Here is a 112,910-nt window from a genome sequence, read left to right on the forward strand (position 1 = left end):
AACGGTCTCGAGGATCGGTGAACTGGGCCGCAAGGCCATCGCGATCCAGGCCGACAGCGCGGACGCCGCGGCGGTGACGGCGGCCATGAACCAGGCCGCGTCCGCACTGGGCGGACTCGACATCCTGGTCAACAACGCCGGGATCTTCCCGGCGGGAACCATCGACACGTTGTCGCTCGCCGACATCGACCGCACGCTCGCGGTGAACGTGCGTTCGGTGTTCGTCGCCGTGCAGGCGGCGCTAGCCCACCTGGGAGAGGGCGGCCGGATCATCACCATCGGCAGCACCCTTGCCGACCGGGTATCCGGCCCCGGCATGAGCGCCTACGCGGCGAGCAAGGCGGCGCTGGGCGGGCTCACCCGCGCCCTGGCCAGGGACCTCGGGCCGCGAGGAATCGGCGCGGTGCTGGTCGCGCCCGGGCCCACCGACACCGACATGAACCCGGCGGACGGGCCGCATGCCCAGCGGGTCCTCGCGCTGTCCGCGGTCGGCCGCCACGCCGAACCCGCCGACATCGCCGCGACCGTCGCACACGTCGCCGGGCCGGGCGGCCGGTTCATCACCGGCTCCACCATCACGGTCGACGGCGGCACGAACGCCTGAGGCGGAAGAAGGAAGAAAAGAAGAAGGGAGCTTTGGTGTGCCCAAAGCTCCCTTCTCGCCTGCTGCCCTTGTTCAGTGGGCGTGGCCGTGGCCGTGGCCGGCCGCGTCGTCCTCTTCGGCGGGCTTGTCCACCACGGAGCTCTCCGTGGTGAGGACCAGCCGGGCGATGGAGGCGGCGTTGGCCACCGCGGAACGGGTGACCTTCACCGGGTCGACGATCCCGGCCGCGATCAGGTCGGTGATCTCGCCGGTGGCGGCGTTGAAGCCGTAGCCCCAACCCTGCTCCTGGACCTTGTTCACGATGACCGCGCCTTCGTGACCGGCGTTGGTGGCGATCCAGAACAGCGGCGCGGTGAGCGCGTCGCGCACGATCCGGACACCGGTCGCCTCGTCACCGCTGAACTCGCTCTCCAGCGAGGACAGCTCCTTGACCGCGTGCACGAGCGCGGAACCACCGCCGGGCAGGATGCCCTCCTCGACGGCCGCCTTGGTGGAGGCCACGGCGTCCTCGATGCGGTGCTTGCGCTCGTTCAGCTCGGTCTCGGTGGCCGCGCCGACCTTGATCACCGCGACGCCGCCGCCGAGCTTGGCCAGCCGCTCCTGCAGCTTCTCCCGGTCCCAGTCGGAGTCGGTGGTCTCGATCTCCTTGCGGATCTGGGCGATGCGGGCGTCGATGTCGGCCTTGGTGCCCGCGCCTTCCACGATCGTCGTGGTGTCCTTGGTGACCTCGATCCGCCGGGCGGTGCCCAGCGAGTCCAGGGCCACGTCGGCCAGCTTGAGGCCGATCTCCGAGGAGATGACCTGCGCGCCGGTGACGACGGCGAGGTCGTCCATGAACGCCTTGCGGCGGTCACCGAAGAACGGCGCCTTGACCGCGACCGCGATGATCGTCTTGCGCAGCGCGTTGACCACCAGGGTGGACAGCGCCTCGCCGTCGACGTCCTCCGCGATGATCAGCAGCGGCCGCTTGGCCTCGACGACCTTCTCCAGCACCGGGAGCAGATCCGCCAGCGCGGAGATCTTCTCGCGGTGCAGCAGCACGTAGGCGTTCTCCAGGATCGCCCGCTGCTCCTCCGGGTTCGTCGCGAAGTGCGCCGACAGGTAGCCCTTGTCGAACTGCACGCCCTCGGTGATCTCGAGTTCGGTGGCCAGCGTGGAGGACTCCTCCACGGTGATCACGCCGTCCTCGCCGACCTTCTCCACCGCCTCTCCGAGCAGGGCGCCGATGGTGGCGTCCCGCGAGGTGACGGTGCCGACCTGGGCGATGTTGTCGCGACCCTTGACCGGGGTGGCCTTGCCCTTGAGCACCTCGACGACCTTGTCCGCGGCCGCCTCGATACCGCGGCCGAGCGCGGTCGGGTTGGCACCGGCGGCCACGTTGCGCAGGCCGACCTTCACCAGGGACTGCGCCAGCACGGTGGCCGTGGTGGTGCCGTCACCGGCGACGTCGTTGGTCTTGGTGGCGACATTCTTGGCGAGCTGGGCACCCAGGTTCTCGAACGGGTCCTCCAGGTCGATCTCACGCGCGACGGTCACGCCGTCGAGCGTGATCGTCGGGCCGCCGAACTTCTTGTCGAGCACCACGTGCCGACCGCGCGGGCCGAGAGTCACCTTGACCGCGTCGGCCAGCTTGTTGACACCACGCTCGAGCGCCCGGCGCGCGTCCTCGTTGAAGTTGATCTGCTTAGCCATTCGGATCCTCTCCAGACAGCAGAACGCCCCGGCCCCCGGCTAAGCGGGGCCCGGGGCGTTCGTACATGCGCCGATGTCAGTTGACGACGGCCAGCACGTCGCGAGCGGACAGGATCAAGTAGTCCTCACCGTTGTACTTGACCTCGGTGCCGCCGTACTTGGAGTAGATGACGACGTCGCCGACCTGGACATCCACCGGGATGCGGTTGCCCTTGTCGTCCACGCGGCCCGGGCCCACGGCCAGAACCTTGCCCTCCTGGGGCTTTTCCTTAGCGGTGTCGGGGATGACGAGACCGGAAGCCGTCGTCTCCTCGGCCTCGCTCGTCTGGACAACGATCTTGTCCTCGAGCGGTTTGATGTTCACGCTCACCGGGTTGACCTCCACGGGTCGTCGAAAGCGTTGGCAGGTACTTACTCTGGTTTCGGCGCCTACCACCCCCGCCGTCGCGGGTGCCGGGGCGTGTGCGGTGCCGTGCAATTAGCACTCTAGCCACGCGAGTGCTAGCCGTGCAACCAGGGCCGGTTTGCGATGCCGGAACGTGTCGGCGGCGAGCATGACCGGCGGGTCCGCGGGCACCGGACGGAGACCCGCCGGATGGGCGTCCCTGGCCGTGGGCCAGGCCCGGCGTCCGCAGGACCGACCCCGCACACAGGACGATCAAGGCGCGCCGCGACCGGCGGCGCGCCTTGATCGTCCTCTGCGGCATCCCGGCGAGTCACCGGGGCCGGCCCTGGTTCCCCTGTTGCCGGGCCGTCTCCTGCGAGCCGCCCGCGGAGGCCGACCGCTTGTGGTGCTGCTCGGCGTTGGAGGTCTGCCCGAAGGCCTTCATGATTTCCGGGGTCAGCGCCTTCGCCAACGCCGGTGCCAGCGATTCGGCCAGGGCCGAGGCGATGGCCTGCGAGATCAGAAGTTGTTCGAAAGTCGATGTCCGCGACACCGGCCGGGAGAGCGACGCGATGGCCGCTTCCGTCAGCGCCGCGCCCAGCGGGTCCTGCTCGTATGCCGCCTCCTTCGGTGCACGTGAGGGTTCTTTCATGAGTTGCTGAATGAGATCGTCGATCAAGTCACTCAGTGGCTCTTTGCCTGCTTCTTCGCCAGATCCGGCCGACATGGTGGTTCCTTGGTCTGCTCTCGGTATTGGTGCGCCCTCCGGCCATTGGTCGACGACGGATCAATGACCGGAGGGCGTGTCTGTTTCGCGCGAATCCGTGATGTCAGGTTATTGCCGCCAACGAGTCCTACCGCCCCGCGAGCGCGGCCAGCAGCATCGGGTGCTCGATCAGACCCCCACCGCCCGACTCGCGCCTGCGCCGCATGAGCGCCGCCAGAAGCAAAGGATGCTCGATAATGCTTTCCCCGCGCTCTTCCCGCCTACTCATCAGCGCGGCCAGCAGCAGCGGATGCTCGATCAGACCCCCACCACCCTCACGCCTGCGCCGCATGAGCGCCGCCAGAAGCAAAGGATGCTCGATAATGCTTTCCCCCTGCTCCTCCCGCCTACTCATCAGCGCGGCCAGCAGCAGCGGATGCTCGATCAGACCCCCACCACCCTCACGCCTGCGCCGCATGAGCGCCGCCAGAAGCAAAGGATGCTCGATAATGCTTTCCCCCTGCTCCTCCCGCCTACTCATCAGCGCGGCCAGCAGCAGCGGATGCTCGATCAAGCCTTCACCGCGCTCTTCCTCCGCCTCCGGTTGAACCCTTTCACGTGCTTCCGTCGCCGTTGTCATGACAGCACCTTTCAGTTCCGCATTTTGACAGACAACTACCGATCACGAAATTGTGATGATCGGTTTTCGGCGCCAGTGGTGAGAGATCTTCGCCCCTCACCGGCGGACCGCCTGGTGTCGGATGGCTGGTTTTTCCTCCAACCAGGACTGTCCCATACGGTTCCGGGGCCTGCATGTCGTCCGGCGGGTGAGATGCGGAAAGTGACCTACCGTCCCCGAGCGGAAGAATTCGGCCACCCTCTCAGGTGAGGGCATGCGGATCGCTTCCGCTATTCTTTGCCGAGTCCGGCCGGATCTCCGGTGATGATTTTGCGTCGTTTTCCCCGCGCCCGCCGCCTGGTCGTGCCACCCTGATCGAGTGACCGATGCACAGCCTGGGGTACTTCTCGACGAACATGCGGGACTGGTCCACGCGCCGTTCGACCGGGTGAGGGATGCGGTGCTGACAATACGGACCGGCACGCTGGCGGGAACCGACGTCCCGTTGATCCTCTCCGGCCAGGCCGGGCAGACGGTGGTGATCACCGGCGGGCCCGCCCGGTTCACCACCACCGTCTCGGGCGCGCCGCTCACCCTCGAAGTGGACCCGGCCGCGGGCTGGGTCCAGGCGAAGGGCCAGTGGTGGTGGTGCGGGCGACTCGAGGTGCACGAAGATCCGGCCGGTGCGCGACTGGTGCGCCGCACCTACAACCTGGCGGGTGGACTGTCCGGCCGTCTGGTCCCGCTCACCGTCGGACGCGGACACGACAAGCGAGCGGTCGACGGCCTGCACGCAAACCTCGCCGTGCTGGGTGAACGGCTGTCCTGCCGCACCGAGTTCCTGCGCTGAAGGCCGCACTGAGGGCGACCGCCGTCTCACTCTTTGAGCGGTGTCCCACCCGGCGGGAGGCTGCCTACCGTGGATTTCGGCTCGGGTGAACCTTCATCGAAGGGATGGTGTTGTCCGATGGGTGGATGCAACTGCTGCAGTTCGTGCTCCGGCTCGGGGTGCGGCTGCTGCGGCAAGTGCTGACCGAACCACTGGATACCCGACGGGTGCCGTGAAGGGTGCCTTCACAGTCGTATCGGCTGTGAAGACACCCTTCACGGGAAGCCCCGGGCCCGTGTGGGTCAGGGGGTCAGCACGATCTTGCCCCGGACGCGTCCGGTTTCGCTGAGTTCGTGGGCCAGCGCGGCCTGCTCCAGCGGGAAGGTGCGCTCGACGTGCACCGACAGTCGTCCCGCCTCGACCAGCTCGTTGACCGAGACCAGATCGGGCCCTGAGGGGCTGACATAGAACCGGTGGTGCCGAGGATCGCCCTCGGCGTCGTCGCCCACGGCGTCGAGCAGGACTCCCTCAGGCTTGAGCGTGGCCAGGGTGCGGCGGCCGTACTCCCCGCCGATCAGGTCGTAGGCGACGTCCACCCCCCGCACCACGTCGGCGAAGTCGGTCGCGGTGTAGTCGATCAGCTCGTCGGCTCCCAGCTCACGCAGGAACTCGTGGTTCTCCGCGCGCGCCGTCCCGAGCACGTACGCGCCGCGGGCCTTGGCGATCTGCACCGCGAAGTGGCCGACCCCGCCCGCGGCCGCGTGGATGAGCACCCGCTGCCCTGCCTCGACCTTCGCCACGTTCACCAGCGCCTGCCACGCGGTGAGCACCGCGGTCGGCAGCGCGGCGGCCTGCGCGTGGTCCAGGTTCACCGGCTTCGGCGCGAGTGCCTCCCGCGCGACGGCCACGTACTCGGCGTAGGCCCCCCATTTGCTGAGCCACAGGCCGTAGACCTCCTCGCCCGTGCCCTCCACTTCGCCGGAAAGGTCCAATCCGAGCCGCAGGGGCGGCGGGCCGAGCCGGTCGACGATCCCGGCCCGCACCTTCCAGTCGGCCGGGTTCACGCCCGCCGCGCGCACCCGCACCAGCACCTCCCCCGGCCCGGGCTCCGGGCGGGGGGTCTCAACCAGTTCCAGGACTTCCGGGCCGCCGAAGGCCCGCACTTCGATCGCTCGCACGGCCACCATCCTGCGGCCGCCCGTTTCCGTTGTGAAGAAGGCACCTTTTTGATATCCAGGTTCCTTGTGGATACCGTGCAGGCCTACCTCACCCGCTGTCCGGCACGCACCGTGCTCGAGGCGCTCGCGAACAAGTGGACACTACTGGTGCTGAGTTCGCTGACCAGGGCGGACGGCCCGGTGCGCTTCAACGAGTTACGCCGCGCACTCGAGGGCATCACGCAGAAGGCGCTCACCCAGACCCTGCGCTCACTGGAACGCGATGGTCTGGTCCAGCGCACCGTCTACCCGACCGTGCCGCCCCGCGTGGAGTACGCGGTCACCGATCTCGGCAGCCAGGTCGGCGAGCTGTTCTGCGTGCTCGGTAAATGGTCCCAACAACATGTGCACGAGATTCTCGCCGCCCGGGAAGCGTTCGACACGCGGCCGGAACCGCTGCCGATCGGCTGAAAGGGGCATCCCGACTCGACGAAAGGACGTATCCAACCTCGCCACCGGTGTGTAGCTTTCTGGCATTGCTCCGTACGCGAGGAGAGTTCATGGATTCGTTCACTCGCCGCACCGCGCTCCGCGCCGCCGCCGCCGGAACGGCCGGACTGGCCACCGCCACCACCAGCAGCAGTGCGCAGGCGGCCGTCGCCGAGGGAGGACGCCAGCGGGCATTCGCCGCGGCCGCCACGGAATTCGGTGTTCCCGAACCGGTTCTGCTCGCGGTGTCCTATTTGAAGTCGCGCTGGGACCACCACGGTGGCGCACCGAGTACCGCCGCCGGCTTCGGGCCGATGCACCTCACCGACCTGCGCACCGCGGCCGCCGGCGGCAGCCACCACGACAAGGGCAGCGAGGATCCGAGGGCGGACGACGCCCGCCCCGCACTGCGCCCGGCCTCGCCCGCCGTGGCCGAACCGGATCCGGCGCTGCAGACCGTGGACCTGGCGGCGGAACTGACCGGCGTCGCACCCGCCACCCTCCGCACCGATCCGGTGCAGAACATCCGCGGCGGGGCCGCGGTTCTCGCGCGATACCAGCGGGAACTGGGGAACAGCGGGAGCGATCCCGCCGACTGGTACGGCGCGGTGGCCCGTTACAGCGGCGCCGCCGACTCGACCGCGGCCGCCTTCTTCGCCGACGAGGTGTACGGCGTGATCGGCGCGGGCGCGGAACGGGTCACCGACGACGGCCAGACCGTCCGGTTGGACGCCCTCCCCGGCATCACCCCGGCGCGGATCCAGCTGCGCGGGCTCGGGCTGCCCGCCGCCGACCGCGGCGCGGTCGAAGCGCCGCCCGGCGTGTCGTGCGAATGGATTCCCGCGCCCTACCAGGACCTCGGCAACGGCGACTACGGCAACTACGACAAGGCCGAGCGCCCACGGAGCCAGCGGATCACCCATATCGTCATCCACGACACCGAGTGCACCTACGACGTCGCATTGGGCCTGGTGCAGGACCCGAAATACCTGGCATGGCACTACACGATCCGCTCGAGCGACGGGCACATCGCCCAGCACGTGCTGACCAAGGACGTCGGCTGGCACGCCGGGAACTGGTATCTGAACGCGAAGTCGATCGGGATCGAGCACGAGGGTTTCGGCGCCCAGGGCACCTGGTACACCGAGGCGATGTACCGCACCTCGGCGAAACTGGTGCGCTATCTCGCGGACAGGTACGAAATTCCGCTCGACCGGCAGCACATCCTGGGCCACGACACGGTGCCTGGCCCGACCCCCGGCACCGTCAAGGGCATGCACTGGGATCCCGGCCCGTACTGGGACTGGGCGCACTACTTCGAACTGCTGGGCGCTCCGCTGTGCCCCTGGCCGCCCCGGCAGAACACGGGACTGGTGCAGATCAAACCGGGCTTCTCCCGCAACCGTCCCGGCTACACCGGCTGCGACAGCACCGCGCCGGGGGCGGTCTGCCCGTCGCTGGGCTCCTCCGCGGTCATCCTGCACAGCGAGCCGAGTGAAGACGCCCCGCTGCTGCTCGACCCCGGTCTGCACCCCGACGGTTCACCGTCCACCATGGACGTCGCGGACGTCGGCAGCAGGGTGTCCACCGGCCAGCACTACGCGGTCGCCGAGATCCGCGGCGACTGGACGGCGATCTGGTTCCTCGGCCAGAAGGGCTGGTTCCACAACCCGCCAGGGGCTCGCGCGGCCCACCCGGCGCTCGGCATGGTGGTCACCCCCAGGCCCGGGGTGGACTCGATCCCGGTGTACGGCCGCGCCTACCCCGAGGCCGAGGCCTATCCGTCCGGCATCACGCCGCAATCGGTGGTGCCGCTGCAGTACACGATGCCTGCGGGACAGCGGTACGCCGCAGGCCCGGTGCTGGACTCGGAGTATTTCTGGGCCACCACCTTCGACCCGGCGAGCCACGTGGTGGTGCGCGGGAAGACCCGGTACGTCCAAGTCCAGTTCGGACACCGCGTCGCCTACGTCAAGCTCGACGACGTGGTGCTCTGCCCTGCCCGCCCCGCGGACTAGAGCGAGACGACGTCGACGGGCAGGGCCGGGTTCGCCGAAATGTCCAAACCGGACTCGGCCACCCCGGCCGCGACCACGTGCGCGCCGAGAGCGGCGATCATCGCGCCGTTGTCGGTGCACAGTCGCGGCCGGGGTACCCGCAGTTCGATCCCGGCCGCCTCGCACCGTTCGCGGGCCAGCGCCGACAGCCGCGAGTTCGCCGCGACCCCGCCGGAAATCACCAGGGTGCCGATGCCCGATTCGGTGGCCGCCCGCACCGCCTTCGCGGTGAGGACGTCGGCGACGGCCTCCTGGAACGAGGCGGCGACGTCGTTCACCGGCACCTCCTCGCCGCGGCGTTCCGCGTTCTCCACCCAACGGGCGACCGCGGTCTTCAAGCCGGAGAAGGAGAAGTCGAACTTCGCGTCACGTGGGCCGGTCATGCCGCGGGGGAAGGCGATCGCCTTCGGGTCGCCCTGCGCGGCCGCCCTGTCGATCGGCGGGCCGCCCGGGTACGGCAGGCCGAGTACGCGCGCGACCTTGTCGTACGCCTCGCCCGCGGCATCATCCACAGTGGACCCGATTTCGGTGATCGCGGTGGCGATGTCGTCCACACGCAGCAGTTGCGTGTGGCCGCCGGACACCAGGAGCGCGAGGCAGGGCGAGGGCAGTGGACCGTGCTGCAGCGTGTCGACGGCGATGTGGCCCGCCAGGTGGTTCACGCCGTACAGCGGCACTTCGAGCGCGGCCGCATAGGCCTTGGCCGCGGACACCCCGACCAGCAGCGCACCGGCCAGACCCGGCCCAGCGGTAACCGCGATGGCGTCCACATCGGACAGCTTCAGCCCGGCGGACTCGAAGGCCCGGTCGGCCGTCGGCACCAGCGCCTCCAGGTGGGCGCGGCTGGCCACCTCGGGCACCACACCGCCGAAGCGGGCGTGCTGCTCGACGCTGGACGCCACCTCGTCGGCGAGCAACTCGACCCGGCCGTCGTCGTGCAGGCGGACCAGCCCGATGCCGGTCTCGTCGCAGGAGCTTTCGATGCCGAGGATGACCCGGGACATCAGCCCACCTCCTGAGCGCTGCGGGCGGGACGCATCATGGTGTACGCGTCGGCACCCGACGGTTGGTAGTAACGCTTGCGCAGACCGATCCGGCTGAACCCGTGCCGCGCGTACAGTTCGAGCGCACGGTCGTTGTCCGTCCTGACCTCCAGGAACACCGGCGCGTTCAGCTCGTCGGCCTTCTCCAGCAGCGCGCGCAGCAGCGCTGTGCCCACGCCCCGGCCCTGGTGTTCCCGCTCGACGCCGATGGTGTGCACGCTGGATTCGAACTCGCCCGGCCGCCCGGCCGTGGCCAGCCCCGCGTAGCCGATCAGCTCGCCCTCCTCGCCGTACGCGCCGAGGTAGTAGTTGCCCGCGTCCAGTTCGGACTGGAAGGCACGGGCGCTCCACGGGTCGTCCCCGGCGAAGAGCTGCTTTTCGATCTCCACACAGCGTGCGATGTCCTTGCGGCGGAGCGGGGCAAGCCTCACGGCGCCGTCACCCGCTTCCGGGCCGACGGCTCGACCGCGTCCGGGCGGCGCAGGTACAGCGGGGTCAGCGGGGCCGGGGCCTCACCGGCGAGCAGCGCCTCTCGCGCGGCGGCCACGAGACCGGCGGTGGCCGGGTAGTACGGCTCGACCACTCGGACGCCCAGCCGCTCGGCGTACTGCCGCGCGCCGTCGCCCGCCGCGACCGGACGGCCGAGCGGCTCGGGCGCCTGCACATGGGGACCGTCGACCCGGGCGCCGTGCTCGTCGTAGGCGGCCCAGTACACCTCGCGGCGGCGGGCGTCGGTCACCACCAGGAACGGCTCGCCGGGGGTGGCCTGCGCGGCGATCGCGTCGAGGCCGCACACCGGGTACACGTTGATGCCGAGCCCGTGGCCGAGGGCCGCCGCGGTGGCCATCCCGGCCCGCAGGCCGGTGAACGGCCCGGGGCCCACCCCGCAGACGATGGCGTCGACTTCGCGCAGGGTGACCGCGGCCTCCCGCGCGGCCGCCAGCAGATGCGGGGTGATCAGTTCGCCGTGGGCGCGCGGGTTCACGGTGACGCGCTCGGCGAGCACGGTGACGTCTGCGCCCGCCAGGGTCGCCACCCCCGCGGTGACCGCGGGCGTCGAGGTGTCAAGGGCGAGTACCAGCACGATGTACCAGCCTACCGGTCGCGCCGATCCCGATGCCGCAGGTCACCGCCTCTCGCGGGACTCCCGGGCCGGGCTCGCTTCGGGTAGGTTCGGCTGTCGTGGCGAAACGGTTGTTCCCGGCCCTGACAGCACCATCGGGCGAAGCGCCGGACAAGGACAAGGAAGCCCTCCGCTTCGGCGCGCTGTCCCTCGACTACTCGCGACTGGCCGCCGTGGCCGGTGACCTGGCGCGGAGGCTGCGGGACGCGCAGCCGGTGCGGGTCGCCGTATGGGCCACCCCGACGCTGCACACGAGCGTGGCGGTCGTCGCCGCCCTGCTCGCCGGGGTGCCCGCCGTGCCCGTCAACCCGAAGATCGGGGAACGGGAACTCGCCCACATAGTGAGCGACAGCACACCTTCGGCCGTGCTCACCGAACCCGGTGTCACCCTCCCCGCCGCGCTCGCCGCGCTGCCGCGCGTCGACGTCCCGCTCACCGGGAAGCCGGGCGAGCTGCCGGACGAATCCGACGACGAGGCGCCCGCCCTGATCGTCTACACCTCCGGCACCACGGGACCGCCCAAGGGCGTGGTGCTGCCGCGGCGCGCCATCGCCAGCACGCTCGACGCGCTGGAAGACGCCTGGCAGTGGACCGCCGAGGACGTGCTCGTCCATGCGCTGCCGCTGTTCCACGTGCACGGCCTGATCCTCGGCATCCTCGGCCCGCTGCGCCGCGGCGGCACCGTCCGGCACCTCGGGCGCTTCTCCGTCGAAGCCGCCGCGAAGGAACTGTCCGCCGGGGCCACCATGATGTTCGGCGTGCCGACGATGTACCACCGGATCGCCGGCGAAGTCGCCACGGACCCGGAACTGGCGGCGGCCTTCGGCCGGGCCCGGCTGCTGGTCTCCGGTTCGGCGGCCCTGCCGGTGCACGACCACCGGCGGATCACCGCGGCGACCGGTCAGCAGGTCGTCGAGCGCTACGGCATGACCGAGACGCTGATGAACACGAGCGTGCGGGCCGACGGCGAGCGCAAACCCGGCACGGTCGGCGTGCCGCTGCGGGGCGTCGAAGTGCGGCTGGCCGACGAGTCCGGCGCGGTCGTCACGGTGAGTGACGGCGAAACCGTCGGCGAGATCCAGGTGCGGGGGCCGAACCTGTTCACCGAGTACCTCAACCGGCCCGACGCGACCGCCTCGGCCTTCGCCGAAGGCTGGTTCCGGACCGGCGACATGGCCACCCGGGACGCCGACGGCTACCTGCGCATCGTGGGCCGCAAGGCCACCGACCTGATCAAGAGCGGCGGGTACAAGATCGGCGCCGGGGAGATCGAGAACGCCCTGCTCGAACACCCGGGAGTGGCCGAGGCCGCGGTCACCGGCGAACCGGACGCGGACCTGGGCGAGCGCATCGTCGCTTGGATCGTGCCGTCCGGGGAACCCCCTGCCGAGGAGGAGCTGGCCGACCACGTGGCGCGGCTGCTCGCCCCGCACAAGCGGCCGCGGGTGGTGCGTTACCTCGACGCGCTTCCCCGCAACGACATGGGCAAGGTAATGAAACGGGCACTGCATGGCTGACCGGCGCTCCGCCCGCGAGCTCGTCGCGGAGCTGGCGGCGGGGTTCACCGAACTCCCCGCCCCACCGGCCGGTCCGTCCGTTGTGGACGGTCCGATCGGCTGGCCCGGTTACGACGAGGCGCGGGCCCGCGCCGAGGAACGCACCGGCGAGCGCGAATCCGTGCTCTGCGGAGTGGGCCGGATCGGTGCCGTCGAAGCGATGCTGATCGTGTTCGAGTTCGGTTTCCTCGGTGGCTCACTGGGCCGTAGAACCGGCGATCGGATCGAAGACGCGTTCACCGAGGCGCGGCGCCGCCGCATCCCGGTGGTGTCGCTGATCGCGACCGGGGGCAGCCGGATGCAGGAGGGCATGGCCGCACTGACCCAGCTCCACCGCATCGCCGGGCAGGCCGCGCTGACCAGGGCGGCCGGGCTGCCGCAGGTGTCGGTGCTGCGGGACCCGACGACCGGCGGCGGCTGGGCCACGCTCGGTGCGGGAGCCGACGTGACGCTGGCCCTGCCCGGCGCGCAGGTCGGGTTCGCCGGGTCCCGGGTCCGGCCCCCCGGCGACTTCTCCGCCTACACCGCCGAATCTCAGCTGGCCTCCGGGCTCCTCGACCGGATCGTCGACCCCGCGCACCTGCGGGAGACGCTGGGCCGCTGGCTCACCCTGTTCACCGGGGCGGACGGGCGTCCTGCCGAACCGCCCGCCGCGCTGGGCGCCGCCGAGCCGCCCGCCACCGGCTGGGACGCCGTGCTGGCCGCGCGGGCCCCCGAACGGCCGCGTGCGGACGCCTATCTCACGGACTACTTCGACTGGTGCGAGGACATCAGTGGTGACCGTTGCGGCGGCGTCGACGACGGCGTTCGCTGCGGGTTCGGCTCGCGCGGCGGGGTGACCATCGCGTACGCGGCACAACGCGGCAGCGCGACCCGCCCCGCGGGATTCCGCACCGCCGCCCGGCTGGTCCGGCTCGCGGACCGGCTCGGCATCCCGGTCCTGACCCTGGTGGACACCCCCGGCGCGGCCAACGACGCGGCCGCCGAGCGCGAGGGCGCGGGCAGCGCCATTGCCGAGGTCTTCGCCGCGATCGCGGGCGCCTCGGTGCCGGTGACCAGCCTGGTCATCGGCGAGGGCGGCTCCGGTGGTGCGCTCGCGTTCGCCGCGCCCGGCCGCATCTGGGCCACCCCGGACAGCTTCTTCTCGGTCACTTCGCCGGAAGCGGCGGCCGCGATCCTGAAACGCAGCGCCGATGAGGTGCCCGCCACCGCGAACCGGCTCCACCTGCGGCCGCAGGACCTCGTCGAGCTCGGCATCGCCGAAGGCATCGTCACGCCCACTTCCGGCTGAACTCCGGCGAGGTCGGGGCTGGCGCGAGCCGTGAAGGGTCCCTTCACAGCCGTTATGACCGTGAAGGGTCCCTGACCCTCAGGTGAGCGCGTGGTCCTTCAGGCGGTCCTGCCAGGCGCCGTGGGGTTCCAGGGTGGCCACGCGCACGTCGTCGGGGCGACGGTCGAGACGGACGACGAGGTGGTCCTCGGACAACCGTTCCGCCGAGCCCTCGCCCCACTCGACCACGACCGCCGACGCCTCGAGATCGGTGTCCAGGTCGAGGTCGTCGAGCTGGTCGAGGTCACCCCCGAGCCGGTAGGCGTCGACGTGCACCAGTGGCACGCCGCGCTCGCCGGCGGGATGCACCCTGGCCAGCACGAAGGTCGGCGAGCTGACCCGCCCCGAGACGCCGAGCCCGGCCGCGATCCCCCTGGTCAGCACCGTCTTCCCGGCACCGAGCGGGCCGGAGAGCAGCACCAGGTCGCCGGCGCGCAGCAGCCTGCCGAGCGCCTCGCCGAACCGCACCGTGTCCTCCGCCGTGGCCAGCAGGACCGGCCCGTCCGCGCCTACCGCTTGCGCCATCGCCGGATCCGTTGTGAAGCACTCATGCCCTCTACTCCAGCACATCGCCGCAGCAACTCGTTCAGCCGGGCGTTGACCAGGCCCGGCTGTTCCAGCTGCACCATATGCCCGGCCCCCGGGATGCGCGCGAGTTCCGCGTCCGGCAGTTCGGCCGCGATGCGCTCGGCGTGGGAGATCGGGGTGAGGCGATCCTTCTCCGCCCCGACGACCAGCACGTGCACGTGCCGCAGCCCGGCCAGCGCCTCGTAGCGGTGATGGCGGTCGAGCGTGTCGGCGAACTCGACCAGCACGCGCACCGGGGTCACCGCCAGCATCTCGATCATGAAGTCGACCACCTTGCGCGGCACGTCCCCGGAACCGAACGACAACCGCCGCAGCGCCGGGCGGGTCAACTGCCCTCCCGCCGCGCGCACGAACTCGACCAGCCCCGGCTGCCAGCCCGCCAGACCCCCGACACCGCGGGTCAGCGGGTTGTACTTCGACAGCAACGAACGCGACACGCCCTCCCGGCCGACCTCACCGGCGGCGGTCGCGATCAGCGCCACCCCGCGCACCCGGTCGCGGAACAGGGCGGGGTTCCGCTGGGCCAGCTCCATGATCACCATGCCGCCCATGGAGTGCCCCATCAGCACGACGGGTCCGGTGGGCGCGACGGTCCGCAACACGGCGTCGAGATCGTCCGCGAGCTGTTCGATCGTGCTGGTGCCTGCCGTGGCCGCCCCGGAGGAACCGTGGCCGCGGTGGTCGTAGTACACCTGCCGGATCCTCGGCCTGCCGCCCCCGGCCAGCCCGTAGCGCTGGAAGTGCCAGCTGCGCTGGGACAGCGCGAAGCCGTGCACCCCGACCACGGTGAGATCCACCCGGTCCCCTTCGGGGTCGATCTCGGACACCACGAGCGGGGTTCCGTCGTCGGCCGCGACGGTCGAGACGCGATGGGGCGCCAGGTCGCCGAGCCGGTCCAGAAGCGAGGGCCGCGACGTCGCCGGCTCCGACGCCTCCTCGGGCACGGCGGCCCGCCCGGCTCCGCCGAACAACGCCCCCACACCGGTCAGCAAGGTGAGGAGGCGGGCAGCGGCCATCATTCCTGCCCCAGGTACCGCCGCGGAACACGAGGGCGGTACATGCCGGTGACGATCTCGTAGTCGATGGTGCCGATCTCGTCGGCCCATTCGCGTGCGGTCGGCTCACCGTCGGCACCCGGGCCGAAGAGGATCACCTCGGCGCCCACGGCCGGTTCGTCGTCACCGCAGTCCACGACGAGCTGGTCCATGCACACCCGGCCCACCACGGGACGGCGCCGTCCCGCCAGCCACACGCTCATCCGGCCCGACAGGGTGCGGGGTACGCCGTCGGCGTACCCGGCGGGCACCAGGGCGAGCGTGGTGTCGCGGGGCGCGGTCCAGGTTTGGCCGTAGGACACCGATTCCCCGGCATCGATCCGCTTGGTGAGCACCACAGTGGACCGGAAGGTCATCGCCGGACGCAGATCTTCCCGCTGGGGCAGGGGATTGAGGCCGTAGATCGCGATGCCCGGGCGGACGAGGTCGAAACGGAGGTCCGGTCTGGACAGTGCGGCGGCCGAGTTCGCGATGTGGCGCAACGGGTTCAGCCCGGCCTCACGCGCGACCTCGTAGGCGGTGCGGAACCGTTCGGCCTGCCTGTCGATGGACGGGTGGCCCGGCTCGTCGGCGCAGGCCAGATGCGACCAGATCGCCACCACCTCGACGTCCGGTTCGGCGGCGGCCGCCTTCACCAGCTCCGGCCAGTCTCGCGGAATGCAACCGCTGCGCGACAGTCCGGTGTCGATTTTCAGGTGCACCCGGGCCGGAAGCCCCACCCGGCGCGCCGTCGCGGCGATCCGCGCGAGCTGTTCCGCTGTGCTGACCGAAAGGTCGACGTTCTGCACGATGCCCGGCGCGTAGTCCACTTCGGGCAGGTCCAGCCAGCTGAACACCCGCGCGGTGATACCGGCCGCGCGGAGCGCGAGGGCTTCGGCCAGCGAGCAGGCACCGAGCCAGGTCGCCCCCGCTTCGAGGGCCGCCTTGGCCACCGGGACGGCACCGTGACCGTAGCCGTCCGCCTTGACCACGGCCATGGTGGCGGCACCGGATTCGGCGGCACGGGCCGCGAGCAGGCGCACGTTGTGCCGGACGGCGCCGAGGTCTACGACGACCTCGGCATGCGGGAACGAATCGGGGAGATCGGGGCTCATCGAATGCCATTTTCCCATATCAGACGGCTGCTGAAGGTACTCCCCCCGTGCCCTTCCCCACAGCCGCGGTTTTACCGGTCGGTTCGAGCCCGCACTGGTGAGGCTGTCCTCAGCAGTGCGGGAGTGGTCGTTTCAGCCCGCTCGGGCGCCGACGGCGCCGGCGGACACAGCCAGCCTCCTGTCCGGATTGGACAGTTGATCGCCCGCCGGGTCACCGGTGGCCGCGTTCATCGGGCCTCCCCTCGGCTCGGGGCGACCTGGTGCACGAGTTCCCGCAGGACGAGGTGCCGCTCGCGGAGCTCCTCACCGACCGAGACGTCCCCTTCGGCCAGTTCCCGCTGCCCGGGACCACTCCACACCGGCGGTTCCCCCGCGCCCGACAGCGCCCAAGCCGCCTGCCGGGCCGCACCGAGCGCGACGAATTCGGCGGGCTCCGGCACCACCACCGGAACGCCGAACACGGTCGGCGCGATCGACCGGACGGCGGCGGACTGCGCCGCACCACCGATCAACAGCACCCGCCGAACCGTGATCCCTTCCGCCCGCACCGCGTCCAGTCCCGCGGCGAGGCCGCAGAGCATGCCCTCCACGGCGGCGCGGGCGACGTTCGCCGGGGTCATGTTGGCGCGGCGAAGGCCGTGCAGGGAACCGGCCGCGTCCGGCAGGTTCGGCGTGCGCTCGCCGTCGAGATAGGGCAGAAGGGTCAGCCCGTCCGCGCCGGGGTTCGCGGCCAGAGCGAGCCGGTCGAGCCCGGCGAGGTCGGTGTCCAGCATCGCCGCCGTCGCGGTCAGCACGCGGGCGGCGTTGAGGGTGCACGCCAGCGGCAGGAAACGGCCGGTGGCGTCGGCGAAGCCCGCGATGACGCCGCTCGGGTCGGCGGAGGCCGTCTCGCACACCCCGAACACGGTGCCGCTCGTGCCGAGCGAGACCACCACGTCCCCCTCGCCCAGCCCCAGCGCGAGGGCGGCGGCCATGTTGTCGCCGGTTCCGGCGGAGACCAGCATCCCGTCCGGGGTGTGGCCCGCGGGCTCGGCCGGACCGAGGACCTCGGGCAGCTCCGGTTCACGCCCGCCGAAGGCGTGCTTGAGCAGGTCGCCGCGATAGGTGCCCTGTGCCGGCGAGAAGTACCCGGTACCGGACGCGTCACCGCGGTCGGTGACCGGTCGGCCACCACCGAGCAGGCGCCAGGTGAGCCAGTCATGGGGCAGCAGCACGCGCGTCACGCGGTCGGCCAGCTCCGGTTCGTGCTCGGCCATCCAGCGCAGCTTCGTCACGGTGAAACTCGCCACCGGCACCGAACCGACCGCGTCGGCCCACGCCTTCGGCCCACCGAGTTCCCCGACCAGGTCCTCCGCGGCCTGCGCCGACCGGGTGTCGTTCCACAGCAGCGCCGGGCGCACGACCTCACCGGCTTCGTCGAGCGTGACCATGCCGTGCTGCTGACCGCCGACCCCGATGGCCGACACGCCTTCGAGCAGGCCGGAAGTGGCCGCGGTGAACGCCTCCCACCACAGGCGGGGCTCCACTTCCGTGGTGTCCGGGTGCGGAGCGCGGCCGGTGCGGACGATCGCCCCGGTGGCGGCGTCCACGACGACGACCTTTGTGGACTGGGTCGACGAGTCGATTCCGGCGACCAGTGCTCGCGCGGAGTCACCGCTGCTTCTTCGGGCGGGCGTCATGAGGATGAGCCTGAATCACTTTCGCGATTCAGTCCAGAGTTCCGGGACAATTTCGGTGAAGTTTCGACGATCCCGCACTCATCCGGTCGCCGCACCGGAAGCTTTGCGGTGGGGGGCCCCTTCACAGCAAATAGGGCCGTGAGGGGCCCCTCACGGCCTAGGGAAGCCCGGGTGGCGGAGGTGGCGGAGGGCATCCGGGATGGCGGCGAGGACGCCTGAGGCCGACACGGGCACGCCGCGGGCGGCCAGGTCGGCGGCGAGCGAATGCACGCCCGCGGCGGCGCCGGCCGCGAGCCACGGGTCCACCCCACCGGCCAGCAGGGCACCGATCAGGCCGGACAGCACGTCCCCCGAACCGGCGGTAGCCAGCCACGACCCCTGCGCGACGTTCACCAGCACCCGGCCGTCCGGGGCCGCGACCAGCGTCGTGTTGCCCTTCAGCAGCACGACCGCGTCGTACTTGCGCGCGGCCTCGCGCACCGCGGCGACGCGGTCGTGCCCCAGCTCGTGACCGGTCAGCCGCGCGAACTCACCCGCGTGGGGCGTGAGCACCAGTGGCGTACCCGGCTCCCGCGCGTCGAGCACCTCGGGGAAGCGCGCCATCAGTGTGGTGGCGTCGGCGTCGGCACAGACCGGCACCCCGGCCTCCAGCACTTGCCGCAGCACACCGCGGCCCTCCTGCCCGGTGCCGATGCCCGGACCGACCACCCACGCCTGCACCCGTCCGGCGTCGGTCACGGAACCGGTCGCGATCACCTCGGGCCAGCGGGCCCGCACCACGTCGGCGGCCGGTCCCGCGTAGCGGACCATTCCGGAGGTGGCGAGCACGGCGGCACCGGTCGCCAGCACCGCGGCGCCGGGGTAGGTGGCCGAACCCGCGGCCACCCCGGTGACCCCCTGCGTGTACTTGTTGTCGTGCGGGCCCGGCACCGGCCAAGCCGCGGCGATGTCCACGCCGTCCAGCCGCCGCAGATCCGGTTCCCCGAGTTCGGGCGCGAGACCGATGTCGATCAGCACCACTTCACCGCAGCGTTCCGGATTGAGCACGTGCACGGGTTTGCGGGCGCCGAAGGTGACGGTGCGAGTCGCGGTGATGGCGGGGCCGGTCACCGCACCGGTGTCCGGGTCCACGCCACTGGGCAGGTCCACCGCCAGCACCGGCGCGCCGATGTGGCCCACCAGCGCGGCCGCGTCCCCGCGCAGCGCCCCCCTGGCCGACAGCCCGATGATGCCGTCGATCACCAGGTCCACGCTTTCCAGCAGCTGAGACGCCCGTGCCGGAGTGATCACCCGGCCGCCGGAACGGCGTAGCGCGGCCAGCCCCGCCGCGTGGGTGCGCTCCGGGTTGAGCAGCACGGCGGTCACGGCGACACCGCGCCTGCGCAGGAAACTGCCGGCCCACAGGGCGTCCCCGCCGTTGTTGCCCGCCCCGACGAGCAGGGCCACCCGGCGGCCCACGACGTGTCCGGTGTGTTCGGCGAGCAGATCGGCGGCCTGCACCGCGACCCCGAAGGCGGCACGCTGCATCAGCGCCCCTTCGGGGGTGGCGGCGAGCAGCCGCGCCTCCGCGGCCCGGAGGTGTTCGGTGGTCCAGATTCCCTGCACGCGGCCCTGTCTACTCCACGGTCACGGACTTCGCCAGATTGCGGGGTTTGTCGACGTCGTAACCGCGCGCACGGGCGATTTCCGCGGCGAGGACCTGGAGCGGCACGCTCGACACGAGCGGCTGCAACAGGGTCGGCACGGCGGGGATCTCCACCAGTTCGTCGGCGTAGGGGCGAACCGTGTCGTCGCCCTCCTCGGCGATGACGATGGTCCGCGCGCCGCGGGCCTGGATCTCGCTGATGTTCGACACCATCTTGGCGTGCAGCACCGCACGGCCCTTCGGGGACGGCATCACCACGACCACCGGAAGCCCCTCCTCGATCAGCGCGATCGGCCCGTGCTTGAGCTCGCCCGCCGCGAAACCTTCGGCGTGCATGTAGGCGAGTTCCTTGAGCTTGAGCGCACCCTCGAGTGCCACCGGGAACCCGACGTGCCTGCCGAGGAACAGCAGGGCCTTGGCGTCGGCCAGCTTCCGGCCGAGTTCCCGAACTTGCTCTACTGTGGACAGTGCTTTTTGTACCGCCGCGGGCATCGCCTCGAGCTCGGCGAACTCGCGGGCCACCTCGTCCGGGTACTTGGTGCCGCGGGCCTGGGCCAGTGCCAGGCCGACCAGGTAGTTCGCCGCGACCTGCGCCAGGAAGGTCTTGGTCGCCGCCACCCCGACCTCAGGCCCGGCGTGCGTGTAGAGCACCGCGTCGGACTCACGCGGGATCTGCGCCCCATTGGTGTTGCAGATGGCCAGGACGCGCGCCTTCTGCGCGCGGGCGTGCCGCACCGCCTCCAACGTGTCGGCGGTCTCGCCGGACTGCGAGATGGCCACCACCAGCGTGTCCCGGTCCAGCACCGGGTCCCGGTAACGGAACTCGCTCGCCAGCTCCACCTCGACGGGCAGGCGCGTCCAGTGCTCGATGGCGTACTTCGCGATCAGGCCCGAGTGGTAGGCCGTCCCGCACGCGACGACGAAGACCTTGTCCACGTCCCGGAGGTCCTGATCGGACAGCCGCTGCTCGTCGAGGATGATGCGGCCGCGGTCGAAATGCCCCCGCAGCGTGTTCGCCAGTGCCTCGGGCTGCTCGTCGATCTCCTTCAGCATGAAGTAGTCGTGGCCGCCCTTCTCGGCCGCCGACAGGTCCCAGGCGACGGTGAACGGCTTGGCCTGCGCGGGCTCCCCGGCGAAGTCGGTCACCTCGTACCCGTCACGGGTGATCGTCACGAGCTGGTCCTGGCCGAGCTCGACGGCCTCCCGGGTGTGCTCGATGAACGCGGCGACGTCCGAGGCGACGAAGGTCTCCCCATCCCCGACCCCGACCACGAGCGGCGAGGAGCGGCGTGCCGCCACGATCAGGTCCGGCTCGTCCGCGTGCGCGACGACCAGGGTGAAAGCACCGTCGAGGCGGCGGCACACGGTGCGCACGCTCGCGGGCAGGTCACCGGCGGTGGGGCCGTCGGCGTAGGCGCGCGCGATCAGGTGTGCGGCGGTCTCGCTGTCGGTGTCGCTGGTCAGCTCGACCCCGTCGGCCTCCAGTTCGGCCCGGAGCGCGGCGAAGTTCTCGATGATGCCGTTGTGCACCACGGCGACCCGCTGGCTGGTGTCCCGGTGCGGATGCGAGTTCCGGTCGATCGGCGCACCGTGGGTGGCCCACCGGGTGTGGCCCATGCCCGCGGTTCCCCGGAAACGATCACGGCCGGTCTCGTCCAGCCTGCCTTCCAGGTTCACCAGACGCCCGGCCTTGCGCTCGACGGTCAGCGAGCCCGCTCCGTCCAGCACGGCGACGCCCGCCGAGTCGTATCCCCGGTACTCCATTCGCCGGAGCCCGCCGAGCACGACTTCCAGCGCGGGCCGGTGCCCGACGTATCCCACGATTCCGCACACGCCCATCAGCCTAACGAGCGACACCCGCCACACTCGCCCGGCTCGTGACGGGCCCACCGCCACGGTGAGCCCGCCCACAGCCGACCGGTGGTGGCACGGCCGGTGCTGCCGGCCTGCTGGCGCGTCCCGGCGGCCGTGGTCGGATACGCTTCCGGCCATGGCCGCCAAGCCGAAGGAACTGCTCCAGGAGCTGTCCCACCGCGGACCGCACGAAGTGCTGCGCGGCAACCTCGCGCTCGCCGGACTGCCCGGGGTGGTGTTCACCCCCGCCAGCGGGCTCGGCCTGCCGGGCGTCGCGTTCGGCCACGGGTGGGTCCAGCCACCCGGGCGGTACCACGACCTGCTCGCTCACCTGGCGAGCTGGGGCATCGTGGCGGCGGCTCCCGCGACGCAGCGCGGCCCGCTGCCCTCGCACCGGCTGTTCGCCGCCGACCTGGTCACCACGCTGGACATCCTCACCGGGGTGCGCCTCGGGCCGGGCGGGCTCAGCGTCGCCCCGGACCGGCTCGGCCTCGCCGGTCACTCCGTGGGAGGCGGCGCGGCCGTCCTCGCGGCGGCCGGTGACCAGCGTGTTCGCGCCGTGGCCACGATCGCCGCGGCGCAGACCATCCCCCCGGCCACGGAGGCGGCCCGCAAGGTCACCGCGGCGGGCCTGCATCTCGCCGCGGCCGGAGATCTCATCGCACCCGCGGCGGGCAACGCCGAGGCCATCGCGAAGGCGTGGGGCGGCCCCGTGCAGCTCCGGATTCTGGACAAGTCCACCCACCTCGCCGTGACCGAGGGCAGGCACTGGAGTCAGCGGCTCCTGCAGGGCAAACCGCACCGAGGCACCCAACGGCTGGTCCGGGCGCTGTTCACCGCGTTCTTCCTGACCCACCTGACCGGCACGAAGAAGTACGAGCCCCTGCTGGCCGCGGACGTCAGGCGCGCGGCCATCGACTTCGACCCGAGCCTCGAAGCCGCCTGAGGCGGCGACGCGAGGTCAGTCGAGCCAGTTGCGGCTGGAGAAGTCGTCCTCGTCGAACTCGTCGGGCCGCGAGTGACGTCCACGCCGGGGCGGCGCCGGGGCGGGCACCTCGGGCACCGGCGAAGCCTCGAAGGACACGGGCGGCGCCGGTGGCACTGGTGGTGCCGGTTGCTCGGCCAGCAGTTCCTCCGACTCCCCGAACTGGAAGGTCTCGCCCTGCTTGGGAGTCCGCTTCAGCCATTCGTTCTGGGCGGTCGGGTCGTTCTTGGCCGCTTCCCTTGCCGCACTGCGCTCGTCGAGTTCCTGGCACAGGCGCTCGTTCTGCTCGCGCATGCGCTGGGACTCCGCGGCGATCTCCTGCCGGACGGCCTCGACGCGCTCGCCGATCTCGGCCGTCCGGGCGCGCGTGCTCGCCAGGATCTCCGCGTACCGGTTTTCGATCCCGGGGTCGATGCTCATCTCGCGCTACCTCTCGTACCGCACGGACCGGTCGCTCTCGTCGTCCAGTGAGCCCTTCATCTGCCCACTGGACCCGCTGGTGTTGAAGATGCCGCCATCGACGCGGTAGGCACGGGAGCTGCGCTCGGTGTCCTCACCGCCGCCACCGCCGCCCATACCGCCCATGCCCCCCATACCGCCCATCATGCCGAGCGAGCCCATCCCCCCGCTCATGGCCGCGGAACCGCCCCCGCTCTGCTGGCCGAACGCCGACGGGTCCCCGCCGACGGGTTGCGCACCGAGCATCCCGTGGACGCCGTCGGCGGCCGCCCCCGTGTGCATGCCCGCCCCGAGCGAACCGGCGTCGCCAAGGCTCCCACCGGACGCTTCGACGCCGTCCGCCCAACCGCCACCGAGCGCGGCCGCGCCACCACCGAGAGCGGCACCGCCCCCCTCCGGTGCGTTCGGGGCAGCGACGGAGTCCACGGCGGACCCGGCCGCGTGGAACGAGCTGTCGCTCGACGGCATGGTGCTGCCGATGTCGGCGGAGGGGACGGTGGCGGCGGGCGCGGGCATCGTGGTCACCCCGACCGGGGCCCCGTGCTCGACGGGGGCAGGCATCGTCGTCACATCGGGGCGCGCGTGCGAGGGCGTCACATCGTGGTGCGCCACGGATCCGTCCAGGTGAGACGCGGCGCCCTGGTCCGCCGGGGCCGGCATGGTCGTCACCCCCGGCTGGTGCGTGTGGTCGGCGGGCGCGGGCATGGTGGTGCCAGTACCGCCGTCGGGGCGGCTGCCGGTGCCGGACGGCACGGAGCCGTCGCCCTTGGCCGCCTGTCCGTCCGTGCCACCCTTGCCCTCCTCGCCCAGGGTGTAGGTGGTCGGCTTGCCGGTGCCGTCGTCCACGGTGACCACCGTGGGCCCGTTCGGCCCGTCCGGGCGCTCGGCGGTGATCTGGAGCTTGCCGTCCTGGATGTGGATCTTGCCGTCGGGACCGGGGTGATAGGCGCCGTCCTGGCCCGGGGCGCCGGCGACACCGGTCCCGGCTCCGCTGCCCTGGGGCCCGAATCCACCCTGGCCCGGCTGCGGCTGGCCCGGTTGTGCTTGCCCCGGCTGTGCGTGCCCCGGCTCCACCTGACCCGGTTGGCCGTGCGCGGCCGCGGCGTCTTCCTTGCCGTCGCCCCAGTCCAGCTTGAAGTCCTTGGGATGCCCGGCGCCGTCGTCGACCTTGACGTCCATCTTGCCGTTCTTGTCCGGCTCGGACATCTCGATCTTGTGGCCGTCCTTCTCCACGGACAGGGTTTCCCGCTCGTCGCCCGCGTCCTTGATCGCCTCGCCCGTCTTCGGGTCGATCGGATAAGGCTGGCCGGTCGACGGGTCGATCTCCAGCGGCTTCCCGGTGATCGGGTTGATGCCCTGCGCGGCCTCCTTCTTGGCCTCCTCCGCGACCGTGGCCGGGTCGCTCGGCGCGGCCTGCCCCGGCGTGGTCGGCGCGCCACCGCCGGGCGCACCGCCAGGCCCGCCTCCGGGGCCGCCACCAGGGCCACCGCCGGGCCCGCCTCCTGGCCCACCACCGGGGCCGCCACCAGGGCCACCGCCGGAACCCTGCAGGTCCGGGGTGCCGACGTCCGCGAACGGGTCCTGCTCCAGCCCCTTGCCGAGCCCCTGGATCATCGTGTCGTAGGTCTGCTGGACGCCCTGATGGGTCGCCTGCGCCTGCTGCTGGACCGCCTGGGCCTTGGTCGAGTAGTCGGTGACGAACATCTGCAGCTTCGTCTGCGTGTCGGCCAGCGCCTGCTGGTACTTCTGGGTCTCCTCCTGGATATTGTCCTCGGTGATCTTGTCGGCGACGCTGATCCCGAGCACCCCGATGAGCAGGCCGGTGAGGCCACCGAAGGCGAAACCGATCACCGCACCCGCGACCTTGTCGAAGGTGCTGCGGTTGTTCAGTTCCTGGATCTTCTGTTGCAGCTGGGAGATGACCCCGGGCAGTTCGTCCTTGGCCTTCAACAGTTCGTCGACCTGCTGCGGGGACAGGTGCGCCATCAGGCCGTCGCCGTAGATGTTGTGCACCTGCTTGGCGAAGTCGACGACCTGCTGCTCGACGGTGCCGATGCCCTGCGTGATCGTCGCGGGAGCGTTCCCCAGCGCCTGGGAAAAACGGCCCGCCGCACCGTCCATTTTGGATTTGAACCTGCCCGCCGCGGTGGCCGCGGAACCCTGCCAGTCCGCCATGTTCGTGCCCCACGCGGAGGCCAGTTGCTGGCTGGCGTCCGTCACCGCCTTGCCCGCCTGGGTCAGCGCGTCCGCGTCGGTCTTGAAGGCGGTGAAGTCGATGCCGCGGAACTGCTTGGTGGCCTCGCGAAGGCTCTGTGGGTCCAGACCTCCGCCCGGAGCAGCCGCACCCGGGGCGCCACCGCCCTGTGCCGCCTGCCCGCCGGCCTTGGTGAACCGGGGGTAGAAGTCGTCGAAGATCCGCAATGCGACATCGGCCTGGTCGATGATCTCGTCGGAGTTGTTGAACTTCCCCTCGTCGAGCCGCTTCTGACTGTCATCGAGGGCCTTCTTCGCCGCCCCCGTACGGGACTGCTCGCGCGCGACCTTCAAGGCCATCTGGCCGTTGGTCAGGTTCTGCATGGGCGCGCGCCCGCCGAAGAGGATGTCGTTGGTGTTCAGGCCGTTCAGCCCGGAGTATTTGCCGATCTCCTCGGGGGTGATCGCGTTCATGTCCGACAGGGCATACAGCATGTCCTGCTTGGTCTCACGGGAGACGTTCGGGTCGTCCAACAGAGCCCGCATCTGCTTGATGTCGTCCGGGCTGAACATCTTGGGCGCGGCATCTTTGGCCAGCATCGCCTCGAAGCCGCTCTGCGCGTACAGCGGGTTGTCGACAGCCATGATCAGTCCTGTCCGGGAATCGCGTGCCGCTGGGCCTGCTCGTTGTCGGAGTACTTCTGCGCGGCCGAGCTCAGCGTCCCACCGAACTGGGTGACCTCGGTCCCGTACTTCGCCACGCCGTCCTTGAACTTGCCGAACGCCTCGGCGTACCTGCCCGCCACGTCCTGGAAGCCCTGCCCGACCTGCCCCGCGGCGACCGTGGGCGTCAGCTTCCCCGCCGCCTGGCTGATCGCGCTGCCTTCCTGCGTGTAAGCGTTCGCTCCCGCGCTCAGCTGCCCGGTATCGGCCTGATAGCCCCCGCCCGCCATGCTCTCCCCCTCGTCGCCTCGGTCCCGATCGGCCTCTGCGCACCTACGACGTGACAGCCGGGTGTCCGGTGCCGTCGGATGGGTACAAAATCTACCGATCCGGACGAGGGGAAGACAGCCGTTCCGGCGAATCGAAAGGTTCAGGCCACCGCGGCGACGACCCCGGCCAGGCGGTCGGCGGCGGCCTGCGCGATCTCCTGCGAAGGAGCCTCGACCATCACCCTGACGAGTTGCTCGGTGCCCGACTGGCGCAGCAGCACCCGGCCCTGTTCACCGAGTTCGGCCTCCACCTCGGCCACGGCCTCGGCGACCGCGGGCGAAGCGACCACGGCGGCCTTGTCCGCGACCCGCACGTTCACCAGCACCTGCGGCAACCGCCGCATCACGGCGGCGAGCTCGGCCAGGGACCTGCCGCTGGCCGCCACGCGGCTCATCACCCGCAGCGCGGTCAGCAGGCCGTCCCCAGTGGTGGCCAGCGCGGGGAAGACGACGTGGCCCGACTGCTCGCCCCCGAGCGCGTACCCACCGGCACGCAGCTCTTCGAGCACGTAGCGGTCACCGACGGCGGTGGTCTTCAGGTGCACGCCGTGCTCACGCATCGCCAGGTGGAGCCCCAGATTGCTCATCACGGTGGCGACCAGGGTGTCGCGGGCCAGCTCCCCCGACTCGGCCATGGCCAGCGCCAGGATCGCCATGATCTGGTCACCGTCGACGAGCTCACCCGAGGCGTCCACGGCAAGGCAGCGGTCGGCGTCCCCGTCATGCGCGATCCCCAGGTCCGCACCGTGCTCACGCACCGCGGTCCGCAGCTGCTCCATATGGGTGGATCCGCAGCCGTCGTTGATGTTGATCCCGTCCGGCTCGGCGTGGATCGCGATGACCTCGGCCCCGGCCTTCCGGTACACCTCGGGAGCCGCGTACGACGCCGCCCCATTCGCACAGTCCACCACCACGCGCAGCCCGGCCAGCGGGTGCGGCGTGGCGGCCAGCAGGTGCTCGGTGTAGCGGTCGACCGCGTCATCCACGTCCGAGACGCGGCCCACCCGCGCCCCGGTGGGGCGCGGTGTCTCGGCGCCGATTCCCGCCTCGATCTCGTCCTCGATGTCGTCCGGAAGCTTGTGCCCGCCCGCCGCGAACAGCTTGATGCCGTTGTCGGGCATCGGGTTGTGCGAGGCCGAGATCATCACGCCCAGATCGGCGTTCAGCGCCGAGACCAGGTACGCGACGGCCGGCGTCGGCTGCACGCCGACCCGCAGCACGTCGGCGCCCGCGGAGGCCAGTCCGGCCACGACCGCTGCCTCCAACATCTCCCCGCTCGCGCGCGGGTCTCGGCCGACCACGGCCACCGGCCGGTGGGAACGGTCGTGCGCGGCGAGCACCCGGGCGGCACTGGCGGCGACGGCGAGCGCGAGCTCCGGGGTGAGATCCGCGTTGGCGAGACCCCGGACTCCATCGGTGCCGAACAGGCGAGCCATCTCATCCTCTCCTCGAGTCCTCTGCGACCCGGACAACCTAACGCCCCCGAACCTGACGGTAGCCCGTACCTCGGGGGTGGCCGGACGGGCACCCGGGCGGCGAACGACCACGGAAACGACAAAGGCGCCCATCCGGAGGGGATGGGCGCCTTTGGGTGTCCTGCCGTCAGCGCTTGCTGTACTGCGGGGCCTTGCGGGCCTTCTTCAGGCCGTACTTCTTGCGCTCGGTGGCACGGGCGTCCCGGGTCAGGAAGCCGGCCTTCTTCAGCGCGGGACGGTCGTCGGCGTCGACCTCGACGAGCGCGCGGGCGATCGCCAGGCGCAGCGCACCGGCCTGGCCGGAGATGCCGCCGCCGTTGAGGTTGCCGAAGATGTCGAACGAGTCCGGCTTCTCGACGGTCACCAGGGGCTCACGGATGAGCTGCTGGTGCACCTTGTTCGGGAAGTACTCCTCGAGGGTGCGGCCGTTGAGCTTGAACTTGCCGGTGCCGGGGACGAGCCGCACGCGGACGACGGCCTCCTTGCGGCGGCCGACGGTCTGGGCGGAGCCGCCCGCAGCGCGCGACGGCCGGGGCGCGGCCGGGGTCTCGCTGGTGACGATCGCCTCGGCGCCCTCGGCAACCTCCGGGGCCTCGGTCTCGGTGCTGGTCACGAACGTTTCCTCACTCACTTGGCGACCTGCGCGATCTTGGTGATCTCGTGCTGCTGCGGCTGCTGCGCGCCGTGCGGGTGCTCGGGGCCGGCATAGACCTTCAGCTTCTTACCCTGCGCCCGGCCGAGCTTGTTCTTCGGCAGCATGCCCTTCACGACCTTCTCGACCAGCCGCTCCGGGCGGGTGTCGAGCAGCTCGCCGAAGGAGCGCTTGCGCAGACCACCGGGGTAGCCGCTGTGCCGGTACGCGAACTTCTGCTCGCGCTTGTTGCCGGTAAGGGCCACCTTCTCGGCGTTCACGATGATGACGAAGTCACCCGTGTCCACGTGAGGGGCATAGGTCGGCTTGTGCTTGCCGCGCAGCAGCGTGGCAACCTCGGTCGCGAGACGGCCGAGCACGACATCCTCGGCGTCGATCACGTGCCAGGCACGGGTGACATCGCCAGGCTTGGGGCTGTACGTGGGCAAGGGTCTACCTCGTCGTCAACTTGCGTGTGGGGTCGAGTGCGGGCCTAGCGCGTTAACGCCGCAGCGCACAACGACATATGAAGATACCCCCTCACTTTCCAGCTCCGTGAAGTGGGGTACCCGGCGACAGTCATACTAGTCTGAAGGCAGTCGATCACGTCAGCCAGCTCCATCGTTCACACTCTGGGGGGTAGCACGGTGAACGCCGTCCGGGTGAAGACGCGGCTGGCCGCGTTGCTGTCGTGCGCCTGCCTGCTCGTCACGGCGTGCGGGAGCGCGAAGGCGGGCACCGCGGTGCCCAACGGCGAGGACGCGGCCGCCTACGTCAGCGCCAAGTTCGCCAAGACCCTCAAATCGCTTTCGGACCAGTTCGGCGGCATCGAGGACCGCAAGAGCGTACTCGACACCTTCGCCCGGTTCGACGACAAGAAGATCAACAGCACCGTCACGGCGGTCCAGCTGGGCCACCCGCCGGCCCGGCTCGCCAAGAACCACTCCAACCGTGACTCGAACGAGTACCTCGACACCTATCATCCGGCCAACAGCCCGGTGGAGTACATGCTGCTCGGTCCGGTGTACGCGAGCCTCGCGCCCACCCACTGGGTGTCGATGCCCTACACCGCCGGCGACCTCAGCGAATGCTTCTGGGCCGGCGCACAGGAGGTGTGCAAGATGCTCGGTGCGGTGTCCGACTCGATCGACCAGGGCAGGGCCGCCAAGAGCGCGAACAGCAAGGCCGACGGCAGCCTCGAACTCATCGCCGACGTCACACTCGGCGCCTTCATCGACAACCGGGTGGTCGTCTTCCCGAACTCGATCCTCGGCCAGATCACCGCCGAGATGAAGGCACAGGCGCTGCGGACGCGGATCGAACTCGACCCGAAGGGCAGGCTCACCGAGATCGAAATGACGGGCACGATCTCGGGCGGCGGGCACGAGGTCGAGATCAAGGAGCACTACCGGCTCGACGGCACGGCAAGCCAGAACGACCTGCCCAAGGTGCCCGACCCCGCCGACGTCACCGTGCTGCCCGACAGCGCCGCGGTGAGCGACTTCTACGCCCGCATGGGCGAGATCCAGAACCGGTGACCGGCGTGACACAACCCCCGAACCAGCCCGGCTGGTGGCCCCAGCAGCAACCACAGCAGCAGCCCTGGCAACCCGGCTATCCCTCGCAGCCCCAGGGCTACCCCACGTCCGCGCAATCCCCGGGCTACCCCACAGCGCCGGGCACAGCGCCTGGCTTCCCGGCGGCGCCGGGCCACCCCGGAGCACAGCAGCCCTACCCCGGAGCTCCACAGCAGCCCGGTTACCCGCCCCAGCAGGCCTTCCCCGGACAAAACCCCGGCACCAGCTACGGCGGCCTCGGGGCCTTCGAGGGCAGCGGCAAACCCAAGCGCGGCAAGAAGCCGTTGCTCATCGCCGCCGGCGTTGCCGTCGTCCTCGCCGCCGCCGGACTCGGAGCCTGGCAGTTCGGCGCCTTCCGCGGCGCCGTGCTGGACCAGAAGTCCGTTCAGGACGGTGTACTGAAGGTGCTGCACGAGGACTTCGGCGAGGGCGACGTGCGCGACGTCCATTGCCCCGGGGACCAGCCGGCCAAGACCGGCACCACCTTCGAATGCACGGTCACGGTGGCAGGCCAACCGAAGAAGGTGGCCATCCGGGTGCTCAACGACCAGCCCCAGTTCGAGGTCGGCGCGCCGAAACAGGGCTGACCACGATACCGCCACGCGCTGGGAAGCCCGGCGCGTGCGGCCGGTTCACGGCCTGACAAAAGGAAAAAGGGCCCCGACCGAAGCCGGGACCCTTCTCGGATGGCCTTGTCAGCCGCCGAACATCTTGGTGATGCCGGAGTCGGTCGACTGGTAGCCGTCGGCGATCTGCGGGAGCGCGGTCGCGATCCGGGCGAGCAGGCCCTTCATGTCCTCGAGCGAGCGGTTCCACTCGTCCTGCCGCTGGTGCCACGCATCCTGCGCGTCACCGGTCCAGCTGTCGGTCAGCGGGGCGATGTTCGACTTGAGCTGGTCGAACAGCGACTCGATCTCCGAACCCGCCTTCTTGCAGTCGTCCGCCGCCTGGTGAATGGTGGCGTAATCAACCTTCATGGCACCGTCAGCCATTGTTTCCCTCCGATTCCGCTAAAAGATATTGGTGAATGACCGGTGATGACTTACAGACCTTCGAGGGCCGCCTGCAGCGAGCTGACCTGCTGCTGCACGTCCTGGTCCTGGGTCTCGTACTGCACACCGGAAGACTTGAGCATGTCGGCGATGTGCTGAAGCGCGTCGTTCAGCTTCTTGGACTTCTGCCCGAAGGCGTCCATGACCTCCTGGAAGACCCGCGCCGCCGGGCCGGACCAGCCGGCCTGGGTGGCCTCGATCTCGCTGGCCAGACGCTGCAGGTTCTGGTCCATCTGAAGCTTGGTCTCGTTCACCTTCTGGTGCGCGTCAGCGAACTGTGCCGGGTCACCGGTGAAACCGCCTGCCATCAGAGGTTACCCCCTTCGTTAGTGGTGTTATCCGCACTGCTTTGTGGGTACGGACCTACGACGAAGACGATGCCATGGTTGGTTCCGCCTTGTCCTGCTTTGCCGGGAAGTAGTTGCGAGAGTGAATGCCCGACCGCGGAACCGGCCGGAAAACGGGCCCCCGAAGCGGCGAAAGCGCTTCCGGGGCCCGCAGGGGAAGGCCGGAGTGCCCGCACGGACACTCCGGCGCGCTCAACCGGTGATCTGCACGGTCCGCACGATCTGCTCGCACGCCGAGGCGACTCGGTCGTGCACGGACTGCGTGGCGTACTGGCAGCCCACGTTCACCTGCACCGTGCCCTTGGCGACCACATACCAGTCGATCGGACCGTAGTCGCCCGCCTGGCGGTAGGCGATGACCTTCCGCCCGCCGAAGGTCGCGTCGGCGTTGAAACCGCTGTAGGCCGCACCCGCCTTCTGCGCCTGGCTTCGCAGATCGTCGGCCAGTCGCTGGGGATTCGCCGACACGTCGTAACCCAGCGAGTACTCCTGCACGGAAATGGCGTCGTTGGCCGCGGAGCCGTCAATCGGTTTGAGCAGCGTTTCGCGGTACTGCGCCTGCCCGCCGGTCTGGGTCCAGTCCTGTGGTGCGGAGAACTGGTAGTGGTACTGGGCCACCACCTTCCCGTTCGGCACGTTCCCGTTCTGGACACCGCTGTTCTGGGCGACGGTGTTCCGCGTATCGCCGTTCTGCGTGCCCTCGTCCTTGTTCAGCGCGAAGACCAGGCCGGCGACGGCGGCCACCACCACGACCGTCGCGCCACCGATGATCCACGGCAGCCTGCGCGACCTGCCAGGCCGCTCGGGCGGAGGCGGCGGTATCGGGGTGGTCGCGGCGGGAACGCCCTGCGGCGGAGACAGCGGAGGGGCGGGCGGCCTTCGCTGCCCCGCACCCGCCGCGGGCCCCGCGGTGCTCCCGTATCCGGCGGGCGGCCGGTTGGGCGGCCCCGCCGGGAAGGCGGGCCGGGGGGCGGCCGGGCCACGCACGATCTTCGTCTGCTGCTCGCCGATCCGCGGCGGGGCTGGCGTCCGTGCCGGCGGACCGGGCGGCGCGGGCCGCTCCCGCTCGCTCCGCACGGCCAGCAGGGCACCACGCGCGACCACCGTTTCCGGCTGGTCCAAAGTGGTCGGAACCACGCCGGTGCGCTCGTGCACCAGCCGCGAAATCATCGGGATCCGGCTCGACCCGCCGACGAGGAAGATCGCGCTCAGCTGCGCGGGCCGCAGTCCGGCCTCCTCGATGGCGGCACGGGTGAGTTCGACCGCGCGACTCAACGGCGCCGCGATCAGCTTCTCCAGATCCTCCCGGGTCACATGGGCGTCGGCGAACGGCGGCGGCATCGGCACATCCGTGTAGGCGTGGCGGGACAACGTCTCCTTGGCGCCCCGCACATCCTGCCGCAACACCCGCCGACGACGGCGGTCGGCGAGTTCCCTGCCCTCCACCAGTTCCCGCCACGCGGCCGGATCCGCCGAGGACACCAGGCCCCCGACGTGTTCCAGCAACGCCTGATCCACGTCCGCCCCGCCGAAACTCGGGTCGCCGAGGGTGGCCAGGACCTGGAAACCGCGGCGGCCTCCGCCCGCCCGGCTCACCACGCTCACGTCGACGGTGCCGCCCCCGAGGTCCAGCACCGCCAGCGACTCGCCTGGCCGACCGCTCAACTCGACCGTGCGCTCCTGGTTGAGCTGGGCCGGTGCGAACGTCGCGGCGTGGAACACCGCCGCCGCCACCGGTTCCGGCACCAGTGTCACCTCACGGGCCAGACCACCCGCGGCCTGGCGCAGCAACCGCGTCCGCACCGCGCCCCAGTCCGCGGGATGGGTCAGCACCAGCAGGTCGACCTCGGCATTCCCCGCGAGCCGTCGCGCCTCCGAAACCGCGCGGGCCAGCACCGCGTGCACGACGTCCGTCACGCGCAACACGCTGTCGCCCAGCAGCAGTTCGCCCTCGTCGATCCGCCGCTTCGGATTCGGCTCGTAGCGCGAAGGGTCCATCGCCGCCTGCCGTTCGGCCTCCTGACCCACGAACAGCGTGCCGTCCGCCGCCGCGTACACCGCCGACGACATCAACGGCTGGCCGTCGATCACCACCACCTGTGGATCACGGCCGTGGATGGACGCCACCACACAAGTGCTCGACGTTCCGAAGTCCACCGCCACCTGCACCGTCACCGGCGGCACTCCCCTCGCCCCGGCCCGCCCGGGGTCCTGCTGCGCTCACCTGAACAGCGGAACGCGCCGCGGGGCGTCTCGTGCCCCGCGGCGCGCTGCCGTGCCGGCGTCATTCGGGTTGGATCCACGACACCTGCATGAGCTGCCTGCTGACCTTGCGGCTGACCATGATGCCGCGTCCGGGCGGCATCGGGCCGGGCTTGACGGTGCCGAGCAGGGTGCCTTCGTCCTTGCTGCCGTTCATCACCATGCCGGGGGCCGCGATTTCCTTGAGCTTGCCGATGATCGGGTCGTAGGAGGCGCGTGATGCGCCACCGGTGCGGCGGACGACCACCAGGTGCAGACCGACGTCCTTGGCCTGGGCCAGGAACTCCGACAGCGGTTTGAGCGGGTTGCTGGTCTGGGTCGCGACCAGGTCGTAGTCGTCCACCAGCACGAACAGCTCCGGCCCCTTCCACCAGGAGCGGTTGCGCAGCTGTTCCTGGGTGACGTCCGGCCCGGGCAGGCGCCGGGTCATCGACCCGGCGATGTCCTTGATCATGCCGTCCAACTGGTTGGCCGACACCGCGTACCCGAGCAGATGCGCCCCCTCCACGAAGCCGAGCATCGTGCGCCGGTAGTCGACCAGCACGATGACCGCTTCCTTGGCGGTGTAGCGCTCGGTGATCCCCCGCGCGATCTGGCGCAGCAGGTTCGTCTTGCCCGACTCGCCGTCGGCGAAGGCCAGGAAGTGGGAATCCGCTTCGAAGTCCAGGTAGACCGGCGCGAGTTCGTCCTCGTTGATACCGATGGGGACGAGCTTGGTGTGCCGCTGCTTGTCCATCGCGAGGACTTCGTCGTAGGTCACCATCTCCGGCAGCAACCGGACCTGCGGGGCGATCCGGCCCGTCCAGGCGGCCTTGATCTTGGCGACCGCGTCCGCCACCCCGGCACCCACCGTCGACGGGTCGCTGTCCCCGTCGATCCGCGGCAGGCCGGTCAGCATGTGCAGGCGATCCCTGGTCAGGCCGCGGCCCGGCCGGCCCTCCGGCACGTTCACCGCGACACGGCGGTCGATGTCGGACTCGCTCGGATCACCCAGGCGCAGCTCGAAACGCGTACCGAGCATGTCCTTGATCGCCGGGCGGATATCGGCCCACCGGTTCGCGGAGATGATCACGTGGATGCCGTAGGCCAGACCACGCTGCGCGAGCGCGGTGATCTGCGGTTCGAGCTCCTCGAAATCGTCCCGGATGGCCCGCCAGCCGTCCACGATCAGGAACGCGTCGCCGAACGGATCCTGCTCGGCGCTGATCTCCCCGCGCTTCTTGCGGTTGCGGAAATCGGCCATCGAGTCGATGCCCATCGCCCCGAACCGGCCTTCACGCTCGTTGGCCAGCGTGTTCAGCTCGGCGATGATGCGGCGGGCCTTGTCCGGCTCGCGCCGGGCCACGGCGACCCCACCGACGTGCGGCAACTCGGCCAGCCCGGCCAGGGTGCCACCACCGAGGTCGACACAGTAGAACTGCACTTCCTCCGGGGTGTTCGCCAGCGCCATCGACATGATCAGGGTGCGCAGCAGGGTCGACTTGCCCGACTGGGGACCACCCACGACCACACCGTGACCGGCCGCACCGGAGAAATCGGCCCACAGCGGGTCACGCCGCTGTTCGAAGGGCCGGTCCACGATCCCGATCGGCACCTGCAACTTCCCGTTGCCGAAGAAACCCACCGGCGACAGGCCACGGTCCTCGGTCGGGTTCAGGTTGGGCAACAGGGTGTCCAGCGAGTTCGGCTCGTCCAGCGGGGGCAGCCACACCTCGTGCGCGGGCGGGCCCTGCCCGACCAGCCTGCCGACGATCACCTCGAGTTCGCTGGGCTCGGTGGCCTCGTCGGACTCCGGCTCCGGGGCCGCGGCAACGGGCACGGGCTCCGGTTCCGGCTCCGGCGGCAGTTCCACGAAGTCCGGGACGAACAACTGCGGCCGCTTGTCCGCGCGGACCACGTTCGACACCGGCCCGGCGCTCTTGATCCCGGCAGGCCGGTACGGGCCGGACACATAGGACGCCTTGAACCGGACCAGCCCGGCCCCCTGTGTCGACAGGTACCCCGAACCCGGGATCGGTGGCAGCTCGAACGCGTCCGGCACACCGATCGCCGCCCGGGATTCCGCGGCGGAGAACGTCTTCAGACCAATCCGGTAGGACAGGAAGGTGTCCAGACCACGCAGCTTGCCCTCCTCCAGCCGCTGCGAGGCGAGCAGCATGTGCATCTGCAGCGACCGGCCCACACGACCGATCTGGAGGAAGATGTCGATGAAGTCGGGCTTGGCGGTCAGCATCTCCGAGAACTCGTCGATGCAGATGAACAACGCGGGCAGCGGGTCGAGGTCGGCACCGTTCTCGCGGGCCTTCTCGTAGTCCCAGACGTTCTTGTAGTTGCCCTTCGCGAGCACTTCCTGCCGCCGCGCGACCTCACCGGCGATGGCGTCCTTCATCCGGTCGACCAGGGTGAGGTCGCCGGCGAGGTTGGTGATCGTCGCCGCGACGTGCGGGGACTTGTCCAGACCGAGGAACGTCGCACCACCCTTGAAGTCCACCAGGATCATGTTCAACGCGGTGCTGGAATGCGTGGCCAGCAGGCCCAGCACCAGGGTGCGCAGGAACTCCGACTTACCGGAACCGGTCGCCCCGATGCACAGGCCGTGCGGGCCCATGCCCTCCATCGCGGCTTCCTTGATGTCCAACTCGACCTGCTGGCCGAACTCGCCCACGCCGAAGGGCACGCGATACCGGTCACGCACCGGACGCGGCCGCCACGCCTGCTGCACATCGAACGTCATCGGATCGCCCGGGATGCCCAGCAGCTCCAGCAGCGTCGGGTTGGACAGCAACGGCTCGTCCTCGGTGGCCTCCTGGGCCGCCGACCCCATCCGGTAAGGCGAAAGGCGCCGTGCCAGCGCCTCCGACTCCACCACGGACAGGAAGTCCGGCTTGCCGAACCACTCCACCCCACCCGCGCTGCGCGCGCCGACCCGGGTTTCCTCCACCACCAGGCGCAGACCGCGGCGAGCGGCGAGATTGCCCAGCGAGTCCGACAGGTCGATCAGGGTGACACCGACCAGGCCCTCTTCCAGGATGATCTGCTCTTCCCTGGTCACCTCGCCGTCGTCGATGACGATCACGACGTGCGGCTGGTCCGGGTTCGGCGTGGCGTTACGCGAGAACCGCGGCCGGTCGCGAAGCTCGGCATCCAACCACGACTCGATCTGCGCCAGCGAACCCGCCATCATGCGCATCTGCCCGATGCCGTCGGACAACTCGGGGTGCTGCACGTGCGGCAGCCACTTCGCCCACTCCCACTCGGCCTTGGCGCGACCCGCCGTGACGAAGGCAATCAACACGTCGTCGCAGCTGTGGAAGGTGATCAGCTGGGCCAGCATCGCGCGGGTGAGCCCGCGGGTGAGCTCACGATCGCCCTGCAGGCTGACCGCGGCGAACCCGCGCAACGTGATCTGGGTGGGCAGGTCCGGCACGATCGAATGCGCGCGGACGAACCGGCGCAACGCCAACGTGGCGATCGGCTCCAGTTCGTCCACCGGGCCGGTCTGCGGAGGCACGAGCCGGGTGGCGAGCCGGTGGGAACTGCGGCCGACGCGCAGGTGCAGGAAGTCCTGGTCGTTCTGGCGGCGCTCCCACATCCGGCGGCTGGCGGCAAGCGACCACAGCGCCTGGGGATCCGGGTGCACCCACTCCAGCGCGGCCCGCTGGTCCGCCATCGCCTCTCGGGCACGCTCCCGCATCTGCCCGAGGTACCGCAGGTAGTCCTTGCGGTCCTCGTTCATCTCGGCCTTCTTGGCCCCGCCGCCCTTGCCCCCGCCGGCGAACATGCCCCCCATCGACATGATCATCATCAGCGGGAACATCAGCGTGACCGGGCTGCGCGCGGCCGCCCCGCCGGTGGTGAACATGACCACGACCATGCCGAGTGTGGCCACGATCATGACCACGGGCATCATCTTCTGCACCACGTTGCCGGGAATCGTCCTCGGCACTTCCGGTGGCGGCTCGAGATGCACCTCGCCCCCGGGTGGGCGCGGCGCCGCCAGGCGTGGCGTTTTCTTGAACTGCAGCGTGCTCACCGAAGGACCCCTCTTCAACTCGACGCCCGGACTCCCGGCCCAGGGCCGCTCACACGGTAGCGAACAACGCGCGCCGCAGGGGGCAAGACTGCCCAAGCGGGCCTCGTTCTCGCCGAAACCGCCCCACGACGACCCCAGGTGCGCTAATACTAGGACCGCCCACCGACGATCCGGAGCGTTTCGGTGAGCCCGGGCGGGCACACACGGGCGGCCGATGCCGCGAAGGCGCCAGTTGGGTATAAGTAGCCCGCAGCATTCTCTTTCTTAGGGGGCACGTAGGTGGCAACGGGCACGACGGTTTTCAGCAGGGTCACGGTGATCGCGCCGCGCACCCGGATCGACGTGGCCCTCCCGGCCGACGTCGCGGTCGCGGATCTGCTGCCCATGCTGTTGGACATGGCCAAGGAAGCCTCGCCGGACGGCGGCGCGCGGCACGGCGGGTGGGCACTGGCCAAGCTCGGCGACGCGCCGCTCGACCCGAGCCGCACGCTGGCTTCGCTCGGGATCGTCGACGGTGAACTCCTGCAACTGCGCCGCCGCAACGAGAACCCGCCGCCGCCCCTCTACGACGACGTCGTGGACGCCATCGCGGACGCCGATCCCGACAGCTTCCGCCCGTGGACGAAGGAAACCGCGCGTCGCATCGGTCACGTCGCGGGCGGGCTGGCCCTGTTCGTCGCCGCCGCGGCCCTGTTCATGAGCGGCCCACTCTTCGGCGGGAACGCGATCGCGGTGGCGATCACCGCGGGTGTGGCCGCCATCGCCTGCGTCGCTCTCGGCGCCACACTGGCCAAGGCCTACCAGGCCGAGGGGACCGGTGTGGTGATCGCCGCCGCGGGCGGACTGCCGTTCGCCTTCGTGGCCGGTTTCTCCGCCGTCCCCGGGCTGACGGTCCGGGCGAACCTGCTGCTCGGCAGCGGGCTGGTGGTGATCGTCGCGGCGGTCTCGATCATGATCATGGGCGCGGGGATCACCACGTTCATCGCCGCGGCCACGGCAGGCGTCATCGGCGTGCTGGCCTTCACCGTCGCGACCCTCATCGCGCATCCGGCGCCGGGCATCGCGGCAGGCACCGCGGCGGTCTCCCTCGCCGCGATCTCCATGCTTCCCCGTGCCACCATCTGGCTGGCCAAACTCCCGCTGCCCCACGTGCCCAGCACGGCCGAGGAACTGAAGGAAGACGACGCCTACCCGGACTACACGGCGATCGAGCGCCGCACCGCGGTGGCACACAACTACATGACCGGTCTGCTGATCGGCTGCGGGAGCGCGACCGCGATCGCCGCGATCATCACCGCCACCGCCCCTGGGGTGTTCGGCATCCTGACCGCGGTGGTCGCCACGCTGGTGCTCCTGCTGCGGGCGCGGTCCTACGCCAACGGGGCGCAGGCGGTCGCCCTGCTCACCACCGGCATCGTGGCGGGCACCGGCATCATGATCGGCTGGCTCGGTTCGCAGACCAGCACCGGAAGGCTGCTGTGGGTGTTCGGCACGCTGGTGATCGTGGCCGCCGCCGCGCTCGTGACCGGCGTGGTCTTCCCGAACCAGCGGTTTTCGCCGCCGCTGCGCCGGAGCGTGGAGATCTTCGAGGCGATCTGCATCGCGACCGTGCTCCCGCTGGCGCTGGCGGTCATGGACCTCTACACCACGCTCCGGCACGTTTCGTTCAGCTGATCGTGGTTTCGGCACGCAGGAGAGGGGTTGCGCGCGTGCGCACACTGGGGGTTCCCGGCCGGACGGCAACCGTGCTGCTCGTGGCCGCCATGGGTGCCTTGAGCCCGTTGACGGCGGCGGCGCAGGGGGAATCCTGGGCCCCGCCGTCGTCCAGCGCCAGCCCGCCGGACGACGGCGGCGGCCAATCAGGCATCAACTACACGCCGAAAACGCAGTGCGTGTCGCGGGATCTGAACAACGACGTGAAGCTGCAGGAAAAACCGTGGGGCCAGCAGTATCTGCAGATCGAACAGGCCCAGAAACTCGCCAGGGCGGCGACCGGCAGCGTCGGCGGCGGCATCAAGGTCGCGGTGATCGACACCGGGGTCACCCAGCACCCGTACTTCCAGTTCGGGGTCGAGTCGGGCGGCGACTACGTGGACGCGTCCAAGCACGGCCTGGAGGACTGTGACGGCCACGGCACCGAAGTCGCCGGGATCATCGCCGCGAAAACCCCCGATGACATCGGCTTCAAGGGGGTCGCACCCGACGCGAAGATCGTGTCGATCCGGCAGTCCAGCCAGAACTACTCGCTGGACAACCAGTCCGGCGGCCAGGACAACAACGGGAGCCGCCAGCAGGGCCAAGGCGCCGGTAACACGACCACGCTGGCCCAGGCGGTCATGCGCGCGGCCAACATCCCGGTCGACGTGATCAACATGTCGGTGGACAACTGCCGCCCCGCGGACGGGAGGATCAACGGCGGCGAGGCCCAACTGCAGGCGGCCATCCACTACGCGGTTACGGTCAAGAACATCGTGGTGGTCGCCGCGGCGGGCAACGTCTCGAACACCTGCCCGCAGAACGACCAGGCCGACCCCGACAAGCCCCGCTCGATCGTCAGCCCGCCCTGGTTCTCCGACGACGTGCTTTCCGTCGCCGCGATCGACGAGACCGGTGGCGTCGCCCCGTTCAGCATGCACGGGCCGTGGGTGAGCGTCGCCGCGCCCGGCACCAAGATCACCTCCCTTGATCCCTCCAAGGGCACCGACCAGCTGGCCAACCAGGTGTTCGACGGCGGTCAGCTCCAGGCCATCCAGGGCACCAGCTTCGCGGCGCCCTATGTCGCCGGAGTGGCGGCACTGGTGCGCGCGCAGTTCCCGAAGCTGACCGCGCACCAGGTGATGGACCGGATCAAGGCGACCGCACAGCACCCGGGGGCACCGGGTGGCCGGGACAACTACATCGGCTATGGCGTGGTGAACCCGATCGCGGCACTCACCGCGATCGTTCCGGCTGAGGAAGGTGTTCCGGCCGCAAAGGCCAAGCAGCTTCCCTCCGGACTGCCGCCCGCCTCGCACAAGAACTGGACGCCGATGATCGTCGCACTGGCGGGCACCGGCGGCGGTCTCCTGGTGCTGCTGATCACGCTGTTCGTGGTCCACACCATCCGGCGCAAGCGCCCGGCGTAACGCTCCGCCACTTGAGAGTCCCACGCTCCGCCGCTTGAGTTCCACGCTCCGCCGCTTGAGTTCCACGCTCCGCCGCTTGAGTTCCACGCTCCGCCGGTTGAGTTCGGGCTCAGGCGCCACGTAGGCCCGACGCGGATCGTCAAGGATGCCCGGCTGGGGAGCCTTCTCGCCCCTCTCGTCATGAAGCAAGGGATGTTTACTACGGAACCAACCCGTAGCAAACATCCCTTGCTTCGTTTCAGGAACGCAAGTCGATCCGGAGTTCAGAGAGCGCTTTCGCAAAAGACAAGGGCCGTGAGGGGAGCTCCCTCACGGCCCTGTCACGGGGAAACCGGTCAGTTGCCGCCCGGCGCACTGCTCGTCTGCTGTTGCTGCTGTTGCTGTTGCTGGCTCGGGTAGCTACCCGCCGACGGCGCGACTGGGATGTCGTCGTAGCTCTTCTGCGCGTCAGTGACGTTCAGCGAGGTTCCCGTCGGCAGCAGCGCGATGATCGCCTCGGGCGCCGGCCTCGCGCCGTCCAGCCCCAGTGCCTTCGCCGTGTTCTCGTCCGGAATGCCGTACCGGAGGCCTGTGTCGGTGATCAGGCTGATCGGGCCGCGGTTGAAGGTCGCCGCGCCGGTGGCCGACTGCACCACGGCGCCGTGTCCCGGCGACATGTAGAAGTGGTCGATCCGCTGGCCTTCCGGGTTCGGCTTGCCGATGTCGATCAGCTTCCCGTCCTTGGGCACCGGCAGGGTCGAGCCGACCGAAACCACGGTGTGCGGCTGGTTGTTGACGATGTTCCAGCCGAGGCAGGTCACCGGCGACGTGATCGGGTCGAGAATGGTCGGGACCACCGACGGCATCGTGCTCACCGGCAGGAAGTCCGGATCGGTCTGCTGGATCTGACGGACCTCGCTGATCTTGTCCGGGCTGACTGCCGGTACCTCCCGGTTGCCCGCCTGCGCCGTGCGGATCAAGTCACCCACCGCCTGCGACACCTGCTGGATGCCGTTCTGCAGCAGCACGTACACGTCCTGTTTGCCACTGACACTGTTGATCTTGAAGACACTACCGACGTGCAAGCCGGCGCTCTTGAGGGCCGGGAAGGACGTGCTATTGCCGACGCCGGGGATCTGCGGCGGTGCCAGCGGTGGTACCAGCGGGATCGAGTTGAGCAGCCCGATCGAGATGTGCCGGACCGTGCCCGGGTTGAGGTGGAAGGAGTTCAGCACCGCGGCCTGATTCGGGTCGACCTCGGCCCGCACGGTGTTGGCGTTGGGATCGTTGGGATTGTTCGGCAACCGGTAGATCAGGTAGTACTTGCCGTTGTCGGCCTGGACCAACACCGCCGCGTCGACGCTCAGTTCGTCGCCGAGTTTCGACTGTCCGGCGAACACCGTGGTCTGCAACGTCGCCTTCTGCAACTGCGACGAGGTCGGCAGCCGGTCGTTGATCATCAACTGGTCGCAGATGCCCCAGTCGTCGCTGATCCGCTGGCCGCTGGTGGGCAGCAGTTGCGGGCCGTCCACGATACCGGTGCGCCGGTTGTGCGGGATGCCCTTGAGGGAATCGTCCGGCACCACCGTAGGGGGCGAGACCTGTGTGTTGCCCCCCTTCTGCAGCGCCATCAGCAGCAGACGCGCGGAAGCGAGGTTGAACGTCGGTGTGAGGGACTTGGGACTGCCCGACACGACGTAGATCGTGCCGGACTCCTTGCCGATCACGATGCCCGAGTCGGGCACCGAGGGCGAAGGATTGATCAGTCCGAAGATCACGAAGCCGACCACGCCGAGCAGGCCGAGGATGAACCCGACGAGCGTGGCGCGGCCGTGCGTGCGCATCGGATCGTGCAGCATGACCGAATCGCGCCGGACCAGCGCGGACTGCATGCGCCGCAAGACGAACTGATACGCATGAACCTGAGACTTTGTTGTCGGTGTTGACGGCATTCTCGACCTACAGCTCCCCGAGTCGCGGTACGGTTCCGCAGGATAACCGTACGAGAACCGTACTGGTGCGGGTTTCGATGAACTCGGGCTAGTGTCAGGGCCTCGCAACCGGCTTTCGGTACGCAGCACTACGAGGGGAAGAGAAAGCGCGGATGTCCGTCACCACGCCTCCACGTCCTCCCGGGCCGCCCGGCTCGCCGCCGCCAAGGCGTCCCGCGGGCCCACCACCGCGACAGGGCCGGCCCGGGGGACCCGTCGGCGGTCCGGGCGCCCCGATGCCACCACGTGCTCCCATTCCGGGCGGTCCCGGCGGACCTGGGGGTCCCGGCAGGCCGCCCGGTCCCGGTGGACCAGGCGGGCCTGGTGGTCCGGGTGGACCTGGTGGTCCGGGTGGACCTGGTGGTCCGGGCGGACCCGGTGGACCGGGCGGACCCGGCGGCCCGCCCCCTGGACAGTCCGGCCAGCCCGCCGGAGCGGTACCGGCCAGGGTCGCGCCTCCGGCGCGCCGCCGCGCCCTCGGCGCGGCTCTCGGACCGATCCCGGTCACCAACCTCGTCGTGCTGGAAGTCGGGCTGGCCATCGGGCTGATCCTGCTCGCCATCAACAAGTCGCTGCTCTACGTCGGGGTCGGCATCCTGGGAGCCGCGCTGCTGATCGCGATCCTGCGCTGGCGCGGGAAATGGTTCACCCAGTGGTTCGGGCTCACCCTCCGCTACGCGTTCCGTTCGCACGGCCGGTCGGTCACGCCCCCTCCGCCCAGCGTGGAGCCCAGGCAGGACGAGTCGGTCACCGGCCCCGAGGACGCCAGAGTCAGTCTCCTCCGGCTCGTCGTACCGGATCTCGTGGTGGCGCACACCGTGGACCACGAGCGTGCCCCCGTCGGCCTCGCCCTGCACGAAGGCACCTGGACGGCCGTACTGCTCGTCGAGCCCACCCCGGCTTTGATCACGCAGGCCGACGGAGCACCGAGCCTTCCGCTGTCCGGCCTGGCGCGCTGCCTTGAAGACCGTGGCGTGGTCCTGGACTCCATCCAGGTCATCTGGCACACCTACCCGGGAAGCGCCGCGCTGCCTGCCGAATCCCCCGCGCTGAGCTCGTACATGGAGGTGCTCGGCCCGCTGCCCGCCGCCGCCCGCCGCACCACCTGGGTGGCGATCCGGCTGGATCCGCGTCGCTGCTCGGCAGCCGTGCGGGAACGGGGTGGCGGGGTCGTCGGTGCGCACCGCGCGCTCATCGGCGCCTTGTCCCGGGTCCGCAACGCCCTGGAGTCGCAGGGAGTGCCGACACGTCCGCTCGCCCCCGACGAGCTGCTGCGCGCCGGAATCTCCGCCGCGGAACTCACGGCCGTGGCGGGGAATGCCGCTCAGGTGAACCTCCGCGAACACTGGACCAGCGCGACGGCCGCCGGGATCGGGCACGCCAGCTACGCGGTCACCAGCTGGCCGAAGGGCAAGATCACCGGGACCCTGAACGCGCTGACGAGTGTGCGTGCGCTTTCGGCAACGGTGGCGCTATCCATCTCGCCTTCGGACGACGAGGGGCAGATCGGCCTGCGTGGTGTGGTCCGGCTGAGCGCGCGCAACCCGCGTGAGCTCGACTCCGCGGACGAGCGGTTGAACACGCTGGCCGACCGGATCGGCGTTTCCCTCACCCCGCTGCGCGGCCTGCAGATCGAAGGACTCGCGGCGACCCTGCCGATGGGAGGCACGGCATGAGCCTGCGCTTGCGCGATCCGGGCCGCAACAACGGGGTGGCACCGGAGTTCACCGTCGATCCGTCCCTGCTCGACGCGATCAGCCCGTCCGGGGACCGGGGCGGCATCGTGGTGGGTTCGGGCTTGAAGGGCGAGGCGCTGACGATTTCGGCGCTGCGCTCGATGCCGACCAGGATCGTGCTCGTCGGTGGTCTGTACCTGGCGCGGCAGGTGGCGATGCGGTCGATGGCCGTCGGCGCATGGGTGGTCATCGCGACCGGGCGTCCCGCCGCCTGGCAGGTGCTTCCCAAGGCCGCGGGCAACCAGCCGAACGGCGCCCCCTCACCGCTGGTGCAGATCCGCCGCCTGTCGCCGGTCGAACTGCCTCGCCCCTCCGAGGACGCACCGCTGCTGGTGGTCACCGACGGCGGACCGACCCCGCAGGACCTGTTCCCGCCCCGCTCGCCTTGGCAGACCACGGTTTATGTGCTGCCGTACCTGCATCCGCAGGCCACGACGATCGCGAACGCGGCGGACATCGTGCTCATGCAACGGCTTCCGGTCGGGCAGGCCGAACTGGCCGCCCGCATCTGGCGGCTGCCACCGCAGATGGTGCGGCAACTGACCACGCTCAAGGACGACCAGGTGGTGGCACTGGGCCAGAACCTGTGGCGGCCGCTGCGCCTGGTCAGCACGCCGAGGGAGCAGCAGATCCTCGGCCCGGTGCGGCGAGGCGACTGAACCGGTGAAATGGGAAAGCGCCCTCTCCGAAGTTCGAAGAGGGCGCTTTCCCATGCATGCCTTCGGTCAGGACACTTCGCCGGCCTGCCGCACGTTGCGGGTCTGCTCGGCGCGAGCGGCGAGCTCTTCGTCCGGCGGGTAATCGACACCGACCAGCGTGAGCCCGTGCGCGGGGGCGACGGCACTGTCCCGGACACGGCTGCTCAGCACCTCCGCGGGCCAACTCGCCGCACGCCGCCCGTCCCCGACGAGGAGCAGGGCCCCCACCAGGCTGCGCACCATCGAATGGCAGAACGCGTCGGCCGAGACCTCGGCCTCGAGCAGATACTCGTCGAGCCGCCGCCACCTGAAGCACTGCAACTCGCGGATCGTCGTACTGCCCTCCCGTTGCTTGCAGAAGGCCGCGAAGTCCCTGAGCCCCAGCAATGCCTCGGAAGCCTGGTTCATCGCGTCCACGGACAACGGACGGCCCCAGGGAAGGGTGTCGTGGCGCCGCAGAGGATCCACGCCCCACGGCGCGTCCGAGACGCGGTACCGGTAGTGCCGTCGAACGGCGGAGAAGCGAGCGTCGAACCCGGGTGGAGCGATCCGCGCACCGAGCACCCGGACATCCCCGGGCAGATAACGGTTCCAGCGGTGGCACATGCGGGTCAGCTCGGGAATGCCGTGCTCGTCCACGGCGAGCCTGGCGGAGGGATCCGGTCCGTCGAACGGCACCACGTCCACGTGCACCACCTGGCCCGTCGCGTGCACACCGGCATCGGTACGCCCGGCGACCACCACCGAGTGCGGCACGGCAGCGCCGGGGGGCTGTTTGGCGAGCGCCTCCTCCAGCAGGCCCTGCACCGTCCGCCGGCCGGGTTGCCGCGCCCACCCCGAAAAGCCCGTGCCGTCGTAACTGACGTCGAGCCGCAGACGAACGAGCCCGCTCTCCCCTCTGGGGTGAGCGGGCTCGTCACGCGGGCTGAAGCTCCCCGTCAGGACTCGTCCTTCTTGTCCTCGGCCTTCGGGGTCTCCTCGTCGGCGCCTTCGGCCGGTTCCGCGGCCGCCTCGGTCGTCGCCGAAACCGGAGCCTCGGCGTCCTGGTCGGCGGCGGCAGCGTCGGCGGCGGCCTCGGTCGCCGTCTCCTCGACCGGAGCCGCGGCCTCGTCCTTGGCGAACGTGGTCTTGCGAGCGCGCTCGGCCTCCGAGGTCACCGTCTTCTCGGCCACCAGTTCGATGACCGCCATCGGGGCGTTGTCGCCCTTGCGCGGGACCGTCTTGGTGATCCGGGTGTAGCCGCCCTCGCGGTCGGCGAAGAACGGGCCGATCTCCGCGATCAGCTTGTGCACCACGTCCTTGTCGCGGATGACACGCTGGATCTGGCGGCGGTTGTGCAGGTCGCCCCGCTTGGCCTTGGTGATCAGCTTCTCGGCGAGCGGACGCATCCGGCGCGCCTTGGCCTCGGTGGTCTTGATCTTGCCGTGCTCGAACAGCGACGTGGCCAGGTTCGCCAGCATCAACCGCTCATGGGCCGACGATCCACCGAGACGGGGGCCCTTCGTGGGGGTGGGCATTGCTTCTCCTCGTTCAGGTTCGCGGCTGCAGGCCGCGCTCGTCCACCGCGGGCGGCCGCGGTGGACGAGCGGTCACCGGCCTACAACTGCTCCGTCTCTGCGTAGTCCTGGCCGTCGTCGTGGCCAGCGTCCGAAATAGTGTCGACGCCCTCGGACCAGCCTTCGCCCTCGTAGCTGGCGGCGGCGGCCGTCGGGTCGAACCCGGGCGGGCTGTCCTTGAGCGAAAGACCCAGACCGACCAGCTTCAGCTTGACCTCGTCGATCGACTTGGCACCGAAGTTGCGGATGTCGAGCAGGTCCGCCTCGCTGCGGGAGACGAGCTCACCCACGGTGTGGATGCCCTCGCGCTTGAGGCAGTTGTACGACCGGACGGTCAGGTCGAGGTCCTCGATCGGCATCGCGTAGGCGGCGATGGTGTCCGCCTCCTGCGGCGACGGGCCGATCTCGATGCCTTCGGCGTCGACGTTCAGCTCGCGGGCGAGACCGAACAGCTCGACCAGCGTCTTGCCTGCCGACGCGACGGCGTCCCGGGGCGTGATCGACGGCTTGGTCTCCACGTCCAGGATCAGCTTGTCGAAGTCGGTGCGCTGCTCGACACGGGTCGCCTCGACCTTGTAGGTGACCTTGAGCACCGGCGAGTAGATCGAGTCGACCGGGATCCGGCCGATCTCGGCGCCCGCCTGCTTGTTCTGCAGGGCGGGCACGTAACCGCGGCCGCGCTCGACGACCAGCTCGATCTCCAGCTTGCCCTTGCCGTTCAGCGAGGCGATGTGCAGATCGGGGTTGTGCACGGTGACACCGGCCGGGGGCACGATGTCGGCCGCGGTGACCTCACCGGGGCCCTGCTTGCGCAGGTACATGGTGACCGGCTCGTCCTCCTCGGAGGACACGACCAGTTCCTTGAGGTTCAGGATGATGTCGGTGACGTCTTCCTTCACCCCCGGGACGGTGGTGAACTCGTGCAGGACACCGTCGATGCGGATGCTGGTGACCGCCGCGCCCGGGATGGACGACAGCAGCGTGCGCCGCAGCGAGTTGCCGAGCGTGTACCCGAAGCCGGGCTCCAGCGGCTCGATGGTGAACCGGGACCGGGTTTCGTTGATCGGCTCCTCGCCGAGGGCCGGTCGCTGGGAAATCAGCACTTTCTTTCTTCCTTTCCTGCCGGCGCCCGCCATATGACGCCGAAAGGGGTGGCGAAGCGGCGGCGCGCATGGGACGCGCCGCCGCTGTCGATCACTTCGAGTAGAACTCGACGATCAGCTGTTCCTGCACCGGAACCTCGATCTGGGCCCGCTCGGGGAGCTGGTGCACCAGGACGCGGAGGTTCGACGGCACGACCTGCAGCCAAGCCGGGACGGGCCGGTCGCCGAAGGATTCCTTCGCGGCGACGAACGGCAGCATCGACATCGACTTCGGCCGCACGTCGATGATGTCCCACTTCGCCACCTGGTAGCTGGGGATGTTCACCTTCTGGCCGTTGACCAGGAAGTGCCCGTGGCTGACCAGCTGGCGAGCCTGGCGGCGGGTGCGCGCGATGCCGGCGCGGTAGATCACGTTGTCCAGGCGGGACTCCAGGATCTGCAGCAGGTTCTCACCGGTCTTGCCGGTGCGCCGGGCGGCTTCCTTGTAGTAGCGGCTGAACTGCCGCTCGAGGATGCCGTAGGTGTGGCGAGCCTTCTGCTTCTCCTGCAGCTGGAGCAGGTATTCGCTCTCCTTGACCCGGCCGCGGCCGTGCTGGCCGGGCGGGTAGGGACGACGCTCGAAAGCCTGGTCGCCGCCGATGAGGTCGACCTTGAGACGCCGCGAGATACGAGTCGCGGGGCCGGTGTAGCGAGCCATGTGTTCTTACTCCTCCCCGTTCCTCAGACCCGGCGCCGCTTGGGCGGGCGGCAGCCGTTGTGCGGCTGCGGGGTCACGTCCTGGATGGTGCCGACCTCGAGACCGGCGGCCTGCAGCGAACGGATCGCCGTCTCACGGCCGGAACCCGGGCCCTTGACGAACACGTCGACCTTCTTCATGCCGTGCTCGGCGGCCTTGCGGGCCGCGTTCTCGGCGGCCATCTGCGCGGCGAACGGGGTGGACTTGCGCGAGCCCTTGAACCCGACGTGGCCGGACGAGGCCCACGAGATCACCGCACCGGTGGGGTCGGTGATCGACACGATGGTGTTGTTGAACGTGCTCTTGATGTGCGCGTGGCCGTGCGCGACGTTCTTCTTTTCCTTCCGCCGGACCTTCTTGGCCCCGGCGGTACGAGACTTGGGTGGCATGTCTGGGTGATTCTCCTCTTAGCGCGAGCTGTCTTCGTGAGCGGCGGCGGCCGATGCTGCCTCCAGGGCTTCCCGCTGTCCGCGACGGATCAGCGAGCCGGCGTCGGCGTACAACTGACGCAGCGCCATCGGGCGCGCGTAGAGGGCCTTCGGCGATACGCACGAGGTCCGGGTGAGCCGCTGCCCACCGAAACGCACGACCTTCTTGCCCTGAACACTCACTTCTTGCCGGCCTTCTTCTTCCCGGCGACCGTCTTCTTCGGCCCCTTGCGGGTACGAGCGTTGGTCTTGGTGCGCTGGCCGCGGACGGGAAGCCCGCGCCGCCACCGGAGACCCTCGTAGCAGCCGATCTCGATCTTCCGCCGGATGTCGGCGTTCACCTCGCGGCGAAGGTCACCCTCGACCTTGAAGTTCTCTTCGATGTGATCCCGCAGCTTGACGAGGTCATCGTCGGTGAGATCCCGCACCCGGGTGTCCGGGCTGAGGGAGGTCGCCGCGATGAGCTGCTTCGAGCGGGTACGGCCGATGCCGTAGATGTAGGTCAGCGCGATCTCCAACCGCTTTTCGCGGGGAAGATCGACGCCAGCGAGTCGTGCCATGGGCGCTGATGCTCCTTTGTGTCTTCGTCACTCCAGGTGTGCTCCCCGCCCGGTTCCGGGACCGACTCGCTGTCGTGCCATCCGCTCGCGCGGCTGGTGTCCCGGCCCCGGCCTGGAGTCCGGGGGTCGGCCGGACCGTCGCCGGTCCGGCAGGTGCGGGGAGGGTTGAGGTGGCCAATCCGCTCCGCGGACAGTGCCGTGATCAGCCCTGACGCTGCTTGTGACGCAGGTTCTCGCAGATCACCATGATCCGGCCGTGGCGGCGGATCACCTTGCACTTGTCGCAGATCTTCTTGACGCTCGGCTGAACCTTCACGTCTCCTGCTTCCTAGTTCGCCACGACCCCGTGCGCCCTCCCGGCACCCACGTGCCCGGACATGCGCATGGTGAGGGCACAGGTACCCTCACCCGGGTTCGCAACCCGTCTTCTTAACCGTTGCCCAACGTGATCACTTGTAGCGGTAGACGATCCGACCACGGGACAGGTCGTAGGGCGAAAGCTCTACGACAACACGGTCCTCCGGCAGGATGCGGATGTAGTGCTGCCGCATCTTGCCGCTGATGTGCGCCAGGACCTTGTGGCCGTTCTCCAACTCGACTCGAAACATCGCGTTGGGGAGTGGCTCGACCACGCGACCCTCGACCTCGATGGCCCCGTCTTTCTTAGCCATATCCTCCGCGTTTCGTGATTTTGGTTGAGCACCGAATGCCTGACTGTGTGGTGCCGACGCACACACCACCCCGAATCCAAGAACACTTCACGCGAGAGATCACGAGCGCGCTGGAACCGGCGCGATGAGTCGCCGACTAACAAGTGTACGCACTCCGTGTCGCAGCCTGCGAGCCGGGGTGAGCTGTGTTAAGGCAGGGGCCGCGTCAGGCGGTTTCGGGGGCCGCGGTGAGCACCCAGGGACCGTCCTCGGTGATGGCGACGGTGTGCTCCCAGTGGGCCGCACGCGAACCGTCCTCGGTGATCACGGTCCACCCGTCGTCGAGCTCGAGGGTTTCACCGGAACCGCCGGTGAGCATCGGTTCGATCGCCAGAGCCATCCCCACCCGCAGGCGAGGGCCCTTCCCGGGCTTGCCGACATTCGGCAGGAACGGGTCCATGTGCATCTCGCGGCCGATCCCGTGCCCGCCGTACTCCACGATCTCCCCGTAGGAAACCCCGTCGGCCTCGCCGGCCGCTTCCGCGGCCAGCTGGACGGCGTGGGAGATGTCGGTCAGCTTCGCGCCGGGTACGGCCGCCTTGATGCCGGCCCACATGGCGCTCTTGGTCGCTTCGGACAGCGCGAGGTCGGCCGCAGAGGCCGTACCCACGGCCAGCGTGACGGCCGAGTCGCCGTGCCATCCGTCCAGGATCGCGCCGCAGTCGATCGAGATCAGATCACCGTCGGCGAGAACCGTGGTCTTCGCCGGGATCCCGTGCACGACCTGCTCGTTCACCGAAGCGCAGATCGATGCCGGGAAACCGTGGTAGCCCTTGAACGAGGGCACTGCCCCCGCCTCCCGGATGGTCTGCTCCGCGAGCTCGTCCAGCTCCGCAGTGCTCACCCCGGGCTTGACCGCCTCACCCAGCAGGGTCAGGGTCCGGTACACCACCAGACCCGCCGCCCGCATGGCCTCCAGCTCACCCGGAGTCTTGATCTCGATCGAGCTACGCCGCCGCAACAGCCTCAATGCCTTATGACGCCTTCGGCCTCAGTGGCGGTCACGCAGGGCGTTCAGCACCCGTGCGGAGACCTCTTCGACGTCGCCGACGCCGTCCACCTTGATCAGGATGTCCTTGTAGTACTCGAGCAGCGGGGCGGTGTCCGACTGGTACACCTGCTGACGGCGCCGGATGACCTCCTCGGTGTCGTCCGAGCGACCCCGCGACATCAGCCGCTCCACGACCACGTCCTCCGGCACGTCCAGCTGGATGACCGCGTCCAGCGCGGTGTCGACCTCCGCCAGCATGTTGCCGAGCACCTCGGCCTGCTTCGCGTTGCGCGGGAATCCGTCCAGCAGGAAGCCGGCCTTCGCGTCGGCCTCGGCCAGGCGCTCGCGCACCATCTCGTTGGTCACGGTGTCCGGCACGAGCTCGCCCGAGTCGAGGTAGCGCTTGGCCTCCTCGCCCAGCGGGGTGCGCTCGGCGACGTGGGCACGGAACAGTTCGCCGGTGGAGATGTGCGGGACGGACAGCTTCTGCGACAACGCCTCGGCCTGGGTACCCTTTCCCGCTCCCGGCGGGCCGACAAGAACCAGGCGTGTCATCGCAGAAACCCTTCGTAATTACGCTGCATGAGCTGGCTTTCGATCTGCTTCACGGTGTCAAGGCCGACACCCACCATGATCAGCACGGCGGTACCGCCGAAGGGGAAGCTCTGGTTGTTCCCCTGCTGGGTCATGGACAGGAAGAAGTTGGGCAGGATGGCGATGACACCGAGGTAGATCGACCCGGGCAGGGTGATCCTGCCGAGCACATAGTTCAGGTATTCCGCGGTCGGACGACCGGGACGGATACCCGGAATGAAGCCACCGAACTTCTTCATCTCCTCAGCACGCTCGTCCACGTTGAACGTAATCGTGATGTAGAAGTACGTGAAGAAGATGATCAGGCCGAAGTACAGCAGAATGTGTACGTAGTTCCCCTGGTTGACCACGTAGTTCTGCAGGAAGGCCTGCCAGCCCGAGGGGCTGGTCGGGCTACCCACCAGACGGCTGATCAGATCCGGCAGGTAGAGCAGCGAAGACGCGAAGATGACCGGGATGACACCGGCCTGGTTCACCTTGATCGGCAGGTACGTCGAGGTACCGCCATACATCCGCCTGCCGATCATCCGCTTCGCGTACTGCACCGGAATCCGGCGCTGCCCCTGCTCCACGAAGATGACACTGGCAATGATCAGCAGGCCGAACACGCAGACCAGCGCGAAGACCAGGCCGCCCTTGCTGTCGAGGATGTTCTTGCCCTCGGCCGGGATGCGGGCGGCGATGTTCAGGAAGATCAAAACGGACATGCCGTTGCCGACGCCGCGCTCGGTGATGAGCTCCCCCAGCCACATCATGACCGCGGTACCGGCGGTCATGGTGACGACGATGAGCGCGAGCGACCAGACACTGTTGTCCGGGATGATCGGCACGGTGCAGCTCTGGAACAGGGCCCCGCGGTCGGCGAGCGCGACCACGCCGGTGGCCTGCAGGATCGCCAGCGCGATCGTCAGGTACCGGGTGTACTGGGTCATCCTGTTCTGGCCGGACTGGCCCTCTTTCTTCAACTCCTCGAACCGCGGGATCACGACGGTGAGCAACTGGATGATGATGCTCGCCGTGATGTAGGGCATGATGCCCGTCGAGAAGATGGACAGCTGCAGGAGCGCCCCGCCGCTGAACAGGTTCAGCAGCGAGTAGATACCCGATGAGTCGGCCTGCGCCCCACACGCCTGCACGTTGGGATAGGAGACCCCGGGCGCCGGTGTGACCGCACCGATGCGGTACACGGCCACGATCATCAGCGTGAACAGGATCTTCTTGCGCAGGTCCGGCGTAGCGAGAGCCGAGCGGAAGGCGCTGAGCACGCGGGGGACCTCCTCGGCGTCGCCGGCGGGTGTCGCCGACGATCGGCTTGGCCGGCACGGGGCCGGCGGGAACACAGCTGCACTGGCATGGGCCAGGAACGCCTCAGGGCAGAGTTGTCCCGAAACGCGCTGCCGACTCTAACAGCCGCCACGGTAGTGGCCTCACCGCAGGTTACCTTTATGGCTCCAACGGGTTATCCACGCCCCTCCCAGACGGCCGGCTACGGCCTCCCGCGGACATGAAGAGACGGCCCGTCACAAGTGACGGGCCGTCTGTTCGGGTACTGCGAATCGAACCGGCTGGACCGGATCGGGCCGATCAGGCGACGGTGGCCGAGCCTCCGGCCGCCTCCAGCTTCTCCTTGGCGGAGGTGGAGAAGGCGTCCGCGGTGACGTCCAGCTTGACGCCGTTGACGTCGCCGTTGCCCAGCACCTTGACCAGCTTGCCCTTGCGGACCAGGCCGCGAGCGACCAGCTCGTCCTTGCCGACCGCCCCGCCGTCGGTGAACACGCGAGCGATGTCGCCCACGTTCACCGGCTGGTACTCGGTGCGGAAGCGGTTCTTGAAGCCACGCAGCTTCGGCAGCCGCATGTGCAGCGGCATCTGGCCACCTTCGAAGGCGGCGGGCACGTTCTTCCGTGCCTTGGTGCCCTTCGTACCGCGGCCGGCGGTCTTGCCCTTGGAACCCTCACCACGGCCGACGCGGATCTTGTCGCGCTTGGCGCCGGGCGCGGGCCGCAGGTGGTGGATCTTGATGGCGGTCATGCCTGGACCTCCTCAACGGTCACGAGGTGGCGCACCGCGTGGATGAGGCCACGGACCTCCGGGGTGTCCTCGCGGACCACGGACTGGCGGATCTTGCGCAGTCCGAGGGTCCGCAGCGACTCCCGGTGGTTGTGCTTGGTGCCGATCTTGCTCTTGACCTGGGTGACCTTGAGCTGAGCCATGTCAGACCCCCTGTCCCGCACGCTGACGCAGCATCCGGGCGGGCGCCACGTCCTCGAGCGGCAGGCCACGGCGGGCCGCCACCTCCTCCGGACGCTGCAGACCCTTCAGGGCCGCCACGGTCGCGTGCACGATGTTGATCGCGTTGTCGCTGCCGAGCGACTTCGACAGCACGTCGTGCACGCCAGCGCATTCCAGCACCGCGCGCACGGGGCCACCGGCGATGACACCGGTACCGGCGCTGGCCGGACGGAGCAGCACCACACCGGCGGCGTCCTCACCCTGGATCGGGTGCGGGATGGTGCCGGCGATCCGAGGCACGCGGAAGAAGTTCTTCTTCGCTTCCTCGACGCCCTTGGCGATCGCCGCGGGCACCTCCTTGGCCTTGCCGTAGCCGACGCCGACCTGACCGTCGCCGTCACCGACGACCACCAGAGCGGTGAAGCTGAAGCGACGACCACCCTTGACGACCTTGGCGACACGGTTGATCGCCACGACGCGCTCGAGGTGCGGGGTCTTGTCCTGGCCGGCCCCGCCACGGCCACTGTCGCGGCGGTCCCTGCGGTCCCGACGGTCGCCGCGGTCGCTACCGCCCTGGCCGCCCGGACCGCCCTGCCCGCCGCCGAATTGCCGTGTACGTCCCGGCATCAGGCTTTCCTTCCAACTTGAAGCTTCTGCTGCGTCTTCACCGTTCTAGAACTCCAACCCCGCCTCGCGGGCGGCGTCGGCAAGCGCGGCGATCCGCCCGTGGTAGCCGTTGCCACCGTGGTCGAACACCACACCGGAGATACCCGCGTTCTTCGCACGGGCGGCCAGCAGCTCGCCGACCTTGGCGGCCTTGGCCTTCTTGTCGCCCTCGAGCGCCTGCACGTCGGCCTCCATCGACGACGCGGCGGCCAGCGTGTGGCCGGTCAGGTCGTCGATCACCTGGACGTAGATGTGCCGCGAGGACCGCTTCACCGACAGCCGGGGCCGCTCGGCGGTCCCGCTGATCTTCTTGCGGAGCCGGAAGTGACGGCGCGCCTTCGCGACGCGGCGCCGGGTCGACACGTCCTTGCCGACCGGCTTCCGCTTGGTTGAGGTTTCGCTCATGATCACTTACCCGTCTTTCCGACCTTGCGACGGATCCGCTCGCCCTCGTAGCGCAGCCCCTTGCCCTTGTACGGGTCAGGGCGGCGCAGCCGGCGGATGACCGCGGCCGTCTGGCCGACCTTCTGCTTGTCGATGCCGGACACCGAGAACCGGGTCGGGGTCTCCACCTTGAAGGTGATGCCCTCGGGGGCCTCGATCAGCACCGGGTGGCTGTAGCCGAGGGCGAACTCGAGGTCATTGCCCTTGGCCTGCACGCGGTAACCGACGCCGTGGATCTCGAGCTTCTTCTCGTAACCCTCGGTCACCCCGACGACCAGGTTGTGCACCAGGGTCCGGGTGAGTCCGTGCAGCGCGCGGCTCTCCCGCTCGTCGTTGGGCCGCTTCACGTGCAGCGTGCCGTCTTCGGCGCGTTCCACGCTGATCGGCTCCGCGACAGTGTGCGACAGGGTGCCCTTGGGCCCCTTCACCGAGATCTGCTGGCCGTCGATGGTCACCTCGACCCCGGAAGGGACGGTGATCGGCAGCTTTCCGATACGTGACATGCCTACACTCCCTCCCTTACCAGACGTAGGCGAGGACTTCCCCGCCCACTCCGTTGCGCTTGGCCTGCCGGTCGGTCTGCAGACCGGAGGACGTCGAGATGATCGCGATGCCGAGGCCGCCCAGCACGCTGGGGAGCTCCGTGGACTTCGCGTACACCCGAAGACCAGGCTTCGACACCCGGCGCAGACCGGCGATGCTGCGCTCGCGGTTGCGGCCGTACTTCAGTTCGACGACGAGGTTCTTGTGCTTCTCGCCCGGCTCGGAGCGGTAGCTCGCGATGTAGCCCTCGCGCTTGAGGATCTCCGCGATGTTCGCCTTGAGCTTCGAGTGAGGCAGCACGACCTCGTCGTGGTACGCCGAGTTGGCGTTGCGCAGACGAGTCAAGAAGTCTGCGATCGGGTCGGTCATCGTCATGGTGACCTGTCAACCTTTCTCGCCTGGTTCCCCCTGGGTGAGGGCCTGTGGCGAAGTGGGAGCCTGAGTTCTTGGATTACCAGCTGGACTTGGACACGCCCGGCAGTTCGCCCGCATGCGCCATCTCGCGGAGGCACACCCGGCAGAGTCCGAACTTGCGGAACACCGAGTGCGGCCGACCGCAGCGGTTGCAGCGGGTGTAGGCGCGCACCTTGAACTTCGGCTTGCGGGCGGCCTTGGCGATCAGAGCCTTCTTGGCCATGGCTTACGCCTCCTTGAACGGGAAGCCGAGCTTGCGAAGCAGCGCGCGGCCCTCGTCATCGGTGGTAGCGGTGGTGACAACGGTGACGTCCATACCGCGGGGGCGGTCGATGGCGTCCGGGTCGATCTCGTGGAACATCGACTGCTCGTTGAGACCGAAGGTGTAGTTGCCGTTGCCGTCGAACTGCTTGGGCGACAGCCCGCGGAAGTCACGGATACGCGGCAGAGCGATGCTCAGCAGCCGGTCCAGGAACTCCCACATCCGGTCACCGCGCAGGGTGACGCGGGCGCCGATCGGCTGGCCCTCGCGCAGCTTGAACTGCGCGATGGACTTGCGGGCCTTGCGCACCTCGGGCTTCTGCCCGGTGATGGTGGCCAGGTCGCGCACGGCGCCCTCGATCAGCTTGCTGTCCCGCGCGGCGTCGCCGACACCCATGTTGACGACGACCTTCACCACGCCCGGGATCTGGTGCACGTTGGCGTAGGTGAACTCCTGCTGGAGTTCGTTCTTGATCTGCTCGCGGTACTTCGTCTTCAACCGCGGCACGATTTTCTCTGCGGTCGTCATCAGATGTCCTTACCGGTCCGGCGCGAGACGCGAACCTTCTTGCCGTCCTCGCCGATGCGGTAACCGACGCGGGTCGGCTTGCCGTCCGAGTCGACGACCATCACGTTCGAAACGTGGATGGGCGCCTCCTGGGTAACGATCCCGCCGGACTGCGCTCCGCGCTGCGTCTGGGTGATCCGGGTGTGCTTCTTGATCCGGTTCACGCCCTCGACCAGCACACGCTGACGGTCCGGGTAGGCCTGGATGACCTTGCCCTTCGCGCCCTTGTCCTTGCCGGAAATGACGACGACCGTGTCGCCCTTCTTCACCTTCATCACAACACCTCCGGCGCGAGGGAGATGATCTTCATGAACTTGCGGTCACGCAGCTCACGACCGACCGGGCCGAAGATGCGGGTACCGCGCGGCTCGTTGTCATTCTTGATGAGCACCGCGGCGTTCTCGTCGAACCGGATGTAGGAGCCGTCCGGGCGACGCCGCTCCTTCACCGTGCGGACGACGACGGCCTTGACCACGTCACCCTTCTTCACCCCGGCAGCCGGGATGGCGTCCTTAACGGTGGCGACGATGATGTCGCCGATACCCGCGTAGCGCCGCCCCGACCCGCCGAGCACGCGGATGCAAAGGATCTCCTTGGCGCCCGTGTTGTCGGCGACTCGCAGCCGCGACTCCTGCTGGATCACGTCAACTCCTGTATGTCTCGCCGGTTCTCACTCTCGTGAGCCTGGCGGAACGGAAGGGGCTCGGGCCCCTACTTACTTGGCCTTCTCCACGATCCGCACGAGCCGCCACCGCTTGGTGGCCGACAGCGGGCGGGTCTCCATGAGAATCACGCGGTCGCCGATGCCGGCGGTGTTCTCCTCGTCGTGCGCCTTCACCTTGCTGGTGGTGCGGACGACCTTGGGGTACTTCGGGTGCTTCTTCCGGTCCTCGAGCTCGACCACGATCGTCTTGTCCATCTTGTCCGAGACGACGTAGCCCTCACGGACCTTGCGGTAGTTACGACCCGACTGAGAACGCACCAGCTTCTGCGCTTCTTGACCAGCGAGCTGCTCGGTCTCGCTCATGCCGCACCTTCCTCGCTCTCACCGTCGGGAGCGACCGACAGGCCGAGCTCCCGCTCGCGCATGATCGTGTAGATCCGCGCGATGTCGGTGCGCACGGTGCGCAGCCGACGGTTGTTGTCCAGCTGCCCGGTGGCCATCTGGAAGCGGAGGTTGAACAGCTCCTCCTTGGCTTCCTTCAGGCGCAGCACGAGCTCTTCGTTGGTGAGCTCACGAAGCTCTGACGGAGCGGTTCCAGCTTTCGCCATCAGAACTCACCACCTTCACGGGTCACGATTCGGCACTTCATGGGCAGCTTGTGGATCGCGCGGCGCAGCGCCTCACGGGCGGTCGCCTCGTTCGGGAAGCTCATCTCGAACATCACGCGACCCGGCTTGACGTTCGCGACCCACCACTCCGGCGAACCCTTACCGGAACCCATGCGGGTTTCGGCCGGCTTCTTGGTGAGCGGGCGGTCCGGGAAGATGTTGATCCAGATCTTCCCGCCACGCTTGATGTGCCGGGTCATGGCGATACGAGCGGACTCGATCTGCCGGTTGGTCACGTAAGCGGGTTCAAGCGCCTGGATACCGTACTCACCGAAGGTCACCTTCGTGCCGCCCGTGGCGGCACCGGTGCGCTTCGGGTGGTGCTGCTTGCGGTGCTTGACCTTGCGTGGGACGAGCACGCCTCAGCCCTCCGTCTTCTCGGCCGCGCCCGGCGCGCCCTGAGCGGGGGCCTCGCTGGTCGCGACGTCGCTGTCAGTCTTCGCGGCGGCCGCAGCCCGCCCGGCCTCGGTCGAGGTCGGCGTGGTGCCGGAGGCACCCGAACGGCGCGGGCGCGACGGCCGGTCGCGGCGCGGCGCACGCTCCGCCGCCGCGGCGGCGTCACGGGCCTCCTTGGCCTTCAGGCCACCGACGACGTCACCCTTGTAGATCCACACCTTGACGCCGATGCGCCCGAAGGTGGTGCGGGCCTCGAAGAAGCCGTAGTCGATGTCGGCACGCAGGGTGTGCAGCGGCACGCGGCCGTCGCGGTAGTGCTCCGAGCGCGACATTTCGGCACCGCCGAGGCGGCCACCGCACTGCACCCGGATGCCCTTGACCTGAGGCGAGCGCATCGAGGTCTGGATCGCCTTGCGCATCGCGCGCCGGAAGGCGACACGGTTCGACAGCTGCTCCGCGACACCCTGCGCGACGAGCTGGGCGTCGGCCTCGGGGTTCTTCACCTCGAGGATGTTCAGCTGCACCTGCTTGCCGGTCAGCTTCTCCAGCGCACCGCGGATGCGGTCGGCCTCCGCACCGCGGCGGCCGATCACGATGCCGGGACGCGCGGTGTGGATGTCGACGCGGACCCGGTCACGGGTGCGCTCGATCTCGACCTTGGAGATGCCGGCACGCTCCATACCGGTGGAGAGCAGCTTCCGGATCTTGACGTCCTCGGCCACGTACTCCGCGTACTGCTTGTCGGCGTACCACCGGGACTTCCAGTCCGTGGTGATGCCGAGCCGGAAGCCGTGCGGGTTGATCTTCTGGCCCACTACTACCGGCCACCCTTCTTCTTGCCGCTCTTCTTCTCCGGACGAGACTCGACCTCAACCGTGATGTGGCTCGTCCGCTTGCGGATCCGGTAGGCGCGACCCTGCGCGCGGGGCCGGATGCGCTTGAGCGTCGGACCTTCGTCGGCGTAGGCGTTCTTCACCCACAGCGTGTCGGGGTCCAGGTCCAGGTTGTTCTCGGCGTTCGCGATGGCGCTCGCGAGCACCTTCGCCACCGGCTGGCTCGCGGCCTGCGGAGCGAACCGCAGCACGGCCAGGGCCTCCTGGGCGTTACGACCCTTGATCAGCTCGATCACCCGGCGCACCTTCATCGGCGAGTCCCGGACGAAGCGAGCCCGCGCGTAGGCCATGGGAAGAGCTGTGTCTTCCCCGGCCGCCACGTTCTTCTGGGCACTCATTCGTTAGTTCCTCTTCTCGGTGCGCGCTCAGCGACGGCGCGACTTGCGGTCGTCCTTGATGTGGCCCTTGAAGGTCCGCGTCGGGGCGAACTCGCCCAACTTGTGACCCACCATCGCCTCGGTGACGAACACCGGGACGTGCTTGCGGCCGTCGTGGACGGCGATCGTGTGCCCGAGCATGTCGGGGATGATCGTCGACCGGCGGGACCAGGTCTTGATGACCGTCTTCTTGCCGGACTCGTTGAGCGCGTCCACCTTTTTGAGCAGGTGGTCGTCCACGAACGGGCCCTTCTTGAGGCTACGTGGCATGTTCTTCTACCTCCCTGCTCAGCGCTTCTTGCCGGTACGCCGGCGGCGGACGATCAGTTTGTCGCTCGGCTTGCGACGACGGGTGCGGCCTTCCGGCTTACCGTTCGGGTTCACCGGGTGACGACCACCGGAGGTCTTACCCTCACCACCACCGTGCGGGTGGTCGACCGGGTTCATCACGACACCACGGACGGTCGGGCGCTTGCCCCGCCAGCGGTTCCGGCCCGCCTTGCCCCAGTTGATGTTGGCGTGCTCGGAGTTGCCGACCTCGCCGACGGTGGCGCGGTTGCGCACGTCCACGTTGCGGATTTCGCCCGAGGGCATCCGCAGCTGGGCGTACGGGCCGTCCTTGGCGACCAGCTGTACCCGGGCACCGGCGGAGCGGGCGATCTTCGCGCCGCCACCGGGGCGGAGCTCGATCGCGTGCACCACGGTGCCGACCGGGATGTTGCGCAGCGGCAGGTTGTTGCCCGGCTTGATGTCGGCGCGGGGGCCGCTCTCGACCTGGTCGCCCTGCTTCAGCTTGTCCGGCGCGATGATGTAGCGCTTCTCGCCGTCCACGTAGTGCAGCAGCGCGATGCGGGCGGACCGGTTCGGGTCGTACTCGATGTGCGCGACCTTGGCCGGGATGCCGTCCTTGTCGTTGCGACGGAAGTCGATGACCCGGTAGGCCCGCTTGTGCCCGCCACCCTTGTGCCGCGTGGTGATCTTGCCCGAGGAGTTACGGCCGCCGCGGCCGTGCAGCGGGCGCAGCAGCGACTTTTCCGGCTCCGACCGGGTGATCTCGGCGAAGTCCGACACGCTCGAGCCGCGGCGGCCCGGAGTGGTCGGCTTGTACTTACGAATACCCATGACAGCTTCCGTCCCTTACGCGGCGGGTCCGCCGAAGATCTCGATCGGCTTGCTCTCGGCGGACAACGTCACGATGGCGCGCTTGGTGTCCTTGCGCTTGCCATAACCGGTACGGGTCCGCTTGCGCTTGCCCGGCCGGTTCAGCGTGTTCACGCTGACCACCTTGACGCCGAAGATCTGCTCGACCGCGATCTTGATCTGGGTCTTGTTGGCGTCGGGCCGGACCACGAACGTGTACTTGTGGTCTTCGAGCAGCCCGTAGGACTTCTCGGAGATCACCGGCGCGAGCAAGATGTCGCGCGGGTCAGGGATGGCCACGGAGCTCACTGCTCGTCACTCCCTTCAACCTCACTCGACTTGGCCGAGGCCTTGGCGCCCTTGCCCGTCGCCGGACCGGACACGAAGGTGTCGTAGGCGGCCTTGGTGAACACCACGTCGTCGTTGACCAGCACGTCGTAGGTGTTCAGCTGGTCCGGGTGGATCAGGTGCACGTACGTCAGGTTGCGAGCCGACAGCCAGCTCTGCTCCTCGTCGCGGTTGAGCACCACGAGGATTCGCTTCGCCTGCGTCACCGCGGCCAGCGCCTTCTTGGCGTCCTTGGTGGACGGCTTCTCGCCGCCGACCAGCCCGGTCAGCACGTGCAACTGGCCCGCGCGCGCCCGGTCGGAAAGGGCGCCACGCAGGGCGGCGGCCTTCATCTTCTTCGGGGTGCGCTGCGTGTAGTCACGCGGCGTGGGGCCGTGCACGACGCCACCACCGGCGAACTGCGGCGCCCGGGTCGAACCCTGGCGGGCGCGACCGGTGCCCTTCTGGCGGTACGGCTTCTTGCCGCCACCGGAGACCTCACCGCGGGTCTTGGTGTCGTGCGTGCCCTGGCGCGCGGCGGCCAGCTGGGCCACCACGACCTGGTGCATCAGCGGCACGTTGGCCTGCACGTCGAAGATCTCCGAGGGGAGCTCGACGGTGCCCTCGGCGGTACCTGCGGGGGTCTTCAGTTCCACGCTGGTCATGCGGTCGCACCACCCTTCGCGGCGGTCTTGACGAACACGAGGCTGCCGTTGGGGCCGGGGACGGCGCCCTTGATCAGCAGCAGGCCCTCTTCGGCGCGGACGTCGTGCACGGTCAGGCCCTGGGTGGTGACGCGGACGTTACCCATCCGGCCCGCCATCCGCAGACCCTTGAACACGCGGCCCGGGGTCGCGCAGCCACCGATCGAGCCGGGGGCGCGGTGCTTGGCCTGGTTACCGTGGCTGGCGCCCTGGCCCTTGAAGCCGTGGCGCTTCATGACACCGGCGTAACCCTTACCCTTGCTGGTCCCGGTGATGTCGACGCGCGAACCGGCGGGGAACACCTCGGCGGTGATCTCCTGGCCGACCTCGTAGCTGTCGGCGTCGGTGGTGCGCAGCTCCACCACGTGACGGCGCGGGGTCACACCGGCCTTGTCGAAGTGGCCGGTCTTCGGCTTGTTGACCTTGCGCGGGTCGATGGCGCCGAACGCCAGCTGCACGGCCTCGTAGCCGTCCTTGTCCTTCGTGCGCACCTGGGTCACCACGTTCGGCCCGGCCTTCACGACGGTCACCGGGATCACCCGGTTGTCCTCGCCGAAGACCTGGGTCATGCCGAGCTTGGTGCCCAGGATGCCCTTCACTTCCCTGTCAGACATGAGTCTCTTATCTCCGCCGCTCGCCCAACGCTTACTGGATGTTGACGTCGACGCTCGCCGGCAGGTCGATGCGCATGAGCGCGTCCACCGTCTTCGGCGTCGGGTCGAGGATGTCGATCAGACGCTTGTGCGTGCGCATCTCGAAGTGCTCGCGCGAGTCCTTGTACTTGTGCGGCGAGCGGATGACGCAGTAAACGTTCTTCTCGGTGGGCAGCGGCACAGGTCCGACGACCGAGGCGCCGGTGCGCGTCACCGTCTCGACGATCTTGCGCGCGCTGGCGTCGATCGCCTCGTGGTCGTAGGCCTTGAGCCTGATGCGGATCTTCTGTCCCGCCATGGTTGCAGCTCGTTCCTTGTCTTCTTCCCTGGACAGAGCCCGAGCGAACTCGGTTTCGCCCCGGCCAAGGTCCCGGTCTTGTGCCGCTATTTCCGCACGTCAACATCGTGCTGGCCGGTCCACGCGGTCGGGCGTGTCGCGCCCGATACGCAGACTGATCCCGCTGGATCATTGCCGTGCCGGTTGGTCCTGATTTCGCCGGGGCGAACTCGCCCTGACCGCTCGCGCCAGGGCGGCCGCATCCGCAACCGCGAATCGGCCGCCCCGCGACGAGCAACCCAAATAGTGTCGCATACGTGATTTCACAACCCGACCCCGGGGTCCGAAGAGCCCCGGGGTCGGAGTGAAATCACTTTTCGATCTTGGTGACCTGGCCGGCGCCGACGGTCCGGCCACCCTCACGGATGGCGAACCGCAGACCCTCGTCCATGGCGACCGGCTGGATCAGCTGGACCTTGATCTCCACGTGGTCGCCCGGCATGACCATCTCGGTGCCCTCGGGGAGAGTCACCACGCCGGTCACGTCGGTGGTGCGGAAGTAGAACTGCGGACGGTAGTTGTTGAAGAACGGCGTGTGCCGACCACCCTCGTCCTTGGACAGGATGTAGACCTGGCCCTCGAACTCGGTGTGCGGGGTGGTGGTGCCGGGCTTCACGACGACCTGGCCGCGCTCGACGTCCTCACGCTTGATGCCACGCAGGAGCAGACCGACGTTGTCACCGGCCTGGCCCGAGTCGAGCAGCTTGCGGAACATCTCGACACCGGTGACAGTCGTCTTCTGCGACTTCTCCTTGATGCCGACGATCTCGACCTCTTCGTTCACGTTGATGACACCGCGCTCGACGCGACCGGTCACCACGGTGCCACGACCGGTGATCGTGAAGACGTCCTCGATCGGCATCAGGAACGGCTTGTCGAGGTCACGCACCGGGTCCGGCACGTTGTCGTCGACGGCCTGCATCAGCTCGAGAACCGACTCCGACCACTTCGGGTCACCCTCGAGGGCCTTCAGGCCGGAGACCTTGACCACCGGGGCGTCGTCGCCGGGGAACTCCTGCGAGGACAGCAGCTCACGGACCTCCAGCTCGACGAGCTCGAGGATCTCCTCGTCGTCGACCATGTCGGCCTTGTTCAGCGCCACGACGATGTAGGGCACACCGACCTGGCGGGCGAGCAGCACGTGCTCACGGGTCTGCGGCATCGGGCCGTCGGTCGCCGCGACCACGAGGATCGCGCCGTCCATCTGGGCCGCACCGGTGATCATGTTCTTGATGTAGTCCGCGTGACCGGGGGCGTCCACGTGAGCGTAGTGACGCTTCTCGGTCTGGTACTCGACGTGCGAGATGTTGATCGTGATACCACGCTGCCGCTCTTCCGGCGCGTTGTCGATCTGGTCGAATGCCCGGGACTCGTTGAGGTCCGGGTACTTGTCGTGCAGAACCTTGGTGATCGCCGCGGTCAGAGTGGTCTTCCCGTGGTCGACGTGACCGATGGTTCCGATGTTGACGTGCGGCTTGCTCCGCTCGAACTTCGCCTTCGCCACTGGAATGTCCTCCTGGACTCTTGCTTGCTCACCGGCCGACGTGGCAGTCGGACAGCGACTCGATCTGGTTCGTTGTGCGGACCTTAGGGGAGGCCCCTTCCGCGCCCGCGTTGGGTGCTCCGGGTGCTACTCCCCCGTCGCCTTCGCGATGATCTCCTTCGCGACGTTCGCCGGAACCTCGGCGTAGGAGTCGAACGTCATGGAGTAGTTCGCGCGACCCTGGGTGCGAGACCGCAGGTCGCCCACGTAACCGAACATCTCCGAGAGCGGGACCAGCGCCTTCACGACGCGGGAACCCGCCCGCTCCTCCATGGCCTGGATCTGGCCACGGCGGGAGTTGAGGTCACCGATGACGTCACCCATGTAGTCCTCGGGCGTGGTCACCTCGACCGCCATCATCGGCTCCAGCAGTACCGGGCTGGCCTTCTTCGCGGCTTCCTTGAGCGCCATCGAACCGGCGATCTTGAAGGCCATTTCCGAAGAGTCGACCTCGTGGTACGCACCGTCCAACAGGGTCACCTTCAACCCGACCAGCGGGTATCCGGCCAGCACGCCGTACTGCATGGCGTCCTGGGCGCCCGCGTCCACCGAGGGGATGTACTCCCGGGGGATGCGGCCACCGGTGACCTTGTTGTCGAACTCGTAGAGTGCACCGTCCGTAGTCGCGAGCGGCTCCAGCGCGATGATGACCTTCGCGAACTGGCCGGAGCCACCGGTCTGCTTCTTGTGCGTGTAGTCGAACTTCTCGACCGTCTTGCGGATGGTCTCGCGGTAGGCCACCTGTGGCTTACCGATGTTCGCCTCGACCTTGTAGTCGGACTTCATCCGGTTGACGAGCACCTCGAGGTGCAGCTCGCCCATGCCGGCGATGATCGTCTGACCGGTCTCCTCGTCCTGGTTGACCTGGAACGTGGGGTCCTCTTCGGCCAGCTTCTGGATCGCCAGGGACAGCTTCTCCTGGTCGGCCTTCGTCTTGGGCTCGATGGCCACCCGGATGACCGGCTCGGGGAACGTCATCGACTCCAGCACGATCGGGTGCTGCGGGTCGCACAGGGTGTCGCCGGTCGTGGTGTCCTTCAGACCGATGACCGCGTAGATGTGACCGGCCTGGGCGTCGTCGACCGGGTTCTCCTTGTTGGAGTGCATCTGGAAGATCTTCCCGATGCGCTCCTTGCGCTCCTTGGTCGAGTTGATGACCTGGGCACCGCCTGCGACCTTGCCCGAGTAGACCCGGATGTAGGTCAGCTTGCCGAAGAACGGGTGCGCGGCGATCTTGAACGCGAGGGCCGAGAACGGCTCGTCGACCGACGCCTTCCGGGAAGCCGGGGTCTCACCATCGGTGAGCGTGCCCTCGACCGGCGGCAGGTCCAGCGGCGACGGCAGGTAGTCGATCACCGCGTCGAGCATGGGCTGCACGCCCTTGTTCTTGAACGCGGAGCCGCACAGCACCGGGTAAGCCTCACGCGCGATGGTGAGCTTGCGGATACCGGCCTTGATCTCCGCCTCGGTCAGCTCCTCACCACCGAAGAACTTCTCCATCAGGGAGTCGTCGGTCTCGGCGATCGCTTCGATGAGCTTCTCGCGGTACTCGGCAGCCTTGTCGGCGAGCGCGGCCGGGATCTCCTCGACCTCGTAGTCCTCGCCCTTCTGCACTTCACCGCGCCAGGTCAGCGCCTTCATGCGGACCAGGTCGACGACGCCCTCGAACTCGTTCTCGGCACCGATCGGCAGCTGGATGACCAGCGGACGGACACCGAGACGGTCCTCGATGGTCTTCACGGTGAAGTAGAAGTCCGCACCCAGCTTGTCCATCTTGTTGACGAAGCAGATCCGGGGGACGTCGTACTTGTCGGCCTGGCGCCAGACCTGCTCGGACTGGGGCTCGACACCTTCCTTGCCGTCGAAGACGGCGACCGCACCGTCGAGCACGCGCAGGTTGCGCTCCACCTCGACGGTGAAGTCGACGTGGCCGGGCGTGTCGATGATGTTGATCTGGTAGTCGGCCCAGAAGGTGGTGGTGGCAGCCGAGGTGATGGTGATACCCCGCTTCTGCTCCTCCTCCATCCAGTCCATCGTCGCGGCGCCGTCGTGGACTTCGCCGATCTTGTAGTTGATCCCGGTGTAGAACAGGATCCGCTCGGTGGTGGTGGTCTTACCGGCGTCGATGTGAGCCATGATGCCGATGTTGCGGACCTTGTTCAGGTCGGTCAGCACTTCGCGTGCCACTGCACTGTTCCCCTGTCTAGAAGCTTGGGGCCCGGCCAGGCTTTCGTCGGCAGCCGGGCTACGTTCACCACCGGTAGTGGGCGAACGCCTTGTTGGACTCGGCCATCTTGTGGGTGTCCTCGCGGCGCTTCACGCTGGCCCCGAGGCCGTTGCTCGCGTCGAGCAGCTCGTTCTGCAGGCGCTCGATCATGGTCTTCTCGCGACGCTGCTGGGAGAAGGCGACGATCCAGCGGAGGGCAAGGGTCGTCGAGCGGCCCGGCTTGACCTCGATGGGCACCTGGTAGGTGGCACCACCCACGCGGCGGCTCTTCACCTCGATGGTGGGCCGCACGTTGTCCAGGGCACGCTTGAGCGTGACGACCGGGTCGGTGCCGGTCTTCTCCCGGGCGCCTTCGAGCGCGCCGTAGACGATGCGCTCGGCCAGGGAGCGCTTGCCGTCCTTGAGCACCTTGTTGACCAACTGGGTGACCAGCGGCGAGGCATAAACCGGGTCAGAGATCAGAGGCCGCTTCGGGGCCGGACCCTTGCGGGGCATTAGCTCTTCTCCTTCTTCGCGCCGTACCGGCTACGCGCCTGCTTCCGGTTCTTCACACCCTGGGTGTCAAGCGAACCGCGAATGATCTTGTAGCGGACGCCGGGCAGGTCCTTCACACGACCACCACGCACGAGCACCATCGAGTGCTCCTGCAGGTTGTGGCCCTCGCCCGGGATGTAGGCGGTGACCTCGATGCCGCTGGTCAGCTTCACACGCGCGACCTTGCGCAGCGCCGAGTTCGGCTTCTTGGGAGTGGTGGTGTACACGCGAGTGCACACGCCACGACGCTGCGGGCTCCCCTTGAGCGCCGCGGTCTTCTGCTTGGCAGCCTTGTCCTGGCGGCCCTTGCGGACCAGCTGCTGGATCGTGGGCAATGGACCAGCTTTCTGTCGCGTCTTGCTTGTCTTCTGTCGTCTCTGCGTCTGTTTTCTCGCTCTCCCCGGCCCCCGAGGTCGGGCGTGTCGGCCCGCGTCTAGGTCTTTCGACCGATAACGTTCCCTCGGATTTCCGTGGATCTCCGCTTCGCCGTGACGTCCGACGGGAACACCGAAGCGCCCCGGCGGGCCGGATGGCACGCAGAGCGGCCCAGCGCGTGCCGGGCACAGACATCAAAGATACCCGCCCGATCCGGGTCCAGTCACATCGGGGGTGACTTCGGGGCATTCGGGTGGATACCAGCGGCGTGTCGTTCCACCTTAGCCGATCCGCCACCCGCGCGAGCCGGGTGTTGATCAAGGCGCGAACCACGGCCTTCTCGCGGTCGGCCGCCGCTCGTGTGATGTACAACGCCCGCTGCCGCGCTTCGATTCCCAGGCCGCCACCTGAACGAGTGATGGCGATCGAAGGCGACTCCGCGTTCTGTGCGGGCCGCGGCCGCCCGGCCCGTGTCGACGTGCGCGAGAAACGGAAAGGGCCCCGAACCGGCTGGTTCAGGGCCCCCAGGCGCAAGCTACTCGTCGTCCGGCTTGGCGTGATCCGGCCGGCCCGGGTTCGGATCCCGGGACAGGTCGATCGCCGGGTGGCGGGGTGCGCCCTCGGGAGCGGCGTGCCGTCCGGTGGACGATGCCTCCTGTCGGCTCGCGTTCTCTTCAGCGTTCACAGCGCCCTCCTCGTTCCGCTACGTGTGAACCTCGGCCGACACGCTACCGATACCGTGGCAAACCGCTCGGTGACGGCCCCACCGGATCCCCTTCGAGTGAAATGACCAGATAGTCCGGACTGCCGAGATGGGGAACGGCGGTTTTCCGATCAACAGGCCGAACGAGGGCGAAAAACACCTGCCGACCGCCGGAGCGCGTCAAACGGTGAGGGGATTATCAGGGTGATTTTCCCCGCGAAGGCGGGGGCCCCGAAATCCTCTACATCGCCGTTTTCCCGCAAAAAGGGGAAGGCCCCGGGATGCGGGAGGCATCCCGGGGCCTTCGACGTGGAGACAGACCTCAGCGGAAGTCGCGGCCGAAGTCGTAGTCGTCCAGCGGAACCGCGGCGCCGGTGCCGGTGCCGAACACGTCCGGGGTGTAGTAGCCGTCGTCGTAGGACGGGATGGCGTACGCCGCCACCCTGGCCTCCTCGGTCGGCTGCACCTGGATGTTGCGGTACCGGTTGATACCCGTGCCGGCCGGGATCAACTTACCGATGATCACGTTCTCCTTCAGGCCGACCAGCTTGTCGCTGCGGCCGTTGATCGCCGCGTCGGTCAGGACACGCGTGGTCTCCTGGAACGACGCCGCGGACAGCCACGAGTCCGTGGTCAGCGAGGCCTTCGTGATACCCATCAGCACCGGGCGGCCCGAAGCGGGCTCGCCGCCCTCGGCCACCGCGGCCCGGTTCGTCGACTCGAACTTGGTGCGCTCGGGCAGCTCACCAGGCAGGAAGTCGGTCGAACCCGAGTCGATGATCGTGACCCGGCGCAGCATCTGCCGGACGATCACCTCGATGTGCTTGTCGTGGATCGACACACCCTGCGCCCGGTACACCTTCTGGACCTCGTCCACCAGGTGCATCTGCGCCTCGCGCGGACCCATGACGCGCAGCACCTCGTGCGGGTCCGGGGTGCCTTCCAGCAGCAGCTGGCCGACGGACACGTGGTCGCCGTCCTGCAGCGGGCCGGTCGGCGTGTTGGCCAGGCGCTGACGCTTCGACAGCTTGTCGAAGATGATCTCCTCGCCACCGTCGTCCGGGATCAGCGTGATCTTCCAGAACCGCTCGCTCTCCTCGATGCGCACGCGGCCATCGACGTCGGCGATCGGCGCCTTGCCCTTCGGGACCCGGGCCTCGAACAGTTCGGTGACACGCGGCAGACCCGTGGTGATGTCGTCACCGGCGACACCACCCTGGTGGAAGGTACGCATCGTCAGCTGGGTACCCGGCTCACCGATCGACTGGGCGGCGACGATACCGACGGCCTCGCCGACGTCCACCAGCTTGCCGGTCGCCATCGAGCGGCCGTAGCACATCGCGCAGACACCGACAACGGACTCGCAGGTGAGCACGCTGCGCACCTTGACCTTGGTGATCCCGCTGGTGATCAGCTTCTCGATCGCGGGGTCGCCGAGGTCGTCTCCGGCGTTGAGCACCACGTTGCCCTCGGCGTCCACCGCGTCGGTGGCCAGCGTCCGGGCGTAGGCGGCGGTCTCCACGTGCTGCGCCCGCACCACGCGACCGTCACCCAGGTTCTCACCGATCGGCATGTTGATGCCGCGGCTGGTGCCACAGTCGGTCTCGCGGACGATGACGTCCTGCGACACGTCCACCAGACGACGGGTCAGGTAACCCGAGTCGGCGGTACGGAGCGCGGTGTCGGCCAGACCCTTCCGGGCACCGTGGGTGGCGATGAAGTACTCGGCCACCGACAGGCCCTCACGGAAGTTCGCCTTGATCGGGCGCGGGATGTACTCACCCTTCGGGTTCGACACCAGACCACGCATACCGGCCAGCGAACGGACCTGGGTCATGTTGCCCGCCGCCCCGGACTTCACGATCATCGAGATCGGGTTGTCCTCCGGGAAGGCGTCCTCCATGACCTTGGCGACGTCGTCGGTCGCCTGGCTCCACACCTTGACCAGCTCGTTGTTGCGCTCGGCGTGCGAGAGCTGACCGCGCTGGTAGCGCTTCTCCACCTGGTCGGCCTTGGCCTCGTACCGGTCGAGGATCTCCTTCTTCTCCGGCGGCACGACCACGTCGCTGATCGACACGGTCACACCGGAGCGCGTCGCCCAGTAGAAGCCGGCGTCCTTGAGCCGGTCCAGGGTCTGCGCGACCTGCGTCATCGAGTACCGCTCGGCCAGGTCGTTCACGATCGCGGCCTGCCGCTTCTTCGGCATCGGCTCGTTCACGAACGGGTAGTCCGGCGGGAGCAGCTCGTTGAACAGCACCCGGCCGAGGGTCGTCTCGGCCAGCCACGGCTGACCGGGCTCCCAGCCGTTCTCGGCCAGCTTCACGGCGTCCACCCGGTTCGGCTGACGGTCCGTGACGCGGATCTTGATCGGGGCGTGCAGGCTCAGCGCCTTGCGGTCGTAGGCCATGATCGCCTCGGCGGGCGAGGCGTAGGCGTGGCCGGCCCCGGTGGCGCTCTCGTCCAGCCTGGTCAGGTGGAACAGGCCGGTGACCATGTCCAGACGCGGCATGGCCAGCGGGCGGCCCGATGCCGGCGACAGGATGTTGTTCGCCGACAGCATCAGGATCCGGGCCTCGGCCTGGGCCTCGGCCGACAGCGGCAGGTGCACCGCCATCTGGTCACCGTCGAAGTCCGCGTTGAACGCCTCACAGACCAGCGGGTGCAGCTGGATGGCCTTGCCTTCCACCAGCTGCGGTTCGAAGGCCTGGATACCGAGGCGGTGCAGGGTCGGCGCCCGGTTCAGCAGCACCGGGTGGCCGGTGATGACCTCTTCCAGCACGTCCCACACCTGCGGGCGCGCCCGCTCCACCATCCGCTTGGCGGACTTGATGTTCTGCGCGTGGTTGAGGTCGACCAGCCGCTTCATCACGAACGGCTTGAACAGCTCCAGCGCCATGTCCTTGGGCAGACCGCACTGGTGCAGCTTCAGCTGCGGACCGACGATGATGACCGAACGGCCCGAGTAGTCGACACGCTTGCCGAGCAGGTTCTGGCGGAACCGGCCCTGCTTGCCCTTGAGCAGGTCGGACAGCGACTTCAGCGGACGGTTACCGGGACCGGTGACCGGGCGGCCGCGGCGGCCGTTGTCGAACAGCGCGTCGACGGCCTCCTGCAGCATCCGCTTCTCGTTGTTCACGATGATCTCGGGCGCACCGAGGTCGATCAGCCGCTTCAACCGGTTGTTCCGGTTGATCACCCGGCGGTACAGGTCGTTCAGGTCGGAGGTGGCGAACCGGCCACCGTCGAGCTGCACCATCGGGCGCAGGTCCGGCGGGATCACCGGAACGGCGTCGAGCACCATGCCACGCGGGTCGTTGCCGGTGGCCTGGAAGGCCGCGACGACCTTGAGCCGCTTGAGGGCGCGCAGCTTCTTCTGCCCCTTGCCGCTGCGGATGATCTCGCGCAGGTTCTCCGCCTCGGCCGCCACGTCGAACTCGGTGGCCAGCTTCTGGATGGCCTCCGCGCCCATGCCGCCGGTGAAGTACTCGCCGTAGCGGTCGTACAGCTCGCGGTAGAGCTGCTCGTCCGCGATCAGCTGACGCACCTCGAGCTTGCTGAAGGTGGTCCAGATCTCGTCGAGCCGGTCCAGCTCGCGCTGGGCCCGGTCGCGGAGCTGGCGCATCTCCCGCTCGCCGCCCTCCTTGACCTTGCGGCGCACGTCGGACTTGGCGCCCTCGGCCTCCAGCTGAGCGAGGTCGGCTTCGAGCTTCTGCGCCCGCGCCTCGATGTCGGCGTCGCGCTTGGCCTCGATGTTCTTGCGCTCGACGCCGATCTCGTTCTCCAGCGTCGGCAGGTCGTTGTGGCGCAGCTCCGTGTTCACGCCGGTGATCACGTAGGCTGCGAAGTAGATGATCTTCTCGAGGTCCTTCGGAGCCAGGTCGAGCAGGTAACCCAGCCGCGAGGGAACGCCCTTGAAGTACCAGATGTGGGTGACCGGAGCGGCCAGCTCGATGTGGCCCATCCGCTCGCGCCGCACCTTGGCCCGGGTCACCTCGACACCGCAGCGCTCACAGATGATGCCCTTGAAGCGGACCCGCTTGTACTTACCGCAGTAGCACTCCCAGTCCCGGGTGGGGCCGAAGATCTTCTCGCAGAAGAGGCCGTCCTTCTCGGGCTTGAGCGTGCGGTAGTTGATGGTCTCCGGCTTCTTCACCTCGCCGAAGGACCACTGACGGATGTCGTCCGCGGTGGCCAGGCCGATCCGGAGCTCATCGAAGTAGTTGACGTCCAGCACGTCCTTGCATCCCCTTGGGTTCTAATCGGGATAGAGGGCTCGGCTACCCGGGGCCGGCACCCGCGCGGGCGTCCTGTCGGACACCCGCGCCAGGGCCGGCTTCCGGATGGCTGGGTCATTGCACGACGTCGTCCACCGAGGGCGACTCGTTGCGGGACAGGTTGATGCCGAGGTTGGCGGCGGCGCGTTCGAGGTCCTCGTCGTCGGAGTCGCGCATCTCGATCGCCGCACCGTCGGAGGACAGGACCTCCACGTTGAGGCAGAGCGACTGCAGCTCCTTCAACAACACCTTGAACGACTCCGGGATGCCCGGGTCCGGGATGTTCTCGCCCTTGACGATGGCTTCGTACACCTTCACGCGGCCCACCACGTCGTCCGACTTGATGGTGAGCAGTTCCTGCAGCGTGTAGGCCGCACCGTAGGCCTGCATCGCCCAGCACTCCATTTCACCGAAGCGCTGGCCACCGAACTGCGCCTTACCACCCAGCGGCTGCTGCGTGATCATCGAGTACGGGCCGGTCGACCGGGCGTGGATCTTGTCGTCGACCAGGTGGTGCAGCTTGAGGATGTACATGTAGCCGACGGCCACGGGGTACGGGAACGGCTCGCCGGAGCGGCCGTCGAGCAGCACCGCCTTGCCGTTCGGCCCGACCAGCCGCTCACCGTCGCGGTTGGGCAGGGTCGACGACAGCAGACCCGTGAGCTCCTCCTCCTTGGCGCCGTCGAACACCGGCGTGGCGGTGTTCGTGCCGGGGTCGACGTCGTAGAGCTCCTCGGGCAGGTTCCTCGCCCACTCGGGGCTGCCCTCGACCTTCCAGCCCTGTGAGGCCAGCCAGCCAAGGTGCAGTTCGAGGATCTGGCCGATGTTCATACGACGCGGCACACCGTGGGTGTTCAGCACGATGTCGACCGGGGTGCCGTCCTCCATGAACGGCATGTCCTCGACCGGCAGGATCTTGCCGATGACACCCTTGTTGCCGTGCCGGCCGGCGAGCTTGTCGCCCGGCTGGATCTTCCGCTTCTGGGCCACGTAGACGCGGACCAGCTCGTTGACGCCCGGGGGCAGCTCGTCGTCGTCCTCACGCGAGAACACCCGGATGCCGATGACCTTGCCGGTCTCGCCGTGCGGCACCTTCAGCGAGGTGTCGCGGACCTCGCGGGCCTTCTCGCCGAAGATCGCGCGGAGCAGGCGCTCCTCCGGGGTCAGCTCGGTCTCGCCCTTCGGCGTGACCTTGCCGACCAGGATGTCGCCGTCGCGGACCTCGGCACCGATGCGGATGATGCCGCGCTCGTCCAGGTCGGCCAGTACCTCTTCGGAGACGTTCGGGATGTCCCGGGTGATCTCCTCGGCACCGAGCTTGGTGTCCCGTGCGTCGATCTCGTGCTCCTCGATGTGGATCGAGGTGAGCACGTCGTCCTGCACGAGCCGCTCGGAGAGGATGATCGCGTCTTCGTAGTTGTGGCCTTCCCACGGCATGACCGCCACGAGCAGGTTCTTGCCGAGCGCCATCTCACCGTTCTCGGTGGACGGACCGTCCGCGATGACCTGGCCCTTTTCCACCCGGTCGCCCTCGTTGACGATCGGCCGGTGGTTGAAGCAGGTGCCGTGGTTGGTGCGGCGGAACTTGTACAGCCCGTAGCTCTTGCGGGTGCCGTCGTCGTGCATGATCGTGATCAGATCGGCCGACAGCTCTTCGACCACACCGGCCTGCTCGGCGACGAGCACGTCGCCCGCGTCGATCGCGGCCCGCAGCTCCATACCGGTCCCGACCAGCGGCGACTGGTTGCGCAGCAGCGGCACGGCCTGGCGCTGCATGTTGGCACCCATCAGCGCGCGGTTCGCGTCGTCGTGCTCGAGGAACGGGATCATGGCGGTCGCGACCGACACCATCTGGCGCGGCGAGACGTCCATGTAGTCCACGTCCATCGGGTCGATCAACTCGACCTCGCCGCCCTTCCGGCGGACCAGCACGCGGTCCTCGGCGAAGTAGCCGTCCTCGGTCAGCGGCGCGTTGGCCTGCGCCTTGACGAAGCGGTCCTCCTCGTCGGCGGTCAGGTAGTCGATCTGGTTGGTGACCTTGCCCTCGACGACCTTCCGGTACGGCGTCTCGATGAAGCCGAACGGGTTGACTCGGGCGTAGGAGCACAGCGAACCGATGAGGCCGATGTTCGGGCCTTCCGGGGTCTCGATCGGGCACATCCGGCCGTAGTGGCTCGGGTGCACGTCGCGGACCTCCATGCCGGCGCGCTCACGGGACAGACCACCGGGGCCCAGCGCCGACAGGCGGCGCTTGTGGGTCAGGCCCGACAGCGGGTTGTTCTGGTCCATGAACTGCGACAGCTGGGAGGTGCCGAAGAACTCCTTGATCGCGGCCACCACCGGGCGGATGTTGATCAGGGTCTGCGGCGTGATGGCCTCGACGTCCTGGGTGGTCATCCGCTCCTTGACCACGCGCTCCATGCGGGAGAGGCCGACCCGGATCTGGTTCTGGATCAGCTCGCCCACGGTGCGCAGGCGCCGGTTGCCGAAGTGGTCGATGTCGTCCACCTCGACCGGGATGACACGGTCATCTTGGCCCATTTTGTCCTCGCCGGCGTGCAGCCGGACCAGGTACTCGATGGTGGTGACGATGTCTTCTTCGGTCAGCGTGCCGGTCTCGTACGGGAGGTCGAGGCCCAGCTTCTTGTTGACCTTGTAGCGGCCCACCTTCGCCAGGTCGTAGCGCTTGTCCTTGAAGAACAGGTTCTCCAGGAGGGCCTGCGCGTTCTCCTTCGTCGGCGGCTCGCCCGGACGCAGCTTGCGGTAGATGTCGAGCAGCGCCTCGTCGACACCCGGGGTGTGGTCCTTCTCGAGCGTCGCGAGCAGGGTTTCCGAGAAGGAGAACCGCTCGCGGATCTGCTCGGTGGTCCAGCCGAGCGCCTTCAACAGCACGGTGACCGGCTGGCGGCGCTTGCGGTCGATCCGCACCCCGACGGTGTCACGCTTGTCGACGTCGAACTCGAGCCACGCCCCACGGCTCGGGATGATCTTGACGCTGAAGACGTCCTTGTCGGTGGTCTTGTCGATCGCCTGGTCGAAGTAGACACCCGGCGAACGGACCAGCTGGGACACCACGACACGCTCGGTGCCGTTGATGATGAACGTGCCCTTGTCGGTCATCACGGGGAAGTCGCCCATGAAGACCGTCTGGCTCTTGATCTCACCGGTGTTGTTGTTGACGAACTCCGCCGTGACGAACAGCGGAGCCGCGTAGGTCATGTCCTTGTCCTTGCACTCCTCGACGGAGGCCTTCACCTCGTCGAAGCGCGGGTCGGAGAAGGACAGCGACATCGAGCCCTGGAAGTCCTCGATGGGCGAGATCTCGTTGAGGACTTCTTCGAGGCCGCCGACCGGGTTCTCTTCGCCTTCCTCGACGCGGCGCTCGAACCACTTCTCGTCACCGGTGAACCACTGGAACGACTGGATCTGCACGTCGAGCAGATTGGGCGTGGTCAGCGGTTCCCGGATCTTCGCGAAGGAGACCCGCTTGGGGGCTCCCGGGATGCCCGAGGGGTTCGAGGTGGAAGCAGCCGAGGTGGTCGCAGCAGTGGCCTGGTTCGCGGGAGAGACTGCCAAGATGCGTCCTTCCGGGGACAATGAGCGGTGAGCAGCCGCAATAGCGTTAACCAATACGACTGTCAAGGGTGCGGTGGTGCCCACAGTCTAGCCGCCGTGCCCGGGCAGCCTGAAAGAGGGCAGCGCAAAGAAGCAGTCTAGCCTGAACGACGCGTTCTGTCGAGGGGCACTCCCGACGGGGGCCAGACCTCGATCACGACGTCTTCAGGTATGCCTCACCAGCTCGCCCTGTCCCGGGCGTTGCCATCGCCAGTAAGCGTGACCTCCCGGGGCCGCTGAGTCAAGATGCCACGCGCTCAAACCGCCGGTTGGCGCAACGCGGTAGCTCCCTGTGTACGATCTGGAATTCGCCCTTCGACCAGCGGATTCGCCGATCGGTCCTGATGGTGGTGCAGACCGGGCAGGCCGGGATCACACCGCTTCGGCGGCCGGCTGGAGCGGGTCGATGATCTGTTCGGCCAGCCAGGTGCACTGGCGCTCCCACATCCGCCGGGTCTGCTCGTCCGGGCAGGCCATTCCGTCGACGAGTTCCCCGTACGACCACGCCCGCAGCCACGCCTCGATGGCGACCTTGACGTCGAGCGCGACGGTACCCATCAGATAACGATGTGCCCACCCGTGCAGTACGACCACACCACCGCTCTCGGGCAGCAGGCCGAGCAACTCTCCGAAGCGCTTCGCGACCGGGACGAGCATCTCCAGTTCCCCGGCCGCGGGAACGTTCTCGGCAAGGCGTCGCATCCACAGCACCGAATCGAGCCGGGGATCCAGGGAACCGAGCTCGTCCGCGGCGTGTTCGGCCAGCCTGCGCAGCGCGAGCCTGCGCAGCCCGTCGACGTGGATCCTCAACAGGGCGATGTAGTTGGGGTGGAAGACGCCGATCCGGTCGTCGCCGAGATTGTCCCAGCTGACCGCACCCGTGTACGGATCCCCCATGCCATCCCCCCTAGCGCCGCTACCCTACTCCGCCCCGCCCACCTCGGCCACGCTCCGTGGCCGAGCCCTGCGCCCAGGACCCTGAGGAGTCCCCTCACGGCAGCGACGGGGGACTCCTGGGATCAGGGGCGTGCCCTCAAGGTGGCCTTGAGGGCGTTGATGACCCTGAAGGCGACCTTCAGGGCATCCCGCCCCGGCCCCCGGGGACCCCTCACCGCAACGCGTGGGTCAGCGGCTGGCCGGGGTGGACGGCGACGCGGACGCCGGGGCCTGTCCGGTCGTCGTAGCCGGCGCGGAAGGCTGTTCGGTGTTGTAGGTGTCCATCCCGGCCACCTTCCACTTCCCGTCCACGAACTGCATGTTCAGCCACAGCTGGGCACTGCCGCTCGAGGTCTGGTTCTGGTCGGTCCTGGTCGAGGTCTGGTCGACGAAGATCATCACGCGGGCCAGGTCGCCCTCGATCCTGGTCACCGCACTGCGGCTGGCCTTGACGGTGACCACGATCTTCTGCTGCGGGGCGAGCCGTTGGACGTCGCCCATCAGGCTGGCGTACTTCTGACGGACCTCGTCGTTGAGCAGGAGATCCTTCGCCGCGTTCTGGGTCTTCGCGATGTCGTGATAGTCGTAGGAGAACAGTGCCTCGGTCGCGCTGGTCGCCGCCTGGGCGACCTGGGCGGTGCGGGCCACGTCCAGCAGCGCGGTGTTCGAGGTCGCCGCGCTGATCCGGTTGTCCTCGATCTTGAACCACCACGCGAGCCCGGCCAGCACCAGCGCCAGCACGAACAGGGCACCGGCGGGCACGAACGGGTTCCGCGGCCGCTCCCGGAATCCACCGCGCTCCGGCTCGTCCACCGCGGCAGCGGCCTCGGCCTGCCCGAAGTCGACGGGCTTGGGCACCCCGGCATCACGGCTCTTGGGGCGCGGGCTCGGCCTGTCCGGCCGGGGCCCGGTCGCCGCTTCCGGCGAGGTCCCGGGGGCGTCGTCCGAACGGGGACGGGGGCGGGGGCTCGGGGAGGGGCGCCGCAGGCCGGCCACCTTGGGCCGCCGCACCGGCTGGGGCGGACGGCGAGAAGAGCTGGATGGCAACACTGACTCCTTCTGTCTCTGCCGGGCGGAACCGGGCGGTCACTGCCCGCCGGTCACCACCGGCACCGAGCCGATCGAGGACACCTTCCAGTCCTGTCCGACCCTGGTCATCTGGACCTCCAGCCGCAGCGGCTTGGCCACCTGCTGCTGCCCCTCCTTCGTCACGAGCGTGCTGATGGCCGCCAGCAGGCTGGCCTTGCCCTCGTGCTCGTTGAGCTCCTCCACCCCGACCTCCTGCACCGTCGTGGTGACCTGGGTCTTGGCGTCGGTCATCGCCTGCCGGTAGGTCTGCTCGATGTTCTTGATCTGGTTCTGCATCTCCGGCGCGGAGACGTCGATCTGCTTCTGGAAGAAGGCATCGAGGTTGCGGTAATCCATCTCGGTGTAAGCCCGGACCGCGATGCCCGCCTCACGGACGACCTCGTCCCTGGCCTGGGCGAGCGGCAGGTTGTCGTCGCTGGAGGCCACCCACCACTGGATGCCGAACACCGCGGCGACGATCAAGGCGGCCGCCGCCAGTCCCGCCGAGCCCAGCAGCAGGAACCGGCCGAGGCGGGGATCCTCCTCGGAACGCTCCTCGATGAGGTCCTCGATGAGGTCCTCGCTCTGGTCCTCGTCGGGCTCCCCCGGATCGGCCTCGTCCGCTTCCCGCGAGTCGACCTCGTCCTGGTCCTTCTCCGCCGCTTCCGCGTCGAGCCCGGCGACCTGGGTGGTCTCGGGAGTCTCGACGGCCGGGGTCTCTTCGCGGGCCTCGTCGGAACTCATAGCACTCCAAGCCTCGGGGAGAACACGGACACGGACGGCCGGGCCGCCCGCCAGGGGAGGTGCCTCGAGCTCACGTGCCGCACCGCCTTTCCACAGTAAGGAGACGTCTGTTTCGTCCTCGTCAGGACCCCCGCCGGCCCCACGGTCAGCCCGGCAGCCCGAGCAGGGCGGCCAGGCTGTTGAGCGAGACCGCTGGCGAGCCGACGACACCCGGGGTACCGCGCATCTCGGCCAGCGCCTGCTGCTCCCGTCCGGCGTTGGCGTTCACCTGCTGCTGGTTCGGGGCCACCGGCACGCCGTTGTACGGCGCGTTCTGTGCCCCGCGGACGTCGATCGGACTGCCCGCCGGTTCGGCACAATAGGCGTTCCAGTCCGGCTGCCGTTCGGCCAGGTCCGCTCCGGTCCGGTACTGGCCGGCGTCCTTGTACCCCTTGGTGCAGGGCGGGGGGTCGAACAGGTTCAGCGCCAGCCCGAGGTGGGCCATGCCGTCGCCCGGCGCCACGCTGTTCGCCCCGACCGCCAGCACCGGGTAGCTGACCAGCACCTGCTCGATCCCGGACTGCCGGGTGAGCAGCAGGTTCGAGGTGGTGAGCAGGTTGGCGACCAGTTCGCCGAGACCGGGACCGACGTCGGTGATCAGCTTGTTGATCGACTGGGCCGCGCCAGGGGTCACGTCGATCAGTTTCCGGATGTCGCCGTCGGAGTTCTTCAGCGTCGCCGACAGCTGGTTCAGGTTCTTGCTGAACTCGGCCATCGAGGAGGCCTCGGCGTTCTGGGTGTCCAGCACCTTGCCGCCCGAGTCGAGCAGCCGCACGGTCTGCGGCAGGTACTGCTGGGCGGTCTTGGTGAAGTCCCGCATCGTGTCCAGCAGGACCTGCAGATCGTCGCCGGTGCCGTTGAACGCCCGGTACGACTCGTCCACCACGGTGCGCAGCGCGTCGGTGGGCACCGAGTTGGCCAGCCCGTCCAGATCGCCGATGACCTGTTCGGTGCTGATCGGTGTGGTCGCCCTGTCCGCGGTGATCACCGAACCGCCGTGCAGGAACGGCGCGCCCTCGGCGGCGGGCCGCAGGTCGACGTACTGCTCACCGACGGCGGAGCGGTCGGCGATGACCACCCGCAGGTTCTCCGGGACGGCCGGGGCCTTCGGGTCGATGTCCAGCTCGGCTTCCAGCCCCTTGGCGGTGAGCCGCAGCGGTCCGACCTTGCCGATGTTGTAGCCGCGGTAGGTCACCTCGGCCCCGGTGAAGATGCCGCCGGACTCGTTGAGCTGGAGCTTGACCGTGTAGCCGCTCTGGCCGAACACCTGCCCGAGCCCGGCGAAGCGGATCAGCGCGTACACGATGAAGACCACCGAGATCACCAGGAACGCGATGAGCTGGATCTTGGTCCTGCGGACGAGCATCAGGCACCTCCGGTCAGCAGGCCGAGCAGGCCGCCGAGCCCGGACTGCTGCTGCGGCAGCCCGCCCCCCGTGCCGCCCGTGGTCGTCTTCGACTGCGTCTTCTGGCCGGTGCCCAGCGGCAGCGGTGGCGTGGTGCTCGCGTCGGTGGACCCGCCGGTTATGCCGCCCGCGACGCTGTCGGGCAGCAACCCCGACAGCGCGTTCTGCCTGCTGCGCCCGAGGTTGTCGATGATGTCCTTCAGGTTCAGGTCGATGTCGGCGTAGAGGTTGAAGTAGTCACCCTTGGCGCCTGCCGTCGCTCCGTCGGAGAACGGGTAGGTGAGCAGCAGCTCCAGCGACTTGGGCAGGTTCGCGCCGGCCTGGCCGAGCTTCTGCAGGGTGGGCAGCAGCGCGCGGAGGTCGGCCACCATGTCGGCCTGGCTCTTCTGGATGGTGTCGACGGTGACTCCCGACAGGTTGCGCATCGCCTGCAGCATCGTCACCAGCTGGCCACGCTGCTGTTCGAGTACGGCGAGGCCGGGACCGAGGCCGTCGATGGCGCCGGCGATCTGGTCCTTCTGGTTGTTCAGCGTGGTGGCGAGCCGGTTCAGCCCGTCCAGCGCACGAGTGATGTCCCCGGACTGCTTGTCCAGTGTGGACACCAGTTCGTTGGCGTTGTCGAGCAGTTTCCGGATGTCGGTCTCACGACCGGAGGTCGCCGCGTTGAGTTCCTTGGCGATGGTGTTGATCTGCTCGACGCCGCCGCCGTTGAGGAGCATGGACAGCGCACCGAGCACCTCTTCCACGTCCACGCTCCGGCTGGTGCGGGCCAACGGGATCTCGGCGCCGTCGGCCAGCTTGCCCTGGGCCAGCTCCTGCCCGGGCGAGGCCAGTTCGACGTACTTCTCGCCCAGCAGGCTCGACTGGCGGATGTTGGCCAGCGCGTTCGCGGGGAGCTTGACGTCCCCGTTGATCTCCATGGTCACCTCGGCGTGCCAGCCGTCCTGGCTGAGCGAAACCGATTCGACCCGGCCCACCGGGACCTCGTTGACCTTCACACCCGAGCGGGGCACCAGGTCGAGCACGTCCCGGAACTGGGCCTTGACCGTGTACGGGTGGTCTCCGACATCCGCACCACCGGGCAGCGGCACGGTGTAGATCCCGCCGAAACCGCATCCGCTCAACAGCAGCGCGGTGGCCACTGAAGTGGCGGCAAGCGCGAGGCGCTTCACTTCGACGCCTCCGTCCCGTAGATGTCGACGAACGGCAGGGGCAACGGCGGCAGTTGCCCGTGCTGCAGCGCGTTGACCGTCTGCGCCACCGAAGGCAGCCGCACCGTACCGTCCAGGATGGACGCCACCGAATTGCACAGGGTGCCCACCGCCTTGAGCTGGTTGACCTGTTTGAGCAGCTGGCAGACCATCACCAGCGGCGGCTGGGTGAGCTCGTTGATGTTGGGCCGGGCGTCCAGGGTGCCCGAGGAGCCGTTGTAGGCCTCCACGAGGTTGCCCAGGCCGACCGGTGCGACGTCGAGGATCTCGGCGAGCGCGCTGCGCTGGTCCACCAGCACCTTCGTCACACTGGCCAGGTTGTCCACATTGGATCGCAGGGCATCGTGGTGCTTGTCGATGAAGTCCTGCACCATGGCCAGCGTCGTGCCGAGCTGGCGCACCGTGGCGGCGAGGTTGTCCTTCTCCCCCGCCAGGTAGCCGCTGACGTCGGCGAGGTTGTTCTCGAACGCGCGGACCTGCTTGTCGCTGTTGGCCAGTGCGGTCGAGAAGTCGGCCAGGTTCTGGATGGTCGCGAAGAGGTCGTTCCGGTTGCCCGCCAGTGTGCTCGACGCCTGGCTCAGCTTGGTGATCGTGTCGTGCAGCGCCTGCCCGTTGCCGTCGAAGTTGTCCGCCAGCGTGGTGAGCAGGTTCGACAGCGAACCGTTCTTGTTGACCCCGTTGGGCCCGAGCGACTGGGTGATCTTGTTCAGGCTGGCGTACAGATCGTCCACCTCGACCGGCACCGCGGTGCGGCTCAGCGGGATCGTCGCACCATCGTTGATGATCTTCCCGCCGGTGTAGGCCGGAGCCAGTTGCACGTACCGGTCGCTGACCAGCGACGGGGCGACGACCGCGGCCTGCGCGTCGGCCGGGATCGCCACCGACCGGTCGTAGGTCATGTCGACCTTCACCTGGTTGCCCATCGGCTGCACCGCGGTGATCGTGCCCATCTCCACCCCGAGCACGCGCACGCTGTTGCCCACGTAGAGGCCGACCGCACTGGAGAAGTAGGCCGTCAGGTGCTTCTTGCCGGCATCCTTGAGGGTCCACCACAGGGCGCCCGCGACGACGAGCCCGAGCACGCACGCCACGGCGACGCCGCGCGCCAGCTTCTGACCGAGCCGGGTGTCACTCATTTCTGGTTACACCCCTCTTCGTTGAGCGGGCCCACCGAAGGCAGGATCAGGCCGCAGATGTAGTTGTCGAACCAGTGCCCGTTGCCGACCGAGTTGGACAGCAGCCGGATGTACGGCGCGTACCGCTTGATGCCCTCGGCCAGCGAATCCTGGTTGCGCTGCAGCATCCCGGTGAGCTGGTTCAGCGACTTGAGCACCGGCGTCAGCTGCGCGTCGTTGTCCTTGATCAGCCCCTGCAGCTGGGTGGCGAGCTGCTGTGAACCCGTGAGCAGTGTCGAGATCGCGGTCTCGCGCCGGGAAATCTCGTCGAGCAGCTGGTTGCCGTCGGCCATCAGCTTCGTCAGCTCGGCGTCTCGATCGGCGAGCGTCTGGCTGATCTGCTTGGTGTTCGACAGCAGGTGCGACAGCTGGTCGTCGCGCTTGGCGATGGTGTCCGACAGTTTCGACAGACCCGACAGCGCACCTTTCACCTCGTTCGGCGTGCCGGAGAGGGTCTGCGACAACGTGTCGAAGCTCTTCGCCAGCTGCTGCGTGTCGACCTGGTTCACCGTCGTGGACAGGTCCCGGAACGCGTCCAGCACGTCGTAGGGCGCGAGCGTCCGTTCCCTCGGAATGGGAGTGCCCGGGTCGAGCGTCTTCTCCCCCATCGGGTCCAGCGCCAGGTACTTCTGCCCGAGCAAGGTCTTGATCTTGATGATCGCGTTGGTCCGGTCGCCGAGCCAGGCGTTCTTGACCTTGAACGACACCTTCACCTGGGCACCGTCGAGCGCCACGTCGGTCACCTTGCCGACCTTCACCCCGGCGACCCGCACTTCGTCGTCGGGCTTGAGCCCCGCCGCTTCGGTGAACTCGGCGCTGTAGGTGGTGCCCGCCCCGATGATCGGCAGGCTGTCCGCGTTGAGCGCCACCACGAAGCCCAGCACCATCACGACCAGGCCGGCCACCGCGATGGGAACCGGGTTACGGGACTGGAAACTCCTCATGCGCCACACCGTTCCCTGGTCGCGGGCAGGATGGGCAGGTTGATCGGCTCGTTGAGCACCGGCGGCAGCGCGACACTGCCGCTGGCCGAACAGAGGTAGAAGTTGAACCACGAGCCGTAGTCCGCGGTGCGCGCCAGCCTCGTCACCTTCTCCGGCAGGAACTGGATGAAATGTTCCACCAACGACTGGCTGTCGTTGAGGTTGTTGCTCAGCAGCCCGAGCGCGGCGATGTCGTTCTTCAGCGGATCCCGCGCCTTGTCCAGCAGGCCGCTGGTCGTCTTCGCCAGCCCGCCGAGGGCGTCGATGGCGTCCCCGATCGGCTTGCGGTCCTGGGCGAGACCGGACACCAGTTGCTGGAGCCGGACGATCAGGTCCGACAGCTGCGGGGTGTGCGCGTTGACCGTGTCCAGCACGCCGTTCAGGTTCGCGATCACCTCGCCGATGACCTGGTCCTTCTGCGCGATGGTGCTGGTCAGCGACGCAGTGTGGGCGAGCAGGCTGTCGATCGTGCCGCCCTCGCCCTGCATCACCTGGATGATCTCGTAGGACAGCTTGTTCACGTCGTCCGGCTGGAGCGCGGTGAACAGCGGCTTGAAACCGTTGAACAACTCGTCCAGATCCAGCGCCGGTTTGGTCTGCCCGATCGGGATCGTCGCCCCCGGCTTGAGCTGCTGCGCCGAAGTACCGCTGCCCTGTTCGATCGAGAGGTACCGCTGGCCGACCAGGTTGCGGTACTTGATCTGGACGGTGATGTTCGACGGCAGCGTGCGGTCGGAGTCCACCTCGAAATCGATCTGCGCCTGCCTGCGGTCGACGATCTTCACGTCGGTCACCTGACCGACCTTCACACCCGCGATCCGGACGTCGTCACCGGCCAGCACCAGTGTCGCGTCCGTGAACCGGGCGCTGTAGCCGTTGGTGCTGCCGGTGTTCACGTTCGCGATGCTCACCCCGAGGATCGCGGTGAACAGCACGGTGACCACCATGAAGACGAGCAGCTTGATCAGTGGTCCGAACAGGCCCCTCACTGGATCGTCACCTCCGCGCCCCGGTACAGCGGACCGACGAGCAGCCCGCTCCAGCCCGGCATCTCCGCCGGCGCGATCCCGACCTGCGGTCCGACCAGTTGCGCCAGGAAGTCCGCCTCCGCCGGGGTGTTCGCCGGGTCGCCCGCGGTCGACCCGCCACCGTTGTATCCACCGGCGGTCGCCGCGGTGTTCGCCGGCACCAGGCCGTCGCTGACGGCCCGGGACCCCGGGGTCGGCGTCGAGCCGTCCTTGATCGGGCCGTCCGGCGGGTACTGCGGGAAGGGCTGCGGGTAGTCCTTGACCTGGTAGCACCGCGGGCCGCGCTTGTCCTCGAACCGCGGTTCGTCCCGGCCCGCCTTGTAGGCGCCGCGGTTCACCACGATCTCGAGCTTCGCGTGCAGACCGGGCTGTTTCGTACCGACGCCCATCACCTTGTTGATCACCGGCACCAGATCGGCCATCTGCCCGAACACGCACGGGTACTCCGGCGAGTACTTCGCGATGAGTTCCGCCGTCGGCCGTGAACTCGCCGAGAGGCTGATCAGGTTCGAGGCATTGGCTCGCAGGAAGGATTCCACGTCCTGCGACGCATTCGTCACATTGGCGTAGAGCGCCTGCAGGTTCTGCCGCTCGGCCACGATCGTCTTACTGGTGACCGAGAAGTTGTCCAGCGCCTGCACCAGGTCCGGTGCGGAAGCACTCAGGTTGTCGGAGAACTTGGCCAGCGCACGCAGGTTGTGCTGCAGCTCCGGCAGATGCGGGTTCAGACCGTCCAAATAGGTCCCCAGTTCCGACAGGGTCTGCCCGAGCGTCTCGCCCCGGCCCTGCAGGGCGGTCGAGATCGCGGTGAGCGTGGCGGACAGCTTCTGCGGCTGCACGGCCTGCAGCACCGGAAGCAGGTCGTCCAGGGCCTTCGACAGCTGCACCGCGGTGGAACTGCGGTCCTCCGGAATCACGTCGCCCGCCCGCAGCGTTTTCGGCGCCGGGCCGTCCGGGATCTCCAGGGAGACATAGCGCTCGCCGAACAGCGTCTTCGGGATGAACCGCGCCGAAACGTTCGACGGGATCAGCTTCGCCGATTCCGGGTCCAGCGCCAGGGTCAGCTCCGCGCCCCGCTCCGTGGCCGAGATCGACTTCACCGAGCCGACGATCAGCCCGCGCACCTTCACGTCGGACTGCGGCGACAACTGGTTGCCGACCTCACCGGCTTCGAGCTTCACCTCGACGTAGCTGGAGAACGCCTGGTTGTAAAGCGCGATGCTCAGCGTCACCCCGCCGACCAGGACGGCGATCAGCAGCAGGCCGAGCAGCCTGCGCCGCAATGTGGACACCGCCCCGCTCATCCGGCGATCCTCACCGTGGTCGCGGTGCCCCAGATCGCGAAGCCGATGAAGAAATTGATGATCGAGATACTCACGATGCTCAGCCGCACCGCGCGGCCCACCGCGACACCCACGCCGGCCGGACCGCCCGAGGCCCGATAACCGAAGTAGCAGTGCGTCAAAATGATCACCACACTGAAGATCAGCACCTTGATGAACGAATAGAACACGTCCTGGGGTGGCAGGAACAGGTCGAAGTAGTGGTCGTAGGTGCCCGCCGACTGGCCGTAGAGGTAGATGACCACCAGCCGCGAGGCCAGGTACGACGAGAGCAATCCGATGACGTACAGCGGGATCACCGCGACGAACCCGGCGATGATCCGGGTCGTCACCAGGTAGGGCAGGCTCGGCACGCCCATCACTTCGAGCGCGTCGATCTCCTCGGAGATCCGCATCGCGCCCAGCTGGGCGGTGAAGCCCGCGCCCACCGTCGCCGACAGCGCGAGACCGGCCACCAGCGGCGCGATCTCCCGCGTGTTGAAGAAGGCCGTCAGGAAACCGGTGAACGCCGAGGTACCGATCGAGTTCAGCGCCGAATAGCCCTGCAGACCCACCAGGACACCGGTGAACAGGGTCAGGCCGACCATCACGCCGACCGTTCCGCCGATCACGGCGAGCGAACCCGAACCGAAGCTGACCTCTGCCAGCAGGCGCAGCGTTTCCTTGGTGTAGCGGCGAAGCGCCCGCGGCGTCCAGGCCAGTGCCCTGGCGTAGAACGACATCTGGTCACCGAAGGTGTCCAGCACTTCGAGGGGCCGATTCGCGATCCGTTTCGCGCTCTGGCCGAACGTCGCCATATCAGCTCAACTTTCCGGGCACGATCTGGAGATAGACCAGGGTGATCACGAAGTTCACCACGAACAGGAGCAGGAACGTGATGACCACCGACTGGTTCACCGCGTCGCCCACCCCCTTCGGGCCACCGGCCGGGTTCAGCCCGCGATAGGCGGCGACCACGGCGGCGATGAAACCGAAGATCAGCGCCTTGATCTCACCCACCCACAGGTCGGGAAGCTGCGCCAGCGCGGAGAAACTCGCCAGATAGGCACCAGGGGTACCACCCTGGAGCACGACGTTGAAGAAGTAGCCGCCGAGCACGCCGATCACGCTGACCATGCCGTTGAGCAGGAGCGCGACCAGCATCGAGGCCAGGGTCCTCGGCACGATCAGCCGTTGCACGGCCGAAACGCCGAGCACCTCCATCGCGTCGATCTCTTCACGGATCGTGCGCGCGCCGATGTCGGCACAGATCGCGCTACCGCCGGCACCCGCCACGAGCAGCGCGGTCACCAGCGGGCTGGCCTGCTGCACGGTGGCGAGCACGCTGCCGGCGCCGGTGTAGGACTGGGCCCCGAGCTGACGGGCCAGCGAACCGAACTGCAGCGAGATCACCGCGCCGAACGGGATGGCCACCAGCGCCGTGGGCAGGATCGTGACACTGGCGATGAACCAGGACTGCTGGATGAATTCCCGCAACTGGAAGGGGCGCTGGAAGATTCCGCGAATGATGTCCAGCCCGAGGGCGAACAACTTCCCGGTCTCCCTCAGCATTCCCATCCCGGGAATCTTGGCCGGAGAGGCCGTTGAACTCATGCCTTGCCCTGCCCCTGGTTCCGCATCCGGTGGGTGTCGTCTTCTCTCGAGGGCCACGCGGCGTCGGGTATCTGCGCTATCCGGTCGGTCGGCAGCTGCCCCTGGTGCTGTCCCTGGCCCGGTCCGGTTTGGACGGCATGGCGCGGGCGGATCCCGTACCGGGCCTGTTCGGCCGGGGTGAGGGACTCGATGATGCCCTCCTGGGCGGCGGGCGGAAGCGTGTGCAGGATCTGCATGACGCGGTCCTTGCGGCGGATCGCGCCCTGACGGGTGGGCACGCCGGGGGTCGGCTGCATCTGCGGCGGGATGCCGACGACCTCCTCGACCCCACCGGCGTGGTGGCCCGCCTCGAACATGGCCTTCTCCGCGGCCATGGTGGCCTGGTCCTTCTCCTCGGACATGCCGATCGGCCCGTCCATGCGGCCGTTGAGGAACTGCTTGACCACCGGCTCCTCACTGGTCAGCAGCACCTCGCGCGGGCCGAACATGACCAGTTCCTTGCGGAAGAGCATGCCCAGGTTGTCCGGCACCGTGCGCGCCAGGTTGATGTTGTGCGTCACGATCAGGAACGTCGCGTCGCTCTGCGCGTTCACGTCGAGGAACAGCTGCGAGATGTAGGTGGTGCGGACCGGGTCCAGACCCGAGTCCGGCTCGTCCACCAGGATGATCTCCGGGTCCAGCACCAGCGCTCGGGCCAGCCCGGCCCGCTTGCGCATACCACCGGAAATCTCGCCGGGGAGCTTCTTCTCCGCACCGGCCAGACCGGTCATATCGAGCTTTTCCAGCACGATCCGCCGGATCTCGGTCTCGGACTTCTTCGTGTGCTCCCGCAAGGGGAAGGCCACGTTGTCGTAGAGGTTCATCGAGCCGAACAGCGCGCCGTCCTGGAACAGCACCCCGAACAGCTTCCGGGTCTCGTACAGCTTGTGCTCACTGCACCGCACGATGTCCACACCGTTGACGACGCACTTGCCACGATCCGGCTTCAACAGCCCGATCATCGACTTCAGGAACACGGACTTACCCGTTCCCGATGGACCGAGCATCACGGACACCTCGCCCGGGGGCAGGGTGAGTGTCACGTCACGCCAAATGGTCTGCCGGCCGAACGACTTCGTCAGCCCTTCGATGACCACCTCGGCACCCATCGCACCTCCCGGAGCTCCCATGGTGACGGCTCACACACCTTAGACAGGTCGCGCATGGTGAGCGCACCCACATCAGGTGAACCAACGACCAAAGTGCGGTGGAGGTTACTCATGAGTTTCGCAATCCACAATCCAGGTGAACAAAAAAGGCGGGCACCCCCTTCGGGGTGCCCGCCCGCAACTTCCGGATTCCGGAAATTACCGTGTCACTTGATGCTGATCTTGGCGCCCGCGGCCTCGAGCTTCTCCTTGGCAGCCTCGGCGGCTTCCTTGTCGACCTTCTCGAGCAGCGGCTTCGGAGCGCTCTCGACGAGCTCCTTGGCCTCCTTCAGGCCCAGGCCGGAGACGATCTCGCGAACGACCTTGATGACCTGGATCTTCTTGTCACCGGCACCCTCGAGGACGACGTCGAACTCGTCCTTCTCCTCCTCGACCGGGGCGGCCGCGGCGGCCGGGGCAGCCGCGACGGCGACCGGGGCGGCCGCGGTGACGTCGAAGGTCTCCTCGAACTTCTTCACGAAGTCCGAGAGCTCGAGCAGGGTCAGCTCCTTGAAAGCGTCGAGCAGTTCTTCGGTGCTCAGCTTCGCCATGATGGCGTCCTTTCTGATGTAGCGGTTCGGGGGTGGGGTGGATCAGCTCTCGGCAGGTGCTTCTTCGCCGGAGGCCTCGGATCCTTCGCTCTGCTTGTCGTGCAGCGCGGCGGCCAGACGGGCGACCTGGGCAGCCGGCGCCTGGAACAGCGCGGCGGCCTGGGACAGCTTCGCCTTGAACGCGCCCGCGGCCTTGGCGAGCAGGACCTCACGGCTGTCGAGATCGGCGATGCGGTTGATCTCGTCGACCGTGAGCGGGCGGCCATCCATGTAGCCGCCCTTGATCACAAGGGCCTGGTTGTCCTTCGCGAAGTCACGAAGCGCCTTGGCGGCGTCGACCGGCTCACCCTCGACGAAGGCGATGGCGGTCGGGCCGACGAACAGCGCGTCGATACCCTCGAGACCGACGTCCTGCGCGGCACGCTTGACGAGGGTGTTCTTCGCGACCCGGTACTTGGCACTGGTGCCGAGAGCGCGGCGCAGCTGGCTCAGCTGGGACACGGAGAGGCCGTTGTACTGGGTGACCACGGTGGCCGAGCTGTTGCGGAACCGGTCCGCGATCTCGGCGACAGCTGACACCTTGTCGGGCTTCGCCATTCCTCGCCTCCTCTCTTGGCTGGTGACCACCGGAGGTGAAGGCGCCGAAACGACAAACGCCCCGGCGCAGCAGGCGCGGGGCGTCAAAGAGCACACAACAAAGGCTGCTCGGCCTCGTTCCTCCTGCGCGGGCCGCCCGCCGTGGCGGGACCTTCGTTCCGCTCGCCTCGGGGCTTGCGGAAAACCAGCGGTCTTCGGTAGAACCGCCGACCAGAATACGCGATCCCCGCACCGCCCCGCACCCGCCCCCCGGTTCACCTGCCGCGATGCGCGCTATCGGGGAGCAGCCGGGACGGGCATCATGAACGCGTGGCCGAGCAACGACCCGAACACGAACAGGAACCGGCGCCGGGTGGCGCGGTGGAACGCGCACAGCCCCCGCTGGATCCCGAGCAGCTGCGCCAGTTCCAGCAGTTCCAGCAGTTCCAGGACTTCCTGCGCTTCCAGGAAGCGCAGGGCTCTGGACAACTGGTGCCCACCCAGCAGCCCGGATCTCCGGTGCCACCCCCGCCACCGGGCGGGCAACTCCAGGTCGCCACGCCCCCCTCGCCACCCGCACCGCGGATCAGGGCACCCCGGTGGGCGAAGCGGCTGGCGGGCAAGGTGCTGTCCGCGATCCTGTTCCTGATCGTCCTGGCCATCGGCGGCAAGCTCGCCTACGACCACTTCTTCCCCCCGCCCAAGGAAGACCTGCCCGCGGCGATCACCGGCGGTGGTACCTACCACGCCAACAAGATCCTCTCCGCCGAACCGTACGAGGCCGTCCGCAAGGTGTACCAGCAGATCGCGCAGAACCGGCCCGATCTCGCCTGCGGATACTTCGACATCCCCGTGCAGCAGAAGTTCGCCCTCGACCTGGGTGCCGCCGACTGCCGTGACGCGGTCGGCAGGCTCAAGGCGCAGGTCACCGACGTCAACGCCTACGCCGAATCGCTGCCCAGCTACCTGTCCGGCAATCCCGGCGCCACCACGCTGACCATCGATTCCTGCGACTTCCCGATCACCGGCGGCCCGGCACTCGGCGTGTTCACCGTTTCCAAGGTCGACAAGGGACAGTGGCTCATCACCGACCACCGGCCCGGCCCCGCCCGGTGCCCGTCGCCCACCGTGTCCGGCACCCCGAGCCGGTGAACGGAAAAGGCCCGGCGCCGTGGGGCGCCGGGCCTTTTCCGTTGAGGCGAAAACTCAGGCGGTGGCCTCTTCGGCGAGCAGGTTGCGGGTGCGCGCCGGGTCGACCGGGATGCCCGGGCCCATGGTGGTCGAGAAGGTGACCTTCTTCAGGTAACGGCCCTTCGCGGCGGAGGGCTTCGCACGCAGGATCTCGTCCAGCGCGGCGGCGTAGTTCTCCACGAGCTTCTCCGGCTCGAAGGAGGCCTTGCCGATCACCAGGTGCAGGTTGGCCTGCTTGTCGACCCGGAAGCTGATCTTGCCGCCCTTGATGTCGGCGACGGCCTTGGCGACGGCGGGGGTCACCGTGCCGGTCTTCGGGTTCGGCATCAGGCCACGCGGGCCGAGGATGCGGGCGATGCGCCCGACCTTCGCCATCTGGTCCGGCGTCGCGATCGCGGCGTCGAAATCGAGCCAGCCACCCTGGATGCGCTCGATCAGTTCGTCGGTCCCGACCGCGTCCGCACCGGCGGCCTCGGCCTCGGCGGCCTTGTCGCCGACGGCGAAAACGATGACGCGGGCGGTCTTACCGGTACCGTGCGGCAGGTTCACGGTGCCGCGGACCATCTGGTCGGCCTTGCGGGGGTCGACCCCGAGACGCACGGCCACCTCGACGGTGGCGTCCATCTTGACCTTGGAAGTCTCTTTCGCGAGCTTCGCGGCCTCGAGCGGCGCGTACAGCCGCTCCCGGTCGATCAGCTCGGCGGCCTGACGGTAGGCCTTGCTGCGCTTAGCCATGCTCTGTCCTAACTCAAGAAATGTGGATCAGTTGTGGTCCCGGGCCAGCGCCTGGCCCTCCCACGACGACATCGGGTGGCACCGGCGATCATCTCGGCTGGCACTGTGCGGCCTGCTCGATGTCGCCGCTACACGGTCGACGGCGGTCTATTCGACGGTGATGCCCATCGACCGGGCGGTGCCGGCGATGATCTTGGCGGCCTGCTCGATGTCGTGTGCGTTCAGGTCACTCTTCTTGGTCTCGGCGATCTCGCGCACCTGGTCCCAGGTCACCTTGGCGACCTTGGTCTTGTGCGGCTCACCGGAGCCCTTCTCCACGCCTGCGGCCTTGAGCAGCAGCCTCGCGGCCGGCGGGGTCTTGAGCTTGAAGTCGAACGACCGGTCTTCGTACACGGAGATCTCGACCGGCACCACGTTGCCGCGCTGCGACTCGGTGGCGGCGTTGTAGGCCTTGCAGAACTCCATGATGTTGACGCCGTGCTGACCCAGCGCGGGGCCGACCGGCGGGGCCGGGTTCGCGGCACCCGCCTGAATCTGCAGCTTGATGATCGCTGCAAGCTTCTTCTTCTTGGGTGGCATTCCTGTTCCTCTTCAACTGCTACGTCCCTCGCACGCCTGCCAGCAGCGAGGGCCAACGGCCGACGAAGGGCCGTCAGATCTTGGAGACCTGGTTGAACGAGAGCTCGACCGGGGTCTCCCGGCCGAAGATCGAAACCAGGACCTTCAGCTTCTGCGCGTCCGCGTTGACCTCGTTGATCGTCGCGGGCAGCGTCGCGAACGGGCCGTCCATCACGGTGACCGACTCGCCGACCTCGAAGTCCACCTCGACCGGGGTTCCGCCCAGCGCCGCCTCGGCCGCCGCGGCCTCGCCCTTGGCCTTCGCCGGGGCGGGCTTCTCGACCTTCGGCGCGAGGAACTTGAGCACCTCGTCGATGGTCAGCGGGGACGGCTTGTTGGTGGCGCCGACGAAACCGGTGACGCCCGGGGTGTTGCGGACCGCGCTCCACGAGGCGTCGTTGAGCTCCATCCGGACCAGGATGTAGCCGGGCAGCACCTTGCGCTGCACGACCTTGCGCTGGCCGTTCTTGATCTCGGTGACCTCCTCGGTGGGCACCTCGATCTGGAAGATGTAGTCCTCGACGTCCAGGGTCTGCGTCCGGGTTTCGAGGTTGTTCTTGACCTTGTTTTCGTACCCGGCGTAGGAATGCACCACGTACCACTCACCGGGCAGCGCCTGCAGTTCCTTGCGGAGCTTGGCGACCGGGTCGTCCTCGGCGGCCTCGGGCTCTTCCTCGGCGGCCACGGGTTCCTCCCCGGCAGCCTCGGCCGGGGTGTCGACGTCGCTCGGTTCGAGGTCGGCCTGCGCCTCGTCGTCCGCGGTGGACTCACGCACCGGCTCGACCGGCTCGTCAAACTCGTCGCCGGCCGTCACGCCGTTCTCGGAGGTCACGTTCCGTCCTCTCACTTGATCGCTTGTCGTGTTCGTGCTGGCCCGCGCTCCTGGCGCTCAGCCGAACAGCCAGAACACGCCCTTGCGGAACGCGAAGTCCAGCAAATAGACCAACGCGACCATGAAAGCCACGAAGACCAGCACCACGGTGGTGTAGGTGATCATCTGCTTGCGGGACGGCCAGATGACCTTCCGCAGCTCCGCCCACACCTCGCGGATGAACCGCATCAGCCTCGCCAGCAGCGACGGCTTCTTCTCCTTGCGATCCCGCTTGGGGGTCGCCCGGCCCTTCTTCCCGGTCTCGGCAGGCTTCACCGCACCGTCCGCGGCCGCCTTGGCGGCGGGACGGGCCTTGTCGGCTTCTTTGGCCGTGGCCTTGCCTGCCGGACGCGCGGAGGCGCGGCGCTCGCGCCGAGCCGCGGCGGTGACCGGACGAGGAGCCTGCTGGGACTCCTGTTCCTTCTCGCCGCCGGCGTCGTTGTCGCTCACGACCACTCCTCCGTGCCTTTTCGAGAAGACCGGGTCTAGGCAGCCGACCCCGTCTTCCCTCGAACCACCTTTGTCGACGCAGGGGTGACAGGACTTGAACCTGCAACCTGCGGTTTTGGAGACCGCTGCTCTGCCATTTGAGCTACACCCCTTCGAGCCCAACCACCGCTCGCGGGACACCCTTCACCCGCCCCGCTATCCTACGGGGCGCGGTGTCGGACGTTCCAAGTTCGGCAGTCTACGGCAAGCCGGGAACCGCCTTGCAACCGAGGCCTCCCAGAGCCCCCGGCGCACCCTCCGTGAGCCGTCCAGACACCCTTCTCCGCGGGGTGTGGGCCCCGTCGCGGAGCCGGGGGCCTGAGTCTTCGATCACACTCCCCGCGTGCCACCATGGAGGCATGACCTCTCCCGTTTCCGTCACCCACCCCCGCATCTCGGCCCGCATCGCCGGCATCACGCCGTCGGCGACCCTCGCCGTGGACGCGAAGGTGAAGGCGCTCAAGGCCGAGGGCCGCCCGGTGATCGGCTTCGGCGCGGGGCAGCCCGACTTCCCGACCCCGGACTACGTGCTGGAGGCCGCCGTCGCGGCCGTGCGCGACCGCGCCAACCACGGCTACACCGCCGCCGCCGGCCTGCCCGAGCTGCGCGAGGCCCTGGCCGCGAAGACGCTGCGCGACTCCGGGTTCTCGGTCGAGCCGTCGCAGGTGCTCGTCACCAACGGCGGCAAGCAGGCCGTGTACTCCGCCTTCGCCACCCTGCTCGACCCGGGCGACGAGGTACTGCTGCTCGCCCCGTACTGGACCACCTACCCCGAGTCGATCAAACTCGCGGGCGGGGTGCCGGTGCAGGTCACCGCGGACGAGACCACCGGCTACCTGGTCACCGTCGAGCAGCTCGAGGCGGCCAGGACCGAGCGCACCAAGGTGCTGCTGTTCAACTCGCCGTCGAACCCGACTGGTGCGGTCTACCCCCGCGAGCTGATCGAGGAGATCGGCAAGTGGGCCTACGAGCACGGCATCTGGGTGATCACCGACGAGATCTACGAACACCTCGTCTACGACGACGCGGTGAACTACTCGCTGCCGGTCGTGGTGCCCGAGATGGCCGACCGCACCCTGGTGCTCAACGGGGTCGCGAAGACCTACTCGATGACCGGCTGGCGGGTCGGCTGGATCATCGGCCCCCAGGACGTGATCAAGGCCGCCACGAGCTACCAGACCCATCTGTGCGGCAACGTGGCGAACGTGTCGCAGCGGGCCGCCCTGGCCGCCGTGGCAGGCCCGCTGGACGTGGTGCACGAGATGCGAGCCGCGTTCGACGTGCGCCGGAAGAAGATCGTCTCGATGCTGTCGGAGATTTCCGGCGTCGAGTGCCCGACCCCGAAGGGCGCGTTCTACGCCTACCCCTCGGTCAAGGCGGTGCTCGGCAAGGAGATCCGGGGCGAGCGCCCCTCGGACACGCTGGAACTGGCGGACCTGATCCTGCGCGAGGCCGAAGTGGCGGTCGTGCCCGGCGAGGCCTTCGGGACGCCCGGCTATTTCCGGTTCTCCTACGCCCTCGCCGAAAAAGACCTGATCGAGGGAGTCAACCGGGTCGGGGCACTGCTGTCCGAGGCGAAATGACGTAAAACCGGTATGTGGCCGGTAAATCCAGTTCCGGCCTGATCCTTGCGGTGACACTCGCCGGATTGATCGGGTTCGGGTACTACAAATCGGAGCAGGGCTCGTCGGCGCCGCCACCGGCGCCGGCGGGTTCCAGCACGGGTGGCGGCACGGGCCGCTACGTGGCACTCGGCGACTCCTACACGTCCTCCCCGCGGACCGGAGTGCGGGTGGGTGAGCCGCGCGGTTGCGCTCGGTCGGACAACAACTATCCGAGACTGGTCGCGGCCCGGATCAACCCGGCCGAGTTCGTCGACGTCAGTTGCAGCGGGGCGAGCACCAGCGACCTCACCCATCCGCAGATGACCAAAGACGGGGAGAACGCGCCGCAACTGGACGCCGTCACCTCCGACACCACCCTGGTCACGCTCGGCATCGGCGGCAACGACATCGGCTTCATCAAACTGGCCGGTGAGTGCGCCACCACCGACCCCAAGGTCTCCCCCTGCCAGGACAAGATGGACGCCGGGGGGCACGACGAACTGGCCGCGCGGATCTCGGCGACCGCGGTCAAGATCGCCGCCGTGCTCACCGAAATCCACACGAGGGCGCCACGGGCCCGGGTGATCGTGGTCGGCTATCCGACGGTGCTGCCCTCGGGCGACGGCTGCTGGCCGTTCCTGCCGCTCGGCAAGGCCGACGTCGCCTACCTGCGCGAGTCGGAGGAGAAGCTGAACCGGATGCTGGCCGTGCAGGCGAAGGCTCACCAGGCCGGTTACGCGGACACCGCGACCCCGTCCAAGGGTCACGACATGTGCGCCAAGACCCGGGTGAAGTGGGTGGAGGACCTGGTGCCCACCTCCCCCGCCAGCTCCCTGCACCCGAACGCGAAGGGGGAACAGGCCATGGCGGAGGCGGTGCTGAGGCTGCTGCGCTGAGTCCCGACCGTCTCCGGGGCGTCAACGGACGACGGCGGTGGCCTTCCCGAGCACGGTCTTGCCGTCGAACTTCGCGGTCAGATCGATCCGGGCGGTGCCGTCCTCGCGGACGTCACCCACCTTTCCGGTGAATTCGACCAGGGCACCCTTCTCGTCGTCGGGCACGACCACGGGCCTGGTGAACCGGACCCCGTATTCGACGAGCCGCCCCGGGTCGCCGAGCCAGTCGGTGACCATCCGGCCCGCCAGCGCCATGGTGAGCATGCCGTGCGCGATCACGTCGGGCAGGCCGACCTGCTTGGCGAAACGCTCGTTCCAGTGGATCGGGTTGAAGTCCAGGGAGGCCCCGGCGTAGCGGACCAGCCGCTCCCTGGTCACCCGCACCTGCAGCGGCGGCAGTTCCGTCCCCACGGTGAATTCCATCAGGCACCTTCCCCTCGGACGACGAGCTGCGCGCGGGTGGTGCACACGGGCTCTCCGTCGGCGTCGGTGATCTCGGCACGCACGGTCAAGAAGTCGTTGCCCGCCCGCGCCATGATGTCCTCGACGTGTGTGGTGAGCCGCAGCCGGTCACCCGCATGCACCGGACGGGTGTACTGGAAGCTCTGGTCGCCGTGCACCATGCGCGAGTAGTCGAGGCCGAGTTCGGGATCGGCGACGATGGTGTTGATCGCCGCGAGGTTGATCACCGTGAGGAAGGTGGGCGGCGCGATCACGTCGGGGTGACCGGCGGCGCGAGCCGCCTCCGGGTCGCGGTAGACGGGGTTGTCGTCCCCGATCGCGTCGGCGAACTCCCGGATCTTCTCGCGCCCCACTTCGTAGGTGCTTGCCGGCGGGTAACTCCGCCCGATGAACGACTGGTCCAGTGCCACCCCAGCAGGTTACTCAGGGTCGCCGCGGGCAGCGGTGAAGGCCCGGGCCAGGCGCCGGGATTCACCGGATCAGAGGTTGCGCACGACGGTCGTGAAGACCCCTCATGGCGGGGACGAAGGCATCCGGAAACGACGAAGGCCGCCCCGGTGATCCGGGGCGGCCTTCGTGACATCTGCAGGCTAGCGGGTTTCCTTGTGCACCCGGTGCGTACCGCAGTTCGGGCAGAACTTCTTCATCTCCAGGCGGTCGGGGTCGTTCCGACGGTTCTTCCTGGTGATGTAGTTGCGGTGCTTGCACTCCTCGCACGCCAGCGTGATCTTCGGTCGCACGTCGGTGGCAGCCACGGCTAAGCCTTTCTCTACAAAACTCGAGTCCCGGTAGCGGTGGCCGGACTTGAACCGGCGACACAGCGATTATGAGCCGCTTGCTCTGCCAACTGAGCTACACCGCCCCTTGTGCCCACCGCCCGGGGGTCTAAGGGCACTGGGAGCATGATCGCGCACACTCCCACCTAGACAGACTAACATCTGTCTGCGAGCCCCTTTACGGAATCGAACCGTAGACCTTCTCCTTACCATGGAGACGCTCTGCCGACTGAGCTAAAGGGGCCTGTGGTCCCAGCGCCGCGCGCTGAAGCCTCGAAAAGATTACCAACGCCTTCCGGCCCTGTTTCAGGGGGGTCCCGTTAACTCAGCAGGGTCAGCACCGCCTCCGCCTGACGACCCGCTGACCTCGCGGTTCTCGCCTGCAGCCAGGCTTCGAGGCGGTCCTCGGCCAGCGGACGGGAGATCAGGTAGCCCTGCGCCACGTCGCAGCCCATCGCCTCGAGTTGGTCCCGTGCGATGTCCTCCTCGACCCCCTCGGCGACCACGGTCAGGCCGAGCGAGTGCCCGAGCTCCACGATCGAACGGACCACGGCGAGGTCACCGAGATCGGTGCCCATGCCGAGGACGAAGCTCTTGTCGATCTTCACCTCGTCCACCGGCAGCTGCCGCAGGTACGCCAGCGACGAGTACCCGGTGCCGAAGTCGTCGACGGCGAGCACGATGCCCAGCGCGTGCAGCTCCCGCAGGATCGGCAGCGCCTTCTGCGGGTCGGCCATCACCCCGGACTCGGTCAGCTCGAAGGTGAGCAGTTCGGCGGGCACCCCGAACCTGCGCAGCGCCTCGACCACCTTCTTCGGGAAGTCCAGGTCGCTCAGATTGCGCACGGACAAGTTGACCGCCACGGAGATCCGCAGCCCCTCGTCCATCCATTTGCGCACCCGGATCAGCGCCTGTTCCAGCACGAACCCGGTGAGCACCCCGATCAGGCCCGCCGCCTCGATCGCGGGCACGAACTCGTCCGGATCGAGCTTGCCGAACTCGGGATGCACCCAGCGGACCAGCGCCTCCACGCCGAGGACCTGTCTGCTCGGCAGCGACACCTTCGGCTGGTAGTGGACGCTGACCTGGCCCTCTTCCAGCGCCTGCCGGAACTGCGTGACCATCTGGAACCGGCGCAGGAAGATCTGCCCCATGCTGGGCACGTAGGCACGCACCTCTTCCCCGCCGCGGGTCGCGCGCACGGCCACGTCGGCGCGCTGCAGCAGGGAGTCCACGTCCATCCCTTCGCCGCCCTCCTCCTCGGAAGGTGTGGCGTAACCCACCATCGCGTTCGCTTCGACGGTGAGCCGGTCGACGAGATACGGGGAGGACAGCTGCTCCCGCAGGCGCTGGGCGACCTCGTGGATGCGAGAACCGTCACACTCGACGAGCAACGCCGCGAACGACGCGCCCTCCAGCCGAGCCACCGGCACTTCGGGGCCGAGGGCCTCCCGGATGCGCCGCCCCGCGGCGATCACCATCCGGTCCGCCCAGACATAGCCGAGTGCGTCACTCACAGTCGAGAACACGTCGAGATCCACGCGGAGCACGGCGGCGTCGGTGCGGTCGCGCAGCGGCTCGCGCGCCACCTGGCGGAAGCCGGGCCGGTTGAGCAGGCCGGTCAGCGGATCGTGGTAGGCATCGTGCCGCAGCGTGGCCAGCAGCCTGCGGTTGTCCAGCGCGGTGGCCAGGTGACTGGCCATGGTGCCGAGCAGTTGGACGTCGTACTTGCCGAAGCCACGCCAACGGGAGAGCCGGTCGTGCGCCTCGACGACGCCGAGCAGCTGGTTCGCGCTGCGCAGCGGCACCACCAGTGCCTCCTGCGCGCCGCGGTCAAGCAGTGCGGCGGCCACGTCGGCGTTGGCCTCGGTGATCCGGAAGTGCCGGACGTGCGCGCCGGGCAGGCGGAGCAGGGCGTCGTCGCCGGGGCCGTCCGCCGTGGGCATGGGCTCGCCCGCGACCACGGTCCGCATGGTGGCGGTCGGTTCCAGCCGCAGCCGCAGCACCACCCTCGCCGCGGACAGCTGGTCCTTGATGCGCTCGGCGATGGTGGCCCATTCGCCGACGTCCACCCCTCCGGCGAGATCGTCGACCCGGCTCGCCGGCCGGGCGGCGGCCTGCTGTCCGGACCGCGCGACCATGAGGCTCACGTCCGAAAGCGCTTCCATGTCGCGCTGCTCGCGCAGCAGGTCCGAATAGGCCCAGTACAGCGCGGAAAGGCCGAGGAAAACCGCGACCACCAGCGGCCACGCGTTCCCGGTCCCGGCGATCACCAGGTAGCCGCTCAGTCCCACGGAGGCGTTGACGAAGCCGACGACGAGGATGCGGCCGGTCAGCCGCAGCGCGGTCCCGATCCGCATCCGGCGGCGCAGCACGCGGACCGCGGCGAGTGCCAGCAAGGTGCTGGCCAGCGGGGCGGTCAGGGTGCCGGCGAGCGCGGCGGGCCAGGTCATCCCGGCGCTGCCCATGGCGCGCTGGACCAGTCCGGCGACGGCGAAGGCGCTGGTGATCTCCAGCAGGAAGGCGCCCGCGTTGTAGAGGACGCGGCCGGAGACCCGGCGCACCAGCAGCGTGCTGATCCCGGCGAGGAGGTGGGCGATCAGTACCACCTCGAACGGCGCCACGAAAAAGCCGATGACCAGCGGGATTTCGGTGAAGGAGATGGTCCAGGAGATACCGCTGCGGACGTCGACGTTGATGCCGAGCTGTTCGGCCAGCAGGAAGGACAGGGCCAGTACCGGTCCGATCCACCAGAGTCTGGTGTCCGGCTGGAACGGCAGCCAGAGGGATACGGCGGCGGCGGAGACCAGCCCGAAGGTGAGCACGGCGAGGGTGTAGCGGCGGAAGCGCCGCTCGTCCCCCCGTGCCTGCCCGGACGGCCCCTGGTCACCGGCCTCGTCGACAGCTTCGGCTGCCGCCGGAGGAGCGTCAGGCGCGTCGCTTGTGCCCGGCATGCAACCTCCTTCCCGCCCAGTCACCCCAGTACGCGCTCGGTCGACCACCCCGTTCGGGTGACCTTGATCTCCGCACGAACAAGGCTGTCACTGTACCCCGGAGGGCGTACTTCGGCCTCTTTCCGACCGGCATCAGATCACCTCATAGTTAACAAACTGCCAACTAGCGGCGCCTCCTTCGACTACCGGGTGAAAACTGCTCCGTTTCCGCAATTTTGTTGATCGCTAGGGGTAACCGTGTCCCAGTCCGAATCCGGCCCCGACCGGCCGGGGAAAAGGCTGCGGAAAAGGGAGGCGATCGCAACGGAGCAGACGCTGGACACGAGCGGCACGGATTCACTGCTGCCCACGTCAGACCCCTTTGCCGACCGGTATGGCGGCACCGGCTGGCGCCGGGAAACGGGCGATTCGGTCGCGCACGGGGTCGCGGTGCGCAGCGAAATCGCCGCGAACGATAGTGACTCTCTGTGGCGGGCGCTGGTCGAGCACCGGCTCCTCACCCGGCTGGCCGGCCCGCTGGCCGGCGAGTGCTTCGCCGATGTTCTTGCGCAGTGGGAGGAACATCTCAGCGCGCTGGCGCCGCGGTCGGACTGGGAGCAGGCGGCCGTGGTTCCGCGCCCCAGCCGTGATCCGGCGGGCTCGGCCGAACTGCTGCGGCACGCTTTCGCACCGGTTCGAGTGCTCGCGGTGCGTCCCGCGGACCGCCTGGCCGCGCCGGGACCCGCCACTCAGCCGGGGGTGCGCATCCGCCCCGCCGAACCGGCCGACCTGGATACCGCGGTCGCGCTGTCCCTCCGGCTCCAGCGTTACGACGCGCAGTTCGGTCTGGTGACCCTGCGCCCGAACGTGGAGGGCCTGCTCCGGGAAGCGCTGTCGGAAGAATTGCGGTGTGGGGAACCGACGGTGTGGCTGGCCGAACTGTACGGTCGCCCGCTCGGCCTGCTGAGGATCCAGTTCCCGCCCGGAACGGCCTGGATCTCCCCGTTCGTCGCGGTCGACCGGGTCGGCTACGTCGCCTCGCTCCACGTGGACGAGGCCGCCCGGTCGTCGGGGGTGGGCGGCGCACTCGCCGCACACGCACACCAGTTGTTCGACGAGGCCGGCGTGGAGGCCGCCCTGCTGCACCACGCACTGCCGAACCCAACGTCAACCCCCTTCTGGTACGCACAGGGTTACCGACCGTTGTGGACCTACTGGTACCGACGTCCGGCAGTGCGATAGAAAGCAGCCATGACCGAGAGCCAAGACCTCGCTCCCGAAGCACCCGAAGGGGTCGACACCGACAAGCCTTCCGCCGCCCGGATGTACGACTGGTACCTGGGCGGCACGCACAACTGGGCCGTGGACCGCGAGTTCGGCAAGCAGGTCGTCGAACTGTTCCCGCAGGTTCGCGAGCTCGCACGGCAGAACCGTCAGTTCCTGGGGCGGGCGGTGCGCGCCGCCATGGACGCCGGTATCCGCCAGTTCCTCGATCTGGGGTCCGGGGTGCCCACGGTGGGCAACGTGCACGAGATCGTCCGCAAGCACCTGCCGGAGGGCGAACGGGCTGGCGTGGTCTACGTCGACTACGAACCCGTCGCGGCCGCGCACGGCACACTGCTACTGGAGCGGGACGGCGCCACCGACTGGGCCGGTCTGGTCCAGGCCGACCTGCGGGACACCGGCGCCGTGCTCAGGCACGAGACCACCCGGCGACTGATCGACTTCTCGCAGCCGGTGTGCGTGCTGATGATCGCGGTGCTGCACTTCATCGGCGGTGACGATCACCCCCAGGAGATCGTGGAGCGCTATCGCCGCAAGCTCGCGCCCGGAAGCTGGCTCGCCATCTCGCACATCACCAGCGAAGGCGCACCGGAAGAGGACGCCGCGGCGGTGCGCCGGTTCGCGGACGCCTACCGGAACACCAGCAACCCGCTGTGGGTACGCGACAAGGCGGACATCGCGCGGTGGTTCGGTAACTGGCCGCTGGTCGAACCCGGGCTGGTGCACCCGGCGGACTGGCGTCCGGAAACCAAGCTGACACCGATCGAGGCGATTTCCCGCCCGTTCGGCTGGTGCGGGGTGGCCGAGAACCAGGCCTGATCGGGCGGGCTGCGCGGGGCCAAGGCCGTGAGGGGACCCCTCACGGCGATGTCGGCTGTCCGTGACAGCACAGGCGCGGTTGCTCGCTTACAGCGAACGACCGGGGGAAACAAATTGGGGCTCAGGGAAGTTGAGCTGTGCAGACTCAACTACGAAGGAGCGCCCCGATGACCGAAATCAGGCTCCTGCCCCTCCTGCCTCTCGACGAAGACGTCGTGCTCCCCGGCATGATCGTCCCGCTGGAGCTCGAAGACGCCGAGATCCGGGCCGCGGTGGAATCCGCGCAGGCCAAGGCGCCGAGTTCGCCGTCGTTCCCCGGTATCCGGTCCCTGCCCGCGGCCAAGCCCACCAAGCCCGAGGTCCTGATCGTGCCCCGGGTGCACGGCGAATACGCCGAGCTGGGCACGGTCGCCACGATCGAACGGGTGGGCCGGGTGCCCGGCGGCAAGGCCGCGGTACTGATCCGCGGTACCCGCCGTGCCCGTCTCGGCGAGACCGGCCAGGGCCCGGGAGCGGCCCGCTGGGTGCAGGCCGAGCCCGTCACCGAAACCGGCGGCGAGCGGGTGAACGCGCTGGCCGCCGACTACAAGTCCGTGGTGATCACGATCCTGCAGCAGCGCGAAGGCTGGCAGATGATCGACGCGGTGCAGCAGCTCGACGATCCCTCCGCGATCGCCGACCTCGCGGGCAATGCGCCGTACCTGAAGCTCGACCAGAAGCTCGAACTGCTGGCCACGCTCGACGTCGCGGCACGGTTGGAGCGCGCGCTCGAATGGAGCCGCGAGTACCTGGCCGAACTGGAGGTCACCGACACGATCCGCAAGGACGTGGCGGAAGGCATGGAGAAGCAGCAGAAGGAGTTCCTGCTGCGGCGCCAGCTCGAAGCGATCCGCAAGGAACTCGGCGAGCTGGACGGCAGCGCCAAGGAGGACGACTACCGCGCCCGCGTGGAAGCGGCCGAGCTGCCCGAGCACGTGCGCAAGGCCGCACTGGCCGAGGTGGACAAGCTGGACCGGACCTCGGAGCAGTCACCGGAGGGCGGCTGGATCCGGACGTGGCTGGACACCGTGCTGGAGCTGCCGTGGCAGACCCGCACCGCCGACGTGCACGACATCGCCGCGGCCCGTGCCGTCCTGGACGCCGACCACGCCGGTCTCGACGACGTGAAGGAACGCATCGTCGAGTACCTGGCGGTGCGCAACCGGCGCGCCGAGGCCGGGCTCGGCCAGGTCGGCGGCCGCCGATCGGGCGCCGTGCTGGCGCTGGTCGGCCCGCCCGGGGTGGGCAAGACCTCGCTCGGCGAGTCGATCGCGAAGGCGATGGGCCGCAGGTTCGTCCGGGTGGCACTCGGCGGCGTGCGGGACGAGGCGGAGATCCGCGGCCACCGGCGCACCTATGTGGGCGCCCTGCCCGGCCGGATCGTGCGGGCCATCAAGGAAGCCGGTTCGATGAACCCGGTCGTGCTGCTCGACGAGGTCGACAAGGTCGGCACCGACTACCGCGGCGACCCGACGGCGGCCCTGCTCGAAGTGCTGGACCCGGAGCAGAACCACACCTTCCGCGACCACTACCTCGAGGTCGAACTGGACCTGTCCGACGTGGTGTTCCTGGCCACGGCCAACGCGCTGGAGACCATCCCCGGACCGCTGCTGGACCGGATGGAACTGGTCACGCTCGACGGCTACACCGAGCACGAGAAGGTGATCATCGGCCGGGACCACCTGCTCCCCCGTGAGCTGGAGCGGGCCGGGCTCGGCCAGGACGACGTGCGGTTCACCGATGCCGCGCTGAGCCGGATCGCCGCCGAGTACACCCGCGAAGCGGGGGTCCGCGACGCCAACCGCACCATCGCGAAGGTGCTGCGCAAGATCACCACGAAGGTCGCGCTCGGAGAGGCCGCGCTGCCGGTCACCGTGGACGCCGAAGGACTTCCGGGCTATCTCGGCCGGCCCCGGCACCTGCCGGAGTCGTCGCTGCCCGCCTCGACGCAGCGGACCGCGACCCCGGGCGTGGCCACCGGTCTCGCGGTGACCGGCGCGGGCGGTGACGTGCTCTACGTGGAGGCGTCGCTGGCGGACCCGGAGACCGGCGGCACCGGCGTCACGCTGACCGGCCAGCTCGGCGACGTGATGAAGGAGTCGGCGCAGATCGCGCTGTCCTACCTTCGTTCCCGTGGCGCCGAACTGGAGCTGCCGGTCGGTGATCTGAAGGACCGCGGTGTCCACGTGCACGTCCCCGCCGGGGCGGTGCCGAAGGACGGGCCTTCGGCGGGCGTCACGATGACCACCGCGCTGGCGTCGCTGTTGTCCGGACGAGTGGTGCGGGCCGATGTGGCGATGACCGGTGAGGTGTCGCTGACCGGCCGGGTCCTGCCGATCGGCGGGGTGAAGCAGAAGCTGCTCGCCGCGCACCGGGCGGGCCTGCGCACGGTGATCATCCCGCAGCGCAACGAGCCCGACCTCGACGACGTCCCCGCGGACGTGCTGGCCGAACTCGACGTGCACCCGGTCACCACCGTGCGCGAGGTCCTCGACCTCGCCCTGTCCCCCGCGTCCACCCCGGTGACGCAGGCGGCGTGAACCACGACGGCGGCCCCGTCCGGGAAACCCCGGACGGGGCCACCGTTTCACACTGTCCACAAGAGACAGTTCACCGGCGTTCCCGGCCGCGCCCTCGCCAGGAGTCGAACCTGGATCTCCGGTTCCGGAAACCGGCGTCGTGTCCGTTGGACCACGAAGGCTGGAGCCGGCTTCCCGCCGTGCACAGGGGAAGCCGGGGCGCACCCCGGCGAGGACTCGAACCTCGAACCTCCGCGTTCGTAGCGCGGCACTCTGTCCACTTGAGCTACCGGGGCAGGGGAAAAACGCCGTGCAGGACGGCATTTCCGGAAGAAGCAGTGGTGTTTCAGTCCACTGCGCGGAACCCGCGACGGGCACGCTTCCGTCGCGCCACGGCGGAAAGCCGTGCCACGAACCGGTGGTTCCACGTCGCGTTCATGGGTCCAGTCTCCGCCCCGGCCCCGGACGCGTCAACGGATTTACGCCAGTGAAGCCGCGACCCCGTCGAGGCTTTCGATGATCTCCGGGTCGAGGCGGACATCGCCCACCATCAGGTTTTCGTCGAGGTGGTCCGGGTTGCTGGTGCCCGGGATGAGCAACGTGTGCTCGTAGTGGGCCAGCAGCCAGGCCAGCCCGACCTGCGCGGGCGTCACCCCCAGCGAGGCGGCCGCTTCGATGACCGCAGGCTGCTCGACGACCTTGGGATGACCGGGGAACGCGGAGCCGAGCGGGAAGAACGGCACCCAGGCGATGTCGTGCTCCCGGCACAGGTCGAGCACCGGCCCGGTGGCGCGGTCGACGAGGTTGTAGCCGTTCTGGACGCAGGCGATCCCGGCAGGCAGCGCCTGACGGAGTTGCGCGGCGCTCACGTTGCTCAACCCGATCGCGCCGATCTTGCCCTCGTCTCGCAGGGCGACGAGCTCGGCCAACTGGCTGTCGAGGTCGACGAGCTGGTCTCCCTCGGCGAGGATGCCCGGCGGCGCGTCGAGACGGCGCAGATTGACCACGGCCAACTGGTCGATCCCGAGGGCGGCCAGGTTTTCCTCCACGCCCGCGCGCAGTTGCTCAGGCCGTTGCGCCGCGACCAGCCCGCCGCGCTGGTCGTGGTCGGCGCCGACCTTGCTGACCAGGGCGAGGTCGTCGGGGAAGGGGTGCAGGGCCTCGCGGATCAGCTCGTTGCAGGCCCCGTCACCGTAGAACTGCGCGGTGTCGATGTGGTTGACGCCCTGGTCGACGGCCCGGCGCAGCACTTCCAGTGCCCTCGCGCGGTCGACGGGCGGGCGGCCGCGAAGCGGCCCCAGTTGCATGGCGCCGAACCCGATCCGCGCGACGGGCCGTCCGGCCAGCAACGCGGAGCCACCGGGCGCCTTCTTGGTTTCTGTCACGTGCACACTCCCAGTTAAACGGAGGATCCTCCGGTACGCGGAGCCGAGCGTAGCAGAAGCGGAGGACCCTCCGGTAGTTCAGGAGTTCTTCTTGGCGCGACTGGGCGCCACTCGCGGCGGCTCGTCCGGCATCTTCGGATACACCGGCGGCCACGGCGCGTCCATCAAACCGTTTTCCCTGTCCTGACGGGATTTCTCCAGCAGCGGCTCGATCGACTGCGGTCGGCGGCGCGCCCACGGGTCACCGCGCCGGGCCAGCAGGGCGGGCACGGTGGCGATGGTCAGCTCGTCCGGTTCGACGGTGTCCAGGTCCTCCCACGCGATCGGCGTGGACACCTGCGCGCCCACGCGCGGCCGGACGCACCAGGCGCCGAACACGGTCTTGTGCGGCGCGTTCTGGTTGTAGTCCACGAAAACCCGTGCGCCGCGTTCCTCCTTCCACCACTGAGCAGTGATCAACGAGGGATGGCGGCGTTCGAGTTCGCGGGCGAGCGCGACGGCGGCATCCCGCACCCGGTAACCGTTCCACCGCGGTTCGAGCGTGACGTAGATGTGCAGCCCTCGTGAACCCGTCGTCTTGAGCCACGCTTCGATGCCGAGTTCGCCGAGCAACTCCCGCGTGTGCCGGGCCGCCTCACGCACCTGCCCGAAGGTGACCCCTGGTGAGGGGTCGAGGTCGATGCGCAACTCGTCGGTGAACTGCGGGGTGGCCGCGTGGAACGGCCAGACGTGGAAACCGAGGCACCCGAGGTTGACCGCCCACAGCACGTGCGCCAGGTCCGCGGCGACGAGCGCTTCGCTGGTGGTGCCGTTCGGCGTGGCCACCGTGGTGGTGGACAGCCAGGGCGGCGCCGAGGACGGCACCCGCTTCTGGAACCACGACTTGCCGCCCGCCCCGTCGGGATGGCGCTCCAGCAGCAGGGGCCGCCCGCCCAGCGTGCCCAGCAGCGGCCCGGCCACCGCCTGGTAGTAGCGGATCAGGTCCAGCTTCGTCTCGCCCCGCTCGCCGAAGTACACCTTTTCCGGGTGGGAAACGGTGAGCCGACGGCCGTCGACCTCGAGGGTCACGCTCACGGCGAGGCGACCTCGGTGAACAGCGCGGCCAGTTCCGCCGGGGCGACCTCTTCCAGTTGCCCGTAGGTGCACGACTCGGGCTTGCGGTCCGGGCGGAACCGCACCAGCCGGGTCCCGTGGCGGAACCGGTCGGCCTGCAGGTGTTCGTAGCGGACCTCGGCGACCAGTTCGGGCCGCAGCGGTTCCCACGACAGGTCCTTCTGCGCGTTCCACCGGCTCAACCCGCCAGGCATCCTCCCGCCGCTCTCGCGCTGCGCATCGGCCCAGTCACGCCACGGATGGTTCTCCAGCGCGTTCTCCCTCAGGGGAGCGAGCTCACCGACCAGTTCCCCGCGCCGGGCGGCGGTGAAACTGCTCGCGACGCCCACGTGATGCAGCGTGCCCGCATCGTCGTAGAGGCCCAGCAGGAGCGAGCCGACGCCCTTTCCGTCCGCGTGCCACCGGAATCCGGCGACCACGCAGTCCGCGGTCCGCTCGTGCTTGACCTTCCACATGACGCGCTTGTCCTGTGCGTAGGGCTGGTTGGACGGCTTCGCCATCACCCCGTCGAATCCCGCGCCTTCGAACCGCTCGAACCAGTCGCGGGCGACGGCGGGGTCCTCGGTCATCGGGGTCAGGTGCACGCGGGCCAGCGACGACCCGACGACACCTTCCAGCAGCCGCCGGCGTTCCGAAAAGGGTTCGTGCGTCAGATCGCGGTCGTCGAGTGCGAGGAGATCGAACACTACGAGGCTCGCGGGCGTCTCCTGCGCGAGTTTGCGCACTCGCGAGGCCGCCGGATGCAGGCGCAGCTGGAGGCTGTCGAAGTCGAGCCCGCGCTCGGTCACGATCACGATCTCCCCGTCGACCACGCAGCGTGGCGGAAGGGCCCGCTTGACCAGGTCGATCAGCTCGGGGAAGTACCGCGTCAGCGGCCGGTCGTTGCGGGAACCCAGCTCGACCTCGTCACCGTCGCGGAACGTAATGCAGCGAAAGCCGTCCCATTTCGGCTCGTACCACAGTCCGGGTGCGGTCGGCACCTCGTGCACGGCCTTGGCGAGCATCGGTTTCACCGGCGGCATCACGGGCAGGTCCACGAAGCGATGCTAGGCCGGTAACGGGGGTTGCGGCATCCCGTCCGCCCGGTTCACGCCATACGGGAACGGGTATTCCTCGGGCCGTGAACCAGCAGAATGGTCGTTCCGGCAGTCAGGTGAAGGCCAAGCTCGAACAGGTGGATCGGTTCCAGCGGGAGCACCGCACGGTGGCGGTGCCGGTAGCGGTGGTCCGCAAGTTCGCCGAAGACCGGTCGCCGCAACTGGCGAGCATGATCGCCTTCTGGGCTTTCTTCTCGATCTTCCCGTTGTTCCTGGTGTTCGTGACGCTGCTGGGGTTCTTCCTGCCGCCGAACCTCAGGAACGACGTCCTGACCACCGTCGGCTCGATGTTCCCGCTGATCGATCCGACCAGCGTGCAGGGCCTGACCGGGTCCTGGTGGGCGCTGATCCTCGGCCTCGTCACCGCACTGTGGAGCGGGATGCGCGCCGTGCGGGTCACCCAGTTCGCGTTCAACTCGGTGTGGGAACTGCCGTACAAGGACCGGCCGAAGTTCGTCGAGCAGATCGGCCGGAGCCTCGGCGTCCTGGTCACCATCGGGCTCGGGCTCGTGCTCACCACCCTGGTCACCGGGTTCGTCGCCGGAGCGGCCGGGGCGCTCGGCCTCAGCTGGTCCGGGCACCTGCTCGGTTACGCGGTCGCGGTAGTGCTGGACGTGGGCCTGTTCGTGGCGGCGTTCCGCATCCTCACCAACCGCGAGATCACGACGCGGGACGTGCTGCCCGGAGCGGTGCTGTCCGGTCTGTTGTTCTTCGTGCTGCAATCGCTTTCTTCGCTGATCATCAGCCGTTACCTGCACAACGCGCAACGCACCTACGGCCAGTTCGCCACCGTGATCACGCTGCTGTGGTGGTTCTACCTGCAGAGCATCGTGACGCTGCTGGGCGCACAACTCAACGTCGTGCTCAAGGAACACCTCCACCCGCGTGCGCTGGCCGCGTCGCTGGACACGGAAGCGGACGAGCGCGCCTACCGCGCCTACGCACAGGAACGCGCATACCACGACGACGAGCACATCCGCACCGAATTCCGGGACAAGCGCTGAGGTTCGACCGGGCGCGGAGCTGACGCTGCCCGGACAGGTGCGGATCGTCGCCGATTACGCCGGTCGCCGCTGATGTGTGGGCAGATGGCCAGGCGGCCCGTTCCCGCCGAGGCGATCAGGCGCTGGACGGAAGCGGTTCTGCGCGACGCCGGTGTGCATCGCGATCTGCTGACCTACTGCCGGGGAGGGTTCGATTCCGCACCGGCCGGACGAACTGACCGCAGGCTTGTCCACAAGTTGTCCACAGGGTTATCCACCGGTTGTGCACAGGTCCTGCCCCTCACGGAAGTGGGATACCGCCGCCACCGTGATTCGGGGACCCCGAAGTCGAGGTGGTTCTCGTCCAACCCGTTGGCGACGGTGACCGAACCACCCTGCGCGAAGTCGAAATGCAGCGCGCAGGTGCCGTCGGCGACATCCCCTTCCTCGCCACGCCATTGGAGGAACACAACGGACGAAAGACGCCGTCCACGCAACGCGACCAGTTCGCACGGGACGTCGTCCCGCCAGCCGAGGCGAAAGCCCCGAACGGCCGGGGCGCGGTCGGTGTCGATCGAGTTCCAGGTGATGGAAAGCTCGGCGAACTTCTGGTGGTTGATCTCGACCTGCTCATCCTCGAAGCCCAGCACCACAGGCCCGTCACTCCACCATTCGTCGCTATCGAGATCCCACATCAGCCGCGTGGCCGTGAGTCGGCGACCGACGAGCGCGGCCAGACGATCGCCATGTTCCCGGCGCATCTCCGCCAGAGCGGTGAGCCAATACGGACGGTAGCCGTCGATCCCGAAGTCGAACACCGGACGATTGTGACGGTCGAGTATGCGACCTGTCGCGCGATTCGCTCGGCAGATGCCCGCACGAGCCCACCAGGTCCGGCCCTGGGAACAAAACACCCCCGTGCCCTAAACCCCTGGACAGCCGGCGCCTGGCCAAAGAATTGGACCGGTACCTCGTCCGCCCGAAGGATCTCAAGGTCAACAGCAGGGCTCTGAAGGGCTACCGCGTCGACGGAGACGGCGACCTTGCCGATGCCTGGAGTCGCTACCTACCGCCGCTCGATCTCGCCGCGACCTCCGCGACCAGCGCAACCCAGCAGGTCAGCGCACCTAGCGAAGTCGCACGCGTAACGCAGCCGTCCGCGACCTCCGCGACCGACCAGGTCGCGGACGGTCGCGGCTCCCGCAAGGCAACCGCGACCCCGGTGACCAGCACGGTCGCGGAGGTCGCGGCAGTCGCGGACGAATCAGCCGGTCCGTAGCCCAGGCCTCGCGACCCCACTACTTCCATCCGTCGTGCCTTCGTCGGCACTCCTCAAGGAGCACTCACTAGATGACCGCCGCGCGTCAGCTCCTCACTCTCAAGGCACTCTGCGAGGAGCTTCAAATCGCTAAGTCGACTTTTTACGACTGGTGTGCCAAGAACCGCGCACCCCGCTGTATCAAGCTTCCGAACGGAGAGATCCGCATCCGCCGCGCCGACCTGGAACGTTGGCTCGAATCGCGAGAGGTGACGGCCTGATGGACGCCACCCACGAGGTCCGCATCTGGGCGATCAAGCAGTACAGGGGAAAGAAGAAGACGACCTACCGGGTGCGGTGGGTCGTCGCCGGGAACGAGTTCGGCGAGTCGTTCGAGACCTCGGCCCTCGCCGACAGCTTCCGATCTGGCCTCGTCTCGTCCGCACGCAGCGGCGAAGCGTTCGACACCGAGAGCGGACTCCCCGTCTCGATGAAGCGTCAGCAGGCGGAAGCCGTGACCTGGTATGCCTTCGCCTGCTCCTACGTCGACATGAAGTGGCCCGACTCGTCACCGAAGTATCGAAAGTCGCTGGCTGAGTCCATGACGAGGATCACAGTGGCGATGCTCCACGACAGCACCCAAGTGCGCGACGGCAAGAAGCTGCGCAACGCCTTAATGACCGCCTTCAACAAAAGGACCCGCGCAGATCAACCCACGCCCGCTACCGCGGACCTCCTCAAGACCGTTGAACGCAACTGTCGGCGCGTGTCGGACCTCACCAAGCCGGACGTGCTCCGTTCCGTGCTCGGCACCCTTGACCTCAACCTCGACGGCAGGCGTGCATCGGCCAACACAGTCCGAATCCGTCGCACCGCCCTGGGGAACGCCATCGACTACGCCATCGAGAAGAAACTGCTGGCCAAGAACCCCCTCGCCGAGATCAAGGTCAAGAAGCGCAACTACGCCTTGAACGAGGTCGACCCGGCATCCGTCGTCAACCCCACACAAGCGCGGATGCTGCTCGCAGCCGTCGATGCCGTCGGTAAGCAGGGGCCACCGCTCGTGGCCTTCTTCGCCCTCATGTACTACGCCGGCCTCCGCCCCGAGGAGGCAGCCGCCTTGAAGAAGTCCAACCTGTCACTCCCCAAGGAAGGCTGGGGTGACCTGAACCTGGAAGGCGCGCGCCCCGAGATCGGCCAGGAGTGGACCGACTCCGGCGAGGCGAGCGCCGAGGGACCGCTCAAGCACAGAGAAGCCAAGGTCGGGCGGGTTGTGCCGTGCTCGCTCACGCTGACCGCGATCCTGCACAACCATCTTGCCCGTTTCGGCACCGCTCCAGACGGTCGTCTGTTCCGAGGCGCTCGCAACGGCGGGCGCCTCGGAAGCTCGACCTACGGGCGCGTGTGGGCGAAGGCTCGCGAGGCCGTGTTCACTGCCGAGCTTGCAGCCAGCGCCCTGGCCAAGCGTCCTTACGACCTTCGGCACGCCAGTGTCTCGACCTGGCTCAGCGCTGGCGTCGAAGCTCCCCGGGTGGCGAAGTGGGCCGGGCACAGCCTCACAGTGCTACTCAAGGTGTATGCCAAGTGCCTCGACGGCGGCGAGAAATCAGCAAGGGATAGGGTAGAACGATCCCAAGACGGCTGGTGACTGTGAAGAAAGCCGAAGTGAGGGCAGTGTGACCGTTCAGCAACTTGAGCGGATACCGCACGAGCAATCTCTCAA

General features: G+C 68.7%; 115 protein-coding genes and 5 tRNA genes (1 of these 120 cut by a window edge). 24 read left to right on the forward strand and 96 right to left on the reverse strand.

What is annotated here, in order from left to right:
• Positions 1-604, forward strand: the 3' portion of a protein-coding gene (locus ORV05_RS29895; RefSeq protein ID WP_268755295.1) for an SDR family NAD(P)-dependent oxidoreductase. It extends 137 nt beyond the left edge of the window; 604 of the gene's 741 nt are visible here — the last part of the coding sequence; the start codon falls outside the window, past its left edge; its stop codon occupies positions 602-604.
• Between the two features lie 72 nt (positions 605-676).
• Here ORV05_RS29895 and groL read toward each other — a convergent pair whose 3' ends face one another.
• From groL to ORV05_RS29915, 4 genes are all read right to left on the reverse strand, one after another.
• Positions 677-2,296: a chaperonin GroEL gene (gene groL / locus ORV05_RS29900; RefSeq protein WP_268755296.1), complete on the reverse strand. Its 1,620-nt coding sequence runs from the start codon at positions 2,294-2,296 to the stop codon at positions 677-679.
• A gap of 76 nt (positions 2,297-2,372) precedes the next feature.
• Positions 2,373-2,666, reverse strand: coding sequence for a co-chaperone GroES (gene groES / locus ORV05_RS29905; protein WP_268755297.1), 294 nt, complete (start codon positions 2,664-2,666; stop codon positions 2,373-2,375).
• A gap of 346 nt (positions 2,667-3,012) precedes the next feature.
• Complete coding sequence (locus tag ORV05_RS29910) at positions 3,013-3,408, reverse strand: hypothetical protein (protein ID WP_268755298.1); 396 nt, start codon at positions 3,406-3,408, stop codon at positions 3,013-3,015.
• Positions 3,409-3,535: 127 nt separating this feature from the next.
• Positions 3,536-4,027, reverse strand: a complete 492-nt coding sequence (locus tag ORV05_RS29915; RefSeq protein ID WP_268755299.1) for a hypothetical protein — start codon at positions 4,025-4,027, stop codon at positions 3,536-3,538.
• 358 nt (positions 4,028-4,385) lie between these two features.
• Here ORV05_RS29915 and ORV05_RS29920 point away from each other — a divergent pair, with 358 nt between their 5' ends.
• Positions 4,386-4,856, forward strand: a complete 471-nt coding sequence (locus tag ORV05_RS29920) for a hypothetical protein (protein WP_268755300.1) — start codon at positions 4,386-4,388, stop codon at positions 4,854-4,856.
• Between the two features lie 281 nt (positions 4,857-5,137).
• On the opposite strand, the gene ORV05_RS29925 is transcribed toward ORV05_RS29920, so the two are convergent.
• A complete protein-coding gene (locus ORV05_RS29925; RefSeq protein ID WP_268755301.1) occupies positions 5,138-6,022 on the reverse strand; it encodes an NADP-dependent oxidoreductase in 885 nt (294 codons plus the stop codon).
• 57 nt (positions 6,023-6,079) lie between these two features.
• Between ORV05_RS29925 and ORV05_RS29930 the strand changes: the two genes are divergently transcribed.
• On the forward strand, positions 6,080-6,463 hold the full coding sequence (locus ORV05_RS29930) for a winged helix-turn-helix transcriptional regulator (protein ID WP_268755302.1): 384 nt from the start codon (positions 6,080-6,082) through the stop codon (positions 6,461-6,463).
• Between the two features lie 89 nt (positions 6,464-6,552).
• A complete protein-coding gene (locus ORV05_RS29935; RefSeq protein ID WP_268755303.1) occupies positions 6,553-8,499 on the forward strand; it encodes an N-acetylmuramoyl-L-alanine amidase in 1,947 nt (648 codons plus the stop codon).
• Here ORV05_RS29935 and tsaD read toward each other — a convergent pair.
• The 3 genes from tsaD to tsaB are packed head-to-tail and all read right to left on the reverse strand — an operon-like array spanning position 8,496 to position 10,665.
• Positions 8,496-9,542, reverse strand: coding sequence for a tRNA (adenosine(37)-N6)-threonylcarbamoyltransferase complex transferase subunit TsaD (gene tsaD / locus ORV05_RS29940; RefSeq protein WP_268755304.1), 1,047 nt, complete (start codon positions 9,540-9,542; stop codon positions 8,496-8,498). The two genes, ORV05_RS29935 and tsaD, sit on opposite strands and share 4 nt — an antisense overlap.
• Complete coding sequence (rimI, locus tag ORV05_RS29945) at positions 9,542-10,012, reverse strand: ribosomal protein S18-alanine N-acetyltransferase (RefSeq protein WP_268755305.1); 471 nt, start codon at positions 10,010-10,012, stop codon at positions 9,542-9,544. The genes tsaD and rimI overlap by 1 nt, the downstream gene beginning before the upstream one ends.
• On the reverse strand, positions 10,009-10,665 hold the full coding sequence (gene tsaB / locus ORV05_RS29950; RefSeq protein WP_268755306.1) for a tRNA (adenosine(37)-N6)-threonylcarbamoyltransferase complex dimerization subunit type 1 TsaB: 657 nt from the start codon (positions 10,663-10,665) through the stop codon (positions 10,009-10,011). Before tsaB ends, rimI begins: the two co-directional genes overlap by 4 nt.
• A gap of 98 nt (positions 10,666-10,763) precedes the next feature.
• Between tsaB and ORV05_RS29955 the strand changes: the two genes are divergently transcribed.
• Entirely contained in the window at positions 10,764-12,221 is a 1,458-nt protein-coding gene (locus ORV05_RS29955) for an acyl-CoA synthetase (protein WP_407652602.1), read from the forward strand.
• Entirely contained in the window at positions 12,214-13,551 is a 1,338-nt protein-coding gene (locus ORV05_RS29960) for a carboxyl transferase domain-containing protein (RefSeq protein WP_268755307.1), read from the forward strand. The genes ORV05_RS29955 and ORV05_RS29960 overlap by 8 nt, the downstream gene beginning before the upstream one ends.
• A gap of 78 nt (positions 13,552-13,629) precedes the next feature.
• Here ORV05_RS29960 and tsaE read toward each other — a convergent pair whose 3' ends face one another.
• The 6 genes from tsaE to glmS form a co-directional block, all read right to left on the reverse strand.
• The gene (tsaE, locus tag ORV05_RS29965; protein WP_268755308.1) at positions 13,630-14,115 is read right to left on the reverse strand and encodes a tRNA (adenosine(37)-N6)-threonylcarbamoyltransferase complex ATPase subunit type 1 TsaE; all 486 of its coding nucleotides are present in this window, start codon (positions 14,113-14,115) and stop codon (positions 13,630-13,632) included.
• Positions 14,100-15,194 (reverse strand): alpha/beta fold hydrolase, encoded by a 1,095-nt coding sequence (locus ORV05_RS29970; RefSeq protein WP_407652603.1) that lies wholly within the window; start codon positions 15,192-15,194, stop codon positions 14,100-14,102. Before ORV05_RS29970 ends, tsaE begins: the two co-directional genes overlap by 16 nt.
• Positions 15,194-16,327, reverse strand: coding sequence for an alanine racemase (gene alr, locus ORV05_RS29975; protein WP_268755310.1), 1,134 nt, complete (start codon positions 16,325-16,327; stop codon positions 15,194-15,196). The genes ORV05_RS29970 and alr overlap by 1 nt, the downstream gene beginning before the upstream one ends.
• 227 nt (positions 16,328-16,554) lie before the next feature.
• A complete protein-coding gene (gene xylB / locus ORV05_RS29980; protein ID WP_268755311.1) occupies positions 16,555-18,006 on the reverse strand; it encodes a xylulokinase in 1,452 nt (483 codons plus the stop codon).
• 150 nt (positions 18,007-18,156) lie between these two features.
• On the reverse strand, positions 18,157-19,611 hold the full coding sequence (locus tag ORV05_RS29985) for an NAD(P)H-hydrate dehydratase (protein ID WP_268755312.1): 1,455 nt from the start codon (positions 19,609-19,611) through the stop codon (positions 18,157-18,159).
• 10 nt (positions 19,612-19,621) lie between these two features.
• The gene (gene glmS, locus ORV05_RS29990) at positions 19,622-21,484 is read right to left on the reverse strand and encodes a glutamine--fructose-6-phosphate transaminase (isomerizing) (RefSeq protein ID WP_268755313.1); all 1,863 of its coding nucleotides are present in this window, start codon (positions 21,482-21,484) and stop codon (positions 19,622-19,624) included.
• Between the two features lie 157 nt (positions 21,485-21,641).
• On the opposite strand from glmS, the gene ORV05_RS29995 reads away from it, so the two are divergent.
• Entirely contained in the window at positions 21,642-22,451 is an 810-nt protein-coding gene (locus ORV05_RS29995) for a poly(ethylene terephthalate) hydrolase family protein (RefSeq protein ID WP_268755314.1), read from the forward strand.
• Between the two features lie 15 nt (positions 22,452-22,466).
• Here ORV05_RS29995 and ORV05_RS30000 read toward each other — a convergent pair whose 3' ends face one another.
• The 6 genes from ORV05_RS30000 to rplM all read right to left on the reverse strand — a co-directional run bounded on the left by ORV05_RS30000 (position 22,467) and on the right by rplM (position 28,689).
• On the reverse strand, positions 22,467-22,910 hold the full coding sequence (locus ORV05_RS30000; RefSeq protein ID WP_268755315.1) for a hypothetical protein: 444 nt from the start codon (positions 22,908-22,910) through the stop codon (positions 22,467-22,469).
• A gap of 6 nt (positions 22,911-22,916) precedes the next feature.
• Entirely contained in the window at positions 22,917-25,787 is a 2,871-nt protein-coding gene (locus ORV05_RS30005) for a hypothetical protein (protein ID WP_268755316.1), read from the reverse strand.
• Between the two features lie 2 nt (positions 25,788-25,789).
• Positions 25,790-26,095: a hypothetical protein gene (locus ORV05_RS30010; protein WP_268755317.1), complete on the reverse strand. Its 306-nt coding sequence runs from the start codon at positions 26,093-26,095 to the stop codon at positions 25,790-25,792.
• A gap of 140 nt (positions 26,096-26,235) precedes the next feature.
• Positions 26,236-27,570 (reverse strand): phosphoglucosamine mutase, encoded by a 1,335-nt coding sequence (glmM, locus tag ORV05_RS30015; protein WP_268755318.1) that lies wholly within the window; start codon positions 27,568-27,570, stop codon positions 26,236-26,238.
• 166 nt (positions 27,571-27,736) lie between these two features.
• Complete coding sequence (gene rpsI / locus ORV05_RS30020) at positions 27,737-28,222, reverse strand: 30S ribosomal protein S9 (RefSeq protein ID WP_268755319.1); 486 nt, start codon at positions 28,220-28,222, stop codon at positions 27,737-27,739.
• A gap of 14 nt (positions 28,223-28,236) precedes the next feature.
• Complete coding sequence (gene rplM, locus ORV05_RS30025) at positions 28,237-28,689, reverse strand: 50S ribosomal protein L13 (protein WP_268755320.1); 453 nt, start codon at positions 28,687-28,689, stop codon at positions 28,237-28,239.
• A gap of 198 nt (positions 28,690-28,887) precedes the next feature.
• Between rplM and ORV05_RS30030 the strand changes: the two genes are divergently transcribed.
• On the forward strand, positions 28,888-29,778 hold the full coding sequence (locus ORV05_RS30030) for a hypothetical protein (protein ID WP_268755321.1): 891 nt from the start codon (positions 28,888-28,890) through the stop codon (positions 29,776-29,778).
• 5 nt (positions 29,779-29,783) lie between these two features.
• On the forward strand, positions 29,784-30,404 hold the full coding sequence (locus ORV05_RS30035; protein ID WP_268755322.1) for a DUF4333 domain-containing protein: 621 nt from the start codon (positions 29,784-29,786) through the stop codon (positions 30,402-30,404).
• Between the two features lie 108 nt (positions 30,405-30,512).
• On the opposite strand, the gene ORV05_RS30040 is transcribed toward ORV05_RS30035, so the two are convergent.
• From ORV05_RS30040 to eccCa, 4 genes are all read right to left on the reverse strand, one after another.
• Complete coding sequence (locus ORV05_RS30040; RefSeq protein ID WP_407652604.1) at positions 30,513-30,794, reverse strand: WXG100 family type VII secretion target; 282 nt, start codon at positions 30,792-30,794, stop codon at positions 30,513-30,515.
• Between the two features lie 65 nt (positions 30,795-30,859).
• Positions 30,860-31,177: a WXG100 family type VII secretion target gene (locus ORV05_RS30045; RefSeq protein WP_268755324.1), complete on the reverse strand. Its 318-nt coding sequence runs from the start codon at positions 31,175-31,177 to the stop codon at positions 30,860-30,862.
• Between the two features lie 231 nt (positions 31,178-31,408).
• A complete protein-coding gene (locus ORV05_RS30050) occupies positions 31,409-33,391 on the reverse strand; it encodes a type VII secretion-associated protein (protein ID WP_268755325.1) in 1,983 nt (660 codons plus the stop codon).
• Between the two features lie 109 nt (positions 33,392-33,500).
• Positions 33,501-37,511 carry a type VII secretion protein EccCa gene (eccCa, locus tag ORV05_RS30055; RefSeq protein ID WP_268755326.1) on the reverse strand — a complete coding sequence of 1,337 codons (4,011 nt, stop codon included), beginning with the start codon at positions 37,509-37,511 and terminating at the stop codon, positions 33,501-33,503.
• 279 nt (positions 37,512-37,790) lie between these two features.
• Here eccCa and eccD point away from each other — a divergent pair, with 279 nt between their 5' ends.
• Together eccD and mycP are read left to right on the forward strand one after the other, a co-directional pair.
• A complete protein-coding gene (eccD, locus tag ORV05_RS30060) occupies positions 37,791-39,185 on the forward strand; it encodes a type VII secretion integral membrane protein EccD (RefSeq protein WP_144590642.1) in 1,395 nt (464 codons plus the stop codon).
• A 35-nt stretch (positions 39,186-39,220) separates the two neighbouring features.
• Positions 39,221-40,636: a type VII secretion-associated serine protease mycosin gene (gene mycP, locus ORV05_RS30065; RefSeq protein ID WP_268755327.1), complete on the forward strand. Its 1,416-nt coding sequence runs from the start codon at positions 39,221-39,223 to the stop codon at positions 40,634-40,636.
• Between the two features lie 335 nt (positions 40,637-40,971).
• On the opposite strand, the gene eccB is transcribed toward mycP, so the two are convergent.
• A complete protein-coding gene (gene eccB, locus ORV05_RS30070) occupies positions 40,972-42,507 on the reverse strand; it encodes a type VII secretion protein EccB (RefSeq protein WP_268759966.1) in 1,536 nt (511 codons plus the stop codon).
• A 345-nt stretch (positions 42,508-42,852) separates the two neighbouring features.
• Here eccB and ORV05_RS30075 point away from each other — a divergent pair, with 345 nt between their 5' ends.
• Genes ORV05_RS30075 through ORV05_RS30085 form a run of 3 tightly spaced genes read left to right on the forward strand, consistent with a single transcriptional unit; the run spans position 42,853 to position 45,001 of the window.
• Positions 42,853-43,155 carry a hypothetical protein gene (locus ORV05_RS30075; RefSeq protein ID WP_268760089.1) on the forward strand — a complete coding sequence of 101 codons (303 nt, stop codon included), beginning with the start codon at positions 42,853-42,855 and terminating at the stop codon, positions 43,153-43,155.
• Positions 43,104-44,282 carry a type VII secretion protein EccE gene (gene eccE, locus ORV05_RS30080; protein ID WP_268759967.1) on the forward strand — a complete coding sequence of 393 codons (1,179 nt, stop codon included), beginning with the start codon at positions 43,104-43,106 and terminating at the stop codon, positions 44,280-44,282. Before ORV05_RS30075 ends, eccE begins: the two co-directional genes overlap by 52 nt.
• Positions 44,279-45,001, forward strand: a complete 723-nt coding sequence (locus tag ORV05_RS30085; RefSeq protein WP_144586647.1) for a hypothetical protein — start codon at positions 44,279-44,281, stop codon at positions 44,999-45,001. Before eccE ends, ORV05_RS30085 begins: the two co-directional genes overlap by 4 nt.
• Before the next feature lie 66 nt (positions 45,002-45,067).
• Here ORV05_RS30085 and truA read toward each other — a convergent pair whose 3' ends face one another.
• The 54 genes from truA to rplJ form a co-directional block, all read right to left on the reverse strand.
• Positions 45,068-45,916, reverse strand: coding sequence for a tRNA pseudouridine(38-40) synthase TruA (gene truA / locus ORV05_RS30090; RefSeq protein ID WP_268759968.1), 849 nt, complete (start codon positions 45,914-45,916; stop codon positions 45,068-45,070).
• Between the two features lie 62 nt (positions 45,917-45,978).
• Entirely contained in the window at positions 45,979-46,557 is a 579-nt protein-coding gene (gene rplQ, locus ORV05_RS30095; RefSeq protein WP_144586645.1) for a 50S ribosomal protein L17, read from the reverse strand.
• Between the two features lie 80 nt (positions 46,558-46,637).
• Positions 46,638-47,699 (reverse strand): DNA-directed RNA polymerase subunit alpha, encoded by a 1,062-nt coding sequence (locus tag ORV05_RS30100; RefSeq protein ID WP_144586644.1) that lies wholly within the window; start codon positions 47,697-47,699, stop codon positions 46,638-46,640.
• A gap of 91 nt (positions 47,700-47,790) precedes the next feature.
• A complete protein-coding gene (rpsD, locus tag ORV05_RS30105; RefSeq protein ID WP_268755328.1) occupies positions 47,791-48,396 on the reverse strand; it encodes a 30S ribosomal protein S4 in 606 nt (201 codons plus the stop codon).
• Positions 48,397-48,419: 23 nt separating this feature from the next.
• Entirely contained in the window at positions 48,420-48,824 is a 405-nt protein-coding gene (rpsK, locus tag ORV05_RS30110) for a 30S ribosomal protein S11 (RefSeq protein ID WP_091505007.1), read from the reverse strand.
• Positions 48,825-48,842: 18 nt separating this feature from the next.
• A complete protein-coding gene (locus ORV05_RS30115; protein WP_186382431.1) occupies positions 48,843-49,046 on the reverse strand; it encodes a hypothetical protein in 204 nt (67 codons plus the stop codon).
• Positions 49,043-49,423 (reverse strand): 30S ribosomal protein S13, encoded by a 381-nt coding sequence (gene rpsM / locus ORV05_RS30120; protein ID WP_268755329.1) that lies wholly within the window; start codon positions 49,421-49,423, stop codon positions 49,043-49,045. The genes ORV05_RS30115 and rpsM overlap by 4 nt, the downstream gene beginning before the upstream one ends.
• A gap of 202 nt (positions 49,424-49,625) precedes the next feature.
• Positions 49,626-49,739, reverse strand: coding sequence for a 50S ribosomal protein L36 (gene rpmJ / locus ORV05_RS30125; protein ID WP_004558882.1), 114 nt, complete (start codon positions 49,737-49,739; stop codon positions 49,626-49,628).
• 133 nt (positions 49,740-49,872) lie between these two features.
• Positions 49,873-50,094: a translation initiation factor IF-1 gene (gene infA, locus ORV05_RS30130; protein ID WP_004558881.1), complete on the reverse strand. Its 222-nt coding sequence runs from the start codon at positions 50,092-50,094 to the stop codon at positions 49,873-49,875.
• A gap of 205 nt (positions 50,095-50,299) precedes the next feature.
• Entirely contained in the window at positions 50,300-51,043 is a 744-nt protein-coding gene (gene map / locus ORV05_RS30135) for a type I methionyl aminopeptidase (RefSeq protein ID WP_268759969.1), read from the reverse strand.
• 81 nt (positions 51,044-51,124) lie between these two features.
• Positions 51,125-51,679: an adenylate kinase gene (locus ORV05_RS30140; protein WP_144586641.1), complete on the reverse strand. Its 555-nt coding sequence runs from the start codon at positions 51,677-51,679 to the stop codon at positions 51,125-51,127.
• Positions 51,676-52,983: a preprotein translocase subunit SecY gene (gene secY / locus ORV05_RS30145; protein WP_268755330.1), complete on the reverse strand. Its 1,308-nt coding sequence runs from the start codon at positions 52,981-52,983 to the stop codon at positions 51,676-51,678. The genes ORV05_RS30140 and secY overlap by 4 nt, the downstream gene beginning before the upstream one ends.
• A 319-nt stretch (positions 52,984-53,302) precedes the next feature.
• Complete coding sequence (gene rplO, locus ORV05_RS30150) at positions 53,303-53,749, reverse strand: 50S ribosomal protein L15 (protein ID WP_268755331.1); 447 nt, start codon at positions 53,747-53,749, stop codon at positions 53,303-53,305.
• Entirely contained in the window at positions 53,746-53,931 is a 186-nt protein-coding gene (gene rpmD, locus ORV05_RS30155; protein ID WP_144586638.1) for a 50S ribosomal protein L30, read from the reverse strand. The genes rplO and rpmD overlap by 4 nt, the downstream gene beginning before the upstream one ends.
• Position 53,932: 1 nt before the next feature.
• Positions 53,933-54,577, reverse strand: coding sequence for a 30S ribosomal protein S5 (gene rpsE, locus ORV05_RS30160; protein WP_144586637.1), 645 nt, complete (start codon positions 54,575-54,577; stop codon positions 53,933-53,935).
• 45 nt (positions 54,578-54,622) lie between these two features.
• The gene (rplR, locus tag ORV05_RS30165) at positions 54,623-55,021 is read right to left on the reverse strand and encodes a 50S ribosomal protein L18 (RefSeq protein ID WP_144586636.1); all 399 of its coding nucleotides are present in this window, start codon (positions 55,019-55,021) and stop codon (positions 54,623-54,625) included.
• Between the two features lie 2 nt (positions 55,022-55,023).
• The gene (gene rplF / locus ORV05_RS30170; RefSeq protein ID WP_144586635.1) at positions 55,024-55,563 is read right to left on the reverse strand and encodes a 50S ribosomal protein L6; all 540 of its coding nucleotides are present in this window, start codon (positions 55,561-55,563) and stop codon (positions 55,024-55,026) included.
• Between the two features lie 16 nt (positions 55,564-55,579).
• On the reverse strand, positions 55,580-55,978 hold the full coding sequence (rpsH, locus tag ORV05_RS30175; RefSeq protein WP_268755332.1) for a 30S ribosomal protein S8: 399 nt from the start codon (positions 55,976-55,978) through the stop codon (positions 55,580-55,582).
• Positions 55,979-56,054: 76 nt separating this feature from the next.
• A complete protein-coding gene (locus ORV05_RS30180) occupies positions 56,055-56,240 on the reverse strand; it encodes a type Z 30S ribosomal protein S14 (protein ID WP_091505019.1) in 186 nt (61 codons plus the stop codon).
• A 3-nt stretch (positions 56,241-56,243) separates the two neighbouring features.
• Positions 56,244-56,807, reverse strand: coding sequence for a 50S ribosomal protein L5 (gene rplE, locus ORV05_RS30185; protein ID WP_144586633.1), 564 nt, complete (start codon positions 56,805-56,807; stop codon positions 56,244-56,246).
• Positions 56,807-57,121: a 50S ribosomal protein L24 gene (gene rplX / locus ORV05_RS30190; protein ID WP_144586632.1), complete on the reverse strand. Its 315-nt coding sequence runs from the start codon at positions 57,119-57,121 to the stop codon at positions 56,807-56,809. Before rplX ends, rplE begins: the two co-directional genes overlap by 1 nt.
• Complete coding sequence (gene rplN / locus ORV05_RS30195; RefSeq protein WP_091505022.1) at positions 57,121-57,489, reverse strand: 50S ribosomal protein L14; 369 nt, start codon at positions 57,487-57,489, stop codon at positions 57,121-57,123. Before rplN ends, rplX begins: the two co-directional genes overlap by 1 nt.
• A gap of 72 nt (positions 57,490-57,561) precedes the next feature.
• Positions 57,562-57,873 carry a 30S ribosomal protein S17 gene (rpsQ, locus tag ORV05_RS30200; protein WP_144586631.1) on the reverse strand — a complete coding sequence of 104 codons (312 nt, stop codon included), beginning with the start codon at positions 57,871-57,873 and terminating at the stop codon, positions 57,562-57,564.
• Positions 57,870-58,118 (reverse strand): 50S ribosomal protein L29, encoded by a 249-nt coding sequence (gene rpmC / locus ORV05_RS30205; protein ID WP_144586630.1) that lies wholly within the window; start codon positions 58,116-58,118, stop codon positions 57,870-57,872. Before rpmC ends, rpsQ begins: the two co-directional genes overlap by 4 nt.
• Entirely contained in the window at positions 58,118-58,537 is a 420-nt protein-coding gene (rplP, locus tag ORV05_RS30210; RefSeq protein ID WP_144586629.1) for a 50S ribosomal protein L16, read from the reverse strand. The genes rpmC and rplP overlap by 1 nt, the downstream gene beginning before the upstream one ends.
• A 3-nt stretch (positions 58,538-58,540) precedes the next feature.
• Positions 58,541-59,389 carry a 30S ribosomal protein S3 gene (gene rpsC / locus ORV05_RS30215; protein WP_144586628.1) on the reverse strand — a complete coding sequence of 283 codons (849 nt, stop codon included), beginning with the start codon at positions 59,387-59,389 and terminating at the stop codon, positions 58,541-58,543.
• A gap of 2 nt (positions 59,390-59,391) precedes the next feature.
• Positions 59,392-59,805 carry a 50S ribosomal protein L22 gene (gene rplV / locus ORV05_RS30220; protein WP_144586627.1) on the reverse strand — a complete coding sequence of 138 codons (414 nt, stop codon included), beginning with the start codon at positions 59,803-59,805 and terminating at the stop codon, positions 59,392-59,394.
• A gap of 27 nt (positions 59,806-59,832) precedes the next feature.
• Complete coding sequence (gene rpsS / locus ORV05_RS30225; RefSeq protein ID WP_027940998.1) at positions 59,833-60,114, reverse strand: 30S ribosomal protein S19; 282 nt, start codon at positions 60,112-60,114, stop codon at positions 59,833-59,835.
• Between the two features lie 18 nt (positions 60,115-60,132).
• On the reverse strand, positions 60,133-60,966 hold the full coding sequence (gene rplB, locus ORV05_RS30230) for a 50S ribosomal protein L2 (protein WP_144586626.1): 834 nt from the start codon (positions 60,964-60,966) through the stop codon (positions 60,133-60,135).
• 15 nt (positions 60,967-60,981) lie between these two features.
• Positions 60,982-61,293, reverse strand: a complete 312-nt coding sequence (gene rplW, locus ORV05_RS30235) for a 50S ribosomal protein L23 (RefSeq protein ID WP_144586625.1) — start codon at positions 61,291-61,293, stop codon at positions 60,982-60,984.
• Positions 61,290-61,976, reverse strand: coding sequence for a 50S ribosomal protein L4 (rplD, locus tag ORV05_RS30240; RefSeq protein WP_268755333.1), 687 nt, complete (start codon positions 61,974-61,976; stop codon positions 61,290-61,292). Before rplD ends, rplW begins: the two co-directional genes overlap by 4 nt.
• Entirely contained in the window at positions 61,973-62,629 is a 657-nt protein-coding gene (rplC, locus tag ORV05_RS30245; protein ID WP_268755334.1) for a 50S ribosomal protein L3, read from the reverse strand. The genes rplD and rplC overlap by 4 nt, the downstream gene beginning before the upstream one ends.
• Before the next feature lie 31 nt (positions 62,630-62,660).
• Entirely contained in the window at positions 62,661-62,966 is a 306-nt protein-coding gene (gene rpsJ / locus ORV05_RS30250) for a 30S ribosomal protein S10 (protein WP_003883485.1), read from the reverse strand.
• A gap of 349 nt (positions 62,967-63,315) precedes the next feature.
• Positions 63,316-64,509 (reverse strand): elongation factor Tu, encoded by a 1,194-nt coding sequence (gene tuf / locus ORV05_RS30255; RefSeq protein ID WP_144586622.1) that lies wholly within the window; start codon positions 64,507-64,509, stop codon positions 63,316-63,318.
• A gap of 126 nt (positions 64,510-64,635) precedes the next feature.
• The gene (gene fusA, locus ORV05_RS30260; RefSeq protein ID WP_268755335.1) at positions 64,636-66,735 is read right to left on the reverse strand and encodes an elongation factor G; all 2,100 of its coding nucleotides are present in this window, start codon (positions 66,733-66,735) and stop codon (positions 64,636-64,638) included.
• A 64-nt stretch (positions 66,736-66,799) separates the two neighbouring features.
• Positions 66,800-67,270, reverse strand: coding sequence for a 30S ribosomal protein S7 (gene rpsG / locus ORV05_RS30265; RefSeq protein ID WP_144586620.1), 471 nt, complete (start codon positions 67,268-67,270; stop codon positions 66,800-66,802).
• Positions 67,270-67,644 carry a 30S ribosomal protein S12 gene (gene rpsL / locus ORV05_RS30270; RefSeq protein ID WP_003102113.1) on the reverse strand — a complete coding sequence of 125 codons (375 nt, stop codon included), beginning with the start codon at positions 67,642-67,644 and terminating at the stop codon, positions 67,270-67,272. The genes rpsG and rpsL overlap by 1 nt, the downstream gene beginning before the upstream one ends.
• A 575-nt stretch (positions 67,645-68,219) precedes the next feature.
• Positions 68,220-68,369 carry a hypothetical protein gene (locus ORV05_RS30275; RefSeq protein ID WP_144591085.1) on the reverse strand — a complete coding sequence of 50 codons (150 nt, stop codon included), beginning with the start codon at positions 68,367-68,369 and terminating at the stop codon, positions 68,220-68,222.
• 340 nt (positions 68,370-68,709) lie between these two features.
• A complete protein-coding gene (locus tag ORV05_RS30280; protein WP_268755336.1) occupies positions 68,710-72,621 on the reverse strand; it encodes a DNA-directed RNA polymerase subunit beta' in 3,912 nt (1,303 codons plus the stop codon).
• 115 nt (positions 72,622-72,736) lie between these two features.
• On the reverse strand, positions 72,737-76,237 hold the full coding sequence (rpoB, locus tag ORV05_RS30285) for a DNA-directed RNA polymerase subunit beta (RefSeq protein ID WP_268755337.1): 3,501 nt from the start codon (positions 76,235-76,237) through the stop codon (positions 72,737-72,739).
• 411 nt (positions 76,238-76,648) lie between these two features.
• Positions 76,649-77,173, reverse strand: a complete 525-nt coding sequence (locus ORV05_RS30290) for a hypothetical protein (protein ID WP_268755338.1) — start codon at positions 77,171-77,173, stop codon at positions 76,649-76,651.
• A gap of 228 nt (positions 77,174-77,401) precedes the next feature.
• The gene (locus tag ORV05_RS30295; RefSeq protein ID WP_268755339.1) at positions 77,402-78,259 is read right to left on the reverse strand and encodes a hypothetical protein; all 858 of its coding nucleotides are present in this window, start codon (positions 78,257-78,259) and stop codon (positions 77,402-77,404) included.
• A 39-nt stretch (positions 78,260-78,298) separates the two neighbouring features.
• Positions 78,299-79,024, reverse strand: coding sequence for a hypothetical protein (locus ORV05_RS30300; RefSeq protein WP_268755340.1), 726 nt, complete (start codon positions 79,022-79,024; stop codon positions 78,299-78,301).
• Between the two features lie 145 nt (positions 79,025-79,169).
• Positions 79,170-80,429, reverse strand: coding sequence for an MlaD family protein (locus ORV05_RS30305; RefSeq protein ID WP_268755341.1), 1,260 nt, complete (start codon positions 80,427-80,429; stop codon positions 79,170-79,172).
• A complete protein-coding gene (locus ORV05_RS30310) occupies positions 80,429-81,640 on the reverse strand; it encodes an MCE family protein (protein ID WP_268755342.1) in 1,212 nt (403 codons plus the stop codon). The genes ORV05_RS30305 and ORV05_RS30310 overlap by 1 nt, the downstream gene beginning before the upstream one ends.
• Positions 81,637-82,815, reverse strand: coding sequence for an MCE family protein (locus ORV05_RS30315; protein WP_268755343.1), 1,179 nt, complete (start codon positions 82,813-82,815; stop codon positions 81,637-81,639). Before ORV05_RS30315 ends, ORV05_RS30310 begins: the two co-directional genes overlap by 4 nt.
• The gene (locus tag ORV05_RS30320) at positions 82,812-83,798 is read right to left on the reverse strand and encodes an MCE family protein (protein WP_268755344.1); all 987 of its coding nucleotides are present in this window, start codon (positions 83,796-83,798) and stop codon (positions 82,812-82,814) included. The genes ORV05_RS30315 and ORV05_RS30320 overlap by 4 nt, the downstream gene beginning before the upstream one ends.
• Positions 83,795-84,826 (reverse strand): MCE family protein, encoded by a 1,032-nt coding sequence (locus tag ORV05_RS30325; protein ID WP_268755345.1) that lies wholly within the window; start codon positions 84,824-84,826, stop codon positions 83,795-83,797. The genes ORV05_RS30320 and ORV05_RS30325 overlap by 4 nt, the downstream gene beginning before the upstream one ends.
• Positions 84,823-86,169 (reverse strand): MCE family protein, encoded by a 1,347-nt coding sequence (locus ORV05_RS30330; protein ID WP_268755346.1) that lies wholly within the window; start codon positions 86,167-86,169, stop codon positions 84,823-84,825. The genes ORV05_RS30325 and ORV05_RS30330 overlap by 4 nt, the downstream gene beginning before the upstream one ends.
• The gene (locus ORV05_RS30335; protein ID WP_144590300.1) at positions 86,166-87,005 is read right to left on the reverse strand and encodes an MlaE family ABC transporter permease; all 840 of its coding nucleotides are present in this window, start codon (positions 87,003-87,005) and stop codon (positions 86,166-86,168) included. Before ORV05_RS30335 ends, ORV05_RS30330 begins: the two co-directional genes overlap by 4 nt.
• Before the next feature lies 1 nt (position 87,006).
• Positions 87,007-87,801, reverse strand: coding sequence for an MlaE family ABC transporter permease (locus ORV05_RS30340; protein ID WP_186382646.1), 795 nt, complete (start codon positions 87,799-87,801; stop codon positions 87,007-87,009).
• On the reverse strand, positions 87,798-88,949 hold the full coding sequence (locus ORV05_RS30345; protein WP_268755347.1) for an ABC transporter ATP-binding protein: 1,152 nt from the start codon (positions 88,947-88,949) through the stop codon (positions 87,798-87,800). The genes ORV05_RS30340 and ORV05_RS30345 overlap by 4 nt, the downstream gene beginning before the upstream one ends.
• A gap of 206 nt (positions 88,950-89,155) precedes the next feature.
• Entirely contained in the window at positions 89,156-89,539 is a 384-nt protein-coding gene (gene rplL, locus ORV05_RS30350; RefSeq protein ID WP_268755348.1) for a 50S ribosomal protein L7/L12, read from the reverse strand.
• Between the two features lie 42 nt (positions 89,540-89,581).
• Positions 89,582-90,136 (reverse strand): 50S ribosomal protein L10, encoded by a 555-nt coding sequence (rplJ, locus tag ORV05_RS30355; protein ID WP_144590302.1) that lies wholly within the window; start codon positions 90,134-90,136, stop codon positions 89,582-89,584.
• A 309-nt stretch (positions 90,137-90,445) separates the two neighbouring features.
• Between rplJ and ORV05_RS30360 the strand changes: the two genes are divergently transcribed.
• A complete protein-coding gene (locus ORV05_RS30360; protein ID WP_268755349.1) occupies positions 90,446-91,267 on the forward strand; it encodes a hypothetical protein in 822 nt (273 codons plus the stop codon).
• 54 nt (positions 91,268-91,321) lie between these two features.
• Here the strand turns inward: ORV05_RS30360 and rplA are convergent, their stop codons facing one another.
• From rplA to ORV05_RS30385, 5 genes are all read right to left on the reverse strand, one after another.
• Complete coding sequence (rplA, locus tag ORV05_RS30365) at positions 91,322-92,041, reverse strand: 50S ribosomal protein L1 (protein ID WP_268755350.1); 720 nt, start codon at positions 92,039-92,041, stop codon at positions 91,322-91,324.
• Positions 92,042-92,188: 147 nt separating this feature from the next.
• Positions 92,189-92,620, reverse strand: coding sequence for a 50S ribosomal protein L11 (gene rplK / locus ORV05_RS30370; protein WP_144592575.1), 432 nt, complete (start codon positions 92,618-92,620; stop codon positions 92,189-92,191).
• A gap of 73 nt (positions 92,621-92,693) precedes the next feature.
• On the reverse strand, positions 92,694-93,491 hold the full coding sequence (nusG, locus tag ORV05_RS30375; RefSeq protein WP_268755351.1) for a transcription termination/antitermination protein NusG: 798 nt from the start codon (positions 93,489-93,491) through the stop codon (positions 92,694-92,696).
• A gap of 57 nt (positions 93,492-93,548) precedes the next feature.
• A complete protein-coding gene (gene secE, locus ORV05_RS30380) occupies positions 93,549-93,986 on the reverse strand; it encodes a preprotein translocase subunit SecE (RefSeq protein WP_268755352.1) in 438 nt (145 codons plus the stop codon).
• Between the two features lie 73 nt (positions 93,987-94,059).
• A tRNA-Trp gene (locus ORV05_RS30385) sits at positions 94,060-94,132 on the reverse strand.
• Positions 94,133-94,378: 246 nt separating this feature from the next.
• Here ORV05_RS30385 and ORV05_RS30390 point away from each other — a divergent pair.
• Positions 94,379-95,602: a pyridoxal phosphate-dependent aminotransferase gene (locus ORV05_RS30390; RefSeq protein ID WP_268755353.1), complete on the forward strand. Its 1,224-nt coding sequence runs from the start codon at positions 94,379-94,381 to the stop codon at positions 95,600-95,602.
• Positions 95,603-95,616: 14 nt separating this feature from the next.
• The gene (locus ORV05_RS30395) at positions 95,617-96,519 is read left to right on the forward strand and encodes an SGNH/GDSL hydrolase family protein (protein WP_268755354.1); all 903 of its coding nucleotides are present in this window, start codon (positions 95,617-95,619) and stop codon (positions 96,517-96,519) included.
• Between the two features lie 21 nt (positions 96,520-96,540).
• On the opposite strand, the gene ORV05_RS30400 is transcribed toward ORV05_RS30395, so the two are convergent.
• From ORV05_RS30400 to ORV05_RS30425, 6 genes are all read right to left on the reverse strand, one after another.
• The gene (locus ORV05_RS30400; protein WP_144587750.1) at positions 96,541-96,942 is read right to left on the reverse strand and encodes a MaoC family dehydratase; all 402 of its coding nucleotides are present in this window, start codon (positions 96,940-96,942) and stop codon (positions 96,541-96,543) included.
• On the reverse strand, positions 96,942-97,391 hold the full coding sequence (locus tag ORV05_RS30405) for a MaoC family dehydratase N-terminal domain-containing protein (protein WP_268755355.1): 450 nt from the start codon (positions 97,389-97,391) through the stop codon (positions 96,942-96,944). The genes ORV05_RS30400 and ORV05_RS30405 overlap by 1 nt, the downstream gene beginning before the upstream one ends.
• Positions 97,392-97,571: 180 nt before the next feature.
• A complete protein-coding gene (gene rpmG / locus ORV05_RS30410) occupies positions 97,572-97,736 on the reverse strand; it encodes a 50S ribosomal protein L33 (RefSeq protein ID WP_006238057.1) in 165 nt (54 codons plus the stop codon).
• Between the two features lie 34 nt (positions 97,737-97,770).
• A tRNA-Met gene (locus tag ORV05_RS30415) sits at positions 97,771-97,843 on the reverse strand.
• 85 nt (positions 97,844-97,928) lie between these two features.
• A tRNA-Thr gene (locus ORV05_RS30420) sits at positions 97,929-98,001 on the reverse strand.
• Between the two features lie 76 nt (positions 98,002-98,077).
• Positions 98,078-100,711 carry a putative bifunctional diguanylate cyclase/phosphodiesterase gene (locus tag ORV05_RS30425; RefSeq protein WP_268755356.1) on the reverse strand — a complete coding sequence of 878 codons (2,634 nt, stop codon included), beginning with the start codon at positions 100,709-100,711 and terminating at the stop codon, positions 98,078-98,080.
• Between the two features lie 237 nt (positions 100,712-100,948).
• On the opposite strand from ORV05_RS30425, the gene ORV05_RS30430 reads away from it, so the two are divergent.
• From ORV05_RS30430 to lon, 3 genes are all read left to right on the forward strand, one after another.
• A complete protein-coding gene (locus ORV05_RS30430; protein WP_268755357.1) occupies positions 100,949-101,932 on the forward strand; it encodes a GNAT family N-acetyltransferase in 984 nt (327 codons plus the stop codon).
• 9 nt (positions 101,933-101,941) lie between these two features.
• On the forward strand, positions 101,942-102,793 hold the full coding sequence (locus ORV05_RS30435) for an SAM-dependent methyltransferase (RefSeq protein WP_268755358.1): 852 nt from the start codon (positions 101,942-101,944) through the stop codon (positions 102,791-102,793).
• Positions 102,794-102,960: 167 nt separating this feature from the next.
• On the forward strand, positions 102,961-105,372 hold the full coding sequence (gene lon, locus ORV05_RS30440) for an endopeptidase La (protein ID WP_268755359.1): 2,412 nt from the start codon (positions 102,961-102,963) through the stop codon (positions 105,370-105,372).
• Positions 105,373-105,461: 89 nt separating this feature from the next.
• On the opposite strand, the gene ORV05_RS30445 is transcribed toward lon, so the two are convergent.
• The 5 genes from ORV05_RS30445 to ORV05_RS30465 all read right to left on the reverse strand — a co-directional run bounded on the left by ORV05_RS30445 (position 105,462) and on the right by ORV05_RS30465 (position 108,886).
• Positions 105,462-105,533: transfer RNA gene (locus ORV05_RS30445), tRNA-Arg, on the reverse strand.
• 40 nt (positions 105,534-105,573) lie between these two features.
• Positions 105,574-105,647: transfer RNA gene (locus ORV05_RS30450), tRNA-Arg, on the reverse strand.
• A gap of 183 nt (positions 105,648-105,830) precedes the next feature.
• On the reverse strand, positions 105,831-106,736 hold the full coding sequence (locus ORV05_RS30455; protein ID WP_407652608.1) for an aldo/keto reductase: 906 nt from the start codon (positions 106,734-106,736) through the stop codon (positions 105,831-105,833).
• 78 nt (positions 106,737-106,814) lie between these two features.
• On the reverse strand, positions 106,815-107,810 hold the full coding sequence (ligD, locus tag ORV05_RS30460; RefSeq protein ID WP_268755360.1) for a non-homologous end-joining DNA ligase: 996 nt from the start codon (positions 107,808-107,810) through the stop codon (positions 106,815-106,817).
• On the reverse strand, positions 107,807-108,886 hold the full coding sequence (locus ORV05_RS30465; protein ID WP_268755361.1) for an ATP-dependent DNA ligase: 1,080 nt from the start codon (positions 108,884-108,886) through the stop codon (positions 107,807-107,809). Before ORV05_RS30465 ends, ligD begins: the two co-directional genes overlap by 4 nt.
• A gap of 83 nt (positions 108,887-108,969) precedes the next feature.
• On the opposite strand from ORV05_RS30465, the gene ORV05_RS30470 reads away from it, so the two are divergent.
• The gene (locus tag ORV05_RS30470) at positions 108,970-109,950 is read left to right on the forward strand and encodes a YihY/virulence factor BrkB family protein (RefSeq protein WP_268755362.1); all 981 of its coding nucleotides are present in this window, start codon (positions 108,970-108,972) and stop codon (positions 109,948-109,950) included.
• Between the two features lie 173 nt (positions 109,951-110,123).
• Here the strand turns inward: ORV05_RS30470 and ORV05_RS30475 are convergent, their stop codons facing one another.
• On the reverse strand, positions 110,124-110,747 hold the full coding sequence (locus ORV05_RS30475; RefSeq protein WP_268755363.1) for a hypothetical protein: 624 nt from the start codon (positions 110,745-110,747) through the stop codon (positions 110,124-110,126).
• Positions 110,748-110,887: 140 nt separating this feature from the next.
• On the opposite strand from ORV05_RS30475, the gene ORV05_RS30480 reads away from it, so the two are divergent.
• The 3 genes from ORV05_RS30480 (at position 110,888) to ORV05_RS30490 (ending at position 112,835) form a co-directional block, all read left to right on the forward strand.
• Complete coding sequence (locus tag ORV05_RS30480; protein ID WP_268755364.1) at positions 110,888-111,208, forward strand: hypothetical protein; 321 nt, start codon at positions 110,888-110,890, stop codon at positions 111,206-111,208.
• 71 nt (positions 111,209-111,279) lie between these two features.
• Positions 111,280-111,468, forward strand: coding sequence for a helix-turn-helix transcriptional regulator (locus ORV05_RS30485; protein WP_268755365.1), 189 nt, complete (start codon positions 111,280-111,282; stop codon positions 111,466-111,468).
• Complete coding sequence (locus ORV05_RS30490) at positions 111,468-112,835, forward strand: tyrosine-type recombinase/integrase (RefSeq protein WP_268755366.1); 1,368 nt, start codon at positions 111,468-111,470, stop codon at positions 112,833-112,835. Before ORV05_RS30485 ends, ORV05_RS30490 begins: the two co-directional genes overlap by 1 nt.
• Positions 112,836-112,910 lie beyond the last annotated feature (75 nt).

The organism is Amycolatopsis cynarae (assembly GCF_026802195.1).
Lineage (GTDB): Bacteria > Actinomycetota > Actinomycetes > Mycobacteriales > Pseudonocardiaceae > Amycolatopsis_E > Amycolatopsis_E rhizosphaerae.

What these genes read in the sequence shown, in the direction of transcription:
- groL (WP_268755296.1), bottom strand. Translation starts at nt 2,296, where the DNA reads ATGGCTAAGCAGATCAACTTCAACGAGGACGCGCGCCGGGCGCTCGAG.
- ORV05_RS29910 (WP_268755298.1), bottom strand. Translation starts at nt 3,408, where the DNA reads ATGTCGGCCGGATCTGGCGAAGAAGCAGGCAAAGAGCCACTGAGTGAC.
- ORV05_RS29915 (WP_268755299.1), bottom strand. Translation starts at nt 4,027, where the DNA reads ATGACAACGGCGACGGAAGCACGTGAAAGGGTTCAACCGGAGGCGGAG.
- ORV05_RS29925 (WP_268755301.1), bottom strand. Translation starts at nt 6,022, where the DNA reads ATGGTGGCCGTGCGAGCGATCGAAGTGCGGGCCTTCGGCGGCCCGGAA.
- ORV05_RS29935 (WP_268755303.1), top strand. Translation starts at nt 6,553, where the DNA reads ATGGATTCGTTCACTCGCCGCACCGCGCTCCGCGCCGCCGCCGCCGGA.
- tsaD (WP_268755304.1), bottom strand. Translation starts at nt 9,542, where the DNA reads ATGTCCCGGGTCATCCTCGGCATCGAAAGCTCCTGCGACGAGACCGGC.
- ORV05_RS29960 (WP_268755307.1), top strand. Translation starts at nt 12,214, where the DNA reads ATGGCTGACCGGCGCTCCGCCCGCGAGCTCGTCGCGGAGCTGGCGGCG.
- tsaE (WP_268755308.1), bottom strand. Translation starts at nt 14,115, where the DNA reads ATGGCGCAAGCGGTAGGCGCGGACGGGCCGGTCCTGCTGGCCACGGCG.
- ORV05_RS29970 (WP_407652603.1), bottom strand. Translation starts at nt 15,194, where the DNA reads ATGGCCGCTGCCCGCCTCCTCACCTTGCTGACCGGTGTGGGGGCGTTG.
- alr (WP_268755310.1), bottom strand. Translation starts at nt 16,327, where the DNA reads ATGAGCCCCGATCTCCCCGATTCGTTCCCGCATGCCGAGGTCGTCGTA.
- xylB (WP_268755311.1), bottom strand. Translation starts at nt 18,006, where the DNA reads ATGACGCCCGCCCGAAGAAGCAGCGGTGACTCCGCGCGAGCACTGGTC.
- ORV05_RS29995 (WP_268755314.1), top strand. Translation starts at nt 21,642, where the DNA reads ATGGCCGCCAAGCCGAAGGAACTGCTCCAGGAGCTGTCCCACCGCGGA.
- ORV05_RS30000 (WP_268755315.1), bottom strand. Translation starts at nt 22,910, where the DNA reads ATGAGCATCGACCCCGGGATCGAAAACCGGTACGCGGAGATCCTGGCG.
- ORV05_RS30005 (WP_268755316.1), bottom strand. Translation starts at nt 25,787, where the DNA reads ATGGCTGTCGACAACCCGCTGTACGCGCAGAGCGGCTTCGAGGCGATG.
- ORV05_RS30010 (WP_268755317.1), bottom strand. Translation starts at nt 26,095, where the DNA reads ATGGCGGGCGGGGGCTATCAGGCCGATACCGGGCAGCTGAGCGCGGGA.
- glmM (WP_268755318.1), bottom strand. Translation starts at nt 27,570, where the DNA reads ATGGCTCGCCTGTTCGGCACCGATGGAGTCCGGGGTCTCGCCAACGCG.
- ORV05_RS30040 (WP_407652604.1), bottom strand. Translation starts at nt 30,794, where the DNA reads ATGAAGGTTGATTACGCCACCATTCACCAGGCGGCGGACGACTGCAAG.
- ORV05_RS30045 (WP_268755324.1), bottom strand. Translation starts at nt 31,177, where the DNA reads ATGGCAGGCGGTTTCACCGGTGACCCGGCACAGTTCGCTGACGCGCAC.
- eccB (WP_268759966.1), bottom strand. Translation starts at nt 42,507, where the DNA reads ATGCAGTCCGCGCTGGTCCGGCGCGATTCGGTCATGCTGCACGATCCG.
- ORV05_RS30085 (WP_144586647.1), top strand. Translation starts at nt 44,279, where the DNA reads ATGAGCCTGCGCTTGCGCGATCCGGGCCGCAACAACGGGGTGGCACCG.
- rplQ (WP_144586645.1), bottom strand. Translation starts at nt 46,557, where the DNA reads ATGCCCACCCCCACGAAGGGCCCCCGTCTCGGTGGATCGTCGGCCCAT.
- rpsD (WP_268755328.1), bottom strand. Translation starts at nt 48,396, where the DNA reads ATGGCTCGCTACACCGGCCCCGCGACTCGTATCTCGCGGCGTCTCAAG.
- rpsK (WP_091505007.1), bottom strand. Translation starts at nt 48,824, where the DNA reads ATGCCACCCAAGTCTCGTACCGCCGGGGCCAAGAAGGTCCGGCGGAAG.
- rpsM (WP_268755329.1), bottom strand. Translation starts at nt 49,423, where the DNA reads ATGGCACGACTCGCTGGCGTCGATCTTCCCCGCGAAAAGCGGTTGGAG.
- infA (WP_004558881.1), bottom strand. Translation starts at nt 50,094, where the DNA reads ATGGCTAAGAAAGACGGGGCCATCGAGGTCGAGGGTCGCGTGGTCGAG.
- map (WP_268759969.1), bottom strand. Translation starts at nt 51,043, where the DNA reads ATGCGGGCGGCGGGTCTGGTGGTGTACCGGACCCTGACCCTGCTGGGT.
- ORV05_RS30140 (WP_144586641.1), bottom strand. Translation starts at nt 51,679, where the DNA reads ATGACACGCCTGGTTCTTGTCGGCCCGCCGGGAGCGGGAAAGGGTACC.
- rplO (WP_268755331.1), bottom strand. Translation starts at nt 53,749, where the DNA reads ATGACCGCCATCAAGATCCACCACCTGCGGCCCGCGCCCGGCGCCAAG.
- rpmD (WP_144586638.1), bottom strand. Translation starts at nt 53,931, where the DNA reads ATGGCTCAGCTCAAGGTCACCCAGGTCAAGAGCAAGATCGGCACCAAG.
- rpsE (WP_144586637.1), bottom strand. Translation starts at nt 54,577, where the DNA reads ATGCCGGGACGTACACGGCAATTCGGCGGCGGGCAGGGCGGTCCGGGC.
- rplR (WP_144586636.1), bottom strand. Translation starts at nt 55,021, where the DNA reads ATGAGCGAAACCTCAACCAAGCGGAAGCCGGTCGGCAAGGACGTGTCG.
- rplF (WP_144586635.1), bottom strand. Translation starts at nt 55,563, where the DNA reads ATGTCACGTATCGGAAAGCTGCCGATCACCGTCCCTTCCGGGGTCGAG.
- rpsH (WP_268755332.1), bottom strand. Translation starts at nt 55,978, where the DNA reads ATGACGATGACCGACCCGATCGCAGACTTCTTGACTCGTCTGCGCAAC.
- ORV05_RS30180 (WP_091505019.1), bottom strand. Translation starts at nt 56,240, where the DNA reads ATGGCCAAGAAGGCTCTGATCGCCAAGGCCGCCCGCAAGCCGAAGTTC.
- rplE (WP_144586633.1), bottom strand. Translation starts at nt 56,807, where the DNA reads ATGACGACCGCAGAGAAAATCGTGCCGCGGTTGAAGACGAAGTACCGC.
- rplX (WP_144586632.1), bottom strand. Translation starts at nt 57,121, where the DNA reads ATGAAGGTGAAGAAGGGCGACACGGTCGTCGTCATTTCCGGCAAGGAC.
- rpsQ (WP_144586631.1), bottom strand. Translation starts at nt 57,873, where the DNA reads ATGAGCGAGACCGAGCAGCTCGCTGGTCAAGAAGCGCAGAAGCTGGTG.
- rpmC (WP_144586630.1), bottom strand. Translation starts at nt 58,118, where the DNA reads ATGGCGAAAGCTGGAACCGCTCCGTCAGAGCTTCGTGAGCTCACCAAC.
- rplV (WP_144586627.1), bottom strand. Translation starts at nt 59,805, where the DNA reads ATGAGTGCCCAGAAGAACGTGGCGGCCGGGGAAGACACAGCTCTTCCC.
- rpsS (WP_027940998.1), bottom strand. Translation starts at nt 60,114, where the DNA reads ATGCCACGTAGCCTCAAGAAGGGCCCGTTCGTGGACGACCACCTGCTC.
- rplB (WP_144586626.1), bottom strand. Translation starts at nt 60,966, where the DNA reads ATGGGTATTCGTAAGTACAAGCCGACCACTCCGGGCCGCCGCGGCTCG.
- rplD (WP_268755333.1), bottom strand. Translation starts at nt 61,976, where the DNA reads ATGACCAGCGTGGAACTGAAGACCCCCGCAGGTACCGCCGAGGGCACC.
- rplC (WP_268755334.1), bottom strand. Translation starts at nt 62,629, where the DNA reads ATGTCTGACAGGGAAGTGAAGGGCATCCTGGGCACCAAGCTCGGCATG.
- rpsJ (WP_003883485.1), bottom strand. Translation starts at nt 62,966, where the DNA reads ATGGCGGGACAGAAGATCCGCATCAGGCTCAAGGCCTACGACCACGAG.
- rpsG (WP_144586620.1), bottom strand. Translation starts at nt 67,270, where the DNA reads ATGCCCCGCAAGGGTCCGGCCCCGAAGCGGCCTCTGATCTCTGACCCG.
- ORV05_RS30290 (WP_268755338.1), bottom strand. Translation starts at nt 77,173, where the DNA reads ATGGGGGATCCGTACACGGGTGCGGTCAGCTGGGACAATCTCGGCGAC.
- ORV05_RS30300 (WP_268755340.1), bottom strand. Translation starts at nt 79,024, where the DNA reads ATGAGTTCCGACGAGGCCCGCGAAGAGACCCCGGCCGTCGAGACTCCC.
- ORV05_RS30305 (WP_268755341.1), bottom strand. Translation starts at nt 80,429, where the DNA reads ATGCTCGTCCGCAGGACCAAGATCCAGCTCATCGCGTTCCTGGTGATC.
- ORV05_RS30315 (WP_268755343.1), bottom strand. Translation starts at nt 82,815, where the DNA reads ATGAGTGACACCCGGCTCGGTCAGAAGCTGGCGCGCGGCGTCGCCGTG.
- ORV05_RS30320 (WP_268755344.1), bottom strand. Translation starts at nt 83,798, where the DNA reads ATGAGGAGTTTCCAGTCCCGTAACCCGGTTCCCATCGCGGTGGCCGGC.
- ORV05_RS30330 (WP_268755346.1), bottom strand. Translation starts at nt 86,169, where the DNA reads ATGAGCGGGGCGGTGTCCACATTGCGGCGCAGGCTGCTCGGCCTGCTG.
- ORV05_RS30335 (WP_144590300.1), bottom strand. Translation starts at nt 87,005, where the DNA reads ATGGCGACGTTCGGCCAGAGCGCGAAACGGATCGCGAATCGGCCCCTC.
- ORV05_RS30340 (WP_186382646.1), bottom strand. Translation starts at nt 87,801, where the DNA reads ATGAGTTCAACGGCCTCTCCGGCCAAGATTCCCGGGATGGGAATGCTG.
- ORV05_RS30345 (WP_268755347.1), bottom strand. Translation starts at nt 88,949, where the DNA reads ATGGGTGCCGAGGTGGTCATCGAAGGGCTGACGAAGTCGTTCGGCCGG.
- rplL (WP_268755348.1), bottom strand. Translation starts at nt 89,539, where the DNA reads ATGGCGAAGCTGAGCACCGAAGAACTGCTCGACGCTTTCAAGGAGCTG.
- rplJ (WP_144590302.1), bottom strand. Translation starts at nt 90,136, where the DNA reads ATGGCGAAGCCCGACAAGGTGTCAGCTGTCGCCGAGATCGCGGACCGG.
- rplA (WP_268755350.1), bottom strand. Translation starts at nt 92,041, where the DNA reads ATGGCTAAGCGCAGCAAGGCCTACCGTCAGGCCGCCGAGCTGATCGAC.
- rplK (WP_144592575.1), bottom strand. Translation starts at nt 92,620, where the DNA reads ATGCCACCCAAGAAGAAGAAGCTTGCAGCGATCATCAAGCTGCAGATT.
- ORV05_RS30390 (WP_268755353.1), top strand. Translation starts at nt 94,379, where the DNA reads ATGACCTCTCCCGTTTCCGTCACCCACCCCCGCATCTCGGCCCGCATC.
- ORV05_RS30400 (WP_144587750.1), bottom strand. Translation starts at nt 96,942, where the DNA reads ATGGAATTCACCGTGGGGACGGAACTGCCGCCGCTGCAGGTGCGGGTG.
- ORV05_RS30425 (WP_268755356.1), bottom strand. Translation starts at nt 100,711, where the DNA reads ATGCCGGGCACAAGCGACGCGCCTGACGCTCCTCCGGCGGCAGCCGAA.
- ORV05_RS30435 (WP_268755358.1), top strand. Translation starts at nt 101,942, where the DNA reads ATGACCGAGAGCCAAGACCTCGCTCCCGAAGCACCCGAAGGGGTCGAC.
- lon (WP_268755359.1), top strand. Translation starts at nt 102,961, where the DNA reads ATGACCGAAATCAGGCTCCTGCCCCTCCTGCCTCTCGACGAAGACGTC.
- ORV05_RS30485 (WP_268755365.1), top strand. Translation starts at nt 111,280, where the DNA reads ATGACCGCCGCGCGTCAGCTCCTCACTCTCAAGGCACTCTGCGAGGAG.
- ORV05_RS30490 (WP_268755366.1), top strand. Translation starts at nt 111,468, where the DNA reads ATGGACGCCACCCACGAGGTCCGCATCTGGGCGATCAAGCAGTACAGG.